We start from the raw sequence: 111175 nt of genomic DNA on the forward strand, positions 1-111175 counted from the left end.
GTTTGCGTCAGGCGCGTTACGGCGTTCGCTGCTGGCACGGCAACGCATCGTGGACGGCGTGATTGGCGTGCTCCTGATCGGATTGGGATTGGCGCTGGGGCTCGCGCGGCTTGCGTGAGGCCGCGCACGGCAACCTCCCCATGCCGGTATCCATGCCGTCTGTCCCAGGTCTTCTGCTGCATTAACAGGCGCCAGCCTGTTTGAGACAGTGCCCTCGCGCCCTACCCGTCGCTACGTGGCGATGGAGACCACCGCGCAAACCCGCTGACTCGCAGCACAACCTCACACCTGGAGTGCAACCATGCAATGGAATCGCGCCTTCACCGACCTCATCCGCAACGGCCGCGCAGCTTACTGGGGCAACTGGACGCTCGCCCCCACCATCAAACCCGGCGCCGTCGGTTTTGTGTCGCCCGACACCGGCGACTTCACGCCCGTCAAGCCGGAAACACCGGGCGTGGCGGTCAACACGCGCACCGTACCGAACCAATGGAAGCTGTCGACCAACAACGTCCACCGCACCGAGACCAACGTCAAGCTCGATGGCTCGGCCACCGACCCTGAAAGCGGCACGAAGATCAACGCCGGCGTGGAAGTGAAATGGGAGTTCTCGGCGGTCGGGTCGATCGCCTCGGAATTCGGCATTGCCTCGGAGTCATACATCAGCGACCTGACACAGCTCGCGCGGCCCGAGACGATCAAGTGGCTGGCAGAGCAGGCGCAGTCTGTCAGCATGGGTTCGGGCGGGAACATCGCGCAGGGCTTCGGCGTGGTAACCAGCGTGATCCTGGCCAACAGCGGGCTGAACGTGGGCTCGCAAGACAACAACGCGTCGTTCTCGATCACGGGCTCGGCCGGTGCCGTGCATGACATGCTCGGCAGCGCGACGGGCAAGGGGTCGTTCGTGTCGGTCAACCAGACCAAGAGCGTCGACCAGCATCTGTGGCCGTTCGAGCCCGGCAAGCAGGCGCCCGCGCCCATTCCGGTGGCCTACACCTTTGCGTCGTTCGACGGCAACCTGCTGATCCCGAACTGGATCACGCGTCTGGGCGGCTTCGAGATTTACTTCAATAACAAGCCGGGCAGCACCTACGTCACGCACATCAAGCTGCGGTTCAACACGCCGCAAGGCCCGCGCAGCGATGAGTTTTCGCTCAGCGGTGGCATCTCCAAGACGGTCGCGAACATCCCGCTCAACGCCACCGATATCCAGGTCGACGTGAAGTTCCAGGGCGTCGTGAACAGCGACAACTATTCGTTCCGCTGGCCCAGCCCGCTCGGCCAATGGCTGACCGGCCGGCGCGAGATCGAGATGACCGGCGTGTGGCCGGGCCCGACCCACGCCATCGAGAAGTAACGCCAAAAAGCAAAAGCAAAGCGGCGGATCGTCCGGGAGGGGACGTCCGCCGCGCTGCATCCGTATGCGGGGTGTGTCGCGTTACGCCGCCTGTTGGCGCTTGCGTTCGATATCCGGCAGGAAGACCGTCAGCAGGCCGATGAGCGGCAGGAACGAGCAGAGGTGATAGACGTTGTAGATGTCAGTTGCATCGGCCAGCCTGCCGAGCACCGCGGCGCCAATGCCGCCCAGCCCGAACGCAAACCCGAAGAACAGGCCCGACACCATCCCGACCTTGCCGGGAATCAGCTCCTGCGCATACACGAGGATGGCCGAGAACGCCGAGGCCAGCACCAGCCCGATGATCACCGTCAGCACGGCCGTCCAGAACAGGTTGGCGTACGGCAACAGCAACGTGAACGGCGCCACCCCGAGGATCGACACCCAGATTACGACCTTGCGGCCCACGCGATCCCCAATCGGACCACCCACGATCGTGCCCACCGCCACCGAGAACAGGAAGAGGAACAGGAACAGCTGCGACGTCTGTGCCGACAGGTGGAACTTGGTGATCAGGAAAAACGTGTAATAGCTGTTCAGGCTCGCCAGATAAAAGTACTTCGAGAACAGCAGCACGACCAGCAGCGTCATCGCAAACGCGACCTGCCCGCCCGACAGCTTGACCGCGGCATGTGCACGGCCACCCGCCTTGCTGCCATGGCCCGCGGCACGTTCACGCTTGTACCAGCCGCCCACGTGATACAGGACGAAGATGGCGATCAGCGCAGCGATCGAAAACCACGCGAGGCTGTGCTGCCCGTACGGCATGATGATGATTGCCGCGAGCAACGGACCCATCGCGCTGCCCGCATTGCCGCCCACCTGGAACAGCGACTGCGCCAGCCCATGACGGCCGCCCGACGCCATACGCGCCACGCGCGACGATTCCGGATGGAAGATCGACGAGCCCGTGCCCACCAGCGCGGCTGCCAGCAGCACCGTGCCAAAGTTGGGCGCCACCGACAGCAGCACCAGCCCCACCAGCGTAAAGCCCATGCCCACCGCCAGCGAATACGGCTTCGGATCCTTGTCGGTATACAGCCCGACCATCGGTTGCAGCAGCGAGGCGGTGATCTGATACGTGAGCGTGATCAGCCCGATCTGTGAGAAGTCGAGATGAAAATTGCCCTTGAGCAGCGGATAGATCGCCAGGATCAACGACTGCATCATGTCGTTGAGGAAGTGCGCGAAGCTGATGGCGCCGATCACGCCAAAGCCGGTCTTGTCGGCCTGCGCGGCAGCGGCTGCCGATGCAGCGGCCGTGCCGTTTGCGGTGGTTTGCATGATGGTTTGAGGTCACGATATTGAGGCGAGGAAGCGGTCAATGTTGCGCCTAAACGGTGCAGGCGTGTTACCGCAAATTCGACAACGATTAGCGCAAACCGGACAATTTATTGTCGAGGCAGAAGCGTCACCCCACGCCGCGCCGGGTTCAACAAAACTCGGGGCATCTTCCCGCAAACCCGCGCCCAGCTTGCCCTGGCAGGCAGCTAACGTGTTAGCCATTTTCTCGCGCGGGGCTACTCCGTTCGGAGCATGGCCGCTCAGGAGACGCTTTCTATACTCGCCAGCATGGACTGCAGCACGGCGCCCGGCCACCAGCCAGGTGCCAGTGCCGACGGCCTGACGGAACCCGATGCGTGAGCAACTTCACACGCACGACGATCCGCAACCCGAACCGATGACCAGCATCGACGATGCCGCACATCGGCCAACATGGGAGGGGAAGCCATGATGATCCTGCTAACGGGAACGCTATGCCGCGCGATGGGAGACCTTTTCTATCAGGCTCTGCTCGACGACCGGGTCGTCTGCTGCTTCGTCACCTCCGAAGCCGTGGATGTCACCGGCAACGCCACGCGCCCGCCGCCCGCTTCGTCCCCGTGTACCGACCCTCGGCTCGCTGACGTCTCTCGGTCAGCGAGTTATTGCGCGCCCCTCGTCCCGTAGGGCGCGCTCTTTTCTGCCGATGCCGTCAGCGCGGGGGCGCTGGCGGGTCACCCCGCGCATCAACGAGAAACGCGTCAGCCGATCAGCCCGGCGTCCGTCAGCTCGCGTTTCATATAGGCGTACAGCACTGGCGCGGCAATTACCCCGCCCACACCAAACAGCGCCTCCATCACGATCAGCGCGAGAATCAGTTCCCACGCGCGCGCATCGATGCGACTGCCGATGATGCGCGCGTTCACGAAGTACTCCAGCTTGTGCACCACCACGAGGAAGATGAGTGAAGCCACTGCCAGTTCCAATGAGGCGGTCACGCTCATCACCACGATGGCCGTGTTGGAAATGAGGTTGCCCGCCACCGGAATCAGCCCCGCCACAAAGGTCAACAGGATCAGCGATTTGGAATACGGCACGTGCTGCCCGAACAGCGGCAGCGCGCCCAGCAGGTAGACCGCAGCGAGCGCCGTGTTGAGCGCGGAGATCTTCACCTGCGCAAACACCACCGCCTCGAATGCATCGGTCAACCGGCTCAGCCGGCTCACCAATGCTGCGGCCAGCGGCTTGTGGTGCTCGGAATCAGGTGTTTCCGACCAAGCCACCATCGCCCCCAGGATCAGCCCAACCAGCATCAATGCGCTGGCTCGCAACCCGTCGATGCCGAGGGTCGACACCTGATGGCCGTGCTCCTTGATCATCTGTACAAGCTGCACACGCAGCTCCGTCACCGACTGCGGAACGTAATTGACTACCGCTGCCGGCAACAATTCACGCAGGTTGTCGAGCACGTCGGCAATGCGCGTGAGCATGCCTTCGAGCCCATGCCCATGTTCGACCAAGCGGCCGATCCCGATGCCCAGCGCCGCAAGAATGAGCGCCGCGATCACGAACACGCAGATCACGGCAATCGCCTTTGCGCGCTGGGACAGCGTGCGGCGCCGGCGCAGGCGCGCCTCCAGCTTGCGCGCCAACGCGTAGACGAGGAAACCGGCTATGGCGGCCGGCAACAGGTGCAGCCACAGCACTGACGCAATCATCGCCGCCACCAGTACGTAGCTGACAGCGTTGATGGCGCGGGTGTGCGCGTTGGGAGGAAGCTCGGGGGGCAGCATCGTCATGAGAACAGGCCGGCAGCAATGTTGATGGAGAGCGCGAGGATGCTCGTATTGAAGAAGAACGACAGCAGCGATTGCCCCAGCACCGCCCGCCGCATTGCGCGCGAACGGATGCTGACATCGGCCGTCTGGCTGGCGACCGCGATCGTAAAGGAGAAGTAGAGGAAATCCCAGTAATCGGGCTCAAGCTGCTCGTCGGGAAACCGCAGCGGCGGCTCGTGGGGCGCACGGTAATACAGATGCGCGTAGTGCACCGTGAACATCTTCGGCACCATGAGCCAGGCGCCGAGCACTGTGATGCCGGTGAACACGTAGTGCGACGTCTGTGCATGCCCAGCCGACTTGGCCGTCGCCAGCTCAAACGCAATGGCCACCATGCTGGCCACCACACCGAGGCAGACTACCGCCAGCACGGCAGATGCGCGTGCGTCTTCACGGCGGGCGACGGCGCGGATGCGGTGTGGGTCTGCGCGCAACATCATCACCGTGATCAGAATCAGGTACGCCCACACGGCGATGTCCCAGCCGAGCAGCAGGCGCGCAAGCCACCCGTGCGCCGGCACAACGGCCACAGCAATGGCGCCCAGCGCAAACGCCGACAACAGGCGCGGCCGAGTCGCTGCAAAGCGGGAAAGCTGGGAAATTTCGGAGGACTTGTCTTGCGGGTTCACATGGGCCTCGGGTGCGTGCTCGGGGTGTTCACACAAGGCCGGCAACGCCAGCCGATGAGGCGACATGGTAGCCGCTTCAGCGCATCAGGACGCTGAGAGCATTGAAGCGAACGAGCGCTTGCAGCGCTCCCGCAGGCGTTCGTGCGTTGAGAGCTGTTCTGCGATGACGGTGGCTTCCGGATACACGCGGCACATGCCGATCATGGCGGTCTCAAGCGCCCCCTGCGATCCGGCCTGGAACTGGAACTGCTCCAGCACCGTGTCATCGGCATCACGCACGGTGATCAGGAACGGGCCCGGGGTGACGGTTGCGCAACCGGCGAGCATGCCGGCCGCGGCCAGCGTAAGGCACAGGAGGGAGCGGGTCGGACGACGAGAACGAATCATCATGGCTTCCTGGTTGCGATGAGAGTGAGACGCGGCAACGGCGACTCGGTTCGCAATCATCGCGCTTGCCCGGTGACGCAAACAAAAACGCCCGCAATGTGCGGGCGTTTTTGGGGCAGGAACCAGGCTCAGGCGACGGCGCCTTCGGTGTACGGATCGAACTTGCTGCCAGCCTTGGCGCCTTCGGTATAGGTGTCGAACTTGCCGGCACGTGCCAGGGCGCCTTCCGTGTACGGGTCAAACTTGCCGCCAGCCTTGGCACCTTCGGTATAGGTATCGAACTTGCCGGCACGGGCAAGAGCGCCTTCGGTGTACGGATCAAACTTGCTGCCAGCCTTGGCGCCTTGCGTGTACGGATCGAACCTGTCGCCAGCCTTGGCGCACTCCGAGTACACATCGAAGCGTTGGCTGACTTGCGCAGCACCTTGCGTGTACACGTCAAACTTGGCTGCGGCCAGGGCCGGCACACTTGCCAAGGCGATCAGGGCAGCAATCAGGGTACGTTGGGCTTTCATGATGTCTTCTCCAGATGGGCGCAGCGCGTCGGGCAGGTGATCCGGACATTTCCAGGATCTTCTTTTTCGCTGCGGCGCCGCATTCGATGGAGTCATCGTAGGCGAGCCTGTTCAGACAATAAATGTCGCGACAGACAATTTATTGTTGCGATATGTGAAATTACGGGAAAACCCGCATCACCAGTGGTTTTGCGGCCTGCAACAAAGGCTTGCGGGTTAATTTGCGCAAACGCAGAATGTGACTTTTTCACCCAAAGTCAGCGTTGTACGGCTTTCGAACGGGTTTTAGTGTTGGGTTCTGACGCATCGCATCATGGTTGTGCGACGCGCACAGATTGTCGTTTCCCGATACACACGCGCACAGGTTGGCGAATGACTCTGTGTCACACTGCCCGGCATTCGCTTTCAAACGCTCCCACGATGAAACGCCTTCTCCTCGCTGTGTCCCTGCTCGTTGCTGCACTCCTTTCCGGGTGCGGCGTGGTGGCCGCGCCGTGCCGCGTGGCATCGGCGGGCCTGAAGATGGTGCCGCTGGTGGGGCATGTGGCGGCCGCGCCCACCGACGCCTGCGCCGACATCATCGATTGAGCGTAGTAATCAAAGCGCTGTGAATTGAGCTTAGAAGTTTGAGCCACTCAGGAAAGTGTCTACCGTTCTTCACTGAACCTTGACCAGTGCCGCTGCCTCACAGGGCCCGCTGCATCAGCAGACAATCCAGCCAGCGCCCAAACTTGTAGCCCACCGCCTCCAGCACGCCCACCTCGCGAAACCCACAACGGGCGTGCAGCTTGGCTGACCCCGGGTTCTCGCGACCGCCCCCTACTACCGCCACCATCTGCTTGAAATCGCGCGCCTGGCATTCGCGGATGAGCGCCTCCAGCAGCAACGTCCCAACGCCCCGCCCCTGCGCGGCGCTGTCAAGATAAATGGAGTCTTCCACCGTATGGCGATACGCAGGCCGCGCACGATGCGGGCCGGCATACGCATAACCGAGCAGCGCACCGCCTGCTTCGGCCACCACGTAGGGCATGCCGGCATCCTGCAATGCGTGAAAGCGGCGCGTCATCTCGGCCAGATCGGGGGCATCGATCTCAAAGCTGGCGGTGCCGGTACGCACATGATGTGCATAGATGCCGACGATGGTCGGCAGATCCGCCTCGGTCACCGCACGAATGGTAACGGCGCCGGTTTCATGCACGGGAGCGGAAGCGTCGATGGGCATTGCGGAAGACATGGCTGTGGGAATGGGAAGCGATGTGAAGCGTTCATTGTCACGCCAATTCAACACGAACCGCGTATCGCCGAGTGCATTCCGGTGACATGGCTATCGGGCGGCGCCGGAATGCGGTAATTTGGCAGACGCATTTGCCCCCGCCGCGCCCTTCCTGCCATGCATGACCTGTTTCCCCTGATCGCCGAATACGGCGCGTTTGCCGTGTTCCTCAATGTGCTGCTGACGCAAGCTGGTGCACCGCTGCCGGCCGTGCCGACGCTGCTGGTGGCCGGCGCGCTCACATTCCAGGGGCCGCTCTACTTCATGGAGCTTGCGCCCGCTGCGGTGTCCGGCGCGCTGCTGGGCGACGGCCTGTGGTACTTCGCAGGCAAGCGCTACGGCAGGCACGTCATGGCACTGCTGTGCCGCGTGTCGTTGTCGCCCGATTCCTGCGTGCGGCGCACGCGCACGCAGTTCGAGCGCTGGGGCGCGCCGATGCTGCTGATCGCGAAGTTCATTCCGGGCTTGTCGACCGTGTCGTCGGCGTTGCTGGGCACCATGCGCACGCCGTTCAGCACGTTTGCGCTGTACAACCTGGTGGGCTCGGCGGTGTGGGCCACGCTTTGGCTGCTGCTGGGCCGCGTGGCGCATGACAGCATCGACCAGGCGCTGCGCCGGCTCGACATGCTGGGCACGCGTGCCGTGCTGCTGGTCGCGTTGCTGGCGGCGGTGTATGTGGCGGCGCGCTGGCTGCAGCGCTGGCGCTTTCGCAAGATGCTGGAGATGGCGCGCATCTCGCCCGATGAGCTGCACGCGCTGATCGAATCGGGCGCGGCACCCGTCATCATCGATGTGCGCGCCGACAGCTCGCGCATGCTGCAGCCGCAACGCATTCCGGGAGCCATGCTGTATGACATGTCCAGCAGCAAACGCGCGATCGAGATCGACGGCCCCGACCGAGAGATCATCATCTACTGCGCCTGTCCCAACGAGGCGTCTGCCGTCATGCTGGCGCGCACGCTGATGGGACGCGGCTTCAAGCGCGTGCGTCCGTTGCATGGCGGTATCGACGCATGGGTGGAGCGCGGCTATGGCGTGGAGCACGTGATATCGGTCACGCCCGCCACACTCGCAACGGCGGAAGCGGGCGCCTGAGATTCCGCACGCAGGTGCGCCGCAACCACGAAGCTGGCGCACAAAAACAAAAAGCGCACCTCGCGGTGCGCTCTCCCGTAAGTACGGCAAACATGCGGTGCGCCAGCCCCCCGGCTCGGACACCCCGCATCGGTCCGTGTGCATCCGCCCAAGGACGGATGTGGCGAAATGATCCCCGTTTGATCCCTTCTTCGCCAGTCGGACTTGACCCCCTTGTTATTCATTTGCAACGCTGCCGCATCAAACGTATGCGCGGCGAGCTCGCGTTGTGATTTCCCGTCCTTCTTTTGTGGCCTTGCGGCTGGCCATTTTTGCGTGGTACTCCTGCGTACTAACGGCAGCGTCGCGTCGAACTTTAGGCGCCGCCCCAATCGTCAGGCAAATGTATCGATCGCACCTTCGTGGCTGGAAACACGGCGCGGTGCCGCCGTCACCGTATCAGGTCGGTCTTGCGAGCCGCTGCTGCCATAACGGCTACCACTCCCCCCGTTGCCCGAACTGCTACCCTGGTTTTGCGCCGACGAGCCCTGCGATGCGTTCTGCTGCTGGCTGAAGTCGCCCGTGCTGACCGACGTTTGCCCAAGCTGCATCCCGCCTTGCTGCATGGAGTCGCGCAGGCGCGGCATGGCGTCCTGCACGAGTTCGGCCACGGCCTGGTGCTGGCAGACAAAGCTCGCGTTGACGGCGCCGTTGTCCACTTCCAGCTTGACGTGCATGCCGCCCAGTTCGGCCGGGTTCAACTGCAGTTCGGCCGACGATTGGCGATGCACTTGCATGAAGGCGAGCTGGCTGGCCATGCTCTGCGGCCACGCGGCATCGCCAAAGGTGGGCAGCGTGTGGACTTGTTGCGGCGTGATCGATGCCCCAGCCGCTGCGCCTGCGTTGGCACCGCCCACCGCAAAGGTAGGCGCGGCCATGCCCGCGTCGCCAGTGGCGCGCGACAGCACGCCCTGGAACTGCATGCCGTTGCCCTGCGCGTTGGATTGCGTGCCAGCGTTATCGGTGTTGCCGGTGTTGCCACCATTGCTGGCGTGGCTGGTGGCATCGGTTACGGCGGCGGCGGCCGGTTGCACGGGGGCGTTGTGTGCGCTCAGATCGCGGCGCGGCAGGCCGCGATCGGCATTGGCACCCTGCCCGGACGACGCGCTGCCGAGCTGGCGCACGGCAGCCGGCGTGTTGTCAGCAACGGCGCGTGTGCGAGCCATGGCCTGCGCCAGCGTGCCGCTGTCGGGCAACGCGGTGGCGGGCGACGTCGGCGTGTTTGCGGCGTTTGCCTTCGTGTCCTTCGCAGCAGGCAGTCCGGCCAGGCCTGCGTGTGCCGTCGTGGCCGGGTCAGCGGCACCCTGCGCCCCGTTGGCAGCTGCACTTGCGGCGGCCAGTGCGGCGGGGTCATTGGCGGACGGTCTGCCCGCAGCCGACGACGTCGCATCGGTATCGGTGTTGGTATTCGATCGGGCGGCGTGCAAGGCAACCGGCAGTTGCGCGGCTGCGGCCTGCTGCGCGGCCTGGCGTGCAGCCTCGATCTGGGCGGCCAGTTGTGCAGCCGGATCGACCGCGGCCTGTTTCGCGGCGGTATCGAGATCCTTGGCGCTGGCAGGCTGGGCCGGCTTAGCGCTGGCCGTATCGGCGGTGCTGCCAGCAGGCGTTGTGACGGCCTGCTCCCGAGTGTTGCCGTCTGCCGGTTGGGCGTCTTGGTCGTTGCGCGCGGCGTCGGTGCGTGCGACGTCCTTGCGGGCGATATCGGCGCGGCGGCTGGCATCGTCGGCGGCGGATTGTGCGTCGGCGCGACGGCGTGCAGCGTCCTGGGCCATGCGGTCCGACAACAGGTTGCCGAAGGTATCGGTACCTGACGACGGGGCCTGCGCCTTGTCGGCTGCGGCAGCATTGCCGGCCGACAGCATGGCGCCCAGATCGTTGGCAGCGGGGTTGGGGGTGGCACTCAAGCCCACGTTGACTCCATCTTGCGACTGCGTGTTCGCGTTGGTCTTCAATTGCCGCCCTGGGCCGCACGCATGCGGATCACCTTGGCGGCGTGTTCGTCGTTGTCGCGCTGGGCTCGGCGTTCTTCGTCCAGGCGCTGCTCTTCAATGTGGCGCTGGCGCAGGATGTCGAACGACTGCTCGCGACGCTGTTTTTCCAGCCAGTTGGCACGGCTCATCGCGAGCTGCTGCTCCAACGCGTTGATGGTGCCCTTCTGCTGGTGCACGGCATTGCCCAGTCGGTCGATAAAGGCCGCGTAGTTGCGCAGGCGCGTGACATCCATGCCGCCTTCGGCCGTGCTCAGCATTTGCTGGTGGTAGTTGTTGCGGTAGTCGGACAGCAGTGCGAGCTTTTGCGTGGCGGCCTCGCGCGTGTTCATCAGGCGGCCGACTTCCTGCGTGGCTTTTTCTGTGTCCTTCTGAGCCAGTTCCAGCACCGTTTCGAGGCGGAACGGCTTGTTCATGGTGGTCATCGGTAGACCCTCCAGCTTCCCGTTACATCAACCCATCGGACGCAAACCCGGCGGCTTTAGCCTCCGGCTTGCGCAACGCTTGCGGCTTCACAGTGTCAAGCGGGCACATCACGCCAGCACTCCGTGCATCTTCTCCAGCGTGTGTTCGCGGCTTTCGTTTTCGAACATGCCCTGCTGCAGGAACGCTTCCATGTCGGGGTAGCGCGCGATGGCCTGGTCGGTCACCGGGTCGCTGCCACGCGCGTAGGCGCCCACGGCAATCAGGTCGCGGTTGCGCTGGTATCGGGCGTAGAGCTGCTTGAAGCGGCGGGCGGTGTCGAGCTGCTCGCGCGGCACGATGGCCGACATCACGCGGCTGATCGACTGTTCGATATCGATGGCCGGGTAGTGGCCCTGCTCCGCCAGCTTGCGCGAGAGCACGAAGTGGCCGTCCAGAATGGCGCGGGCCGCATCGGCAATCGGGTCCTGCTGGTCGTCGCCTTCAGCCAGCACGGTGTAGAACGCGGTGATGGAGCCGCCGCGGCCGTTGGCATCGACCATGCCGTTGCCGGCACGCTCAACCAGCGCCGGCAGCTTGGCAAACGCCGAGGGCGGATAGCCCTTGGTGGCCGGCGGCTCGCCGATGGCCAGGGCGATCTCGCGCTGCGCCATCGCATAACGCGTGAGCGAATCGACGATCAGCAGCACGTTGCAACCGCGATCGCGGAAGTATTCGGCAATCGTGTGGGCGTAAGCAGCGCCCTGCAGGCGCATCAGCGGCGAGGTATCAGCCGGCGCGGCCACCACGGCCGAGCGCGCCAGGCCTTCGTCGCCAAGAATCTCGTCGATGAATTCCTTCACTTCGCGGCCGCGCTCGCCGATCAGGCCCACCACCACCACGTCGGCTTGCGTGTAGCGGGCCATCATGCCCAGCAACACGCTCTTGCCCACGCCGGAGCCGGCGAACAGGCCCAGACGCTGGCCCTGGCCAACGGTCAGCAGACCATTGATGGCGCGCACGCCCACGTCGAGCACATGCTCGATCGGCTTGCGCTTGAGCGGGTTCAGCGGTGCCGGGTTCAACGTGCCCCAGGCGAGGTCTTCGTGCGCGCCCAGCGGCCCCTTGCCGTCGAGCGGCTCGCCGTTGGCATCGACCACGCGGCCCAGCAGGCGCGGACCCACGGGCAAGAATTTGCTGTGCGAAATCGTCGGGTCGGCGCCGTCTTCGCTCGACACCGGCAGGCGTGGCGGCTCCAGCGGGAACACGCGCGCACCGGGCACCACGCCCACCAGATCCGTTTGCGGCATCAGGAAGGCGCGCTCTTCGGCAAAGCCGACCACTTCGGCCAGCACGTGGCGCCCATGCGGCAGTTCCACGCGGCAGGCGCTGCCCACCGGCAGCTTCAGACCAACGGCTTCCATGACCAGGCCGGCCACACGCGTGAGCTTGCCGCACGTCACCACCGGGCGCGCCAGACGCGCACGCTGCGCGGTCTGCTGCAGGTGGGTTTGCCACATGCGCACGTTGGGGTTGTTGGCGGCAGCGTTGTGGCCAACCCCCGCGGCGAGCCGCACGGTCTCAGGCGACATGGAGTGCGCCTCCTGCCACGCGTTCGGCTTCCACGCGCTCGCTGGCAAGCCATGCGGTATCGCGGCCCAACGCACGGGTCAGTTCGGCCCAGCGGGTTTGCAGCGTGGCATCGGTTTCGCCAAAGCGGGTCTGCACGCGGCAGCCGCCGCGCTCGATGGCGGCATCGACGATGAGCGTCCAACCGGCAGCGGCCAGCTCCGTGCCCAGCGTCTGGCGAATCAGCTCTGCGTCATCGGCATGGACGCGCAGCATGGCAGGTGCCGGTGCGGTGGGCGCGTCGCCCAGCACTTCGCGAATCAGCGGCAGGATACGCTCGGGCTGCGCATGCAGCGCACCGTGCAGAAACTGCTGCGTCAGTTGCAGCGCCAGATCAACCAGCTCTTCGGCAACGCTGCCGTTCAACTGATCGATCGCCTCGCGCACGGACTGCATGAGCGTGGCGATGTGCTTGGAATCTTCCTCGCCCTGGCGGCGGCCTTGTTCAAAGCCATCCTGAAAACCTTGCGCAAAACCATCGCGGCGACCTTCGTCACGGGCGGTGGCAAGCTCGGCGTCCAGCGCGGCCTGCCATTCCTCTTCGGAAATCGGCGGCTCTTCGGGCTCAGCCGGCGGAGGCGGCGGAGGCGGCGGCGCGGCTGCAGCAGCAGCCTCTGCGGCCTGCCGCCGGAAGTCGGTCGGCTCCCACGCCTGGTATTCGAGCAGCGTGTCGCGCGGGATGATCGGCGGACGCGGCATCTCAGCGCCCCGTCAAAACAAGGCGGCCAGCACGGTCAGACATAGGCGTCCTCCGCTTTGCGGCCGATGGTGATCTCGCCCTCGTCAGCCAGGCGGCGCGCAACGACCAGGATTTCCTTCTGCTGCGCTTCGACTTCCGACACCTTGACCGGGCCGAGCACTTCCAGCTCTTCCTTGAGCATCGTGCCGGCACGCTGCGACATGTTGGCGAATACCTTGTCGCGGAACTCCTGCTTGGCGCCCTTGAGCGCCACCACCAGAACGTCCTGACTGATCTCTCGCAGCAGCGTCTGCAGCGCACGGCCGTCCAGATCGATCAGGTTGTCGAACACGAACATCTTCTCGACGATGGCGTCGGCCAGTTCCGGATCGCGCGAACGCACGCCTTCGATGACCGCGCTCTCCACGGCGCTCGGCACCAGGTTGAGAATTTCCGCTGCCGTGAGCACGCCGCCCATCGCGTTCTTCTTGCGGTGGTCGTTGCCTTGCAGCAGCTTGGTCAGCACGTCGTTCAGCTCGCGCAGGGCGCTGGGCTGAATGCCGTCGAGCGTGGCGATACGCAGGATGGTGTCGTTGCGCAGGCGCTCGGTGAAATAGGTCAGGATTTCCGAAGCCTGGTCGCGGTCAAGGTGCACCAGGATCGTGGCGATGATCTGCGGGTGCTCGTTGCGGATCAGTTCCGCCACCGACGATGCATCCATCCACTTCAGGCCTTCGATGCCGCTTGTGTCACCGCCCGATAGGATGCGGTCGATGATGTTGGCGGCGCGATCGTCGCCCAATGCCTTGCGGAAGACGGTGCGGATGTACTCGTTCGAATCCACGTCCAGCGGCAGGTCTTCGGCTTCGACAAAGAAGGCATCAAAGGCGTCGAGCACACGCTCGCGCGAGACGTTCTTCAGCGCGGCCATGGTCGCGCCCAGCTTCTGCACTTCGCGCGGGCCCAGGTGCTTGAGCACTTCGGCGGCTTCGCTTTCGCCCAGCGACATCATGAGGATGGCGCTGCGTTGGAGTCCTTCGGCGCTCATTCGTTACTCACCCATTGTTTGATGACGGCCGCGACGGCGCGCGGGTTGCTCTGCGCCACGCGGCGCATGGTCTCGAGCTTCTTCTCGAAGTCGTTGTTCTTGAGTTGCGGCAGCGCGTCCGGCAGCTCTTCGGAATCGGAGCCAGCCGCCGCCGGACCTTCCAGCTCCGGCCCGGCCGAAGCCGCAGCACCGGTGATGATCGGGGCGTTCGGATCTTCGCCTTCACGGCCGACGAAGGTGGGCGTGGCCGGCGCGTCCTTCTTGCCCATCGAGCGGATCGCCGGACGGATCACCGCAAACACCAGGATCAGGAAGCCGATTGCCAGCGCCAGGTACTTGGCGGCCTGAATGGCGTACTGGATCATGTCCGGCTGCTTCCACAGCGGCAGGTCGTCCTTGGACATCGGCAGCGTGCCCGAGAACTGGCTGTTGACCACGTTCACGGAGTCGCCGCGCTTGGCGTCAAAGCCCACGGCGTCCTTGACCAGCGCGTTGAGCTTGACCATCTCGGCTTCCGACAGCGGCTTCCAGGTCTTGCCGTCGCCACGGTAGTTGACCACCACGGCCACCGACAGGCGGCGCACGGTACCCACTGCGGCGCGGGTACGGCGCACGGTCTTGTCGACTTCGTAGTTGGTGGTGGTGTCGCGGGTGCTCGACGAATTGCCGTTGGCCGCGGTGCCGCTCGTGTTGGCAGCCGCCGCCTGTTGCGGTTGGCCATTCGGGCCGGTCGCAGCCGGTTGCGACGCCGAGGCCGGAGCCGGTGCGGTCGGCAGCATGCGCGGCGCGGTCGGCGGCTGGTTGGACAGCGCGCCCGGCACGCCACCCTGGGCGTCGGCCTTGTTCTGCGTGGCTTCAGCAGTGTGCGTGCTGCGCACGGCGGCGTTGGCCGGGTCCTGGTTCGGACGGTAGCTCTCGGCCATCTGTTCAGTGTTGTCCAGATCGACGTCGGCCGTCACCTGCGCACGCACGTTGTCTTCGCCCACCACGGGGCCGAGGATGGCTTCGATGCGCTTGATATAGCCCTGCTCGACGTCGCGCACGTAGCTCAGTTGCGTCGGGTCGAGGCCCGAGGCGTTGTCCTGGAACGACGACGACAGCAGGCGGCCGGATTGGTCGACCACCGTCACATTGGCCAGCGGCAGGTTCGGCACGCTGCTCGACACCAGGTGGCCAATGGCCTGCACCTGCGAGCGGTCGAGCATGCGGCCCGGATACAGCTTGAGCAGCACCGACGCGCTGGGCTTGGCCTGCTCGCGCACGAACACCGACGGCTTGGTCATTGCCAGATGCACGCGGGCGGACTGCACCTCTTGCATGGCCTGGATGGTGCGGGCGAGCTCGCCTTCCAGGGCGCGCTGGTAATTGACTTGCTCGGCAAACTGGCTGGTGCCGAATTTCTGGTTCTCCATCAGCTCGAAGCCGGCCTGGCCGCCCTTGGGCAGCCCTTGCGAAGCGAGCTTCAGACGGGCTTCATGCACGCTCGTCTCGGGCACCATGATGGCGGTGCCGCCTTCGGCGAAGCGGTACGGCACGTTCATCTGCTGCAGCGCAGCGATGATCGCCCCGCCGTCGCTGTCAGACACATTGCTGTACAGGACACGGTAGTCCGGAGCCCGGCTCCACAGCATCGCGGCGGCAATGACGGCCACCAGCGCGGCACCGCCGATCATCATCAGCAGACGCGGCGACAGACGGCCGAGCGGGCCCAGGGCGCCCAGCGCACCTGCTCCTCCCGCTTTCTGGCGCGTCATCGCGCCCTGGCCCACCGCCGGCATTTCCACCGTACCGAGCGTGTCGGCGACAGCAACCGAATCGGCTGTCGTTGGCATCCAAAATCTCCTGACTGACTACGTTGCTTGAGCGCTCACCCAATGTCCGGGCATGGCTCCGTGGTTGCCATTATCGGCAGTGGGTGCGCAAGCAAATCGGCAAGAAGAGGGCCTTTTCCCGTTCTTTTGGGCGCTTGGGAACGGCGGGCGGGCGGCTACCTTTGCATCACCGTGGCGCCATAGCGACCAACCGGCCGGGGCGGAAAGCGCCCTGGAAACCCGGCCCAGGCAGCCAAGCAGCGGCGCCGCAAGCAAGACAGCGTAAAAGAGGAGTTTTCTTCACATGGATATTACGAACGCCCATTCAGTGGTCTCGCTGATGAACAGCGTGCTGTCGCCGTCCAGCACGGTGGGTGGCATTGGCTCGGGCGGCTCGACCTCGGGCGACGGCGCCAAGGTCAGCGTCGACTTTGGCGCGGTGCTCAAGTCGTCGCTGGACAGGGTCGATGCGTCGCAGCAGAAGGCCGAATCCATCTCGCGCAGCTTCGAAATGGGCAACAACGACGTGGATCTGCACGACGTGATGCTCTCGCTGCAAAAAGCCAACATCGACATGCAGACCGCCGTGCAGGTGCGCAACAAGTTCGTCTCGGCATACCAGAGCATCATGAGTATGTCGATCTGAAATCACTTTTTTCTACGCCTCTTTTTCTTCGCCGCATGTCCAAGCACGCCAAACATCACGCCAAGCCGGCCAAGGGCAGTCTGGCGCTGGTCGTCATTGCCCGCGACGAAGCCGCCTGCATCGAGCGCTGCCTGATGAGCGCCAAGCCGCACGTCGATCGCATGATCGTGCTGGACACCGGCTCGACTGACGACACCGTGGCGATCGCCAAGGCGTGCGGCGCGCAGGTGCACCATTTCACGTGGGTGGATGATTTTTCCGCCGCCCGCAATGCCGCGCTGGCCGCCGCCAATGCAGACTGGAACCTCGTGCTGGACGCCGACGAATGGATCGAAGCCGGCACGGAAGAGCTGCGCAACGCCTGCACGTTCGGCCCGTTGCTGGGTGTGGTGTGCATCCGCAGTGAATACGACATTTCCGGCCACGTAGAGCATTCCAACAGCTGGATCGCCCGCCTGTTGCCTCGCGGCGTGCGCTACAAGGGCCGTATCCACGAGCAGCCGGTGGCAACCGCGGCCAACCTGCAGCGTGTGCGTCTGCCACTCGTGATTGGTCACGACGGCTACATGAACGCCAAGCTGGACCGCAAGCGTGGGCGCAACCACACGCTATTGCAACTCGAGCTGGCAGCGCATCCGGATGACCCGTATGTGCTTTACCAGCTCGGCAAAGACTTCGAGATCAACCAGAAAGACCCGGCCGAGGCCGCTGCGCACTATCAGCGCGCGCTCGCAATGGCACCCAAGGTGGCGCCATATCGGCATGACCTGTGCATCTGCCTGCTGGCGTGTCTTTCCAAATCGAAGCAACTCGACGCGGCCATCACGCTGGCGGGTGAATGGATGGAGGAGTGGTCCGGCTCGCCAGACTACTTCTACATGCTCGGACACCTGATGTTCGAAGCCGCCGCGCAAGACCCTGCACAAGCCGAAAAGCAATGGCTGCCGATGGCAGAAAACGCCTTCCTGAAGTGCCTGGAAATTGGCGAGCAGCCCAAACTGGACGCCGCCGTATTCGGGCGCGGCAGCTTTGCCGCCGCAAAGTACCTGGCGCTGACCTACCGGGCCCTGGCCGACACGCTGGCCATCAAGTCGAACCAATATTCCGACATTGCGCGGCAGATGCAGGAGCGCAGCGCCGCCGTCGCCGCATGAGTACGCAATCATGAAGACAGTCATCCTGGCCGGGGGCCTCGGCACGCGCATCAGTGAGGAATCGCACCTGCGGCCCAAGCCGATGATCGAAATTGGTGGCCGCCCGATCCTGTGGCACATCATGAAGATCTATGCCGCGCACGGCATCAACGATTTCATCATCTGCCTCGGTTACAAGGGCTACGTCATCAAGGAATACTTCGCCAACTACTTCCTGCACATGTCGGACGTGACGTTCGACATGTCGAAGAACGAAGTGACGGTGCATGAGCGCCATGCCGAGCCATGGCGCATCACGCTGGTGGATACCGGCGAGCAGTCCATGACCGGCGGGCGCCTGAAGCGTGTTGCCGCGTATCTCGATCCGAACGAGCCCTTCTGCTTTACCTACGGCGACGGTGTGTCCGACGTCGATATCACCCGCAAGATCGCCTTCCACCGCGCCCACGGCAAGATGGCAACGGTGACGGCCGTGCAGCCGCCGGGCCGCTACGGCATGCTCCAGCGCGATGGCAACCGTGTGACCGGTTTCACGGAGAAACCACCCGGCGACGGCGGCACCTGGATCAACGGCGGCTTCTTTGTGCTGAACCCGGCCGTCATCGAATACATCGCGGGTGAAGACACCCACTGGGAAGGCGAGCCGATGAATCGCCTGGCCGAGATGGGCGAGTTGAACACGTTCGAGCACCAGGGCTTCTGGCAGCCGATGGACACGCTGCGCGACAAGAACAGTCTCGAAGCCATGTGGCAATCGGGGAGTGCACCGTGGAAAAAGTGGTGACGCTCGACCTCGCTGCCTGGGCCGGCAAGCGCGTCTTCTTGACCGGGCACACGGGCTTCAAGGGAAGCTGGCTGGCGCTGTGGCTGCGCCAGCTTGGCGCCGATGTGTACGGCTACAGCCTGGCGCCCCAAACGAACCCGAATCTCTTTACGCTGGCCGAGGTGGAATCCGCCATGGCTGGCCACACGCTGGGCGATATCCGTGACGCGGATGGCCTGCGTGCCGCGATGACGGCGGCGCGGCCTGACGTGGTGTTTCACCTCGCGGCGCAACCGCTGGTGCGTGCGTCGTACCAGGACCCGGTCGGCACTTACGCCACCAACGTGATGGGCACCGTGAACGTGCTGGAAGCCGCGCGCGCGTGCGCCGGCCTGTCGGCGATCGTGGTCGCCACCACCGACAAGTGCTACGACAACCGCGAATGGGCGTGGGGCTACCGCGAGACGGATGCGCTCGGCGGCCATGATCCGTACAGCGCATCCAAGGCCTGCGCCGAACTGGTGGCCGCAAGCTACCGGCGCGCCTTCTTCGCCAACGGCCCGCTGCTGGCTACCGGCCGCGCAGGCAACGTGATCGGCGGCGGAGACTGGTCGGAAGATCGGCTCATTCCCGATGCCGAGCGCGCGATGCGTGCCGGTACCCCGCTGGTCATCCGTTCACCGCACGCCACGCGGCCGTGGCAGCACGTTCTGGATTGCCTGCATGGGTATCTGGTGCTCGCGCAACGGCTGCTGGCCGGTGACGCCTCGTGCGCAACCGCCTGGAACTTCGGCCCGGACAGCGCTGCCACGCGCACGGTCGAACAGGTCTTGCAAGGCTTGCAACACCATTGGCCCGCGCTGATCTGGCAACTCGACGCCAAAGCCGCCGCCGGCCGCCACGAGGCCGGCATGCTGCATCTGGACGCCAGCCGGGCGCGCCAGCAACTAGGCTGGCAGACAGCGTGGCGGTTCGAGACCGCGCTGGAACAGACCGCCGCGTGGTACCGGCATCTGCATGAAAAAACCGCGGATGCGCGCGCGCTGTGTGACCAACAGCTCGACCGCTTCACCGCCGCCGCGTCTGCTGCCACATCCAGGAGCGCCGCATGAACCGCTTCACCATCCAACCGACACCCCTAGCCGGCTTGGTCGAGATCAGCCGCAAGGTCATCGGTGACCATCGCGGCTACTTCACGCGCTTCTTCTGCGCAGACGAACTTGCCGCCGCCGGCTTTGACAGCCCCATCGCGCAAATCAATCACTCCTATTCCGCCAAGCGCGGCACCGTGCGCGGGCTGCACTTTCAGTACCCGCCGCATGCCGAGATCAAGCTGGTGAGTTGCGTGCGCGGCCGTGTGTTCGACGTGGCCGTTGACCTGCGTGCGGGCTCGCCGACGTTCCTGCAATGGCATGCGTTGGAGTTGTCCGCCGAACGCCACAACAGCCTGCTGGTGCCGCGCGGGTTTGCCCACGGCTTCCAGGCGCTGGAAGACGATTGCGAACTGCTGTATCTGACCTCGACGCCGTACGCACAAGCCGCTGAAGACGGCCTCAACCCGACCGACAGCCGACTCGGCCACGGTGGTATCAGCTGGCCGCTTGCCATCACCGAATGCTCTGACCGGGACCGCAACCATCCGCCGCTGACCGACGCGTTTGCGGGCATCACGTTGCGTGCCCAGAATCCTGAATTGCAGGAACAGCCATGACCCAGAAGATCCTGTACTCCAAGCCGTCGATCACCGAGCTGGAAGTCGAATACGCCACCGACGCCGCACGCAACGGCTGGGGCGACCAGTGCTACGCCTACATCAACCGCTTCGAAAAGCAGTTTGCCGAATTTGTCGGCACGCAGTACGCCATTGCCACGTCGAGCTGCACCGGTGCCATGCACATGGGGCTGGCCGCGCTCGGCATCGGCGCCGGCGATGAGGTGATCCTGGCCGACACGAACTGGATCGCCACGGCGTCGCCCATCACCTACGTGGGCGCTACGCCCGTGTTTGTCGACATCCTGCCGGATACGTGGTGCCTGGACCCGGCGCTCGTGGAAGCGGCCATCACCCCGCGCACGAAGGCGATCATCGCAACGCACCTCTACGGCAACCTATGCGAGATGGACCGCCTGCTGGACATCGGCAAGCGCCACGGCATTCCCGTCATCGAAGACGCAGCCGAGGCTGTTGGCTCGCGCTGGCACGGCCACGCAACCGGGGCGCAAGGCATCTTCGGCACGTTCTCGTTCCATGGCACCAAGACCATGACGACGGGCGAAGGCGGCATGTTTGTCACCAACGACCGCGCGCTGTACGACCGCGTGATGACGCTCAACAACCATGGCCGCGTGCCGGGCGGCAAGCAGTTCTGGTCCGATTTCATCGGTTTCAAGTACCGCATTTCCAACGTGCAGGCCGCCATCGGCTGCGCGCAGCTTGAGCGCATCGACGCGCTGGTTGCACGCAAGCGCGAGATCTTCGCGGCATACCAGAAGCATCTGGGTGACGTTGGTGCCCTTGCGCTCAACCCGGAGTCACCTGGCACGCTCAACAGCTACTGGATGCCCACCGTCGTGTTTGACGAGGCACTGGGCATCACGCGCGATGGATTGCTGGCCGCGTTCTCGCGCCGCGGCATCGATGCACGCGTGTTCTTCTATCCCCTGAGCCAGATGGGCCTCTTTGGTGACGCACCAGGCAACACGCCCAACAGCTACGCAATTGCCGAGCGCGCCATCAACCTGCCGTCATATCACGACATGTCGAGCGCAGACATCGACACCGTGTCGCAAGTGGTGCTCGATCTCGTGCAAGAACATCAGGAGAAGCAGACGTGCCTGGCATCCTGACCCCCGATCAGATCGAGTCCTTCCAGCGCGACGGCCTGCTGATCCTGCGTGACTTTTATGCGCCGGACCAGGTGGTGCCGATCCAACGTGCGATCTACAACATTATCGGTCTGGTCATCGACAAGTACCGGCTCGACATCGAGCGTGCGCCGTTTGCACCGGAACGCTTCGACGACGGCTACCAGGCGCTGATCAAAGCCAATCGCAAATATGGCGCCGAGGTGTATGACGCAGTCAAGCAGATCCCGGCGTTTGTCCGGCTCCTGGGCGATCCGCGCCATGAGGAGGTGGTGTCCGAGCTGCGCCCCGGCGCGCTGCCCGGTATTGCCGGCGCCGGTTATGGCATCCGCATCGACAACCCGCGTGAAGAGAAATTTCGCGCCAACTGGCATCAGGAATATCCGGCGCAGTTGCGCAGCCTGGACGGCGTGGTGTTCTGGAGCCCGCTCGTGGAGATCACGCCCGAGATCGGGCCCGTGGAGTTCTGCCCCGGTTCGCATCGGGAAGGGCCGCTGCCGGTCGTGAGCGCAGACCCGGACAACGCCGGCAAGCAAGGCGCTTACGCGCTCATGCTCAAGGATGAAGCCACCTATCTCGCGCGCTATCCACACGTGCAGCCGCTGACCCAACCCGGTGATCTGGTGCTGGTTGATTTTCTGGTGCTGCACGCATCGGGCCAAAACACCAGCGGCCGCTCGCGTTGGTCGATGCAGTTCCGCTACTTCAATTTCTGCGAGCCGACCGGGCGCTCGCACGGCTGGAAAGGTTCATACGCCAACGGCGTCGACTTCCGAACCGTCCATCCCGAACTTTCTGTGGAAGCCTGACCATGACGACAGGTGCACTGCCGTGCAATGTCTGCCAGCAACCGCTGCCAGAGCCGATCTACCGTGCCCCGCAAAGCGCGCTGTCATCACTGCGCCGCGCCATGGATGGCACGCTCGAGGTGTTCTGCTGCGCCGCGTGCGGCCACATCCAGACCGTCGAGCTGTGTGACAACGGCAGCTTCTACGACACCGAATACGACATCCTCGTGAACAGCGAGGAAGAAGACCAGATCTACGCGGTCGAGAATGGCCAGAAGATCTTCCGTGCCGATCACCAGGTCGCGCTCTTCCAGAAAAAGCTGCAACTGCTGGGGGGGCTACACGAGGGCGCCCGCGTGGTCGACTTCGGCTGCGCAAAAAGCGCGACCATGCGACTGCTCAAACAGCAGCGCCCGGACGTGAAGGTCCACCTGTTCGACATCAGCGACCGCTACGTCGGCTTCTGGGAGAAATTCCTCAGCGCCGGGCAATGGGCCACGTACACCATCCCGCCGGCATGGCAACGTTCATTCGATGTCGTCAGTTCGTTCTTCTCGCTTGAGCACATCCCAGACCTGAGCACCACGCTGCGTGCCATCCACGGGTTGCTGCGCGAGGGCGGCCGGCTGTATGCCATCGTGCCCAACACGTTCACCAATACGGCTGATTTTCTGGTGGCGGATCACGTGAACCATTTCACGCGCACGTCGCTGCAGGTACTGCTCGCCAGCCACGGTTTCGAGCTGCTCGAACTTGACGAACGCAGCCATCGCGGCGCATTCGTCGTCACCGCTGTACGCACGGCCCCTGACCATGCTGCGCCTGCCGTTGATCCGCGGCAACTGGCGGACACCGTGGGCGCCGCCAACCGCCTTGCGCGCTTCTGGCAGCAAGCGGCCAACCACCTGGGCGATTTTGAAACGCGCCACCAGGGCGCGCCTGCGGTGATCTACGGCGCGGGCTTCTACGGCACCTACACCGCCAGCAATCTGCAGCACCCGCACGCGCTGCGGGCCTTTGTGGACCAGAACCCGTATCTGCAAGGCTCATCCCTAGCGGGCAAGCCGGTGATTGCGCTGACCGAGATTCCGGCGGAAGTCGAATTGGTGTATCTGGCGGTCAATCCGGTCATTGCCGATGAGGTCAAACACACCGTGGAAGCCGCGTTCCCCAACCGTTTCCGCTACTTCCAGTTCGAGCCATGATCGCTTCCGGCAATGTATGCCTGCGCGCATGGCGCGAAGACGACATCCCGCATCTGCTGCCACTGCGTAACGATGTACACACGCAACTGCAGTTGATGACGCGCCCCAGGCCCAACTCCGCGGCGAGTGTGCGCGACTGGCTGGTCGGCAGGTCAACGCAAAGCGACGCGGTGCTCTTCATCATTGCCGAGCAGGCCGGCGGCCGCGTTCTGGGCTACCTCCAGTTGACGAAGATCGACCTGGTCAACCGGCACGCTGCGCTGGGCATCTGCTTGGCACCGGCCGATCAGGGACAGGGACACGGGCGAGCCGCCTGCGCGGCGCTGTTCTCGTACGCTCGCCAGACGCTGAACCTGCGCAAGATCACGCTGGAAGTGCTGGCTGACAATGAACGCGCGATCCAGCTGTATCAGAAGCTCGGCTTCCGCCAGATCGGCCAGTTGGCCGAGCACTATCTGCAGGATCAGCGCTGGCATGACGTCGTGCTGATGGAACGCATGCTGAGCCCATGAACATCGTCATTTCACAACCCATGTTGTTCCCCTGGGTCGGCATGCTTGAGCAGATCGTGCTGGCGGACGTCTTCGTCAACTATGCGGACGTGCAGTTCTCCAAAGGCAGCTTCACAAACCGGGTGCAGATCAAGGACCGCACCGGATCACGCTGGCTGACCGTTCCGCTGGAGAAGTTCCACCTGGGTGAGCGCATCGATCAGGTCCGCCCCTGCGCCAGCACCGACTGGCGCGGCCAGCACTTGCGCAAACTAGAGCAGGCCTACGAAGAAGCGCCCTATGCACAGGACATGCTGGTACTCGTGCGCACGGTGTACGAGGCCGACTACGCCAACATGGGCGCGCTGGCGCTGGCGTCGATGCAGGCGGTCTGCAGCTATCTGGACATCCCGCTCAGTGCGAAGCTGCGCGACTCCGTGGAACTGGCCGTGCCCGGGCGCAACAGCGATCGCGTACTGGCCATCGTGCGGCAACTGCACGGCAGCAAATACATTACCGGGCATGGCGCCAAGAACTATCTGGCGCATGCTGAATTCGAGCAGCACGGCATCACCGTCGAATACATGAACTACGCCATGCTGCCTTACCGGCAACTGCACGGCGCGTTCACCCCCTTTGTCAGCAGCCTGGACCTCATTGCCAATCACGGACCGGCGAGCAAGCAGTACCTGAACCCACAAACCCTCAACTGGCGCCAATTCACCCATGAATGACATCGAACAGTTCCAAGGCGAAGTCCAGCAGAACATCCAATCCCTGGCGCAGGACAAAGACCTGCAATCGCTGTCACGCATCTGGCTGCGCGAAGTGACCGCGCACAAGTACCACTACAACTTCACCTGGATGGGCTTGCCCATCATCCAGTGCCCGCAAGACGTGCTGGCCATGCAGCAACTGATCTGGGAGGTCAAGCCGGACCTGATTATCGAGACCGGCATTGCGCGCGGCGGCTCGCTGATCTTCTATGCCTCGATGCTCGAGCTGCTGGCCCAGAGCGGTCATGGTGAAGGCAAGGTCCTAGGCATCGACATCGACATCCGCCAGCACAACCGCGAAGCGATCGAGGCGCACCCGATGGCGCGGCGCGTCCAGATGTTGCAGGGCTCCAGCATCGACCCGGACATCATCGAGCAGGTCAAGCGCATCGCCGCGGGCAAGCAGCGCGTGCTGGTGGCGCTGGACTCCAACCACACCCACGACCACGTGCTTGCCGAACTGGAAGCCTACGCGCCGCTGACCAGCGTGGGCAGCTACTGCGTGGTGTTCGACACCGCTGTCGAAGACATGCCGCAAGCGATGTTCAACGATCGTCCGTGGGGCGTCGGGAACAACCCGAAGACCGCTGTGCACGCCTACCTGCGTGACCACCCGGAATTCGTGATCGACGCCGATATTCACCACAAACTCCTCATTACCGTCGCACCGGACGGCTACCTGAAGCGCGTTGCCTGAGCGCTTGAACCGACCGCTTGATCCGAAAAATTGGCCGCTGAAATGGAACCCGCGAAGACGACGCCCCAAACCGATGCAGTCACGCTGAGCATCTGCATCCCGACCTACAACCGGGCGCGCTACCTGGACAACCTGCTCGGGGAACTGGCCGCGCAGATTGATGGACTACGATTCAGCTACGAGATCCTGATCGGCGACAACTGCTCAAGCGACACGACCGAACAGGTCGTGGCCCGCCATCAAGGCCGGCTGAACATCCGGTATTTCCGGCGCCCGTCCAACCTGGGTTCGGCCGAAAACCTGAACCAGCTCTACCGCAGCGCGCAGGGCAAATACGTGCTCTACCACGCCGACGACGACCTGCCCATCCTCGACGAGATCAACAAGAACCTCGAGATCTTCGAGCGCAATGCGGGCGTGGGCGTCATCTTCGCGCCCTGGTTCATCCACGACTTGCCAACCCGGCAGGACATCACGCCCTTCTACCGCCAGGACGACAATTACCTGATCGAGCAGCACGATTACGCCAAGCTGCTGGCGCTGATCCTGTCACACCACATCTTTCCGGAAATCTACCTGGCGCGCCGCGAAGTGCTCGACCGGCTGTACTTCGCCGCGCCCGAACATGTGTTCTGGGCATTCGCGCATGCCGCGGAAATGCTCGGGTCGTACGCGCTCTACTTCAGCAAGACACCGTTTTATCGCTCGGTTACGCGCTACTTTGACGACGAGACCCGCGCCCAGGCAGGCAGCGAGGAAGTGAAATACGCATGGGACCGGTATCGCGGCGGCCTGGAATACGTGTTGAGCAAGTTCTCACACACGTTGGCCCCGAACGAGCGGCAGGAATGGCTGAATGCCATCAACCAGTTCGTGCTCGCGCGTATGAAGGTGGCGCTGCGCCTGCGCACGCATGAAGGCGGCAGCTGGATCGACAACTACTACATCGCCAACCGCATCAAGGCGCTCGGCGAGGTAGGCGACCTGGCCGCGCCCTATGACCTGTACCGCGTCAACGCCGCGTTCGAATACGTGACCAAGCTCGACCCGTTCAAGCCCGAGCCGCCCAGGTACGCCACCCTGCGCCGCGCACCGCTTCAGGTCTTGCACCACGCGCACGGCTTTGCCGACACCGAGTTTCTGGTGCTCGACGACGATGCCGCCATTCCGCATCACACCATCGTCGTCACGCCGATTCCGATGGACATTGCGGTGCCGGCCGGCCGCGAAGTCCGCTTCGTGTCGGAACTCGAAACACTCGCCAAATTTCCCTGAGTCACTGGTCACGCCCACATGGATCTTTCCAACGCCAATTCCGTGGTCTCGCTGATGAACAGCGTGCTGGCACCGTCAAGCGCCGTTGGTGGCAGCACCGCCAGCGGCGACGCCGGTAAACCGAGTGTCGACTTCGGCTCGGTGCTCAAGTCATCGCTGGACCGCGTCGACGCTTCGCAGCAGAAGGCCGAAGCCGTTTCGCGCAGCTTTGAGATGGGCAGCAACGACGTCGACCTGCACGACGTCATGCTCTCGCTGCAGAAGGCCAACATCGACATGCAGACTGCCGTACAGGTGCGCAACAAGCTGGTCTCGGCGTACCAAAGCATCATGAGCATGTCGATCTGAGATCACCCTGCCCGGCCCTTTTCCACACTATGGAGAAGGGCTTGTGGTCGCTCTTGTTATTTATATTGCGTTCAATATAATTGTGCCATCGATTTTTGATCGATCTCCCGGCCGACATGTCGCCGACCGGGTTTCCCACGCAAGAGGACCCGACCATGAAGACGCTCTACCAGACCCAGGTCACTGCTGAAGGCGGCCGTGCCGGCCATGTTCGCAGTACCGATGGCACGCTGGATCTGCCCCTTTCGCTACCGCGCGAACTCGGCGGCGCAGGCGGTGCAGCTACGAACCCCGAGCAACTGTTTGCCGCCGGTTATGCCGCCTGCTTTGAAAACGCTGTGCTGCATGTAGCACGTGGCAAGCAGATCAAGCTGGCGTCGACGTCGGTCACGGCCACGGTGGGCATTGGCCCGCGCGAAGATGGCGGCTTTGCATTGACGGTGTCGCTGGCGGCCACCCTGGGCGGCGTCGATCAGGCGACCGCTGAAGCGCTTGTGGCTGCGGCACATGGCGTATGTCCCTATTCGCATGCCGTCCGTGGCAATATTGACGTCCAATTGAACACGGTCACGCGCTGAGCCTCTTGCTCCGCCCTGTTGGGCCGATGCGGCACTCGCCGCTCGAGCGCCAGGCCGTTCCCCCCGGGAGTTTTCCGTGAACGACGTGCTGGCGCTCGATCAGCAGCTTTGCTTTCCTTTGTATGCCGCCGGCCACTTGCTGACGCGCCTCTACCGCCCGCTGCTCGATGAGCTGGGCCTGACCTATCCCCAGTACCTCGTGATGCTGGCGTGCTGGCAGCAGGCGCCATGCGCAGTTGGCGACCTCGGTCGCACGCTGTACCTCGATACGGGCACGCTTACGCCGCTGCTCAAGCGACTCGAAGAACAGGGCCTCGTCACTCGTACGCGCGATCCGGATGACCAGCGCCGCGTCGTCATCGAGTTGACCAATGCCGGCCGCGCACTGCGCGAGCGCGCTGCCAAGGTGCCCGAAGCCCTCGCCTGCAAGATTCCGCTGGAATTGGACGAAATTGGCGCCACGCGCGACGTGCTGCGCAAGCTGCTCGACGCTCTGGCCACAGTGGACGACCGCGAATGAGCGCACCCTCCGCTTGCGCCGATCTGGCGCTGGTTGTCATCGCCCGCAATGAAGCCGCCAGCATTGCGCGTTGCCTGCTCAGTGCCAAACCGTTTGTCGATCGCATGGTGGTGCTCGACACAGGCTCCATCGACGACACCGTGGCCATTGCCCAGTCGTGCGGCGCCCTTGTCAGCCACATGGCCTGGACGAACGACTTCTCGGCCGCGCGCAACACCGCGCTGCAGGCAGCCAATGCCGACTGGAACCTCATCCTCGACGCTGACGAATGGCTGGAAAGCGGCGGTGAGCATCTGCGCACGCTCAGCGGTGCAGCACCGTCCGTTGGCGTGGTGTGCGTCAAGAACGATACCGACGCGACCGAATCCGCCAGCCAGCTGATTGCGTGGATTCCCCGCCTGCTGCCGCGTGGCGTGCACTACACGGGGCGCATTCACGAGCAGCCGGTGTCTTCATTGCCTGCGGCGCGCGTGCCGATCGTAGTCCGCCACGATGGCTACACCGCCGCCAAGATGCAGAAGAAAGGCGAGCGCAACACGCAACTGCTGCTCGATGAACTCGCCCATCGGCCAGACGACCCGTACGTGCTGTATCAGCTCGGCAAGGAAACCGAGCTGCATCACGAAGACTACACAAAGGCCGTGACCTACTACGCACGCGCCTTCAGCCTGGCACCTCCTGATGCGCCGTACCGCCGCAACCTGGCGCTGCGATATGTGTATAGCCTGGGCAAGGCCGATCGCGTTGAAGAAGCGCTGGCGCAAGGCGATGTCGGCATCCAGACGTGGCCGGACTTTCCTGATCTGTGCTTTGCGCTGGGATTGGTGTTGCTGGATGCGGCTGCCAAGCAGCCTGATGAGGCAGGCGCCCGGTGGCTACCGCTGGCAGAACAGGTCTTCAACCGCTGCCTTGAGATCGGCGATCAGCCGGAGATGGACGGCAGCGTCATCGGCCGGGGCAGCTTCCTCGCTGCCCAGCAACTGGCGATCGTGTACCAGATGCAGAGCCACGCGCTCGCACGCAAGTCCGAGCACTACCTGACGCTGTCAAAACAACTGCAGGACGCGTCGTCTCAATAACGCGCCATGCTGCCGTAAGCATTGCTTGCGGTGGTGGCGCGGCGTGCCGTGTCGATGCGCTTTTGCAGGCGGTCCAGGCGCGGATACACCATGGCGCGCACGCGGGCGTCATCTTCCAGAATGCGCACGAGCAGCGTGCGCTTGCGCTCCACGTCTGCACGCGAGAGCTGCGGATGCGGCTCGGAACGGCGCAGCGCATCCACATAGGTGGCGCTCTCGCGCTCCAGCGTACTGACGACTTCCCAGTTACCCACTTCGGCCGCGCTGACCATTTCAGCGGTCAGGCGTGCGATGGCTTCGTAGCAGGCGAACAGACTTTCGCTGTCCTTGATCGGGATGTTGCGGTGCATATTGGCTCCAGTTGGGCCGAATTCAGTCAAAGGTCGCTTTACTACAAACAGCGGGCCATCAGCTCACAACGCTCAGGTGGCTGTTTGCCGCAGCGGCAGCCGGTTGGCCGGCCTGGCCGATGGCGAGCCACGCATCCTGCAGCGGGACCAGCAAAGCATCCACCTCGGCGAGGATCGTCAGATCGTTGTTGGCGTTCGCCAACAGCAGGCGGCGCAGCATGTAGTCGTACAGATTGTTCAGTTGCACGGCAATCTCGCCGCCGCGCTGGTGATCCAGGCTGGCCTGCAGCCCCTGGCCGATGATCGAGATGGCTTTGTCGATCGCCCGCACCTTGGCCAGCACGTCGCCGCGCTGCATGGCGGCACTGGCCAGGTTGATGGCGGCCCGCGCGCCTTCAAACAACATGGCGATCAGGCGATGCGGATTGGCGTCTACCACGGACGTCTCGATGCCGACTTGCGCATAGGCACCGATGGCACGGCGTGCTGCGTACATGGAAAAGGTCCTCGCTGGTGTCTGTTTTGTTATGGGTTGTGCTCTAAACCTGAGCCCGGCTTAGTTGCTGCTCGAAGTTTGCTTTGTAATGGCCGCGAGCTGCGTCGTCAGGTAGTTGCTGGTGTTCGTCATGCTTGCCACCGCGGCCGACAGCGCGTTGAACTGCGTGTAGTACAGCGCCTGCTTGTTATCCAGGCGCGTCTGCATGGCGGTGATCTGGCTGGCAAGCGAGGTCAGCGAACTGTTGATCGAATCGGTCTCGTTCTGCACCATGCCGCTGGACGACAGCAGGTTGGTCATCACCGTGTTGAGCTGCGCGGCGTAACCGCGCTGCACCGTGACCGTGCCACGGGCGCCCAGCGGGCCGCCGGCCACTTGCACGGTCAAGCCGTCGGTGGCGGAACCGGCAATCCCATACAGGTTCTGGCCCGAGCCGGTCGCTGCCGCACCGTTGATGGTGCCCTGCACATCCACACCATTGGCGGCCGTCGGGCTCGCGCCGAAGAGCGACGAAGCCCCCGCGCCTGATACCGACACCACCGACACAGAGCCAAACTGGCTATCGGTAATGCTCAGCACGCCGCTGGCATTGGCCGACACCGATGCGTTGACCTTGGCGTTCTGTAGCGTGGCCGATGCGTTGATCTGGCTTTGAATCTGCGCGGCCAGGGTCGTCGCGGTGTAGCTGCCGGCCGCCAACGTCACGTTGACTGACATGCCGCTGATGCTGAACGCGAGCGTGTCGTTCACGCCCGCCGTAATGGTCGTGTTTGCGGCGGCCGAACCCGTGAGCGTGCCCTGCGTGGCCAACTGCGTCACGTTGACGGCGTAGCTGCCGGCCTGTGTGGAATCCGAGAACGTCGGCACGCTGACCAGCGAATCGGTGGCCGTGCCGGTACCGGCAAACAAACCGGTAACCTGGCTGGGCGACTTTGCAATGGCCGCCGACAGCTTGGTGTTGTCGACCGACAGGGTGCCGTCGGAATTCATCGTCACGCCCACGCTGCCCAGCGACTGGTAGTTGCCGTTGCCGACTGCCTGCCCCAGCACGTCGGTAATCTGGTTGATCAGCGTCTTGGTACTCACATCGCCGGCCAGCGGGCCATTGTTGGCACTGTTGGCGGTGTCGATGTTGGTGAGCGAATTCAGTTGCGTGCGCAGCGCGTTGTAGCCGTTCACGAAGTTGGTGACGGCGGTGGTGGTGGCGGTCGGGTCGTTGGCCACCGTCACGTTGGTGCTGCCCGTCTTGGACAGCGTGAACGACGTGCCATCCACCACGTTTGACAACGTGTTGGTCGGGCTTTGCACGGCAATGCCGTTGATGGTGGCCAGGGCATTCTGGCCCGTGGTCACCTCGGTCATGTTCTGCGTGCCGGCCGGATCCTGCGAGAGCAGCGATTGCAGCGTCGAGTCGCCCGACACCGAAATCTTCATCTCCGAGCTTGAGCCGCCCGCAGTGGACGTCAGCACCAGACGGTACGGGTTGCCGCTGCCGTCGTTCACGATGCTGGCCGAGACACCCAGGTTGGCCGAGTTGATGGCATCACGGATGCCCGCCAGCGTGTTGTTGGACGAGTTGATCGTGATCGAGCCCCCCGCCAAGTTGCCGTTTTGCGTGAACGTCGAACCGGTGTACTTACCGCCGGAAAGCGAGCCACCCGACACCGTGCCGAACGAGAACGAAATCGTGGTCGATGCGCCGCTGCCGATGGCGGTGGTGGTGGAAGCTTGCCCCTGCGCCGCCAGCACCTGCGATTGCGCAAGCTGCGTGACATTGACCGCGTAGGAACCTGCCGGCGCCGAGCCTGTCACCGACGCACTCAGCATCGAGGTGTCGTATCCGCTGGCCTTCATGGCGCTGTAGTTTGACGCGCTGCTCAGATTCGACAGCGTGGTCTGGAAGGTCGACAGCGCACTCTTGAGCGAGCCCACAGCCGACAGCTGCGTCTGATACGAGCTTTGCTGGGTCTGCAGCTGCGTCAGCGGCAGGCTTTCCACCTTCATGAGGCTGGACACCAGCGAATTGACATCGATGCTCGTCCCAATACCGGGAATCGAGATCGGCGGCACGTAGCTGCTGGTTGAGGAGGTGGTAGTGGTAGTCGCCATGATCGGGTCTGATAAGCGTCTGCGCCGACGGAAGTCTCTCTACACAACGGCACGGGCCGCAGCTTCTTTAGGGCAGGTTATGCAGGCGCCACCCACGCAGAAGAGGGGTATCCGACAAAAGGAAAAAGGCCGACGCCCCCGAGGAGCGCCGGCCCTTGGCCCAGCCGCAAGACGGCTGGGTGGCATCCAGCTTACTGATTAGCCCTTCAGCAGGCTCAGGATGCTGTTCGGTGCCGAGTTGGCTTGCGCCAGCATCGCCGTACCCGCTTGCTGCAGGATGTTCTGACGGGTCATGTTCGAGGTTTCCGACGCATAGTCCGTATCGATCAAGGACGACTTGGCAGCCGACAGCGCGGTGTTGTTCGACGTCAGCGTGTTGATCGTCGAGTTCAGACCACTTTGCTGAGCACCCAGGTTGGCGCGAGCCGCCTTCAGGTTGGTCAGATCGGTGTCGATGGCCGCCTGTGCGGCGGTCGCGTTGGCAGTCGAGGTCACGCTCGTGCCGCTCAGCGTACCGAAGGTCGACAGGTTGGCGTTGGAGACCGAGGTCACATCGGTCGCGGCGTTCTGGCCGTACTGGAACGTCGTGGCCGTAACCGAACCGTCGAACAGCTTGTTGCCGTTGTAGTTCGCGTTGGTCTCGATGTTCTTGTTGGCGGTGGCCAGCTTTTGGTATTCCTTGTCCAGGTTGGCCTGGTCGGTGGTCGACAGACCGCCGTTGTTGGCTTCCACGGCCAGTTGGCGCATACGTTGCAGGTTGTTTTCAACCTGGCCCAGGTACGAGTCGGCCGTTTGCAGATACGACATCGCCTGGTTGGAGTTCTGGATACCTTGCGTCTGCGAGTTCAGCGTGGTGGTCAGGCTGGAGGCCACAGCGTAGGCGGCGGCGTCATCCTTCGCGCTGTTCACGCGCAGGCCGGTCGACAGACGTTCCAGCGAGGTCTGCAGCGCATCCTTCGATGCCGACAGTGCTTGCTGCGTTTGCAGGGACGAGATATTGGTATTAAGGCTGAGGGACATGACGGCTCCTAAGTTTCCCGATGGTTTGTTGCCCGTGTTTGCTGATTCCGGCTAGGCCGGGCAACGTGACCTGCAACTTGAAGGGGATCAGGTCTGCGTTGTACTCAGGTTATCGGTGGCCTCGGAGGAAAGTTTAGGGTCGCCTTGACAAATTTGTGCGTCGGCGGCGGTTTGGGCTTGCGGGCGCCTGACTTTCGGCACCCCTCCAAAAGAGGCGGTGCGCCTGCTTCTTGGCCTTCGGGCCCTCGGCTATACTCGTTCGACCAGTTCATAGGCGCCTGCATCTCTCTATATAGAGCGCCACACACAGCACAGATGGGGAGTTGCAAGCCCGCCAGACGGCCCAAGGCCTGCCGGCGGAAAGAAGAGCTCGATGCGAGCCCGCGTTTGACCCGCAACACCCACCATGCTCAATGTCCTGATCGTCGAACCGCACGATATTGCCCGTGTCGGCCTGCGCCAGATCCTCAAGGATTCGCGCCTGGCCCGGCAGATCGAGGCCGTGCCGGACCTGCGCGATGCCAATAACGACCTGCTCGCACAGCGCGAGTGGGACGTCATGCTGTTCTCGGTGGAATCGGCCACCGGAGACGAATTCCAGACCATCAAGACCGTGCGCCAGCAGCATGCGCGTTTGGCCGTGCTGGCGCTGGGCCGCCACCCGGAAGCGCTGCTTGCCGTACGGGCGCTCAAGGCGGGCGCCGCCGGCTACCTGCCGATGGACGCCAGCCAGCCGCAACTGCTGGCAGCCATCAACGCCATCTCGAAAGGCAAGAAATACCTGCCTTCGGACCTCGTGGAAGTCCTGGCCGACAACCTGAATGTCGACTGGGACAAGCCCCGCCACGACATCCTCTCTGACCGCGAATTCCAGACGCTGCGCATGCTCGGCTCCGGCCGCACGCTGGGCGAGATTGCCGAGGCGCTGCAGATCAGCGTCAAAACGGTCAGCGTGTATCGGGGGCGCGTGCTCTCGAAGATGAAGCTGCGCAACAATGCCGAGCTCACCATGTACGTGGTCAGCAACAGCTTGCAGATCTGAGCGCGCTATGAGAACCGCGGGACACGCTCGCCGTAACGGCGGGCGTTCTCGCGCACGAGATCCTGTACCGCTGCCGGTTCCAGCGGCCGCGTGAGCAAATAGCCCTGAAACTCGTCGCAGCCGACTTCGCGCAGGAATTCAAGCTGGCCGATGGTTTCCACGCCTTCGGCCACGGTCTTCATGCCCATGGCTTGCGCCATCATGATGATGGCCCGCGTGATGGCCGCGCGCTCGACCACGTGCGGCAGGTCTTGCACGAACGAACGGTCGATCTTCAACGTATCGATCGGGAAGCGGTGCAGATACGACAGCGATGAGTATCCGGTACCGAAATCGTCCAGCGCCAGCGATACGCCCATGGCGCGCAGCTCGGTCAGCAGGGCATGCAATGACGGATCGTCGCGAATCAGAATGCCTTCGGTCATCTCCAGTTCCACCGCGTTGCCGGGCAAGCCACTGGTCGACAGCGCGCCACGCACCATCCCGCTCAACTGCCCGGAGCTGAATGCCTGGCCCGAGAGGTTGATCGACATGCGCAAGTCCGGCAGCCCGATGCGGCGCCAGCGTGCAAGCTGGTCGCAGGCGGCGCGCAGAATCCAGCGGTCGATCTCGACAATGAGACCGGTTTCTTCGGCGTCCTGAATGAACTGGCCGGGCATCATGTGGCCGAAATCGGCCGAGTTCCAGCGGATGAGCGCTTCCACCCCGACAATGCGGCCGCTCCTGACGTCCACGCGCGGCTGGTAGTCGGCGTAGAACTCGTTGCGGTCGCTCGCGCGGCGCAGGCCCGATTCAATGCGGAAGCGGCGCGAGACGCGGTCGTCAAGGTCGCTGGTAAAGGTCTGGAAGTTGTTGCGCCCGCGTTCCTTGGCCAGGTACATGGCGGCATCGGCCTTGCGCAGGAGCGTGTTCGGATCGTCGCCGTCGTGGGGTGCCACGGCAATGCCGATCGACACGCCCAGATACAGCTCCTGCCCCTCGATATGGAAGGGCGCGCTGATGGCCGAGAGGATGCGCTCGGCCACGCGCCGCGTGCCCAGGCCATCGAGCGCTTCGAGCATGACGACAAATTCATCGCCGCCCAGGCGCGCAACGGTGTCGGCTTCGCGCGCGCAGGCCTGCAGGCGGGCCGCCACTTCGCGTAGCAGCATGTCGCCAAACTGGTGGCCCAGCGTGTCGTTGACGTTCTTGAAACGGTCCAGATCGAGAAACATGACCGAGACGCGCGACTGGTTGCGGCGCGCAAGCGCCAGCGCGTGCTCCAGCCGGTCTTCCAGCGCGGAGCGGTTCAGCAGGCCCGTGAGCGTATCGTGCGTGGCCAGATGCCGGATGCGCTGCTGTGCTTCGCGGATCTGCGTGATGTCGACCAGCGACACCAGCACCGAATAGGGCGTGGCGCCGGCTTCCGAGGCGCGCGCCGAGGCCGTCATGGAATGGCCGCCATCGGCAAACAGTGGCGTCCAGTTGCTGGAAACCCACACCGTGCGGCCATCCACGCAGTGCATTCCGAAAATCTGGTTCAACTGCGGCTGGCCCTCGGCGATCACGTCCTGATCGGGCCAGTCCGCCTCGTGGATGGAGGCGTCGAATTCGTCCACGGCAGAGGTGACCACCGTGGGCAGCAGGCGCCCCACCAGCGCATCCACCGGCAAACCCAGCAGCCGTGCGGCGCTCGGGTTGGCATAGGTGACGCGGCGATCCGCCCCGCACACGAGGATGCCCTCCGTCAGCGCATTGACCATCGACAGCAGGTCCAGCTTCGGGCAGAAGCTCGGCAGTGCGCCGCGTGCAGGACAGTCGGCCGACAAGCCATCGGCATCGACTAGCGCAAGGTCAATACGGGTGGAAAAGGGCAAGGAATTCAAGGCGGCTTCCGGCAAGGCAACGCAGGTATGCAAGGCCGGAACATGCCGGCGCGTTCTTTCATTACAACGGCAAGCGCGGGCAATTCTTTCGGGCCAACGCCACTTTTGCAGCGGAACCCGCCCGCCAGGCGACTGGTAAGGCGCCTAATGCGGTGCATCGGGACTATGTAGGTGGATCAAAAATCACTTATCGTGCGCGTACCGCCCCACCCTGCGCATCGCAAACGCCCGAGATAAGCCGGATTGACCACGTTTCTTCCTGGAATGAGCTGGACAGAGGTGGGGAAGAATGCCATCCGAGAACCCGACTCTGTGCTTTGCGTTGTTTTACGTTGTCTTGCGCGACGCGAGCCGGGAAAGCCCACCCCCCCTTTAGTCCCCGAGTGATCCCCATGGCCGAAGCCGCTGCCGCCACTACCGCGCCCGCCCCAGCAAAGGGCGGTTCCACCAAGCTGCTGCTGATCATCCTGATCGTGCTTTTGCTCGTCGGCATGGGCGGCGGCGCCGCCTGGTTCTTCCTTGGAGGCGGCAATCACGCCGCATCCGGCCCCGCCGCACCGCCCAAGCCGAAAGAGCCGGTGTTCGTGGTCATGGAAACCCTGACCGTCAACCTGCAGCCCGAAGAGGGCAACGACCGTTACCTGCAGATCGGCATCACGTTCAAGAGCTTCGATAAGCATGCCGAAGAAGAGATCAAGACCTACACGCCCGAACTGCGCAGCAAGGTCCTGATGCTGCTGGCCAGCAAGACGCCCACCGAGCTGTATCCGGCGGACGGCAAGGTCAAGCTGGCCAAGGAAATCGTTGAACTGTGCGAACACGTCTTCAAGGCTGTCGGCAAGGAATCGCCGGTGGCAGATGTCTTGTTCACCAACTTTGTGATCCAGTGACATGCTCAAGGAAGAGTTTCTTTCCCAGGAGGAAATCGACGCGCTCCTCAAGGGCGTGTCCGATGACGCGGACGACGACCCCGTCGAAGCCGCCGACCCCTCGGGCATACGCTCGTACAACCTGGGCTCGCAGGAGCGCATCGTCCGTGGGCGCATGCCCACGCTGGAAATCATCAACGAGCGGTTTGCGCGCAACTGGCGCATCGGCCTGTTCAACTTCATGCGGCGCAACGCGGAGATCTCCGTCGGGCCGGTAAAGGTGCAGAAGTACAGCGAGTTCATCCGCAACCTGGTGGTGCCGACCTCGCTCAACCTCGTGCACGTCAAGCCGCTGCGCGGCACGGCGCTGTTCGTGTTCGACCCCAACCTCATCTTCCTGGTGGTCGACAACCTGTTCGGCGGCGACGGGCGCTTCCACATGCGGGTGGAAGGGCGCGACTTTACCGACGTGGAGCAGCGCATCATCCAGCGCATGCTGCATCTCGTGTTCGAGCATTACGCCAAGGCGTGGCAGCCGGTCTACCCGATCGATTTCGAATTCCTGCGCATGGAAATGCACACCGAGTTCGCCAACGTGGCTACGCCCAATGAAGTGGTGATCACCACCAGCTTCAGCATCGAACTGGGCAGCAACGGCGGCGACGTGCACATCTGCATGCCCTACACCATGATCGAGCCGATCCGCGACCGGCTCACTTCCGCCATCCAGGGCGAAGCGCTGGAAGTGGACAAACGCTGGCTGCGGCTGCTGTCACAACAGGTGCAGACCGCCGAGGTGGAGCTGATTGCCGACCTCGCCACGGCCAAGGTGCAGGTATCCGACATCCTGAACATGAAGGTGGGCGACGTCATTCCGCTGGAGCTGGATGACAGCGTGACCGCCAAGGTAGATGGCGTGCCCGTCATGGAATGCAACTACGGCACGTTCAACGGCCAATACGCGCTGCGGGTCAACCGCATGCTGAATATGAGCGGCAGCGAGTCTGCCACGGAGTCTGACGATGACAACTGAACCGACCATGAACCCCGAAGCCAACGCCGACGACATCGATGTCGAAATGACGATGGAAGAGGCCATGGCCCTGGAAGCCGCGCAGCGTGCCGCGGCCAACCCGCCGGCTGCCGCGCCCGCTGCCGCCGAATCCAGCCCGGTGTTCAAGCCCCTGACGGCCGACGGCCTGGGCGGCGCCCAGCGCAACGACATCGACATGATCCTGGACATCCCCGTGCAGTTGACGGTGGAGCTGGGCCGCACCAAGGTGCCCATCAAGAACCTGCTGCAGCTTGCACAAGGTTCGGTGGTGGAACTCGACGCGCTGGCCGGGGAGCCGATGGATGTCCTTGTCAACGGCTACCTGATCGCCCAAGGTGAAGTGGTGGTGGTCAACGAGAAGTTCGGTATCCGCCTGACCGACATCATCACGCCGTCGGAACGTATCCGTAAGTTGAACCGTTAATCCACACCAGTAAGTGCGCCGTCGAGCGGCACCCTGACAGCAACCAGTGCTCCCCCCCGGGCAAGGTGTTGACATGAACCATGCAGTCGATTGGGCCCGCACCCTAGGCGGGCTGTTTGTAGTGTTGGCGATGATCGTGGCGGCCGGCTGGCTGCTGCGCCGTCTGCAGCAACGCGCGGGCATGGGCCCCGCAGGTTTGGGCCGGCGCCGCAGCCAGGTGATTACCGTGGTCGCGCAGCAGATGCTGGGCGCGCGCGAGAAGGTCGTCGTCGTCGATGTGGAAGGCACATGGCTCGTGCTGGGCGTCACGCAGCAGCACGTGCAGACCCTCCACACGCTCCCGCGCCCCGCAGAAGCCGCTTCCACGCCGGACGACCCATCCGGCGACGGCACTTCCGGCTCCGGCAAGCCGCCCCGCTTTGCCGACGCGCTGTCCATCCAGCTCAAGCGTCACCTGACGGGAAAGTCGGAATGAACCTGCGCAACCTTCTCCGCTGCCTGATGGCACTGGCGCTGCTAGGTGCCGCGCCCGCCGTGTTTGCACAGGCGCAACCCGGTCTGCCGCTGCTCACAGGCACCGCCGGTAGCCAAAGCTATTCGCTGCCCGTCCAGACGCTGGTCTTCCTGACGTCGCTTGGGTTTCTGCCGGCCATCATCCTGATGATGAGCAGCTTCACGCGCATCATCATCGTGCTGTCGCTGCTGCGCCATGCGCTCGGCACGCAAACCACGCCGCCCAACCAGGTGCTGATCGGGCTGGCGCTGTTCCTCACGTTTTTCGTCATGTCGCCGGTGCTCGACAAGGTGTACACCGACGCCTACGTGCCGTTGCGTGACAGCAAGATCACCGTAGAGCAAGCCATGGACACGGCCGCCACGCCGCTGCGCCAGTTCATGCTCAAGCAGACGCGCGAGCCCGACCTCGCCCTGTTCGTCAAGATGGGCAACATGCCGGCCATTGCCGCGCCCGAGCAAACGCCCATGCGCGCGCTCATCCCGGCCTTCGTCACGAGCGAGCTGAAAAGCGCGTTCCAGATCGGGTTTGCCATCTTCATCCCGTTCCTGGTGATCGACATCGTGGTGGCCGCCGTGCTGATGTCGATGGGGATGATGATGGTCACGCCGTCGATCTTCTCGCTGCCGTTCAAGATCATGCTGTTCGTGCTGGTGGATGGCTGGCACCTGCTGCTGGGCTCGCTTGCCCAGAGCTTTGTGCAATGAGCGTCAATAGGAAACCGACATGACACCCGAGTACGTTCTCGATATGGCCCGTCAGGCCATGCAGGTTGCCATGATGGTGGGCGCGCCGATGTTACTGGTATCGCTCGTCGTCGGCCTGCTGGTGGCGGTGTTCCAGGCCGCCACGCAACTCAACGAGCAGACGCTGTCGTTCATCCCCAAGCTGCTGGCCGTGGCTGCCACGATGGTGCTGGCCGGCCCGTGGATCGTCGCCGTGATCGTCGACTACACGCGCGGCGTGCTGACCAACATCCCCAACTACGTGAATTGACGTCACCAAGCTGACGCAGCCACGCAATCCACGATGATCCAATTCACCGCCACGCAGCTCAACGGCTGGATCGCCATGTACTGGTGGCCGCTGGTGCGCGTGCTGGCATTCATCGCCATTGCGCCGCCGTTTGCCAATACCGAGATCCCGACGTCGATCAAGGTGGCGTTCGGCGTGGTCATCACGGTGGCGCTCGCGCCCATGCTGCCGGCGCCCGCAGGCGTGTCGGTGGGCTCCTACGAAGGGCTGTGGATCACGCTGGTGCAGGTCTTGATCGGGCTGGCGCTGGGCTTTTGCGTGCAGCTCGTGTTTTCGGCCGTCAGCGGTGCCGGCGAGGTGATGTCGGTGCAGATGGGCCTGGGCTTCGCCTCGCTGCTCGACCCGACGCAGACCGAGAGCAGCATGCTGCTCGGCCGCTTCCTCAGCCTCACGGCCGTCACCGCGTTCATTGCCGGCGACGGCCATCTCGTGCTACTGCATGCCTTGTTCGACAGCTTTACCGCCCTGCCCGTCTCGGCGGCGCCGCTGGGCAACCCGGGCTGGCAGACGCTGGCCGGCGGCGGCACGATCGTCTTTGCGCTCGCCCTGCGCATCGCCCTGCCCATCATTGCGATCATGATGATCGTCAACCTCGGCTTTGCCGTGCTCTCGCGCACGGCGCAGGCGCTCAACCCGTTTGCCGTGGGCATCGCCGCCACGCTGGTGGTGGGGCTGATGCTCGTCATGGTGATGATGACGTCGCTGGCGCCGGTGGTGGAGCGGTCTGTGATGGATGCGCTGGACCTCGGTGGGCGGGCGTTCAGCCAGTTCAGCACACCGCAGTCATCAGGCCAGTTCCGCCCATAATCCAAACGAATTAAAACGGCGGTTTCAATACCCCTCTACATGGGGGAACCCATTCAAGCGCAATAACTGCAATAACCGCGCAAACGACACCGCCGTGTTTTGCCAGATTCCTCCCGCTCGCTTGCAAGCGTCGCGCATGTGACACGAAGTCACGCAAGTGGTTGTTTTCCTAGCGGACTTTTCAGTATGATTCGGCCCCAGGGTTGGGGAATGGCAAGCGCATTGAAAGACAAAATCGGCCAAGAATAATGGCCTGCGCATTCACCCAGATCAATCGAAAACAATGAGAGCGAATCGGGTGAGGCGAGTGTTGCGATGATGCGCAACAGCCGGCCCCGCGCCGGGCACCGCACACACTGCGGCCACTGGCAGTGCTCCACATGCGAACACCGATATGCCCGATTTGCACTGGACAATCCCGGTTGCTCGCTGGTCCTGCTGGCCTGCCATTGGTGCTGATTCAATATCGTCTCCGGAAATCGGTTTTATTGAACCGATGGTTCGACGGCGTCTGAGCACGCTCTCTAAAACCGCGCTGAAAGTCGCACACGATTGCGCGGCCGACCTCCCACGCGCGCGTATCGTCTTTGCCTCCCGACATGGCGAATTGCGCCGCACCGCCGGCATCCTGGCCGACATCGAGAACGCCGCCCCGGTCTCCCCTACCGCATTCAGCCTGTCTGTACTCAACGCCATGAGCGGCGTATTTGGCATCGCGCGCGGCGACACGTCGCCTGCCATCGCAGTGTCGGCCGGCCCAGCTACGCTGGGGCTCGCTCTGCTCGAAGCCCATGCCCAGTACGCATCTGACCCTGCTTCACCGGTGCTGCTGGTCTACGCCGATGAACCCGCCGACACACGCTTCGGCTCCGTGGCCGATGAGGTGGATACGTGCGCGCTGGCCGTCCTGCTCGACGGTTCGGCCAAGGCCTCGCTGATGTGTTCGCATGGCCTCGCGACAGAGCGCAGGGACACGGCAAATGTCATGACAACGCAAAGCCAGGCCGTTCTGCACTGCCTGTCATCCCGCACCTCCGGCACTTGGCAACACGCAAGCAGCAGCTGGTCGTGGCAATGGCGCGAGGGCCCATGGCAAGCACACTGAGCGCCCGCCTCAACTTGGCATGGCGCTTGGTGGCAACGGGGCTGGCCTTTACCGTCTTCGGCGTCTGCGGGGTGCTGTTCTCCGTCGTCGTATTTCCCTTGGCCTGGCTGTGGCCCCACCGTGCATCGCGCCAACGCGGTGTCACGTTCGTGATCCATTGGTTCTTCCGTACGCTGGTACGCGTACTTCAATGGCTGGGCGTGATGCGGCTGGACGTGCAGGGTGCGCAGGCGCTGCGTGCGCGCCGGCCCGCCATCGTGGTGGCCAATCACCCGACATACCTGGACGTGATGGTGCTCCTGGCACTCACCCCGTCAGCCTGCTGCGTGGTGAAGAACGCCCACTGGAGTAACCCGTGCTTCTGGGGCATCGTGCGTGCCGCCGAGTACATCAGCAACGCAGACCCCACTGAACTGGTCGAGGCGAGCGCACGCCAGTTGGCCGCCGGGTACACCATGATCATCTTCCCGGAAGGCACGCGCAGTCCGGCCAAGGATCGCTTGCATCCGTTCTCGCGCGGCTTCGCGCACATGGCGCTCCATGTGGGCGCGCCCATCGTGCCCGTGCTGATGGATTGTGACCCGCCCGCCTTTACCAAAACCATGCGGTGGTACGACGTGCCACCACGCGCGTTCTGCATGAAGGTCGCCGTGCTCGCGCCGATCAGCGTTGCGCAATACGTGCCGGATGGCTCGCCGCCGGCGCTTGCCGCACGTGCGCTGACCGCCGGCGTCGAAACCCATATCACCGATCATCTTCTGCAACATGGATTCTTTGAAGCTCGAAATTAAGCAACTCCTGATCGAAGCGCTCGATCTGGAAGATATGACCCCAGCCGACATCGACGACGACGCCCCGCTCTTTGATACGAACGGTATTGGCCTGGATTCCATTGACGCACTGGAGATCGGCATCGTGCTGCGCAAGCGTTACCAATTGACGATTGCCGCCAATGATGAACATACGCGCGAGCATTTCCGCTCGATTAATACACTCGCAGCACTGGTGAAGAGCCAACAATAATCACCCGGTATTGGCACTGGCAGGCACAGGGAGAGAAAACATCATGACGGACACTGAGATCCTCGAGCGCATCCGCGCCATTTTCAAAGAAAACTTCGATATCGATCCGGAGCGCGTCACGCCCGAAGCACATCTGTTCGAAGAGCTGGATCTGGACAGCATCGATGCGGTCGATCTGGCGATCAAGTTGCAGGAGATGACGGGGCGACGCATCAAGCCCGAGGAGTTCAAGACGGTGCGCACGGTGGGCGACGTCATCGGCGCAGTCGAATCCCTGCTCGCGGCATAAGCGGATGCAGGCGCAACCTGCCCGCCAACCCATCGCACTGCCCAACTGGGCGCGTGGCGCCGCACATGCGGCACTGAAGATCGCGTATCCGCTGGTGCTGATCGGGGCATGGCATTTCGGCACGCCGCGCTACGCTGGCATCGCGCTGCTGGCGTTGCTCTGGATACAGCGGTGGATCGGCGCGGGCAGCGTCGCGACCCTGCTGCGCCAGCTCACGCCGCTGGATTGGCTGACTGCGGGAGCGCTGACATGCATGTCCGCCGCCGTCGCTATCACGGATAGCGAATTGCTGCTGCGTTTGTACCCGGCGGTGGTCAATGCTGGGCTGTTGCTGAGCTTCGCTGCTTCCCTTCGCTCGGGCCCTTCCATGATCGAGAAGTTTGCGCGCATGCGCCTGCCCGACCTGCAGCCGCGGGCCGTTTGCTATACGCGGCGCGTCACGCAGGTGTGGTGCGTCTTCTTCGCACTCAACGGAGTGACCGCACTGCTCGCGGCCCTGTACTGGTCGCGCGGCGCATGGGCGTTGTACAACGGCGTGATTGCTTACGTCCTGGTCGGCGTGTTGGTGGTTGCGGAAATGGCGTTCCGACATTGGATTGTGCGCCCGCACACGCTGCCATCGGAGGCGACATGATCGCCCTCCACGCCTTGCTGTCGACTGCGTTGCCGGATCACACCGTCATCTGTGCCGATGGCCAGCAGTCCATCACATCCGAGCTTTTTCGAGCCCGTGTAGCGGCCTGCTCAGCGGTGTTCGCTGGCCAGCAGGCGACACGCTATGCGCTGTGCGTCGACGATCCGTTCGATTTCACGTGCGCACTTTTTGCGCTGTTTGCGTGCGGCAAGCACGTCGTCATTCCCGCCAGCGCCGCGCCCGCCTACCTGGGTACGCTGGCAGACGCGTACGACGTGCTCATTACCGATATCGAACTCGCCACCATCGGCCCGCATGCCGACGGCGTGACGCTGGGCACAATCCACCCGGAAGCGCCCATCACGCTGTACACCTCTGGCAGCACTGGCGCACCCAAGCCCATCCAAAAGACGCTCGCCCAATTTGACGCGGAAGTCGTCACGCTTGAGCAGCAATGGGGTAGGCAGATCGGCACCGGCGTGGTGCTGGCCAGTGTGCCCCATCACCATATTTATGGGCTGCTGTTCCGCGTGTTCTGGCCGTTGGCCGCCGGACGCCCATTCAGTCGGCAGACCATCACCGAACCCTCCGCATTGCAACGCGCCCTGACGCTGCAACCGGCCGCGGCGCTGGTCTCCAGCCCGACCCAGCTGGCACGCTGGCCGTTGCTGTCGGGTTTCGATACGCTGCCGGCTCTGCCAACCGTGTTTTCGTCTGGTGGCCCCTTGGATGCGGCTGCCGCGACGGCGTTTGCAGAAGCGCATGGACGTGCACCCATCGAAGTGTTCGGCAGCACCGAAACGGGCGGCATCGCCTGGCGCCGCCAGGACCACTCCCATGCATGGCAGCCGTTCGACCGCATCGAAGTCTGTCAGGAAGACGACGGCGCACTCGCCGTACGCTCGCCGCATCTGCCACACCGTGACTGGCACCGCACCGATGACGCGATCGCGTTTGACGACAGTGGCCGCTTTGTCCTGCGGGGCAGGTTGGACCGCGTCGTCAAGGTCGACGGCAAGCGTGTCTCGCTGCCGGAAGTCGAAGGCTGGTTGGGGGCGCACCCGTTTGTGTCGCGGGCAGCGGCAACATTGCTAACGGGCGTGTCACGGGACCGACTGGGCGCACTGGTTGCACTCACTCCGGCTGGCGCAGATGCGCTGCGCGCGCAGGGCCGCATGGCGCTGGCCAAGACGCTGCGCCGGCACCTGTCCGCCTACACCAAACCCACCTTGATCCCGCGCCGCTGGCGCTTCTGCATGGCGATGCCCGTAGACGCGCGCGGCAAATTGCCCGCGTCAACCGTGGCCGGTACATTCCTGCCCGGCGCCGAAGGTTTCGAAACGCTCTGCCATGTGAGCGATGCCGACAGCGATCACTACGAGTTGCGCGTGAGCCACGATCTCGTCCATTTCGCGGGCCACTTTCCCGGCCTGCCGATCCTGCCCGGCGTGGTGCTGATCGACTGGACTGTGCGTCTTGCCGCTGCCCGTAACAGCGCAGTACGTACGATCACGTCGATCGACCAGCTCAAGTTCATGGCGCCGGTGCCACCGGGTGCCGTGGTGTCGCTGCGCCTCGTGCACGAGCCGGATCGCAGCCGCGTACGCTTCACTGCCCGACTCGGCACGCGCGATTGCGCCTCGGGCGTACTGGTCCATCGGGAGGCTGCATGAGCCCGAACACGGTCATCGTCATCCCGATCTACAACCACAAGGACGCGATCGGCAACACCGTCGCACACCTTGCAGTCCATGGGCTGCCGATTCTCATCGTCGACGACGGCAGCAATGCGGCCACGCAGTCCGTGCTGGCCGCGCTCGCACAGCAGTACGCGCAGCAAGTCACGCTGATACGCCTGCCCGCAAACGGCGGCAAAGGCGCCGCCGTGATGGCGGGTCTGCGCGCAGCCTACGCTGCCGGCTATACCCACGCGCTGCAGATCGACGCCGACGGCCAGCACGATGCGGGCGACGTACCGCGCTTCCTTGCCGCCGCCAGCGCCTCGCCCGACGCCATCATCCTCGGCCGTCCGGTCTACGACGAGAGCGTGCCCAAGGCCCGCTTGTACGGCCGCTACGTCACGCACGTATGGGTGTGGATCGAAACGCTGTCATTCGACATCCGGGATTCCATGTGCGGTTTCCGCATCTACCCATTGGCGCTGGCGCGCAAGCTGATGGATGACGTGGCACTGCCCACCCGCATGGATTTCGATATCGAGATTCTGGTACGCCTGCACTGGCGCCGCGCGCGCATCATCACGCTGCCCACGCGCGTGACGTATGAACCCGGCGGGCTGTCGCACTTTGACGTGCTGTGGGACAACGTCCGCATCAGCAAGAGCCACACGCGACTGGTAGCCGGCATGCTGCTGCGTTTTCCAATGCTGCTGGCCGGGAAATGCTTGCCGCGCTGGCGTCATTCTTCGGCATCAAACACGACACAAGGTTGGTGGCGCGTGGCCGAGCGTGGAAGCCGGTTCGGCATGCAACTCCTTGCCCTGAGCTGCCGCCTGTTCGGCACGCGCTTCACATCGTTGTGGCTGTACCCGATCGTCGCTTATTTCCTGATAACAGGGCGTCAGGCGCGAGAGGCATCGCGGCAGTACTTTGCCCGGCTGCATGCGGCGTCGCCCTGCACGGGTATGCCGCAACCGGGTTGGCTCAGTGCGTACCGCCACATGATCGCGTTTGCGCAGTCGGGACTGGACAAGCTGGCCGCATGGTCGGGTCAGGTCAAGAATGAACGCGTGCGCTTTGACGACCCGACCGCATTCGAAGCGCTCGTTGCGAGTGGCCGAGGTGCGCTGGTCATCGGCGCCCACTTGGGCAACCTCGAGATGACGCGGGCGCTGGCAGCCCGCAATGGCCTCGCCAAGGTAACGGCGGTGGTCTACACCGAGCATGCGCAGCGCTTTAACCACGTACTGGCGCAGGCGCACCCGGATGTCGTCTCGCACCTGATGCAAGTGACCGACTTCGGGCCAGCTACGGCCATGCTGATGCAAGAGCGCATCGACGCGGGCGAACTCCTGGTGATTGTGGGCGACCGAGTGCCCGCACATGAGTCCGGCCGCACGGTGGAGGCCAGCTTTCTGGGCGCGCCTGCGCAATTCGCACAAGGCCCATATGTGCTGGCGCACGCGCTCGGCTGCCCGGTGTACCTGTTTTTTTGCCTGAAGACCGGGCGGGACCATACCCTGTTTTTCGAGCCTTTTGCCGAGCAGGTCGCGCTACCGCGTGCCGAGCGCGCGCGCCACCTTGGCGCATTGGCCCAGCGTTACGCCGAGCGGCTGGAACACTATTGCCGCAAGGCCCCTTTCCAATGGTTCAATTTCTTCGATTTTTGGGCGCGTCCCAACGCCACCAAGAACATGGACGCCCATGGCTGAACACGATCCGCACGTGACCGCGCAAGCCAATGCGCCCGCCCGGCAGCACGCCGTTGTCATCGGCAACCGTCATCTGACGATTGAAGACATCGTCGCCATTGCACGCGACCAGCAGCCGGTCTTGCTCAGCGCCGATGCCGCCTGGCGCGATCGCATCGAACGTGGTGCGCAGTTCCTGGGCCAACGGCTGGCCGAAGGCGCGACCATCTACGGCGTCAACACAGGCTACGGCGATGCATGCCAGGTCAGCGTGCCGATGGCGCTGGTGGGGGCCCTGCCGCTGCAGCTCACGCGCTATCACGGTTGCGGCATGGGGCGCCACCTGGAGCCCACCGAAACGCTGGCCGTGGTGGCCGCACGGCTGAACTCGCTGGCCTACGGCTATTCGGGCGTGCGCTATTTGCTGCTGCAGCGCCTGGCCGACCTGATCAACCATCGCATCCTGCCGCGCATCCCGGCCGAGGGATCGGTGGGCGCCAGCGGTGACCTGACGCCGCTGTCTTCCGTGGCCGCCACGCTGGTCGGCGAGCGCGACGTGCTCTTCAACAACCACCTGCAGCCCGCCGCTGGCGTGTGGGAACAGATCGGCCACGCGCCAATCACCCTGGCCCCGAAAGAGGGGCTTGCGCTGATGAACGGCACAGCGGTCATGACTGGGCTGGCGTGCCTGGCCTACGCCCGCGCAGACCAACTGATTCGCCTGTCTTCCCGACTGACGGCCCTGGCCACGGTAGCACTCGACGGGCGCGCCGCGCACTTCCATCCGACCATCTTCGCGGCCAAGCCACATGCGGGGCAGGCAGAAGTGGCCGGTTGGATTCGCGCGGACTTGGCCGACTGGGATGACGCTGGCGCGCACCGCGTACAGGATCGCTATTCGATCCGCTGCGCTCCGCACGTGATCGGCGTGGCGCGCGACGCGCAGTCTTGGATCCGCCGCGACATCGAGAACGAACTCAACAGCGCCAACGACAACCCGCTGGTCGATCCCGACATGCAGGAGATCCTGCACGGCGGCAACTTCTATGGCGGGCACATCGCGTTTGCGATGGACGCGCTCAAAACAGCCATCGCCAACCTGGCCGACCTGATGGACCGCCAGCTGGCGCTGCTGGTGGACGACAAATTCAACAACGGCTTGCCGCGCAACCTGTCGGGCGCAACTGCCGAGCGCGCACCGATCAACCACGGCTTCAAAGCCGTGCAGATCTCGTCATCGGCCTGGACGGCCGAAGCGCTCAAGCACACCATGCCGGCCAGCGTCTTCTCGCGATCGACCGAAGCGCACAACCAGGACAAGGTCAGCATGGGCACGATTGCCGCGCGGGATTGCCTGCGCGTGCTGGAGCTGACGGAACAGGTGGCGGCCGCACATACGCTTGCTGCGGTGCAGGCTGTGCGATTGCGCTGTCAGCTTGACCCGTCAACGCAGGTGCCAGCACCCGTGCAGGCATTCGTGGAGCATGTCAGCGCCATGTCGGCATTCGTGAGCGAAGACCGCCCGCTCGAGGCCGATCTGCGCGCGCTGACACTCGCCATCGAGCGCGGCCTGCTCACCAACGCAGACAACCAACAGGAACGCCAGCATGACCTCCCGTGACCTGCCGCCACTGGCCGCCAGCGCCCAGGTTGAAGTGCCGTTTCACGACGTCGACGCCATGGACGTCTGCTGGCATGGCCACTACCTGAAGTATTTCGAAATCGGCCGCGCCGCGTTGCTGCGCCGCTTCGACTACGACTACCGCGAGATGCGCGACTCGGGCTTCCTATGGCCCGTTGTCGAAGCGCACCTGAAGTACATCAAGCCGGCAACCTATGGCCAGCAGATCGAGGTGCACGCCACGCTGATTGAATACGAGAATCGCCTGAAGATCAGCTACGAGATCGTCGATTGCGCATCAGGCACCCGACTGACCAAGGGCACCACCACCCAGGTAGCGGTATGCGCCCGCACTGGAGAGCTGCAGTTCGTCTCGCCGCCCGTGATGATCGAACGTGTGGAGCGTACATGGCTGGGCTAAACACGATCGCGCGCGCGTGGGTTGCCGCGCTGATGCTGAGCGCGTGCACATTCGCCAGCGCGGCATCGACCGAAGGTCCACAGGGAAGCACACTCGTCTCGCAAGTGGCGGCGCAATTGGCACAGGCCCGTGGCGTGCGCGCGCAGTTCGTGCAAACGCAATCGCTGCAGGCCATGCAGAAGCCGCTGGTGAGCAACGGCACGCTCCTGTTCATGCGCGATCAGGGCGCAGTCTGGCGCATCGAGCAGCCGACCCGCATGACGTACGTGATAACCGACTCCGGTGTAACCGCGCTGGATGCGAACGACAAGCCCATGCGCGGCGCGCGCAACGCCGCCGGTGTGGCGCAGGTCTCTCGCATGATGCGCGCGATGCTCGCTGGCGACCTGTCGGCGCTGTATTCCCAGTTCAACGTCAATGCACAGGGTAACGTCGGCCGCTGGCATCTGAAGTTGACCCCCGCCCAGCCACAGTTGGCACAGGCTCTGCGCGGGTTGGATCTGTCGGGCGACACCTACGTGCGGAGCATCCGCATCCAGTCGGCCAGTGGTGATGAAACACACATCGAGTTCATGGAGAGCACGCGCGTGGAAGTGCCCAACGCTGGCGAGCGCACGCTGCTGGGAGCGCCCTGATGACGCAGGCGTCCGGGCTGCATGGGTCAGCCTTCTCTGTCCAGCGAACGTGGGGCATCCGGCTCGGCTGGCTGGCGGTCGTGCTGGCCGCCGTGCTCTATTGCGGCGTGCGCCTGCACGACGGTACGGCGTTGCAAACGAACCTGCTGTCGTTGCTGCCTGACACCGAGGCCGATCCGGTAGCGGAAAAGGCTGTCGACACGCTGGCGGCATCCCTGGGCGACCGCACGGTGTTCCTGCTCAGCAGCCGCAACGCCGACCACGCGAAAGCGGCTGCCATGCAGCTTGGCTCGCAACTGAAGCGCAGCAAGGCGTTTCGCAACGTGATTGCCGAGTTGCCGCCGTTCGATACCACACAGATCACCCGCTTCTATCTGCCCTACCGATTCGGCCTCCTGAGCGCCGCAGACCGCGCGGCCCTGGATGACCCATCCACCGCGCTGCCCACGCTGCTCGAGCAACGGCTGTACGCGCCGGTCGAAGTCGGTCTGAGCGCACCGCTGGCTGAAGATCCGTTCGGCTGGCTCAGTCATTGGCTGGCCGGCCTGCCGCTGACCACCACACGGCTCGAACTGGAAGACAACTTCCTGGTCACGCGGCGCGGTGACACCACCAGTGTGCTGGTCACCAGCACACTGGCCGCTTCTGCCTACGATGGGCAAACCCAGGCCGACGTCCGCGCCGCTGTCACGCAGGCCGAAGAATCGTTGGCGCGCACCTTTCCGGACGTCACCCTGGTGCGCACCGGCGCAGTGTTCTACGCCGCCGCCGCGCGCAGCGCTTCGGAGCAGGAACTGCATCGCATTGGCATCGTCTCGACGCTCGGTATTGCTTTGCTGATGCTGTGGGTGTTCCGTTCGCCGCGCTTTCTGCTGCTCGGGTTCTTGTCCACGGGCATTGGGATCGTGTTTGCGTTGGCCGCAACGATGCTGGTCTTTGGAAAGCTGCACCTCCTCACGCTCGTATTCGGTGCCAGCCTGATCGGCGAGGCGGTGGATTACTCCATTCAGTACTTCGTCCGCCACCTCGGCGCCGACGGGCAAGACGCACAGCGCAGCGCGCGCGATGTGCGGCCGGCATTGCTTGTGGCGCTTGCAACAAGCCTGCTCGGCTACGCGATCCTGGTTGGCGTGCCATTTCCGGCGCTGCGCCAGATTGCGTGCTTTGCCATCGCCGGGATCGGGGCGGCCTTTCTGTCAGTGGCATCGCTGCTGCCTGTGCTGCTAGTGAATGCGCCACGGCAGCCGGGCCGGGCCTACGTTCGCGCCGCGCGCTGGCTGAGCGGCTGGCAGGCAGCACTCACGCATCGGCGCGCCTGGCTGTGCCTGGCACTGATTGCTGCAGCCGCGGTACCCGGATGGCTGCGCCTGACCAGCGACGACGACATCCACCTGCTGATCCAGCGCGACCCTGATCTGGCACGGCAGGAAGCCTTCGTGCGCGAAGCCATCGGCGTGGAAAACACCACACAGTTCTTCGTCGTGAAGGGCGACTCCGCCGAGCAGGTGTTGCAACGAGCGCAAGCACTGCAGCACACGCTGGAGCAGCCGATTGCGGGTGGCTCGCTCGGCGGCGTGCAATCGGTCACCCAATTCGTGCCGTCAGCGCATCAACAGGCTGAAGACCGCGCCCGCCTGACCAGGCGCGTGGCTGCTGACCCGCAAGCCCTGCGCGTAACCCTGACGAACGCTGGCTTTCGGCCCGAGATCGCCGCCAGGTACGTGACTGCGTTGGAAGCCTCCCCCAGCGGGCCGCTTACGGTGGATGCGTGGCTGGCGATGCCCTGGTCGCAGCCCTATCGCCATCTGTGGCTAGGCGACGTGTCGAGCGCCGGAGCGCCGCGCTTGTTTGCCGCCATCGTGATCCCGACCGGTGTCACGGCAGCGCAGTTGCCCGCGTTGGCGGCGCTGGCCGATGCCACCCCCGGTATCCGCCTCGTCGACAAGCCGGCCAGCGTCGCTCGCCTGTTTGCCACGTACCGCGTCGATAGCAGTTGGTGGCTGGCGGGGGCGCTCACCCTGATCCTCACGCTGTTCTGCCTGCGCTATGGCCTCGCCGCCGGTGTGCGCGTGACCTTGCCGGTCGTCTGCGCAGTCGGCATCACGTTTGCGGTGTATGGCTACGCGGGCGTTCCGCTGAATCTGTTCCATTGGCTGGCCCTCATGCTGGTGCTGGGCGTCGGCGGCAACTACGCTGTGTTCCTGCGCGAAGGTTGTGCGCGCCAACGCGCGGATATTGGTGGCGTATGGGTTGGCGTATTGCTGTCGGCATCCACCACGCTGCTCTCGTTCGGCCTGCTCGGTACAAGTGCCATGCCGGTGCTGCGCAGCTTTGGCATGACGCTGGCGCTGGGCATTGTCATTGCGGTTGCGTTGGCACCGCTCGGAATGCCCCTAGCACGACATCGATCATCATGACCGCCTCTCCTGTTTATCTGCATGCGCTCGGCATGGTCAATGCGCTGGGTGACGACGTGAGTGCCATCCGCCGCAACCTGGCAACCGGACACGCACCCGGCATGCGCGCGGCCGACCGGCCGGATGGCTCTACAGGCATGGTCGGACGCGCCTTGGCTGCACTCGAACTCGAACCGCCCGCGCGGTTGTCTGCCTTCGACTGTCGCAACAACCGGTTGCTGCTTGCGGCGCTGGCGCAGATTCAGCCGGTGGTGGATCGAGCGCGCGCCGAATATGGCCCGCACCGGATCGGCATCGTCCTCGGCACCAGCACGTCGGGCATCGATGCCGCGGAGGCAGCGCTGCTCTACGCAAAAGAACACGGCAAGCTTCCCGACGCGTTCGACTATCGCCAGATGGAAATCGGCACGCTGGCGCCGTTCGCTGCTGCGGCGATCGGCACCACCGGTCCGGCCTATACGGTGTCCACCGCCTGCACGTCGAGCGCCAAGGCCTTCGCCTCGGCCCGCCGGCTGCTGCAACTGGGCCTGTGCGACGCAGTGGTCGTGGGTGGTGCGGATTCGCTGTGCGAGTTGACACTGCAGGGCTTTGCCTCCCTGGAGTCCACCAGCGCCGCGCGCACGAACCCCATGAGCCGCAACCGTGCTGGCATCAATATCGGCGAAGGGGCAGCCGTGTTCTTGATGACACGCGAACCCGGCCCTGTGCGGCTTGCAGGTGTGGGGGAATCGAGCGACGCCCACCATATTTCTGCGCCCGATCCGACCGGCGCCGGCGCTGAGAGCGCACTGCGTGGCGCCTTGGCCGATGCGGGCATCGACGCCGACGCGATCGGTTACGTCAACCTGCACGCCACCGCCACCCGCAAGAACGACGAAATGGAAGCACACCTGATGGCACGCGTCTTTCCACAGGGTGTGCCGACCAGCGGCACCAAGCCGCTGACCGGGCACACGCTGGGCGCCGCTGGCGCTACCGAACTCGGCTTCGCATGGCTTACGCTCACCGATGAAGGCATCGCCTTGCCGCGCCACATCTGGGATGGCGAAGCCGACCCCGCTCTGCCCACGCTCGATCTGATCGAAGACACCCGCCGCCTGGGCGCCGGCCGGTACGTAATGAGCAACTCGTTTGCTTTCGGCGGCAGTAACGCCAGCCTGATCCTCGGTGAAGGATGAGCATGACTGATGCCGAACTGAGCGCTGCTTTTCCCGTTGCTCCCATCGAGTCGATCCTGCCGCATCGCGGCACGATGTTGCTGCTCGCAGGGGTCGACACGTGGGATGAAGAGTTTCTCGCAGCGGTTGCCCATGTCGACCCTGCCGCCTGGTATGCCGATACCCAGGGCAACATGCCGGCGTGGATCGGCATCGAACTGATGGCGCAGGCCATTGCTGCGCATGTCGGCCTGCTTTCAACACGCGCCGGGCAGCCCGCGCGGCCCGGCGTGCTGCTAGGCTCGCGCAAGTACGAGGCCAGCGTGCCCGCGTTTGAACAAGGCCAGCCGCTGCGCGTGGAGGCACGCGAGCTGTTGCGCGGTGCCGAGGGCCATGGTGCATACGAGTGCACAATTAGCGCGGGCGCACAGCGCCTGGCCAACGCCGTCATCAAGGTTTTCCAGCCGACCGATTTTCAAGCATTCATCGAAGGGAGTCTCACGATATGAGCCGCCGTGTTCTTGTGACGGGCGCAAGCCGTGGCATCGGCCGCGCAATCGCCTATCAGCTCGCATCCGACGGGTTTGACGTCTCGGTGCATTGCCGCAGCGGCCGCAACGAGGCCGAGGCGGTTGTCGCCGGTATCCAGGCGCAGCGCGCGAATGCAGGTAAGGCCCACGTGCTCCAGTTCGATGTACGCGACCGCAACGCCTGTCGTACGCAGCTTGAAGCCGACGTCCGAGCGCATGGTGCCTACTACGGCATCGTTTTATGCGCAGGTGTCACCCGCGATGCCGCCTTCCCTGCCCTGACGGACGAAGACTGGGACATCGTGCTCGAAACCAGCCTGGACGGTTTCTACAACGTCTTGCACCCGCTGACCATGCCGATGGTGCGCGCGCGCCAGGGCGGACGCATCGTCACCATCGCATCGGTTTCGGGCGTGATGGGCAATCGAGGGCAGGTGAACTACAGCGCGGCCAAGGCCGGTCTGATTGGTGCAACCAAGGCCTTGGCAGTCGAACTGGCTTCACGCAGCATCACGGTCAACTGCGTAGCCCCCGGTTTGGTCGAAACCGAGATGCTGTCCAACGTCGAACACCTTGACCACGCGCTTCAGACGGTGCCGATGCAGCGCGTCGGCCAGCCGGCCGAAGTGGCTGCAGTGGTGGGCTTTTTGATGTCGGATGCAGCGTCGTACGTCACGCGCCAGGTCATCGGTGTCAACGGCGGGATGATCTGATGAAGCGCGTTGTCGTCACCGGCATGGGCGGCGTTACCGCCCTCGGCTCTGAGTGGAGCGAAATCCAGTCGGCCATCGAGCAGGGCCGCAATGCCGTTCGGCGCATGCCGGAGTGGGATTACTTCGACACGCTGCACGCACGGCTGGCGTGCCCGCTGCCAGCTTTCACTGCACCGGCGGAGTACCCGCGCAAGAAGACGCGCTCGATGGGCCCGGTCTCGGTGTACGCCGTGCGAGCAAGCGAGCTGGCCCTGGCCGATGCAGGCTTGGCCGCAGACACCTCCATCTCCGATGGCCGCATGGGCGTGGCATATGGCTCGTCGTCAGGCTCGGTGCAGCCCATCCGTGCGTTTGGCAGCATGCTGGACACGGGTTCGATGCAGGGCGTCACATCCAACAGCTACGTGCAGATGATGCCGCACACAACGGCGGTCAACGTCGGGCTGTTCTGGGATTTGAAAGGCCGGGTCATTCCCACGTCGTGCGCCTGCGCATCGGGCAGCCAGGCGATCGGCTATGCCTATGAAGCCATCGCGACCGGCAAACAGACGATGATGCTGGCCGGCGGCGCTGAGGAACTGTCCGCACCAGCCGTAGCCGTGTTCGACACCCTCTACGCCACCAGCACGCGCAATGACGAGCCGCACCTCACGCCCCGCCCGTTCGACAAAGCCCGTGATGGTCTGGTCGTGGGCGAAGGCGCCGCCACACTGGTGCTGGAAGACTACGAACACGCCCGTGCGCGCGGGGCGCGCATCCATGCCGAGGTCGTCGGTTTCGGGTGCAATTCCGACGGTGCACACATGACGCAACCTACGGCAGCCACCATGAGCCAGGCAATGCGCCTGGCGCTGCAGGATGCACGCCTGCCGCAAGACGCCATCGGCTACGTCAACGCGCACGGCACATCGACCGACCTGGGTGACGTGGCGGAGAGCCAGGCCACGGCTGAGGTCTTCCGGCCCACGATGCCGATCAGTTCGCTCAAGAGCTATATCGGTCATACGCTGGGCGCATGCGGCGCCATTGAAGCGTGGTGGACCATCGAGATGATGAAGCGCAACTGGTACGCACCCACGCTCAACCTCGAGAACGTCGACCCAGCCTGTGCACCGCTGGACTACATCGCGGGCAGCGCGCGCACCCTTGATACCGACCACGTGATGAGCAACAACTTCGCGTTTGGCGGCATCAACACCTCGCTGATCTTCAAGCGCGCTGCCTGATGTCGCTTAGCACTTCGCGCACTCCTGCGGCACCCGAACGCGTGGTCGTGACAGGCCTGGGTATCGTCAGTTGCCTGGGTAACACGCTCGACGGGGTCTCTGCGGCGCTGCGCGACGGCCGCTCGGGCCTCTCGCACATTCCTGCCTGGCAGGCGCTGGGGCTGTCGAGCCAAGTCGCCGGCTTGGCCTCGGTTGAAGGCGCTCAGCCGTTTGCGCGCAAGTTCGAACGCTTCATGGGCGAGACCGCACGCATGGCATGCCACGCCGCACGCAACGCCATCGACGATGCGGGTCTGGACCCGGCGGCGCTGCAGACGCCGCGCGCGGGCTTGGTGGCAGGCTCCGGCAGCGGGGCATTGGCCGCGTACGACGTCGCACTGGACGCGGTACGCGCGCGCGGTGTGGAACGGGCATCGCCCTACATCGTGCCGCAGGTGATGAGCAGTACGGTGTCCGCGAACCTTGCGCAGGTGTTTGGGCTCGGCGGCATCAGCTATTCACCGTCATCGGCGTGCACCACGTCGGCGCTGGCGATTGGTCAGGCTGCGCAGTGGATCCGCTCGGGCCAGCAAGACATCATGCTGACCGGTGGCGCGGAAGAGTTACACGACAGCTATGCCATGTTCTTCGATGCCATGGGCGCGCTCTCGCGTGCGCCGGCGAACGCGCCCGAGCGTGCATCGCGCCCGTACGATGTGGCACGCGACGGCTTCGTGCTGGCTTCCGGCGCCGGCATGCTGGTTCTGGAATCGCTAACCCACGCACGCGCCCGTGGCGCCCGGATCTACGCGGAACTGACCGGCTTCGGACAAAGCACCGACGTCGGCTCGATGGTGTCGCCGCGTGCGCCGGGCATTGCGCGCGCGGTGCAGGGCGCGGTGGATGATTCGGGCCACCATCCTGACTACATCAATACGCACGGCCCATCCACACCCGCGGGCGACGTGGAGGAGCTGCTTGCCCTGCAAACCGTATTTGGTACCGCCGTGCCGCCATTCTCATCCACAAAGGGCCTCACCGGACATCCACCTGGAGCGGCGGGTGCGCAGGAGGCGATCTATACCTTACTGATGATGCGAGACGGCTTCATCGCCGGTTCTGCCGGTATCGAAACACTCGACCCTGCGGTCGGCGGCCTGCCACTGGTGCGCCAGTCGCGTGCCGCTCGTATCGGGCGGGCGCTATCGATTTCATTTGGGTTCGGCGGCAGCTGCGCCGGACTGATGTTCGACGCCATGGTCTGACACCGTCCTTGGTAATTTCTCAACGCAATAAGAAGACAGGAGTGCTCTCAATGAAGAAACAACTGCTGCTGGCCGCCAGCGCGCTTGCCATGCTCACCCAGGTCGCACACGCGCGCACCGAGGTCGTGACGTACCCGATCCAGCCCGTGCTGCAATCGCAGCAATTCGCGCCCGGGGTGGCGCTTTACTTCGGCAGCCAGCCGCACCCGGCCGTGGTGTCCAGCCTGGGTGAAGTCACGAAGTCGTCCCACCCGGCGCGCAAAACGGCCACCGAGGTCGAAATCTGCAACGCCACGCTGGCCGATGCCCTGCGCCAGCTCGCAAGTGCCGCGCACGACCGTGGCGCAAATGCTGTCATCAACATCAAGACGTGGTTCCACTCGACCGAGAGCAACGACGAGAACAATTACACCTGCGGTGTCAGCGGCGTATCGGCGGCATTGCGGGTGCGCGGTGAACTGGTCACGGTCGAGTCTGCCAAGTAAGCGGCAATCGTCATCCGCACCCCGCTCACACCCATTACGAGGGATCTGGAATGAAACGCCAATTGATACTGGCCGTGCTGTGCGCGGCCACGATGAGCACCTCCGCGTTTGCCCGCAACGATGTCGAGTCGTACTCGCTCGATGCAGCGTTCAAGAGCGAAGGTTCCGACAAGGTGGGCAGCGATATCGCGCTCGTCTTCGCCGGCCAACGGCATGCAGCGGTGGAGAAATCGATGGGCGAGGTTGCCACCAACAAGAAGACCAATGGCGTCGGCCGCAGCGATGAAGCCGCTTGCCAGTATGTGTTCCTGTCCGCCGTGCTGGCGCTGCAGGAACGTGCGCGCCAGTTGGGTGGCAACGCGGTCATCAATATCAAGAGCAACTACAAGAATAAACTGACTGAGAGCGCCACGGAGTTCACCTGCGGTTCGGGCGCCCTCATGTCGGGCGTGGCACTGAAGGGTGAGGTTGTGACCCTGAAGAAGTAGGAGCCCATGGGCGCTGCCGGCCAGGGAACTCGGCCGGCGGCCCCTCAGGCAGCCAATTTGGTAGCGGCGACATTGACGAGCGTCTCACGCCGCTTGCCCGGCTTCGGATGGTGCAAGCCCAGGCGTTCAAACAACCCGAAGTCCGCTGCCCTGCTCCACCAGAGATACGGTAGCGACACGTTACGTTGGTCAAAATCGAAACCGCCGGTACGCAGCATTTGCAAATACCCTTCCGCACTCTTTTGCACATGCATCGGATGACGGAACAGCAACCGGATCACCCACGACTTGATATACGCGTCGGTCGACTCGGCGAACAGCAGCACGCCGCCCGGCTTCAATACGCGGCGGAACTCCGCCAATGCGCGCTCCTGTTCGACAAGATGATGAAATGTCTGGTGGCAGAAGACGATATCTGCGCTGGCATCAGGCAGGGGCAACGCCGCGCAATCGGCGTGCAGGATGTCGACGGGCGTGCCGATGGCACTGGCCGCCCGACGCGAAGCCTCCAGCGAAGGCGCATGGCAGTCCACACCGATAATCCGTTGCGGGGCAAACGCTTGCTCCAGCAACCGAAAGGAAATGCCCTGTCCGCAACCCACATCCACCAGGATCGGGGCGTCAGACAGTGGTTTGGTGATCAGACGTTTGAGGTCATTGATGGCAACCCGCAGCACATGGTGCTCCCACGTATACGTGCGCAGAAACCAGATGCCGAAAGCGGTTTCCGGAACGAAAGATCCGATATGCGCAGGCGTTGACGTGCTATCCATGGATGAACGGTGTTGGTCTGAAAATCAAAACGGGTTTTCAAGGCTGGCGCATTGTACCGACATCGAACGCCGGTTTTCAAAGCGTGTGGGAAGACGTAATCTCGCGCGTTATCTCGGCCGGCGGCGACATGACAACGATAATCACAACCGATAATGCACACAACTCCCCAAGCAATCGATCAACACGAACACGTCGACGTCGCCATCATCGGCGCGGGCCCCTCGGGCGCGGTAGCGGCAGCCTTGCTGCAGCGCGCCGGGCGCAATGTGCTGGTGCTCGAACGCCAGCATTTCCCCCGCTTCTCGATTGGCGAAAGCCTGCTGCCCCAGAGCATGGCCTACCTTGAAGAGGCGGGCATGCTGCAAGCCGTTGTGGAAGCAGGATTCCAATACAAGAACGGGGCGTATTTCGTACATCAGGACAAGCACGCGTCCTTCGATTTCCGAGACAAGCACTCCGCTGGCTGGGGCACGACGTATCAGGTCGAACGGGCGGTGTTTGATCAAACGCTGATCAGAAGCGCTGCGGAACAGGGCGCCGTCGTTCGTTTTGGCCACACCGTGCGCACGATGCAGCCTGGTGATGCGCCTGTGCTGGAAGTTGAAGACGAAGCCGGGAACGCTTATGCCGTTCATGCCCGCTTCGTACTGGACGCAAGCGGTTTTGGCCGCGTGCTGCCGCGCCTGCTGAATCTTGAAGCGCCATCCCGCATGCCAACGCGTGCGGCGCTGTTCACGCACGTGCGCGACGCCTTGCCTGCCGGCAGCACCGATCGCGACAAGATCTGCATCGCCGTTCACCCCGAACGTCGCGATGTCTGGTACTGGATGATCCCGCTGGCCAACGGCCGCTCGTCGGTCGGCTGCGTGGCCGAAGCGAGCTTCCTCGACGTGCCGGAGGCAGAGCGCGAAGCGACCTTGCGCAAACTGATCCAGGCCGAACCGAATATCGCAGCGCTGATTGGCGACGCGCCGTTTCTGATGCCCGTGAGACAGATCGGTGGCTACGCGGCCAACGTGGAGCGCCTCTACGGACCAGGCTATGCGTTGCTGGGCAATGCAGGCGAGTTCCTGGACCCGGTGTTCTCGTCAGGCGTGACGATCGCATTGCGCTCGGCGGACCTGGCGACGCGCGTCCTCGTACGGCAACTCAACGGCGAAACCGTCGATTGGCTTGCCGATTACGACAAGCCGCTGCGCAAAGGCATCGATACGTTCCGCGCATTCGTCGACCGGTGGTACACGGGCGAGTTGCAAGACATCATCTTCCACCCGCGACATTCACCGGGCATCCGCCGCATGATCAGCGCCATCCTGGCGGGCTACGCCTGGGACGAAACGAATCCGTTCGTGGTCAATCCGGTGCGCCGTCTCGATACGCTGCACGAGGTATGCCGGAGGGAAGTCGCCTGACGGAACGCTGCTGCGCGCGCCCGGACCGATGCAGCGCGGGCCCGCTTACCGCCGGCGCGCCAGCAGATCATCCACCACAGGCACCACCGCCAGCAGCATCAGAATCGACGCGAGCGGAATCGTGGCCGTATAGCCCAGGTGCCTGAAACCCAACGCACCGACCACGCCGCCCACAAAGAACATCCCAAGCAGGGACGCCAGCAGCCGCAGCTTGGGCCGGTTGGCGACCACGGCCGGCAGATTGTGATGTCCATGGTTCCAATACAGCGCCTTGCCGATTTCGATACCAATGTCGGTGGCCAGGCCTGTCACGTGCGTGGTGCGGATTTCCGCCTTCGAGATCTTGGTGATGATGGCGTTCTGCAGCCCCATCAGGAAGCACAGCAGTGCCACGGTGGCCGGCACGAACACGACCCGGTATTGCCCGAGCGTTGTGCCCATCAGGCCAAAGAGCAGCAGCAGCGCGGCCTCCAGCATGAGTGGCAGCGCGAATTCGCTCTGCGTGCTGCGGCGGCGCCCCCAGTTGACGAGCACTGCCGTACACGCCGCGCCGCACAGAAACGCCAGCAGCGAAGCAAAGCCCGCAAACACAAGGACAACGTCGCCCAGCACGAGGTCGTCGGCGATCGCCGAGACGATGCCGGACATGTGCGAGGTGTATTGCTTGACGGCGAGAAATCCGCCCGCGTTGGCGGCGCCCGCCACGAAGGCCAGCGATTGACCGAGGCGCCGGTTGGCGTCTTCTGAGCGTTCCGGGCTGGTCAGGCGGCGAAGATACTGGATGGGCATGACCAGTCCTGACGGTAGGTGAGCCGACATGATACGCCGCGCCCTCCGACCGCCCGACCGCGCCGCATCAAGGATTGATGTACTGGAACAGCGACATGCCCTGCATGGCCGTGAAGGTCTTCTGTGCGGCCTGCAGCGACACCTGCTGCTGCGAGAACTGCGAGATGGCGGAGGTGTAATCCACCGATTGCAGCTTCGAGATCTGCTCCTTCAACTGCTCGCCGTAGTTCGAGCCGCTGCTGTTGAGCGTGGCGAGCTGCGCCTGCTGCGTGCCCACCGTCACCTGCGCTTGCAGGGCGACCTGATAGGCATTGTCGAGATTGCCCTGCGCCGTCTGCACGGCCTTTTGCAGGTTGGCGACGTCGGTGGCCTGAGTGGCAGCGTTGATCGGGGTCGACAGCGCCGTGATCAGCTTCTCGTACGTCTTGAAGATGCTCTGATTGGCGTTCGGGTTGGACGCATCCGAGTTGGGGATGCGCACGAACACCGAATCGCCCGACACCGAATTCGGCATCGAGATGTTCTGCGAAACCTGCACCACCGGTGGCTGGCCGCTACCGACGTATTGCACGGAACCGCCGGTGTTGGTGAACGGATCGGTCGTGCCGTTGGCGCCGCCAAACAGGGCCACGCCCGAGGCATCGCGCTGATTGGCCGTCGACAGCAGCTGCTGGTACTGCTGCTTGACCTGCGCCAGCACACCAACGCGCTGTGACTCCGTCATCAGCGAGGTGTTGGCGCCCACCAATGTCTGCTTGCCCTGCTGCAGCGTGGTCACCAGATTGGTCAGCGCCGAAGACACGCTGGTCAGGCGCGCGTCGGTGGTGTCACGGTTGGACTGGTATTGGTCGTTGGTGTCCTGCGTTTGCTGCAATTGCGCCATCTGACCAAACGCGCTGGGGTTGTCGCCCGCACTGGTGAGCGCGATGCCGCTTGCAATCTGCTGCTGCAGCGTGAGCAGGTTCGATTGCGTGTTCTGCATCGAAGCGGAAGACGCTGCAAAGAATTGGGCGCTACTGACTCGCATGATCGGTCCGGACGAAGGGCTTTAGGACGTTATCGGCAGGCGGGGCGGTTTCTTCAGCCGCGCCGATCAGCCGCCGGCAATCGACAGCAGGCTGGCGAACAGCGAATTGGCCGTCTGCATCACCTTGGCGGAGGCCTGGTAGGCCTGCTGGTACTTCATCAGGTTCATCGCCTCCTCATCGAGGTTCACCCCCGACACCGACTGCTGCTGTTGCGTGGAGCTGGCCAGCAGCGCCTTCTGCGAGGTCAGGTTGGTGCTGGCGCGGTTGGCCTGCACACCCACCTGGGTGACGAGGTTGTTCCACGCCGAGCCGATCGAGGTCGTGCCGCCGTCCAGCAGGTTGCTGTTGCGCAGCTTGGCCAGCGCGCTGGCGTTGCCGTTGTCGGTGCTGTTGGCGGTGTTGGCCGAAATGGCGAACGTGTCACCGTTGCCGGGCGAACCCGAGAGCGTCATCTGTACGCCGTTGAACGCGTACGTCGCGCCCTGCGTGTACGGTGCCGTGCCGCCCGCGTACGTGGTCGACGTGCCGCCCACCGTGACGGTGACGCTGCCCGGGAATCCCGACAGGGAGCCGCCAACGGCCGAGCTGTACGTCAGGTTGATCGGCGAGGTGAGCGGCGAGCCGGCATACGTGCTGTCCACGCCCAGTGAAGACACCGTGGCGCTGCCCGTGTTGTTGCTGCCCTGGTTGAGCACCACGGGCGAGGCTGCGGCCACGTTGTGATAATCAGTGGTGAGCGTCTGCATGGTGGCGGCCGCGTTGGCGGTCGGGCGCACCAGGAAGGAGTCACCGCTGTTCATCGTGCCCGACAGGTTGAGCGTGACACCGTCGATCGTGGTCGGCCAGCTCGACACGGTTACGGAGGCGGAGCCGTCCGGATAGTGCGAAACGGTGTAGGCGCCGCCCTGGTACTTGACCTGGTAGTCGTAGCCCTGCCCCGCATTGGCGTTGGTGATGCTGGCAGTCAGCGAGCCGCTGCCGGTGTTGTTGGTGCTGGGCGCGACGCTCGGGTTGGCCACGGAGAAGAGGTCCGTGCCCATCTTGCCGTTGGCGTCCATGCCGAGTTTGTTCTGCGCGTTCACGTCGGCCGACACGGCCGTGGCCAGACGGCCCAGGCTGTTCTGTGCCGGAATGAGCGTGTTGTTGCGAAAGTCCATCAGGCCGCCCAGCGCACCACCGCCGAGCTGGCTGTCGTCGATGTTGACCGTGCCGCCCGGGCTCTTGTAGCCCACCGACAGTTGCGTCGGGTCGTACTGCGACGGCACCGCCGTCAGCTGGTAGCTCTTGTTGCCCTGCACGAGCGCCTGGCCGTTACCCACGTAGATGTTGAACTGGCCGTCGCCGGTCTGCACCACGCTCGCCTTGATCGACTGATTGAGCGTCTGGACTAGCTGGTCGCGCTGGTCACGCAGGTCATTGGCCGGCTGGCCGGTTGAGGCTTCCGCCTTGGAAATCTGGTCGTTCAACGAGGCGATCTGCTGCGCGGTGCCGTTGACCGAGCTGATCTGCGTCTGCACCTGCGTATTGACCTGGTTGTTGAGCGAACTCAGTTGCCCGGCAATCGAATTGAAGCGGCTTTGCAGGCCCGCCGCGGCGTTCAGGAAGACCTGGCGCGCGGTGGTGTCCGAGGGCTTGGAGGCCAGGCCATCGGCAGCGTTGAAGAAGCTGGTGAGCGACGAAGTCAGGCCGCTGTTGCTGTCCGACATGTATTTGCTCAGGCCCGACACCAGGCTGTTGAGCTGGTCTGCTGCGCTGGTCGAGGCCTGGCCGCTTTGCACCTGGGCCGTGAGGAACTGGTCGTAGATGCGCTTGACGGTCGTGACGTTGGCGCCCTGGCCGAGATAGCCCACGCCGGCGTACAGCGGAATGTTTTCCGTCTGCACGGCTTCCTGGCGCGAATAGCCAGGCGTGCTGGCGTTGGCAATGTTGTTGCCGGTCACCTGCAGGTTGATATCGGCAACCCGCAGGCCAGACGCGCCAATATTCAGGAGGGAGCTGCTCATAGTTGTCTCGGTGCGGGCGGCACGAAGCCGCCGAAATAAGCTCTAGAAACAACATCGGCCGACTCAGGACAAACTTGAGCCGGCCGCCGTCGCCAAAATATGCTTCTTAAATCACTCAGACGATCTGCTTGAGCACCGCCATGATCTTGTGGGCGTAGTTCGGATCGGTGGCGTAGCCCGCGCGCTGCAAGCCCTTGGCGAACGACGCCGCATCGTTGCCGTTGCCGGCTGCCACGACGTTGCTGTAGCGCGGGTTGTTGGCCAGCAGGTTGGCGTAATCCTTGAACGCCTCGGCGTACGAGCTGTAGGCGCGGAATTTCTCCTGAACCTTGTGGGCAACACCGCCGATGTATTCGGTGGTGGTCACCGTGGCAGTCTTGCCGGCCCATGAGCCGCCGGCCTTGATGCCGAACAGGTTGTGCGTGTTCGTGCCGTCCTTTGCCTTGATCTCGCGGCGGCCCCAGCCGGACTCCAGCGCGGCGTGGCCGATCATGAAGTTGGCCGGAATGCCGGTTTCCTGTGCGGCCTGCGACGCGTGGCCGATCAGCTTGTTGTAGAAGCTGGTCATGCGCTCGCCGCGCGGCTCCGATGCCACCGTCGACAGATCCACCTCGGGCGGCGCACTCGGGGTCTGCGCCTGCGCATCCGCCTGCTTGCGCAGGGCGGCCAGCGCACGCTGCACACGTTCTTCCAGGCCCGGGCGCGGCACGGTGCTGATGCCCGAACCGTCGTCTTCGGTGCCCGGTGCGACGGCTGCAGCCATGCTGTTGAGTGACGACCGGGCGATGGCCTTGGCGGCATCGCTGGTCGCACTGGCGGCACCCGGCAGCGCGGTATTGGTCGCCGTCGTATTGGACAGCGCGGTATTCACCTTGCCGCCCGCATCCGGGTTCACATGGTTGGCCTGACGCAGCATCTGCTTCAGAAGCTGGTCTGCCACGCCCACGCCGCGCGACGCCATGGTCTGCGACAGCTGCTGGTCGAGCATCGACGTGTACATCTTGCTCGAAGACGAATCGAGCGGCCCGTTCTGCGGCGATGCATCGCGCATCTGCTTGAGCATCATGTTCACGAAGATCGCGTCGAATTGCTTGGCGACGGTCTTGGCCGCGCCGTTCGGATCGGTACGCGCCGTTTGCTTGAGCGACTCGAACCCTCGGGAATCGAGCGCCAGGCGGCTGGTGAGGTCGGTTGGGTTCATCGTGGCCTCCCCTGCGTCAGATGATTTCCAGGTCGGCGCGCAGCGCGTTGGCCGCCTTCATCGCCTGCAGGATCGAGATCAGGTCTTGCGGGTTGGCGCCAATCGCGTTGATGGCCTTCACCACATCCGCCAGGTTGGTGCCGCCCTTCACGTTGATAAGGCTGCCGCCTTGCTGCTTGACCTCAATGTTCGAGCGCGCGCCCGCCACCGTCTGCCCTTGCGAGAAGGGCGCGGGCTGGCTCACCACCGGGTCCGTACTGATGGTGACCGACAGGCTGCCGTGCGCCACCGCGCAGGGCTCGAGCTTGACGAGCTGGTTCATCACCACCGAGCCCGTGCGGGCGTTGACCACCACACGCGCGGCGGCCAGCGCCGGCGTCACGTCAATATTCTGCAGCTTGGCCACGAAGCCGACGCGGTCCGACGCCAGGGCCGGTGCGCGCACGTTGATCGTGCGGCCGTCGGCGGCTTGCGCCGTATCCGTGCCGAACTGCTTGTTGATGGCGGTGACGATGTTCTGCACGGTGCCGAAATCCGTCGTGCCGGTATCGAGCTGGATGCTGCCGGCCTCGCCCACCGTGGCCTGCACGGCACGCTCCACCGTGGCGCCGTTGGCGATACGGCCCGCGCCGAGCTGGTTGATCTGCACCTTGCTGCCATTGGCCGACGCGCCTGCACCGCCAATCACCACGTTGCCCTGCGCCAATGCGTAGAGCTGGCCGTCCACGCCCTTGAGCGGCGTGAGCAGCAGCGTGCCGCCGCGCAGGCTCTTGGCGTTACCGATGGAGGACACCGTCACGTCGATGGTCTGGCCCGGCCGCACAAAGGCAGGCAGCGTGGCCGTCACCACCACGGCGGCGGTGTTCTTGAGCTGGATGCTCGCGCCGGCCGGTACGTTGATGCCGAACTGCGTGAGCATGTTGTTGAAGCTCTGGACCGTGAACGGGGTCTGCGTGGTCTGGTCGCCGCTGCCGTCCAGGCCGACGACAAGGCCGTAGCCGATCAGCGCGTTGTCTCGCACGCCGGCAACGGTGGTCAGATCCTTGATGCGGTCAGCGTGTGCCGTGGTCGGAACAACCGCTGAAATCGCGCTCAGTGCCACCAGGGCCGCGCCAAGGGTTCGATACAACCTCGTTCTAAGCAAAGTCATGGCAGATTCCTCAGAACGGCGACACGGTCAGGAAGAACCGCGACAGCCAGCCCATCTGCTGCGACTCGGCCACATAGCCCGTGCCGCGATATTCCATGCGTGCGTCCGCCACCTGGGTGGACAGCACGGTGTTTTGATTGTTGACGGTCGTGGGGTTGACCACGCCCGAGAACTTGATCGACTCGGTGCCCTGGCCCACGGCCATCTGCTTCTCGCCGCTCACGACCAGGTTGCCGTTGCCCAGCACCTCCACCACCGTGACGGTAATCGTGGCTGTGAAGTTGTTCTGCGCACCGTTGGCGCCCTTGCTGTCGAACTTGTTGGCGTCGCTGGCCGACACGCCCAGCAAAGACAGCACGCCCGCGTTCATGCCGGCGAAGGTCGGCACCGAGGCGCTCATGCTGCCGGTGCGGTTGACGCTGCCCGAAGTCTGCTTGCTGGCCGCTGTGTTCTCGGTGATCACGATGGTGATCGTGTCGCCCACCATGTGCGCGCGGCGGTCTTCGAACATGCCGCGAAACCCACCGCTGCCCGATGCCACTTCCTGGTAAATCGCCCCGTTCTGGCGCGGCGCCATCACCGGCATCGGCGGGCGCGCGGTTGTCGGACCCTGCACGATCGGGGCCGGCGGCGGCAGCAAGCCGCACGCCGTAGCGAGCAAGGCGGCCGTGCCGAGCACGGCCAATCGAACGACTCGAACAGCCGGCACAGCGCGGCCGCTGTGCTCGCCATTCTGGAGCGAATAAACCGGGGGGGTATGCATCGCACTACATCCTCAAAGACTGCGCCGTCGGCTCAAAGCTGCGACAGCTTCTCCAGCATCTGGTCCGAGGTCTGGACCGACTTGCTGTTGATCTCGTACGCACGCTGCGTCTGGATCATGTTGACCATTTCTTCCACCACGTTCACGTTGGACGTTTCAACGTAGTTCTGGCTGAGCGCGCCCACGCCGTTCGAGCCCGGGTTGGCCAGGTTGGCCGTGCCCGACGCTTCGGTTTCGGCATACAGGTTTTCGCCCATGCTGCGCAGGCCGGCCGGGTTGATGAAGTTGGCCAGCTGGAACGTGCCCACCTGCGTGTTGTTGACCGCGCCGGGCGTGGTGACCGTCACAACGCCATCCTTGCCGATGGTCAGGCTGGTGGCGTTCTGCGGGATCGTCACAGCCGGCTGCACCGGGTAACCGCTGGAGGTCACCAGCTGACCCTGCGCGTTGACCTGGAAGCTGCCGTCACGCGTATAGGCCAGCGTGCCGTCAGGCATCTGCACCTGGAAGAAGCCGTTGCCGTTGATGGCCACGTCGGTCGAGTTGCCGGTCTGCTGCAGGTTGCCCTGCGTGTGCAGGCGCTCGGTGGCGACGATGCGCGCACCGGTACCGATCTGCATGCCCGAAGGCAGCGTGGTCTGTTGCGACGACTGTGCGCCCGGCTCGCGCACGTTCTGATACAGCAAGTCCTCGAACACGGCGCGCGAGCGCTTGAAGCCCGTCGTGTTGACGTTCGCCAGGTTGTTCGAGATGACATCCAGCTGCGATTGCTGGGCGTCCATCCCGGTCTTGGAAATCCACAGGGAGCGAATCATGTTCGAGTCCTTGGTTGATTCAATTCAATGCGCCGGCCGTTCAGGCGTGGCGCAGCAGTTCATTGGCCGACTGGGCATTCGTGTCGCTCGTGTGCAGCGATTTCATCTGCATTTCGAGCTGGCGCGAGATCGCAATCATGTTGACCAGCGAGTCGGTCAGGTTGACGTTGCTGCCTTCCAGCGCCCCGCCGGTCACGCGGACTTTCTCGTCCACGCTGGCGTCCTGGCCGTCGCGCTGGCGGAACAGGCCGTCGGCGCCGCGATCGATGTTCGACGGGTCGATGCTCACCAGCTTCAGACGGCCCAGCGACACGGGCGGCGTACGGCTGTCGGCGCTGATCGCGTTGACCGTACCGTCCTTGGCAAACTGCACCGTGGTGTCGGGCGGCAACGTGATCGGGCCGCCGTCGCCCAGCACGGGCTGGCCCGAGAGCGTCTGGATCGTGCCGTCGGCACCGAGCTGGAACGTACCGGCGCGGGTGTAAGCCTCACCGCCATCCGGCGTCTGCACGGCAAAGAAGCCTTGTCCGTCGATGGCCACGTCCAGGCTGCGGCCAGTGGTCTCGATCGGGCCGGGCGCGAGGTCCGTACCGATGGCCGAGGCCATGACGTAGCTGCGCGTGGGCGAGCCCTCGCCTTGCACACCCACCGTATGGAACGCGTCGATCTGCGCCTTGAACCCGGTGGTGCTGGCGTTGGCGAGGTTGTTGGCGCTGGCAGCCTGCTGGTCGAACAGGTGCTTCACGCCGGTCATCGACACGTAAATCGAGCGGTCCATGCTGGGCTCCTGCTACCCGTTAGCGCATGCTGACCAGCGTCTGGAGGATGGTGTCCTCCGTCTTGATGGTCTGCGCATTGGCCTGATACGAACGCTGGGCAACAATCATGTTGACCAGCTCTTGACTCAGATCCACGTTGGACTGCTCCACCGCCGACGACTGCAGCAGGCCGAACGAACCCATGCCCGGCGTGCCCAGGTTCGGAGCGCCCGAGTTGGACGTTTCCACCCACTGATTGCCGCCGATGTTCTGCAAGCCTGCCGGAGCCTTGAAGTTGGCCATGGCGATCTGGCCCAGCGTCGACGTGCGGCCATTGGAGTAGCGCGCGGTGACGGTGCCATCGGTACCGACCGCGTAGCTGGCCAGGCGGCCGGTGGCGTAACCGTCTTGCGTCACGCCCGGGGCGGTGTCGTTGTAGCCGCCGCCGTACTGCGTGGTGCCCGTGAAATCCATGGTGGCGATGCTCATGCCGCCAAAGGCCACGTTGATCTTGCTCGGCGATGAGGTGAGTTGGCCGCTGCTGTTGAACGTGAGCGCCGTCACCGGGTTGCCGCCGGTCGGATTGTTGCCGTCCACTTGCGAGTACACATCCCAGCCTGCGGCGGTACGCACGTAGTAGTTGGTCAGCATGTGTGCCGTGCCCGTCCCGTCGTACACCTGCTCCGAAACGGAGTGGTTGAACGTGGCCGAGTTGGTGGCCGAGAACGGCGTGGTGGTCGGCACCGTGGCGGCGGCATCCAGGTTCACGCCGAACGCGGTGTTGGTGGTGGCAAGCGGCGCCAGGTCGTTGACGGGAATCTTCAGGTTGGTCAGCACGGCAGTGTTGACCTTGCCGGTCGAATCCACGCCGTAGCCGGTCAGGTTCTGGCCGGTAGCCGAGATGATGAAGCCGTTCTTGTCGGTCTGGAACTGGCCGTTACGCGTGTACGACACCTGGCCGCTCGACGGGTCGACCATGCGGTAGAAGCCCGTGCCGTTGATCGCGATGTCCAGCGGGTTGCCGGTGATGGTCACGTTGCCCTGCGTGAACGACTGCGACACCTTGGTCACGCTCACGCCCTGGCCGATCTGGTTGTCGGATGCACCCACCAGCGAGCGCGCGTACACGTCGCCAAACTCGGCGGTCGATTTCTTGTAGCCGACAGTGTTGGCGTTTGCCACGTTGCTGCCGATCACGTCCAGGTTTGCAGAGGCGGCGTCGAGACCGCTCAGGCCTTGCTGGAATCCCATAGTGTTCTCCCGTAGAAGATAGAAGCGCGGGGTCTGCCCGCAGTTGACCTGTGATTACTGAATCGATGCAACGTCGGACAGCTTGGCGGTTCCGCCAGACGCCAACACCAGCTGCATCGTGCCGTTGTTGATCGTGACGCCGGCCACCTTGTCGGTGCCCAGCGCATTGGCCGTAACGACCTTTCCACCCTGCGTGGCCGACACCTTGATGGAGTAGGCGCCGTCGGCAAGCTGGTTGCCCTTGTCGTCCTTGCCGTTCCAGGTGTAGTTGCCGCTGCCGCCCCCCATCTGGCCGAGATCGACGGTGCGCACGGCCACGCCCGCAGCGTTCGTGATCGTGACGACGACGTCGTCGGCGCCGTTGGGCACCGAGACGCCGAAGTTGGCAGCCCCCGAGGCCAGCGTCAGGTTGTTGGTCGGCACCTGCACCGAGCGGCCGATCATCGACGACGCCTGCGTGGTCGCGTTCTGCGTGAGCATGCTCGACATCGTGGTGTTCAACTGCTGGATGCCGTTCACAGTGTTGATCTGCGCAAGCTGCGAGGTCATCTGCGAGTTGTCCATCGGGTTGAGCGGATCCTGGTTCTTCAACTGCGCCACGAGCAGTTTCATGAACGTGTTCTGCAGGTCGCTGCCGTTGGTGATGGCAAGCTGGTTGCCGGAGGTCGTGCTCGAGGTGCTGGTCGTGCTGCCGGTTGAGCTGACGGTCATGTTCGTGTCTCGCTGGGAATGTGCCGTTTACTGGCCCAGGGTCAGAGCCTTGGAGGCCATCGTCTTGGTGGTGTTGGCGACTTCCACGTTGGCCTGGTACGAGCGCGACGCAGAAATCATGTTGACCATTTCGTCCACCACATCGACGTTCGGCATGGTCACGTAGCCGTCGGCATCGGCCAGCGGGTTGCCCGGCTGGTGCATGCGCTTCATGGGGGTGACGGTGTCTTCCACCACGCGGTCGACCGACACGCCGGTGGCGTAGTCGTCAGACTCCTGCGCGGGCGAGAACACCACCTGCTTGGCGCGGTACGCCTTGCCGTCCGGGCCCGTCACGCTTTCGGCGTTGGCCAAGTTGGAGGCGACCACGTTCATGCGCTTGGACTGCGCGGTGAGCGCGCTGCCAGCTACATCCATCACCTTGAATAGCGACATGTTGATTCCGATGTCTTCAAACACTGTTGCCGGCGCGGCTGCCGGACCGATCCGGTGTTCTGCATGGCGGCTTGCTCCGGACCGATCTTTCCGGGCCCGGAGCGCCACACAGTTCCCGCCCCTCTTTCGCCGCGCGTGATTGCTGCGCGGTCGTCTTAATGCCTGTCTGCTGCTCTTGCTGCTCTTGCTGCTCTTGCTACGTCGCGCTAGCTGTTTTGAATCGCCGCCAGCATCGACTTGATCTTCTGCGTCACGATGCTCAGATCGGCCTCGTAGCGCACGGTGTTGTCGGCAAAGCGCATGCGCTCGCCGTCCATGTCCACCGTGTTGCCATCGATGGACGGCTGCTGCGACGTGCGGTACTGCACCTCGCCCTGCAGCGCCTTGGTCTGCTGCGACAGCGACGCCTGCATCAGCGACACATCGCCGGCCGGTGCGCCATCCACGCTCAGGTGACCTGCAGCCGTTGCCGTCATCGGCAGGCTGTTACCGCTTTGCTGGCCGACCGCCTTCTGCAGCGCCGACTCAAAATCGAAGTCGCGCGCCTTGTAGTTGGGCGTATCGGCGTTGGCGATGTTCGAGGCCAGGATCTGGTGACGCTGCGAGCGCAAGTGCAGCGCCTGCTCCTGAAAACCGAACAACTGATCCAGCTTGTCGACCATGTCTGTCATTCCTCGCGCGTGGCATCCTGGTGATTGCTGCCACCCGCCGGGGTTTGCGTTCTGTCTTGCGTTTGCGTGTTGCGCGTTCCCTTCGGCCGGAGAACTCGGCATCAGCGGCCCCTTCAAAAACCGCCGATGCCGTCTCCAAAACCGCTGAACCGCTTGTCTTGCTGAGTTGCCGTCATGCAGCCTCAGTGGAAAAGACCTGTCTGCGAATCCAGAGGTTGGCCGGGAAACCTTCCACCGGGGCAGGCTGTACGGCCAGGAACCGCACAACGCCAGGGACTTCACCACGTTGCAAAGTCTAGGGGCCGGTATGCAAGACCATTCGTCCGAATAAGGGGGGGATTGGCCGACATTTCCGCATTTGGCGCTCGCGCACGCGTAGCTACACTTCACCGGACTTTTGATGAAGGGGCTCTCCATGTCCACGCGGTTTGCACGCAGCGCGCACCACCCGATCCGACCTGCCACCACGGCCATGCCGCTGGCGGGGCGCCAGCGCAAGCTGCTGCTGATCCTGGCGCTGGGCCTGCTGGCCAGCGTCGTGCACCCGATCCTGGCGCATGCACAGGGCATGGTGCGGGTGGGCTATCCGCCTGCCCAAGCCGTGCAACAGCCCGCGCAGCCCACCACCATTCAGGGGCCGAACGCCATCCAGATGCAGATCCAGCAACAACTGCAATCCCAACTGGACATCCTGGGCGGCACGAACGAGACGGGGGCGCCACGTGCGTCGGTGGAGGTCGGTCCGGTGGATGCACGTGTAGCCAACCAGCCCTGCGACCAGATCGACCTGATGCTGCCAGCGGCCAACCGCCTGCGCGGCCGTATACAAGTGGGAGTGCGCTGCCGCTCGCCGCACGCCTGGGCGGCCTGGGTGCCGGCCACAATCCAGATTACCGGGACGTATTACGTCGCCTCGCACCAGTTGCCGCCGGGCAAGACGCTCGATATGGGCGACCTGGAAGCCCGCACGGGCGATCTGTCGACGCTGCCGGCCTCGGTCGTGCAGCAGCCAGCCGATGTGGTGGGGCGTGTACTGCTCACGAGCGTGGCCGCCAACCAGCCGCTGCGCGCCGAAAGCCTGCGCCTGCCGGTTGCCGTGCAGGCCGGCCAGACCGTCAAGCTCATCGCCGAGGGCGGTGGCTTCCAGGTCAGCAGCGACGGCCGGGCCTTGAACCAGGCAGCCGTGGGCCAGGTGGCGCAGGTGCGCACCGCCAACGGCAATGTCGTCTCCGGCATTGCACAGTCCGTCGGTGTCGTAACGATCCAGTTTTAAGTCCAAATTGATAACGGCGGATCACTTTTCTACTGTGATGCGTAATCGATACCTGCCGCTAAAGTTTGGGCCGGGGTTGGCCGATATGGGTGTTAGGATGAACGCGCTCTTCGGAGACACCCGTGAAAATCAACCATATCGTGAACAACACGCCGGCCGTTGCGCCGACCAAGGACGCTGCGTCCGGGTCGACGCGCGCGACCGGCTCGTCCCCGGCCGCTACGACGGCTTCGGGCACCCCGCGCCACACCGGCGATTCGCCGTCGCTGTCGGTCCAACAAGTCTCGCGCCAAGTGGGCAGCGGCGACTTCGACGCCGCACGCGTCGAGCAGATCCGCAGTGCCATTCAGAACGGCACGCTCAAGATGGACGCCGGCAAGATCGCCGATGCGGCGCTTTCCGACGCGCAATCGCTGCTCTCCACGCGCTCCAAGAAGGTCTGACGGGGGTTTCCCGTCGTCCGTCCCCCGTATTTTCTGACGCCGCCGGTCCGAGGGTTTCCGACTCTCGACCGCACGCGGCGGGGCGGCGTGCCGGCCGGCGGCTGCCCAAGCTTCCAAGCCTGAGGTAGTCACCATGGACAACACACTGCTGATCCGCACCCTTGCCGACGAGCAGGAACTGCTGCGCGCCGCCACCCTCACCCTGGATGCCGAAGCGCAGGCGTTGCGCGATGGCGACATGGTTGAACTCGAGCGCATCACACAGACCAAGCAGAAGCAGCTCGCCGCGCTGGGCGAAGCCGACCGTGACCGCCGCCTGTGGTGGGCGCAGCACGGCGGCGCCGATCCGTACGGGCTGGTCAAATATCTGCGCACCGACGAAACGGCCAGCCGCCTGTTCGACGAGAACCTGGCCCTGGCCCGCCTGCTGCGCCAGCGCAACATCGACAACGGCACCCTGATCGACCTGCGCCTGCGCGCCACGCAGAACGCGCTGTCCGTCCTGCATGCCGCCAACAATGGCGGCGGCACACCCTACGGCCGCGACGGCAAACAACCGCTGTCGATGCCGCGCTTCTCGGTCGTCGCGCAATAAGCCACCAGAACACGTTTTTTCGGTACAAAAGCCCTGCTTTACGCTCACGTCAATGGGCGTGAAGTGGGGCTAGCTGCTGCTGCCTGATCCTGCTATGTATAGGGGGGTCTAGCGCACCACCGATCGGGGTAGACAAAAAGGTTTACATCCCATTGATGGGTGCAACAAGCATGCTGGGGATTTATTCTGCGATTTTGGCGGGGTTAATCCTCCGCGCCTGGCGACATAAACAAGAAAAACCGGAAGGAAATTGCGCCTGAATGGCGTGCAAGGTTTCGGCCCGGTGGCACCGCATTGCGGTGACTGCCGGTTGAACGGGGAAATATACCGAGACCGCGCGCCAGAAGCATTTCCACAAGCACGGCCCCATTGATTTTGGACCGCCTGGTCCAAATAGACGCGGCAACAAGCTGATTCCGGAAATGGGCAAACAAACCATAACCAGACAGGCGGCGCAGTGAAATCAATCGTAGTGGAGGCACACCCTTTGGTGCGTGCCGGCGCGACCCATGTGTTGCAATCCTTGCCGGCCATTACCGAGGTGGTCAGCGTCGAGCCGGACGAAACCCTCTTTGAAAGTCTCGCGGCGCATGCGGACGCCGAACTGGCCTTGATCGGGCTGCCCTTACCCGGCATCGACGATCTGCCGGCCCTCTCCCGGCTATTGCAACAGCCGCATCCCCGACATATCGCCATACTGGGCGAAACCGATTCCGCTGCGCACGTGCGTACGCTGATGCAATTGAATGTCTCGGCATATCTGCTGAAAAGCTATTCCGGCAAATTGATTGCAGCGGCATTGGAATTGGTGCTCGCCGGCGGCCGTTATGTGCCGGCCTCGATCGTGCTGGCGCGGTCTGAAGCCATTGCGGCAGGTTCGGCCAATGGCCATGACGATGGCGCGTTGCTCGGCCTGACGCAGCGTCAATATGAGATTCTCGTACTGCTCTCGCGCGGGCATCCGGTCAAAACCATCAGCCGCATGCTGAGTATTTCCGAGGCGACAACCAAGGCGCATATCAACGCGCTGTATCGCCGGCTGGAAGTGCGCAGCCGTACCGAGGCCGTCTTCGTTGCCACGCAGCGCGGCGCCATGCTGCTGAATCAGCCACACATTGGAGCGCAGCCCTCGTCGCTGCCCTCGCCACCGCTACGCCTGGCGCGCACGGGCTGACGCTCCGCTCTTACCCATCTTCCACACAACAAAAAACGGCGCCCGGAATCCGGACGCCGTTGCAAATGCCCGCCCACGCTGTCGAGACGCGGGCGGCGACAAGGAAAAGCAGAACGCGGAAGGCTTAGAACTTTGCGCGGATGCCTACGCCGAAGGTGTCGGCCGTCGACAGGTCCGACACCTTGTCGCGGAAATACGCCGCATACACATCGGTGCGCTTGGACAGCGAATAGTCGTAACCGATCGCCCAGGTGTTGCGCTTCACGTCGGCTGCACCCGAGGTCTTGGTGTAGGCATACGACGCCAGAACGCTGCCCGGGCCCACCGGAATCGACACACCCAGCTGGCCGCCGTTGCTCTTGGCGTCGCCGGTGCTGATCGTGTTCTTGATGTACTGGTATTGGCCGTACAGCTTGACCACGCCAAAGTCATACGTCGCGCCCAGTTGCCCCGCCGTCTGGCGCGCAAAGCCCGCCACCAGGCTGTTCAGATCGCCCGGCGCGCCGTCGTAGCGCACCTGCTGGAACGCCGCCGTGGCCGCAAAATTGCCGCGGAAGAACAGCAGGCTGCCGCCCCACTTGTTCTGACCGTTGTGACCAGCCTGCTCGCCAGCGCCGTAGATCAGGGTACCTGTCAGGCCGCCCATGTCCGGCGTGGAATACATGATCGAGTTGTCCCAGCCCGAATCGCCCACCAGGCCCGAGATGCCCGCGGCGCCCGAACGGCCGTTGCCGAGGTAGGTGTGGAACACCATCGGCGAGAAGGTGTACGAATCGATGAACGGGTTAAACAGGATCGTCGAAACGAAGTACGGCGGCGTGTTGCGGCCGAGCTTGATCGAGCCCCAGGTGTTCGACTGCAGGCCGACAAACGAATTACGTGCGAAGAAGTGGTCGCCATCAAAGCGGCCGGACTTGCCCGTATCAGGGCGGAAGAACGCTTCCAGCGTGAAGATCGCCTTCAGGCCGTTGCCCAGATCTTCACTGCCCTTCAGGCCCCAGTACGACGTCGACATGCCACCCGAGTTGACACCCCATGCGCGGTCCTGGCCCAGGTTCTTGGTGGCGCCCGCCCATGCATCCACCTGGCCGTACAGCGTCACAGACGATTGGGCCTGCGCTGCGCCTGCGGTCAAACCGGCGGCGGCAGCCAGCACGGCCAGCGAAAAACGTCGCTTGAGTTGCATTGTTGAGTTCTCCCTCTTGTGGTTCCGGTGTGTTGAATCGACTGAATCAGCTTCGAGGCGGCAGGTGGCTCAACCCGCCGCCGCTGAGATGGCGCCGTGAATGCAACTGCCGTGCCAATACGTTGTTGGCAAAGCGTCGCTTCACAAATGAATACGTTTTCCTGGGAAGGGGCGCAGACTAGCTTGAATACCCTAGGGGGACAAGTCCCCATTGCGGGGTGTGTGGCGCCGTTTCTGCACCGCTGTGGCGCAGTGCGCTTTCAGTCGTTTTGAAGCACGCGGATATCGACTTCACGCGTATAGCGTTCAGGAGAAAAATCGCAGTACGTGATGGAGATCGGCACGTCGGCGAGGCTGTAGCCGATGCGGCGCACACGCACCAGCGGCACGCCCGCTTGCACGCCGAGCTGCGCGGCTTGGTGGGCATCGGCCACACAGGCCAGCGGCGCCTCGCGCGAGCGGGCGATGGTCAGGTTGGCGCGCTGGAAGACCTGCACGAACAGACGATCTTCGAAGTCGCGCGCCTCAAGCATCGCCGCGAGTCGGGACGTCAGCCACGTGCGCAGCAGCATGATGGGCTGGCCATCCACCTGAGCGCGGCGCTCGACAAACGCCACCTGCGCGCCCACCGCCAGGTCAAGCGCGGCGGCCACGGTTTCGTCGGCCTGCTCCAGTCGAAATGCACTGACCGTATAGACGGCGCCCGGCACGTATTCCAACGCAGCATCGGACTGGCCCGGCGCGTACAGCACCGGCCGATGTGGCCCCACGCGGTCGAGCACCACGCTGCGCTGCCCCCGCGAGCGCCTGAGCAGCCCGCGCGCCGCCAGTTCGTTCAGTGTCCGGCGCGCCGTCAAACGAGATACGCCGTAGCGCTGGGCGACTTCGTTCTCGCTGGGCGCGACACTGCCGGCCGGCAGCGTTCCATGCAGGATGTCGAGCCGAATGCAGTCGGCCAGTTCGAGGTATTTGGGCAGGCGGGGCGTCATGCCTTCCTTATACAGGAACGCTCATCACTCGCAGCAACGCAAATGGCCCACCGGGCAGGTGGGCCATTTGCATTGCGGCACTTGCGCGTCAGGCAGGGCCTGACGAATCAGGCGATCAGGAATTTATCGCGGTTCTTGCCGATCCAGGCCGGAGCACGGCCGCGGCCGGACCACGTTGCGCCTGTCTTCGGGTCACGATACTTCGCCGGCACCGGCGCCTTCGCACCGGCACGGCGACCGCGACGCTGAGCCAAGCCCAGGTCTTCAGCCGTCAGGCCATATTCGGCAACCGTCTGGCGCACTTGCTGGATAACCGCTTCCAGTTCCTTGGCACGCGCAGTTTCGATCTGCTCTTCCAGTTTGGCCTTTTGTGCAACCAATTCCTTGTATGTCGCCATATGCGCTCCCAATAAATTCCGGTGTGAAGTCTGGTGTGGATCAGATATTAGATCAATTGTATTCATAACTGAAATCAAATTTCAACGTTTTTGATCGTGGCCCTTCAAACCGCTCCACTAAGCCACGAATCAACTCGTGGCACACCAGATGCTCAGTTTCAACCGGAAAGTCGAATTGACGCATCGGATTAGCGTACGCGATCATGCAAGGCAGCAAACTGGTATCGCGCTTCATTTCAGTGCCACCACCATAGCAAGCGCTGCCGGGTCCCGCAATTCCGGCTTTCGGCGCAAGCGGCAATCTGCAGCATCGCTGCAGTACAGCAAACGCAATATCAATTCATGCGCAAGCCTCCGGCCAGGCATGCCATTGCACCGCGATGGCCCCGTCATGGCATGCCCATTTGAGGGGGCGGTAAAACGATTGAAAGCACCACCCTCTTGGTTGCAGTTGGATGAGACAACGATGAATTCGCCCTTGCCGCGTCGTTTTTACTATCTGCTTTTGGTCTTTGGCGTACTGGCAGGCACCCTGTTTGTCGCCGCGACCGTTTTCTTTCCAGAACGTTCAGTCGAACGGATCAGCGCTTATTTCATCCTGACAATGGGAACATGCATGTTGATGTGTGCAATCGGGTTGACACTGACGCATCACTGGATCGATCAGCATTTCGCCGCGCAGGAGAGTGGACATGGCCCGCATGCCCAAATGGAACCGTCGCTCGCACCAGACCCGCAGCCAATCGTTTTGAAACCCGCGCGACAAACGAACAACTGCGCGTCTGACAAAACGCATTCAGAATGTGTTGTATCGACCACAAACTAGACTTTGCGCCGCGCACGACTTTTGCGCATCATGAATAGCATTGCCCCCGACTTCCGGCAGCCGGCGTTCTCGCGGCCAGTGTCGGCCGAAGTCCATGCTGAGTGAGATGCCGGGCAATGCCTCAGTTGGAGCGTGGGATGCCAGACGAAATTTCCTACCCGTTGTCGGCGCAAAGCCTTCCGGTTCCGCTCTATGTGGTGCTTGAAGGCCGCATCGTCTTTGCCAATGCAGCCGGTGTTTGCATGGTGCGGGCGCTGTCCTCCGACCAACTGCTCGGCGAGCCCTTCTCGCGCTTCTTCCAGGACATTCCCGCATGGCTGGAGGCCCGTACCGGAGAAGACGCCGATGCGACGCAGCCCGATGCTCGGCCCATTCCGGCAGCACAGCTCGTCTCCGCCCTTTCTGCCGGCGATTCCAACGAGGTGGTCAGCGTCAGGCTGACGGTGACGCCAACCCGCTTTGATGGGCTGCCAGCGCAGCAGGTGGTCGTGCACGGGTTGCCGCTGCCGCTCGATGCGCAATTGCCGGGCAAGGCCGGCGAGCGCGTGCTGAGCGCCGAAGCCATCGGTGCAGCGCTGCCGCACGAGCATCTTGATCATCTGCTTTCCACGCTGCCGTCCGCCGCCTCGCTCGGCGAGCGGCTGCATGCTGCGCTGCGGGCGCTGGAGGCTGCCTTGCCGTCGGCGCTGTGCGTCGTGGTGCGTGTCGTCTCCGGGCGGGCAAGGCTCTATGGCACACAGCGCGCCCGGGCGAAGCTGGCATTGCGCGACGACCACGCGGCGCACCTGCCCACCGCGGCACAGGGTGAGTTCGATATCGAACTGGCCCGCATCGCGCCGCTGCTCAATGAGCTAGCGCCCATCGAACTGGTTCACGAAGCCAATGCGCCCACGGCTTTGCACGAAGCACTTGTCCGCGTGTTAGACACCGCGCATCCGACATGGCTGTGCCGCATCCCGGCCCAACATGGCGGCATGGCCGTCGCCGATGATCTGCTCTGCCTCTTCTTCCCAACTGCCAAACCGAGCGACGACACAACGCTGCGCGCAGACTGCGGCCGCTACATCGCCGCCTTGGTCAAGCTGCTGCGCCTGGAGAATGAATATCGCCAGTCCCGCGAGCTGCGTGATCAGTACCGGCTGGTCGTCAATCATCTGAGCGAAGGCGTGCTGACGCTGTCCACCGATGGCCGCGTGCTTTCGTACAACCGCAGCGCGGCGGACATCTTGCGCATGTCGGGCGCGTCATGGAAAGGCCGCCCGCGTGTGGCATTGAACGACATGATGTTGGGTGAAGACGGCGCCATCCTGCCCCGCGCCGCATGGCCCTCCACCCTGGCGGCTCGCACGGGGCGAGCGATCAGCAACGTCGTCGTGGGCGTGCCGGCCGGTAATGGGCAGATCGTGTGGCTGCGTGAATCGGTGCTGCCGATGTTCTCGCCGGACAGCGCATCCCCGCACGCGGTGCTGGTCATCTTTACCGACATCACGGCCGAGCGTTCCGCCTACGAGCAGCTGCGCCTGCTGGAGACCAAGGATTCGCTCACCGGCCTGCCCAATCGCGCGGCGTTCATCGAGCGGCTCGATGCGCGGCTGGCGCTGCCGTCCACCGGGGAATCCGCACTGCTGTATATCGGGCTGGACCACTTCAAGACCGTGAACGAGGCGATGGGGCACCACATGGGCAACCAGGTGCTGAACATGGCGGCGCAGCGCATCCGCGGCCAGGCGGGCCAGCGCGCGCTGCTGGCCCGCCTCGGTGGCGACCAGTTCTGCGTGGCCATCGATGACCCGAACGCTGCCGACACGCTTGCACAACAGGTGCTCGACGCGCTGGCCCGCCCCTTTACCGGTGGCGAACGTGAAGTGCATCTGTCGGCCAGCATCGGTGTGGCGGCCTACCCGGAAGACGGCGGCGATGCGGCCACGCTGGTCAGCCATGCCGAAGCCGCCATGTACCGCGCCAAGGAAAACGGGCGCAACCGCATCACGCGGTATTCGCGCGCGCTGGAAACACAGATGCTGCGCCGCTTCACACTCAACGAGCGCATGCGGCGTGCGCTGGCGCGCGGTCAGGTGCGGCTGGTGTATCAGCCGAAGTACGCACTCGACTCAGGCGAACTGGTGGCGGTTGAAGCGCTGATGCGGTGGTCCGACCCCGAACTGGGCGCAGTGTCGCCCTCCGAGTTCATCGACGTGGCAGAAGAGTCGGGCTACATCCTCGAACTCGGCCGCTGGGCACTCATGCAAGCCTGCGCGCAGGGCGAGGCATGGGCACGAAAGTTCGGCTTCACGGGGCGCATGGCGGTGAATGTGTCCGCGCGGCAATGCGATGCGGGCGTGATCGAGCGCGACGTCGATGAAGCGCTCAAGGCTTCGGGCATGGCGCCCGGCCGGCTGGAACTGGAACTGACGGAAAGCGTGCTGCTGGCCGACCGGCAATCGACACAGCGCCTGCTCATGAGCCTGGCCGCGCGGGGCGTGCGCATCTCGCTCGATGATTTCGGCATCGGATTCTCGTCGCTGTCGTATCTGCGCAGCTTGCCGATCCACAACATCAAGATCGATCGTTCGTTCATCAGCGGCGTGCCTGGGGTGCCCGACTGCGTGGCGCTCACCAAGACCATCATCGCGATGGCCCGCGCGCTGAACATGACGGTCACGGCCGAAGGTGTGGAAACCCCGGAGCAAACGGCTTTCCTGACCGCACATGCGTGCGACGAAGTGCAGGGCTTCCTGTTTGGGCGGCCGCTGGAAGTGTCGGCACTGGAAGAATTGCTGCGCACCCGAAGCCGCGCACAGGTATAAAAAAACGGACCCGAAGGTTTAACCCCGGGTCCGTTTCTTTTTGAGTCGACGCGCAGGTCGAACCGAAATCAACGCGTCGATACGTTGCCCACCAGGCCGCCCAGTGCGGCACCGCCCAGCGTGGCACCCGGGCCGCCAATCAAAGCAGCGCCGGCCAACCCGCCCACACCCGCACCAATGGCGGTATTGCGTTGACGTGCCGTCATGTCGGCACAGCCGGTTGCGGTCAGCAACGTCGCACCGGCCAGCAGAATCGTCAGTACCCGAACCATGTTTTTCTCCTTGAATGCGTCGGTCGCGATCAAGCCATCGCGTATCGGGAGTTTGGCCAACGGGTGCCGGACTTGCTGTTTCAAGTTGTAATCAATCGTTGCAATGTGCAGGGCGGGCGCGTCTGAGAGGCCGTGCCGCATTCGCAAGCAGCGCCGACCAAAAGCCGTCGCCACGCCGCTCGGATGGTGTTTCCCACAGACTTATCCACATGTTCTGTGCATAACCGGCGCCGCCTGCCGAGACCCAAACCACAAAAGGGCTTGACGGGTTTGGGCAAACATGCAGCGCACGTAAAACCTGTGCACCCGCACAAAGTTATCCACATTCGGCAGCCCTGTTACATCGTGCAACAAACCCTTTTCCGTCAACTGCTTGCGGGGGGTTTTGCAAGCGGTGTGCGCGTTGCTGTGGACAAGTGGGATTGGCCGAAAACGCGGCTTTTGTTAGCCAATCTTCGCAGGACCGCCTGCATCAGCCCCGAACACCCCATGCCCACGGGCAAACGTTCGATCAGCGGGCCAGATCGGCCGGCGTGTCGACGTCGCGCAGGATGCCGGCGTCATCGGTCTCGATGCGGATGAGCTTGGCAGGATCGATCAGCCGCCGCGCGCCCTCGTCCCCGTCGAGCGCTGTCAGGCCCGCGAAGAAGTCGGCCCCGAAGCCGATCGGGTGGCCCCGCTGCCCGGCATGAAAGGGCGCAACGCAACCGTGTGGATCCACTGCGTTGGCGACTTGGGTGATGGTCTCGGGGGCAATCCACGGCATGTCGGCCAGGGCGATGATCCACCCGCCGGCTTGCGGGCGTGCGGCTACGCCGGCAGCCAGGCTGGCGCCCATACCGCGTGCAGCATCGGGACAGCGCAAGACTTCGCAGCCAGCCTCGGCCAACAGCGTTGCCAGTTGATCGACCTGCGCGCCATGCGTGGCGGCGGCGGGCACCACTGCCACTACGTCGCTCAGCGCCTGCATCAGGTGCCGCGCGGCCTGCACCGCCACGGGGGTTCCATCGGGCAGCGGGGCAAGCAGCTTGTTGGCCACGCCCGCCGCGTCGAACCGGCTGCCGCGGCCTGCGGCCAGCAACACACCAACAACAGGCCGCTGCGGCATCAGACTACCTCGGTCTTGAGGGTGACTTCCACGTTGTTGCGCGTGGCGTTCGAATACGGGCACACCTGATGCGCCTGGGCCACCAGCTTCTCGGCATCAGCTTGCGAGAGCCCGCCGATCCGCGCGGTGAGCCCCACCTTCAGGCCAAAACCGCCTTCATCGCGCGTGCCGATGCCCACATCGCAATGGATTTCGATATTGCTCGGGTTGAGCTTGAGCATGCTCTTGGCGACAAAGTCGCACGCCGAACCGAAGCACGCGGCATAGCCGGCGGCAAATAGGTCTTCGGGCGTGGTGGTGTTGGGCTTGCCGGGGCCGCCCATGGCCTTGGGCACCGACAGGTCGTGCGAGACCTGGCCGTCTTCGGTTTGCGTGTGGCCGTTGCGGCCGCCTGTGGCCTTGGCGTGGGCGGTGTACAGGATATTCAATGCCATGACATGCTCCTCCGGTGGGTGAACGACGCAATCGCGGACGCAAGAATCGGTCCGCAAAACTGGGGGGATACGAGGCTGCAAGAACAAGAAAGCCGGCACACAGGACTGCATGCCGGCTTCCATCACATCACGCGATGATGACAACTAGAAACTAAACCGTGTCAAACGGCAGCTTGCGCTGACGCTTGCCGGTCAGGGTGAACAGCGCATTGGCTACCGCCGGTGCAATCGGCGGCGTGCCGGGCTCGCCCAGACCGGTCGGGTTGTCTTCCGACGGCACGAAGAACACGTTCACCGGCGGCGCGTCGGGCATGCGCACGGGTGGGAAGTCGGTGAAGTTGCTGTTCTTGGTGGCACCGTTTTCGATGTCGATGGCAAAGCCGGGTTGAATCATCGCCAGACCGAACACGCACGCGCCCTGGATCTGCGCTTCCGCGCCCATCGGGTTGACCACGCGGTTGGCATGCACGCCGGCCGTGACGCGATGCACGCGCGGCTTGCCCTGGTCGACCGACACCTCAACCACGTACGCCACCACCGATTCGAACGACGCATGCACCGCAACGCCCCAGGCCTGACCCTTGGGCAGCTTGCGCTTGCCGTAGCCGGACTTGTCGACGGCGAGCTGCAGCGCCGCACGATGGCGTTCATGTTCCTTGCCCGTAAAGCGCGCGAGGCGGAAAGCGACGGGGTCTTGCTTGGCCGCGTGCGCAACCTCGTCAACCATCGTCTCCATCACGTAGGCCGTATGCGTGTGGCCCACGGAACGCCACCACAGCACCGGCACGTTCACGTCCGGATGGTGCACCGTCAACTGCATCGGGAAGCCGTAGTCGTTTTCGATCACGCCCTCGACCATGGTCTCGTCCACACCGTTCTTGACCATGAAGGCTTCGAACGGCGTGCCCTTGAGGATCGACTGACCGACGATCACGTGGTCCCAGCCGACGACCTTGCCGCTGTTGTCCACGCCCACGTTGACGCGGTGCAGGTGCATCGGGCGGTAGTAGCCGCCGCGGATGTCGTCTTCGCGGCTCCAGATCACCTTGACGGGGCCGTTGTGCCCAGCTGCCGCATAGGCCTTTGCCACGTTGGCCGCTTCAACCACGTAGTCCGACGTGACGATCGCGCGCCGGCCAAAACCGCCGCCCGCCATCATCGTGTTCAGCTCGATCTTCTCGGGCGATACGCCGAGCACCTTGGCGATGGCACCCTGGTCAATGGTCTGGAACTGCGAGCCGACCCACACCTTCGCGCCCGTGGTCTTGCCACCGTCTTTCTGCAGATCGATCGTGCAGTTCAGCGGCTCCATTGGCGCGTGCGCGAGGTAAGGAAACTCGTAGTCGGCCTGGATGCGCGTCGCGGCAGATTGGATTGCGCTCATGTCGGCGGCCTTGGCCACCGTGCCGGGCTGGCCGGCGAGCTTCTTGTACTCCGCCATCAGCGCCGGCGTGGACACCGTCGAGCCGGCGTCTTCCCACGTGACCTGCAGCGCGTCGCGGCCCTGCTTGGCCGGCCAGTACCCGTCGGCGATGACGGCGACGCCCGTGCCGCCACGGTCTGTCGGGATCTGCAGCACATCAACCACACCCTTGACCGCCTTGGCCGCAGCCACGTCGTACTTGGCCACCTTGCCGCCAAAGCGCGGCGGACGGGCCAGCACAGCGACCTTCATGTTGGGCAGGCGCGTGTCGAGGCCAAACTTGAGCGAGCTGTCGAGCTTCGCGCGCGCATCGAGGCGCGGCGTCGGCTTGCCGACAATGCGGAACTGCGACGGGTTCTTCAGCGTGACCTGCGCCGGCACCGGCAGCGCCATCGCGGCCTGAGCAAGCTCGCCGTAGGTGGCACGGTGGCTGCCCGACGTGACCACACCATTGGCGGTGCGGCATGTCGACGGATCGACCTTCCAGCGCTCGGCCGCCGCCGAGATCAACATGGCACGCGCGCGGCCGCCCAGTTCGCGGTATTGCTGGAACGAGTGATTGAGCGCCGTCGAGCCGCCCGTCATCTGGATACCGAAGCCCGGGTCCTTGTATGGGTCGCCCGCGGGCGCCAACATGCCGCGCACATTGCGCCAATCGACATCGAGTTCTTCAGCCAGCGCCATCGGCAATGCCGTGTGCACGCCCTGACCGAACTCCAGCCGGTTCACCGCCACGGTGACGGTGTTGTCCGGCGCGATGATGATGAACGCCTGCGGCGGCGATGGCGGCTTGGCCTTTGCGTCCTGCGCGCCGGCCAGCACCGGTGTCACGCCCAGGGCCAGGCCGCCGCCGGCCAGCGTCGTGAGCTTTAGAAAGCTGCGGCGATCAAGCGTTGCCGACCCGGCCTCCGCAGAGGCGGGTTGATGTTGCGCGCCGCCACCGGCCAGCGCTTCAAGATTTCGAATACGCATCGTGAATTCTCCGGTGGGCTCAGGCGAGCGATTTCGCTGCGTCGTGAATGGCCGCGCGAATGCGTTGGTACGTCGCGCAGCGGCACAGGTTGCCAGCCATCGCGCTGTCGATGTCGGCGTCGGTCGGCTTCTTCTTGGTGCGCAGCAAACCCACCGCGCTCATCATCTGGCCGCTTTGGCAGTAGCCGCATTGCGCCACGTCGTGCTTGACCCAGGCATCGAGCACGGCCTTGCCGACCTTGTCGTCGGCGATGTGTTCAGACGTGGTGATCTGCTGGCCGGCCACCGCAGAGATCGGCAGCACGCAGCTGCGCGTGGGCTGGCCGTTCAGGTGCACCGTGCAGGCGCCGCACGAGGCGACACCGCAACCGAACTTCGTGCCTGTCAGACCGAGGTTGTCGCGCAACGCCCAGAGCAGCGGCGTCGATGGATCAGCATCAACTTCCACCGGTTTGCCGTTGATGTTCAACGTGACCATTGGGGGATTCTCCTTGTGGGGCGTGAGGGGTCTCGCCGCTATAAACCCGCTGATATAGCGGGCGGGCGGCATGGACGGGGTGTATTAAAGCAGGTTCGGATGGGTTCTGCTGGCGCCCACGTCACATGGTTTCTGGCTGGCGGGCGGCCTTTTTTGCCGGGCCAGGATGGGGTGTCTCCTCTCCCGCCAACAACGTCCCCAAAATTCGCCCAAGCAACTTGACAGCCCCCGGCCTTCCCCATCACTATCGCCAAATGCATTCTCAGCAGACCACCCTCCGTACCGCTCCTGCCCGCACCCTCTCGTGCGTGCGCGGTCTGCTATCCGCTTCCCTACTACGCGTGTAAGCGCGTAGACCTCTCTTTCCCCTCGTTCCGGTGTTTGACCGGTCCGTGCCGTAAGCGGCGACGGGCCTTGAGTGTGGCGCAGTTTGTGCGCCGAATCGTTGGAGCCTCTCATGCACGCCTCGATCCCGCTTTCGCTACGACTACCGACCGGTTGCCAGACCACGCGCCCGTGGCTGTCTGGCCGCCACATCCCGAACCCGATTCCGGCCACCCCGGACGCCGCCCGCGCGGCCGTCCCCGTTGCACGAAACCGATCTCGATCTCACAGGACGCACACACCATGTTGAAGAACCCCGCCACCAAGTACCGCCCCTTCCCCGCCATCGCCCTCGCCGATCGCACCTGGCCCAACAAGACCATCACCCGTGCCCCGATCTGGATGAGCACGGATCTGCGTGACGGCAACCAGGCCCTGTTCGAGCCCATGAACGCCGAGCGCAAGATGCGCATGTTCAAGATGCTCGTGCAGATCGGCTTCAAGGAAATCGAAGCCGCTTTCCCCGCCGCCTCCCAAACCGATTTTGATTTTGTGCGCGAGCTGATCGAAGGCGGACACATCCCCGACGGCGTGGCCATCGAAGTCCTCACGCAGGCGCGCGAAGACCTCATCCGCCGCACGATGGAATCGCTGCGCGGCGCCAAACGCGCCATCATCCACGTCTACAACGCAACGGCGCCGGTGTTCCGCCGCACGGTGTTCAACACCGACCGCGACGGCGTCAAGCGCATTGCCGTGCAAAGCGCCAGGCTGATCCGCGAGATTGCGGAAACGATGCCCGAGACGCAGTGGACGTACCAATACAGCCCGGAAGTCTTCAGCGGCACGGAACTGGATTTCGCGCTGGAGGTTTGCAACGCGGTGACCGAAGTCTGGGAGCCGACGCCCGAGCACAAGATCATCTTCAATCTGCCGGCCACGGTGGAAATGGCCACGCCAAACATCTACGCCGACCAGATCGAATGGATGCACCGCAATCTGGCGCGCCGCGATTCGATCATCCTCTCCGTGCATCCGCACAACGACCGCGGCACGGCCGTGGCTGCCGCTGAGCTGGCCGTGATGGCCGGCGCCGATCGCGTGGAAGGTTGCCTGTTCGGCAATGGCGAGCGCACCGGCAACGTGGACCTCGTCACGCTTGCGTTGAACCTGTACTCGCAAGGCGTGGATCCGGAGCTGGATTTCTCGCACATCAATGACGTGGCACGGACCTGCGAAGACTGCACGCAACTGCCGGTGCATCCGCGCCATCCGTACGTCGGCGATCTGGTGTTCACGGCATTCTCGGGCTCGCACCAGGATGCGATCAAGAAAGGCTTTGCGGTGCAGAAGCCCGATGCGCTGTGGGAAATGCCTTACCTGCCGATCGACCCCGCCGACGTGGGCCGCACGTATGACTCGATCATTCGCGTGAACAGCCAGTCGGGCAAGGGCGGCATCGCCTATCTGCTGGAATCCGGCTATGGCGTGGCCATGCCGCGCCGCCTGCAGGTGGAGTTCAGCAGCACCGTTCAGCAGCTGACCGATGAGAGCGGCCGCGAAGCCACGGGCGCCGACATCTGGGCGCTCTTCCAGCAGACGTATCTGCGCGGCGATGGCGTGATCGGCTACGTATCGCACCGCCTGACCGAGCGGGACGACGGCAGTCAGCACATCCGCCTGGTGGTGAACATTGCTGACCGCGAGCACATCTGCGAAGGCGCCGGCAACGGGCCGCTGGATGCGCTGGTGCACGCGCTGTCGCACGTGCTGACGGCCCCCGTGTCGATCCATCACTACGAAGAGCGCGCGCTGGGCCAGGGCGCCAATGCCGATGCCATCGCGTTTGCAGAAATGGCCGCGCAGGGCGTGGCGGGCAGCGTCTTCGGCGTGGGCGTCGATGCCAACCTGACAACGGCGTCGATTCGCGCCGTGGTGGGCGGCGTCAATCGACTCATCGCACGTGCCGGCAACGGCATGCTGCGCAGCGGCAAGAGCGAGGCACAAGCGGTGTAACGCGCAAGTCGGGCTCACGCAGTGGAGCGCGAGTTGCTAAATTGGAGAGACGACGCCCGGGCCGCGCCCGGGCTCATCCCTTCCCAAGCGCGCCAGCGTGCACATCCACTGCCACAGGAGAACCGACATGACCACTCGTCCGACCGCGAAAGAGAATGCCAAGCGTTTTGCCAGTGTGATCCAGGCGCTGCAGGCATGCGAGGCCGCTTGCACTCATTGCGCGACGGAATCCGGCAAGAATGGCCACGCTGAAGCCATGGCGCGCTGCATCAGCGCGTGCACGGATTGCGCCGAATACTGCGCCCTCACGCGCAAATTCCTGGAGCGCAACAGCGAATTCGCAGAATTGCTTCTGGAAGACTGCGCCGAGATCTGTTCCCAATGCGCGGAAGAATGCGATCATCACGGCCAAGGCCATTGCAGCGGCTGTGCAACGGCCTGCCGCGCCTGCCTGGACGCCTGCTTGAAAGTCGCCGGCGTCGAAGCCATCACCGCCGAGCCGACTGTCTTCTGATTGTTTTTTCAACGCGTATGAAAATTGGCGAACTCGCCCAGCGCACGGGCATCAGCATCGAGACCATCCGCTTCTATGAAGCGCAGGGCCTGCTGCCCCCGGCTGCGCGCGCCGCCAATAACTATCGCGTCTACACCCCGGAGCATGTCGAGCAGTTGGCCTTCATTGCGAAGTGCCGGTCGCTCGACATGGCGCACACCGAAATCCGCCGTCTGCTCGAACTGCAGGCCAACCCGCAGGCCTCGTGCGAAGAGATCAACAACCTGCTGGACGAGCACCTGCGCCACGTTGAAGCGCGTATCGCCGAGCTGACCGATCTGAAGGGCCAGATCGAGGCGATCGGGCAACGCTGCACGACGGCCGCGTCCGTGGCTGAGTGCGGCGTGCTGCAATCGCTGCACGAAGAGCCCGTCGCCGCCCATCCTCAAGGCCACAGTCACGAACATGGCGAGGGCGAACACGCACACCGGCATATTCGCGGCGTGCATCGCTGAACGACTTGCAGATTCTGGACGCTCGCCGGTACCTGCCTAGCGCAATAGAGAACGCCACCCCGGCGTCATCGCATGGGAGCAGACGATTCCGGCCGGCGAAAGCGCGCGCTGCTCGGCTGACGACCTCATCGCCTGTCTGGGCTGATCGAGTGACCTCGCGCGCCGGCACATCACGCGCGCACGCGCATCACCCGCAGGCCGTTGAACACCACCAGCAGGCTCGCGCCCACATCGGCAAAGATCGCCATCCACAACGTGGCGTCGCCCATCACGGCCAGCGCCAGAAACACCGCCTTGATGCCGAGCGCCAGCACGATGTTCTGACGCAGCACGGCCACCGTACGGCGGCTGATGCGGATGAAGCTCGCGAGCTTGCGCGGGTCGTCGTCCATGATGGCCACGTCGGCAGCTTCCAGCGCGGTGGCGGTACCGGCGGCACCCATGGCGAAACCGATGTCGGCGCGGGCAAGCGCCGGGGCGTCGTTGATGCCGTCGCCGACCATGCCGACGAAGCCGTGTTGCGCGGCCAGCTCGCCCACCACGCGCTGCTTGTCGGCGGGGAGCTGCTCTGCGTGCACGTTGTCGATGCCGACCGTCTTGGCGATGGCCTGTGCGGCGCGGCGGTCGTCGCCGGTGAGCATGACGGGCATCACGCCCAGAGAACGCAGCTCGGCGATGGCCTCGGCGCTTTCGGCGCGCTCGCGGTCCCGCACGCCAAAGAGCGCCACGGCGCCGTTCGCATCGCATAGCGTGACGGCAGACATGCCTTCGGCTTGCAACGACTCTGCAGCGGCCCGCCAGACAGAGGTATCGAAGCCTCGCTCTGCAACAAGCGCCGCGTTGCCCAGATGCCAACGCACGCCGCCCAGCGTGCCCGCCACACCGCGGCCCGGCAGCACCGACAAGTTTTCCACTGAATTCGCATCGACCGCGCCGTGCGCCGCAGCGGCCTGCACGATGGCTACGGCAATCGGGTGCGTGGTGTTGGCATCGAGCGCCGCGGCCACTGCCAGCGCATGCAACTGTGTCGCGTCGGTCGCGGCGTTCAGATCCGCGACGGCGCGGCGTGCGCCGTCGGGCAACATCACCGCGTCGAGCAGCGGCCGGCCTGCGGTGAGCGTGCCGGTCTTGTCCAGCGCCAGCGCGCGCAGGCGCCGGCCGCTTTCCAGATACACGCCGCCCTTAACGACGATGCCACGGCGTGCGGCGGCAGCCAGGCCGCTGACCACCGTGACCGGCGTGGAGATCACCAACGCGCACGGGCAGGCAATCACCAGCAGCACGAGTGCGCGATAGGTCCACGCCAGCCAACCGTCGGCCGTGACCAGCGGGCCGATGACGGCCACCGCCAACGCCAGCAACATCATCGCGGGCGTGTAGATGGAAGAGAACTTGTCGACAAAGCGCTGCGTGGGCGCACGCTGCGATTGCGCTTGCTGGATGGCCCCGGCGATACGCGCCAGCGTACTATCCGCAGCCAGCGCCGTGGCTTGCGCCTCGACCATGCCGTCGGTGACGATCGTGCCGGCAAGGATGGTGTCTCCAATGGCTTTTTCCACCGGCAGGCTTTCGCCCGTGACGGGCGATTCGTCCAGCGCGGCGCGGCCGCTCACGATGCGCGCGTCGACTGGCACGCGGCTGCCGGTGCGCACACGCAGGCGCGCGCCAACGAAAACGCTGTCGACCGCCACATCGCGCCAGCCGCCTGCGCCATCGGCCAACTCTGCGGTGTCCGGCGCGATGGCGGTCAGGGCGCGTACGGCATCGCGGGCACGCACCAGCGCGCGCGCTTCGATGGCTTCGGCCACGGCAAACAGAAAGATCACCATGGCGGCTTCGGCCCACTTGCCGATCAGCAGCGCGCCGATGACGGCCACCGCCATCAGGAAGTTGATATTGAACGTGAGCGCGCGCACGGCAATCCAGCCCTTGCGCAGCGTGGGTCCGCCGGCCAATGCGATGGAAGCCAGTGCCAACGCCAACACCGGCCAGGCGTGATCGCCGAGCGACCAGGCGATGGCTTCCGCACCGAAGGCAGTCACGCCGCCGATACCGAGCAGCCACGTGCGGCGCGAGATGCGGGTGGGCTCCGCAGACGCTGCGGCCAGGCGCTCGCGCTGTTCAAGCACCTCGCCATCCATGCCGATGGCCCGCAGCGCCTCCAGGAAGGGCGCCACATCGTCAACGGTGTGGTGGATGGTGAGATGGCGCTCGAGCAAATTGAAATCGAGCGCGACGACGCCATCCGCGCTACCCAGCCTGGCGCGGATCATGCGCTCTTCGGTGGGGCAATCCATCTGCTCGACGCGCACGACGGTGCAGCCGGTGGCAGCTGCGCGTGCCGCCGCATTGGCGGGCGCCGCAACTTCGGGCGCGTGGCCGTGATCATGAACGTGATGGTCGTGATCGTGATGGTCGTGATCGTGATGATCATGCGCAGGTTGGGTGGTGTCCCTGGCGACCGGTTGTGCGTGACCGCAGCAACCCCCACAGCCGGAGGCTTCCGGCTTGGCGTGGTCGTGGACAGGCAGGCTGGAGGCGAGATCAGGTTTCATGCCGCCATTCAAAACCCTGAAGAAGCTTCAGGGTCAAGCCCCACGTTCCGGCATCGCTAGATAAGGTCTTTCGTCCACTTTGTGACGATGGCGCGGGCTTCCGGCCATTCACCCAAACCCGATTCGGCGTTGATATGACCGCGCGCACCCATATCGACGGGCTCCGCTCCCCACACTTCGGCTTGGCCGTGGCTCCAGCCAGCGTCGCTGAACGGATCGTTGGTACTGAACACGAGCACAGCGGGAAACGGCAAACGCTGCTGCGGAACGGGCCGAAAATCCGCCAACTCCGACGGCATGTCAGCGCGATCGAGCTGCGGCGGCGCAACCAGCAAAGCGCCGCGCACGCGCACTGCACGGGCCGAGGTGGCCGCCCAATGCGCCGTCAGCACGCAACCGAGGCTGTGCGCCACCAATACGACGTCGCCAGGGGCTGCGCTCACTTCGGCCTCCAGCGCAGCCATCCAATCCGCACGCTTCGGCGCACACCAGTCGCGCTGTTCGACACGGCGATCACCATGCCGGCGTTCCCAACACGATTGCCAATGCTCGGGGCCAGAGTTCTGCCAGCCGGGCAGGATCAGGACGGTCGGGGTAGCGCTCACGGCGTCTCCGGCAGTGAATGGCGGATTGGAATGCGAGACATTCTGCCGGGATTTGGCGGGCGGCGTCGGCGCCACTCATCGGCGAATCCGCACAATCAATCCAAATATTCTGTTTCACAGGCAGATCACCAACTTCTACAGTCACTCCTAAATCCCGCCAACAGGGGTTCCGAATCCAAAAAACTCGGAGGAGACCATGCTCGCAATGCTCGGGCTGCTGACCATCGTCGCACTGTTTGTCGTCATCCTGACCAAACGCATGTCGCCGCTGGTCGCACTCATCGCCATTCCCGTCATCGCCGCGCTCGTAGGCGGGTTCGGGCTCAACACCAGCAAGTTCATCATCGGCGGCATCAAGGACGTCGCGCCCGTGGCGGGGATGTTCATCTTCGCCATCCTGTACTTCGGCATCGTGACCGACGCCGGCATGCTGGACCCGATCATCGACCGCATCCTGCGCACCGTGGGCAGCCGTCCGCCGCGCATCGTGGTGGGTTCTGCCCTGCTGGCGCTGCTGATTCACCTGGACGGCTCGGGCGCGGTGGCGTTCCTCATCACCATTCCGGCCATGCTGCCGCTTTATGACCGCCTCGGCATGGACCGCCGCATCCTGGCGTGCGTGACGTCGATGGCGTGCGGCGTGAACTTCCTGCCGTGGACGGGGCCGATGATCCGCGCCTCGGCCTCGCTGCATATGCCCGTCACGGACATCTTCAACCCGCTGATCCCGGTGCAGATTGCCGGGCTCGTTTTCGTGTTCGCGTGCGCATGGCTGCTCGGCAAGCGTGAAGAGAAGCGCCTGGGCCTGGCCAACCACGCCGGCGGCACGCAGGTCGTCGCGCGCCCCCTGACGGATGCAGAGCAGGCGTTGCGCCGCCCGCGCAATTTCTGGATCAACCTCATCCTCACCGTCGTGGTGATGGGCGTGATGGTGAGCGGCAAGGTGGACCCGGTGGTGATGTTCATGCTGGGCGTGGTGGCCGCGCTGCTGATCAACTACCCGAACGTCGATCAGCAACGCCAGCGCGTGGACGCCCACGCCAAGGCCGCGCTGATGATGGCGAGCATCCTACTGGCGGCAGGCGTGTTCACCGGCATCATGAGCAAATCCGGCATGCTCACCGCAATGGCGAAGACGGCGGTCGATTTCATTCCGCCCGGCATGGCGCACCACATCCCAGTGGTGCTGGGCGTGCTGTCGATGCCGCTGTCTCTGCTGTTCGATCCGGATTCGTTCTACTTCGGTGTGCTGCCCGTCGTGGCCGAAGCGTCGAAGATGCTGGGCGTTGCGCCGGTGCATGTGGCACAGGCCGCCGTGCTCGGCCAGATGACCACCGGCTTTCCGGTCAGCCCGCTCACACCGGCGACCTTTCTCGTGGTCGGCCTGTGCGGTATCGAACTGGCAGACCACCAGAAATTCTCGATCCCCTTCCTGTTCGGTGCCTCGCTGCTGATGACCGCAGTGGCCGTGGTGCTGGGCGTGCTTCCGTGGTGATGGCATGAAGACCGAGTTGAAAACACTGCGCATCGGCGGCGGCGCCGGTTATTCGGGCGACCGCATCGAACCGGCGCTGGAATTGGCCGAGCACGGCGACATCGACGTGCTGATGTTCGAATGCCTGGCCGAGCGCACCATTGCGCTCGCACAGCAGGTGCGACGCAAAGATCCGTCGCATGGCTACGACCCGCTGCTCGAAGCGCGCATGCGGGCAGTACTGCCGGCCTGCGCGGCACGCGGCATCCGCATCGTCACCAACATGGGCGCGGCCAACCCGCAGGCGGCGGCGGAGCGCACGCGCGACATCGCCCGCGAGCTGGGCCTCAAGCTGCGCGTGGCGGCCGTGACGGGCGACGACGTGTTCGACCTGCTGCAAGCCCGCGGCCAGGACTTCACGCTGATGGATGGCGGCGCGCCAGTCGCATCGCTGCACACGCGCATGGTGTCGGCCAATGCGTACCTCGGCGCGCTGGGCATTGTCGATGCGCTGGCGCAGGGCGCGGACGTCGTCATCACCGGGCGCGTGGCCGATCCGGCGCTGGCGCTTGGGCCGCTCATCCATGCGTTTGGATGGCGCATGGACGACTGGCACCGCCTGGGCTGCGGCACGCTGGCCGGCCATCTGCTTGAATGCGCCGGACAAATCACCGGCGGCTACTTTGCCGACCCCGGCATCAAGGACGTACCTAACCTCGCACGCCTGGGCTTCCCCATTGGCGAGGTGGGTGAAGACGGCTCGGTGCGCATCACCAAAGTCGCCACGGCAGGCGGCCTTGTCACCGAAGCCACGTGCAAGGAGCAGTTGCTGTACGAGATCCACGACCCGGCGCGCTACCTCACGCCTGACGTGGTAGCGGACTTCTCCAACGTGCGCATGCACGCCGACGGCAAAGACCGCGTCGTCATTGAAGGGGCCACCGGCACACCGCGCACGGGCCAGTTGAAGGTTTCGATCGGCTATCTCGACAGCTATATCGGTGAAGGCCAGATCAGCTATGCCGGCCCCAACGCGGTGGCCCGCGGCAAGCTGGCGCTCGACATCGTGCGCGAGCGGCTTGCGCTCACCGGCGTACAGATGACGGAAACGCGCTTCGAGCTGATTGGCGTGGATGCGCTGCATGGCGCAGCCCTTTCCCGCACCGATGCCGAACCGTACGAAGTGCGCGTGCGCGTGGCCGCGCGCACTGAGTCGATGGCCGAAGCCATCCGCATCGGCAACGAAGTGGAAACGCTGCTGACCTGCGGCCCATCCGGCGGCGGCGGAGCAACGAAAGGCGCGCGCGAGATCATCGCCGTGGCGTCGACGTTGATTCCTGCTGAACTCGCCCCGCACGCCGTGCACATCCTGGAGAGCTGACATGCCCCGCACCCTCCGCGATCTCGCCCACACCCGCGCCGGCGACAAGGGCGACATCTCGTGCATCTCCGTCATCGCCCTTCGTCCGGAATGCGCCGAAGAATTTGCCATGCTCGAACAACACGTGACGGCCGAGCACGTGCGCGCGCATTTCGCTGAACTCGTCCACGGCGAAGTCGAGCGCTACGTGCTCCCGCAACTGGGCGCGCTGAACTTCGTGCTGCACGGCGCGCTGGCCGGCGGCGTGACGCGATCGCTGGCGCTGGATGCGCATGGCAAATCGCTGTCCAGCGCGCTGCTCACGCTGGAGATTCCAGGCTAAGCTGGCGCATCACGCCCGGCATCGCCATGAACCTCTCCGTCAAACAGCTCCGCGCCTTTGCCGCGCTGCGCGCGCACAAGAACTTCACGCAGGCGGCACAGACATGCCACTTGTCGCAATCGGCTTTCAGCGCGCTGATCCAGAACCTGGAGGCCGATGCCGGCGTGCGCCTGTTCGACCGCAATACGCGCCATGTTGAACTGACCCCAGAGGGCGAAGCCTTTGCGGAATCGGCGCTGCGCCTGCTGGCCGATTTCGAGGCGACGTTTTCCGAGCTGCGCGATCGCGCCGCGGCACGCACCGGACGCGTGACGGTGGCCGCGCTGCCGTCGATTGCCGCGGGCATCCTGCCGGGTGTGCTGGCCGCGTTCTCCGCGCAGCATCCGGGCATTCAGCTGGCGCTGCACGATCAACTGTCCGACCCCTGCATCGACATGGTCCGGCGCGGGGCGGCGGACTTCGCCATCGCGGCCATGGGCGCCGACATGGCGGGCCTAGCCGCCCAGCCGTTCTGCACCGACGACTTCCACCTCGTCTGCCATCAGGAGCACCCGCTTTCGCGCAAGCCGGCGCTGGCCGTGGGGGATCTTATCGATACGCCGTTCATCCACCTTGCGCGCAACACGAGCATCCGGCAGTACCTCGATGCGGCGCTGCACCCAACCAAGCTGCGCAGCGGCATGGAAGTCGAACATCTGGCCACGGCGGCCGCGCTCGTGGCGGCCAACCTCGGCATCACCGTCATTCCGGCGCTGGCGTTGTTCCAGTTCCGCCTGCCCGAGCTGGTGGTGCGGCAGCTGCCACTGCCGGGGCTGGTGCGCACGCTGTATGTCATCCGGCGCGACGGGCGCAGCCTGTCGATCGCGGCCCAGGGGTTGCTGGACTTGCTGCTGGCGCACCCCGTGCGCACGACGGCGCCCGTTTGACGCTGCACAACCCGGGCACATCCGGGGTGCAGCATCGCCCACCTGCGCTGCTACAGTGTGGCATTCCCATTCCGATTCTGCGGAGCGCCCCATGCATCAACGCATTCTTGCCGCTTTCGACGGCACACATGAATCCCACTTGGCGGTGGAAGAAGCGGCCGCCCTCGCCCGCGCGTTCAACGGCCGGGTCCGGATCGTCTGGGCGATCGGCTCGCCGGCCATGCCGGAATCGCGCGAAATCTACAGCGTCGACACGTTGCGCGAAGAGGCCCACCGGACGGCCAGCGCATCGCTGGTCGAACTGCAGCGCCAGTTCGACGCTGACGGCACCGCCGCTGAAACCGGCGTGCTGATACTCGACGCCACCGACGACGACATCGGCAACGCGCTGGAGCACGAAGCCGAACGCTGGCAGGCCGACACCATCGTCGTGGGCTCCCAAGGCAAGCACGGACTCGCGCGCATTCTGCTGGGCAGCGTGGCCGAGCGCACGGCGCGCCTGTCGCACCGCACCGTCATCGTGGTACGTGCACAGCACCCACAAAGCGCTGTCGGCTGACCTCGGCTGAAGTCGAATGGCTCCACTATGCAACTTGTTGCATAGAGAAAGTTGGCTGTGCTATGTTGCATGCCACGTTGATGCAATCCGTTGCACTTTCTGCCCAGGAGCCAGCATGCCGCAGCCGATTCCCCAGACACTGAACGCCCCCGCGCAGGCCACGCTCGAGGCTTGGCACACCATGCTCGAGAGCGGCAACATGGACGATCTCGACCGGCTGTTCGCCGATGAAGTGGTCTTCCGCTCACCCGTGGCGCACACGCCTTACCCGGGCCGCACGGCGACCACGCTGGTGCTTCGCACCGTCAACACCGTCTTTGAAGACTTCAAATACCACCGCAGCTTCGTCACCGGCGACGGCGCCAGCGTGGTGCTGGAATTCAGTGCCAACGTGAGCGGCAAGGCCCTCAAGGGCATTGACATGGTGCGCTTCAACGCTGAAGGCAAGATCGTCGAGTTTGAAGTCATGGTGCGCCCGGCCAGCGGCCTGCAGGCCCTCGGCGCGGCCATGGGCGCCAAGCTGGGCGACAAGCTCGCGCTGCTCAAGGCCGAAGCCTGACACCCGCTCGCGCCCTTCCCCTCATTCCATAACGATTCCAACGGAGACTGCCATATGTCGCTGCCGCCAATTCTGCAAAACCGGCTGTCCGTGCCCGTAGTGGGCTCGCCGCTGTTCATCATTTCCAACCCCGACCTCGTGATCGCGCAGTGCAAGGCGGGCGTGGTTGGCTCGTTCCCGGCGCTCAACGCACGCCCGGCCGAGCTGCTGGAAACGTGGCTACAGCGCATCACCACGGAGCTGGCCGAATACGACGCCCAGCACCCTGACAAGCCGTCGGCGCCATTTGCCGTCAACCAGATCGTGCACAAGTCGAACGACCGCCTGGAGCACGACCTGGAGCTGTGCGTGAAGTACAAGGTGCCCATCGTCATCACGTCGCTGGGCGCGCGTGAAGACGTGAACCAGGCGGTGCACAGCTACGGCGGCATCGTGCTGCACGACGTCATCAACAATAAATTCGCCAAGAAGGCGATCGAGAAAGGCGCCGATGGCCTGATCGCCGTGGCGGCGGGCGCAGGTGGCCATGCGGGCACAACCTCGCCGTTTGCGCTGATCCACGAAATTCGCGAATGGTTCGATGGCCCGCTGCTGCTGTCGGGCGCCATCGCCAACGGCAACGCCATCCTGGCGGCGCTGGCGGCCGGCGCTGATCTGGCCTATGTCGGATCCGCATTCATCGCCACCGAAGAAGCGAATGCGATCGAGGGCTACAAGCAAGCGATCGTGGAAAGCACCGCCAGCGATATCGTCTACACGAACCTGTTCACCGGCGTGCACGGCAACTACCTGCGCAAGAGCATCGAAGGCGCCGGCCTGGACCCGGACGCTCTGCCGGAATCGGACCCGAGCAAGATGAACTTCGGCTCGGGCGGCGGCGCAAAGGCCAAGGCGTGGAAAGACATCTGGGGCGCCGGCCAGGGCGTGGGCGCGGTCAAGCGCGTGGTGCCGGCGGCGGAACTCGTCAAGCGCTTTGCCGAGGAGTTCGAGGTGGCACGCCGGCGCCTGAACAACATCGAAGCGCTGCGCACCGCGGCCGATAGTAAGGCGACGGCTTAAGGCTTACGCGGTCACTGAGGCTGGCTCCAGCAACGGCAGCACATCGTCTGCCCACGCGAGCCAGCCTTCTTCGTAAACGATGCCGCGCTGCAGCACCGCGTGCTGCAACTGCTGCGCACGCGTGAGATCGGGCCGCGCAAAATCGCGCTGCTCGATTTCGCGGAAGGTGTTCAGCCGCGTGCGGTGCTGCTCGATCAGGCGCTGCATCTCGTCGGCAAAACCGAGCGGGCCGATCACGGCGTCGGCACGCAGCTTCACCAGCACTTCTTCGCGGTTGTCCGACGACACGGTCGGCTCCAGCACCCAGCGCGCGAGTTCGTCCCGGCCCGGCGGCAGGACGGTATACGTCTTCTTGCGGCTGTCTTCCTCTTCTTCCATGCTCACCCAGCCGGCTTCGGCCATGCGCCCGAGTTCGCGGTAGATCTGCTGATGCGTGGCGCTCCAGAAATATCCCATCGACTTGTCAAAGCGTCGAGCAAGCTCGTAGCCCGACGAGGGCTTTTCCAGCAGGGATGTCAGCAGTGCGTGTTGGATGGACATGGGCAGAGATAACGTCAGTTTTGTTTGGCGTCGACCGGGTTTTGAGCACCGCTGACCCGATCCAACCGATTCGATCTGCGAACTCTACAGAAGCCCGGTGGATGCGTCATGCCCTGCTTGGCCACCGTTGGTTTGGTGCCGAACTCGCGCGTGCCTGTGCTGTGCGAAAGCGTTGCGTCTCACTCGGCTGCCTGCGTTGGCATGAAGTCTTGTGCCGCCTTTACAAGCCATGTCCGCAGCGCCTGGAGCGGCGGATAGTCAGCGCGGCTGGTGGGCCAGGCGAGGTAGTAGCGCTCGGCACTTTCCATCTCGGGCACATGCGGCAGCGCCTGCACCAGATCGCCCTGCTGCAGCTCGTGGGTAATCAGAAAACGCGGCAGTAACGCCACGCCCAGCCCCGCGACGGCCGCTTGTGCGGCGGTGGCAAATTGGTCGAACAGCATGCCTTGGGGTTCTGCACCCGCCACGTGATGGCTTGCCAGCCAGCGCGGCCAGGCATCGGGACGCGAGGCCAGATGCAATAGCGGCGCATGCAGCAGATCGCGCGGCTGCGCAAAGTCGTAGCGGGCCAGCAGCGCCGGGCTGCAGGCGGGGACGACGGTTTCGCTCATCAGCAGGGCGAGTTCCGCCCCCGGCCAGTGCGGCGTACCGAAATGGATCGCCGCATCCACCGCCTCCAGCTGAAAGTCGAACTGCGACAGCCGCGTCGTCAGATTGATGGTGATGCCCGGGTGCTCGTCGAAGAACGCCGGCAGGCGCGGCGCCAGCCAGCGGGTGCCGAACGTCGGCAGGATCGCCAGATTCAAGCTGCCGCCTTGCGGATTGGCACGGAACCCGACCGTGGCGCTCGAGATGCGCATCAACGCGCCGCGGATTTCCTCCGCATACGCCTGGCCCGCTGCGCTCAGGCGCACGGTCTGGCGTTCACGCACGAACAGTTCTGCGCCTAGACGCTCTTCCAGCGCGCGAATCTGGCGACTGACGGCACTTTGCGTCAGGTGCAGCTCGGCGGCGGCGGCCGTGAAGCTCTGGTGGCGCGCGGCGGCCTCGAACGCGCATAGCAAGGACATCGGCGGCAGGAAGCGGCGGGACAGGAACATGGGAGCGTGTGAGCTGTGCGGTGCGGAAGTCGCAACGTTCATTCTGTTTTGGAATGACCTACGCCCGGATTATCGTTTGACCGGCCTTCATTCGCCACCCTAGCATCGCTCCCACCCCTGCCAAACCTCAATCCAATCATGAGCGCAGCGCATCAACCTTCGGCCTCCAAGTTCGTCCACGCAAACGAAATCCGCTCGCGCTTTTCGCGCGCCATGTCGGCCATGTATCGCGAGGAGGTGCCGCAATACGGCACGCTGGTCGAGCTGGTGGCAGACATCAACGCCGGCACGCTGGACGCCCAGCCCGCGCTGCGCGCGCAGATGGCGCAATCGGGCGAACTGGAGCGGCTGGATATCGAGCGCCACGGCGCCATCCGCGTCGGCACGGCCGCCGAGCTCGCCACGCTGCGCAGGCTGTTTGCCGTCATGGGGATGGAACCGGTGGGCTACTACGATCTGTCGGTGGCCGGCGTGCCCGTGCATTCGACGGCGTTTCGCCCTGTAACCGATGCCGCGTTGCTGGCCAACCCGTTTCGCGTGTTCACCTCGCTGCTGCGGCTTGAATTGATTGCCGACGCCACCCTGCGCGAGAAGGCCGCTGCCATCCTGGCGCGCCGCCAGATCTTTACCCCGCGCGTGCTCGAATTGATCGCCCAATGCGAAGCCGACGGCGGCCTGGCCGACGCAGATGCCGACGCGTTCGTACGCGAAGCGCTGGAGACGTTCCGCTGGCACAGCACCGCCACGGTCGACGCCGAGACGTATCGCGCGCTGCAAGCCGCTCACCGTCTTGTAGCCGACGTGGTGTGCTTCCGCGGCCCCCACATCAACCACCTGACACCGCGCACCCTCGACATCGACGCCGCACAGGCCGCCATGCCCACACGCGGCATGGACGCCAAGGATGTGGTGGAAGGTCCGCCGCGCCGCGACTGCCCCATCCTGCTGCGCCAGACCAGCTTCAAGGCGCTGCAGGAAGCGGTGCGCTTTACCGATGATGCAGGCGCCCACACGGCACGCTTTGGCGAAATCGAGCAGCGCGGCGTGGCCCTCACTCGCACCGGCCGCACGCTCTACGACCAACTGCTGGCGGAGGTGCGCAGCATGGGCTATGCCGGCAGTGCCGCACCCAACTACGGCAGTCGGTTGGCCCAGGCGTTCAGCGCCTTTCCCGACAGCCATGACGCGTTGCGTGCGCAAGGCCTGGCGTTCTATCGCTACACGCTCACGCCGTCGGGCCATGCACAGGCCGACGCAGCCGCGACAGCCGATGTGTCGTTGGATGAACTCCAGGCCAAGGGCTGGGTGCAAGCGGACCCCATCACGTATGAAGATTTCTTGCCAGTGAGCGCGGCGGGCATCTTCCAATCCAACCTGGGCGGTGAGGAGCAGAAGCAGTATCAGGCCCACGCCGCGCAGCAGGCCTTTGAGACCGCGCTGGGCGCACGCGTGCATGACGAAATCGCTCTGTACGAGGCAGCGCAGCAGCGCTCCATCGATCAGGTGCGCGCCGTGCTGCTCGGCACGCCCGTGGTGGATGCCGCATGACCGGCCCGCACACGCCAGCCGCCATGCCGGGCTTTGCCGCCCCGTTCGCGAACCCTGCCGGCTCGCCCATCCGTGAACTGTTTCCGTACCTCAGCCAGCCGGGGATGATCTCGCTGGCGGGCGGCTATCCGTCGCCGAGCCTGTTCGACGCTGAAGGCCTGGCGCACGCCGCCGGCCAAGCCATGACGGGCGATACGCAGGCCTTGCAGTACGGCGCGACTGAAGGACTGCCCGTCCTCCGCACGGCGCTCGCCGCATTGATGGACGCACGCGGCATCCAGGCCAGCACCGAACAGATGATGGTCACCACCGGCTCGCAGCAAGCCTTCGACCTGCTGGTGCGGGCGTTGATCGAACCGGGGGATACGGTGCTGGTGGAAGTGCCGGCCTACCCTGCCACGCTGCAAGCCTTGCGCCTGGCGCAGGCCCGCATCGTTCCGATACCGATGGACGAACACGGCCTGCAGACCGATGCACTGGCCGACCTGCTGCATCAACTGCCTGCCACGCAGCGCCCCAAGCTGCTCTACACCGTCCCGAATTTTTCCAACCCGCGCGGCACGCTGCTCGCCGCCCAGCGGCGCGAAGCCCTGGTGCAGCTGGCCTGCGCGCACGGCTTCTGGGTGGTGGAAGACGATCCCTACGGCGAGCTGCGCTTTGATACGGCAGAGGGCGACGCCGCTGCCATGCCACCCACGCTGCGCGCAGTGGGCGATCGGCAGGCCGTGGGCGGCACGAACCCGGTGGTGTATCTCTCCAGCCTTTCCAAGACCGTCGCACCTGCGCTGCGGATCGGCTGGATGCTGGCCGATGCCAGCCTGCTGCGCCGCTGCGCCATCGCCAAGCAGACGGTGGATCTGTGTACGTCTCCGCTGGCGCAGATGGTGGCGGCCCACTATCTGGAAAGCGGCCGCTATCCGGCTACGGTGCAGCGCGCCCGCATCGAGTATCAGCGGCGCATGCAGGCGCTGGTGCAAGGCATCGCCACGCAGCTGGATGGCCGTATGCAGTGCACCGCGCCGGCGGGCGGCATGTTTGTCTGGGCCACGTTCGCGCCGTCAATCGACCCGCAAGCGCTCTTTGATGCCGCCGTATCGCAGCAGGTGCTGTATGTGCCCGGCAAGGCGTTCTACCCGGACAACGCGCAGCTCAACACCATGCGCCTGTCGTTTGCCGCGCCCGAGGTGCCGCAGATCGAACAGGCCGTGCAGCGGCTGGCCGCAGCCGTGGCGCTGGCCATGCGTTAACGCCTCCTCAGAAAGAGACAACCTTCATCGCATTGCCATGACACCCGACAACCTGATTCCGGCCTTGCACGACATCGTGGGGGCCGCCAATGTTCTGACCGGCGACGACTGCGCCGAATACGAATCCGATTGGCGCCAGCGCGTGCGCGGCAAGGCGCTGTGCGTGGTGCGGCCCGGCTGCACGGCCGACGTGGCTGCGGTCGTGCGCGCGTGCGCACAAGCCGGTGTGTCCATCGTGCCGCAGGGTGGCAATACAGGGCTGGTGGAAGGCTCGGTGCCCGATGCCAGCGGCGGGCAAATCATCCTGAGCCTGCGCCGCATGCAGACCGTGCGCGCCATCGACGCCGCCAACATGACGATAACGGTGGACGCCGGTTGCGTACTCCAGTCGCTGCAGGACGTGGCGAGCGAGGCCGGCATGCTGTTCCCGCTGAGCCTGGGTGCGGAAGGCAGCTGCACCATCGGCGGCAACCTGGCGACCAACGCGGGCGGCACGCAGGTGCTGCGCTATGGCAACGCGCGCGAGCTGTGCCTGGGGCTGGAAGTCGTGCTGGCCGACGGGCAAGTCTGGGAGAACCTGCAAGGCCTGCGCAAGGACAACACCGGCTATGACCTGCGCAATCTGTTCATCGGTAGCGAGGGCACGCTGGGCATCATCACGGCGGCCACGCTGCGGCTGTATCCGCAACCGGCCGCGCAATTGACGGCGTGGGCCGCGGTGCCGTCGCTGCAAGCCGCCACGGCATTGCTGGCGTTGTCACACCGGCATCTGTCTGCGGCGCTCACGGGTTTTGAGGTCATGAGCCAGGAAGGGCTCAGGCTGGTCGACACGCACTATCCGCATCTGCGCGTGCCGATGTGGCGCGAAACAATGTGGTGCGTGCTGCTGGAAGCGTCCGACAGTGAATCCGAGGCGCATGCCCGCGCGCAGTTTGAACACCTGTTGGAAACCGCGATGGAAGACGGCATCGTGACCGACGCGATCATTGCCGAAAACATCCGGCAGGCGCACGACCTGTGGCACATCCGCGAAAGCATCACCCTGGCCCAGGCAGCCGAAGGGCCCAACATCAAACACGATGTCTCGGTGCCGATCTCGCGCATCCCCGAGTTCGTGGCGCAGACCGATGCGCAACTGCAGGCGCTGGCGCCCGGGCTGCGGCTCATCAACTTCGGGCACCTGGGTGATGGGAACCTGCACTACAACGTGCAGGCTCCGGCGGGGGCGGACGCTGCAGCGTTCGTTGCCGCGCATGAGGCTGCGATTGGCGATGCGGTGTACCGGTCCGTCCACCGCTTTGGCGGTTCGATCTCGGCTGAACATGGCATCGGCGCGCTCAAGCGCGATCACCTTCCGCACTACAAGGCGCCGGTCGCCCTGCAGTTGATGCAGACCATCAAGCAGGCGCTCGACCCGCAATGCGTGCTGAACCCGGGGCGCGTGCTCGAACGGCCGCCGGGTCAGATGGCGCGATAGGTATCGCTCACGGCCATCGACTGCATCGGGCGGCGCAGCGTCGGATCGAACGGATTGATCTGCGTGGTCAGGCGATTGGCCTCGCGCAGGAGCATGTCGTAGACGATGGGCAGGCGATCGGCGCTCAGGCGGTTGGCGAGCGTACCGACGGAAAGCGCGGCGACGACGTTGCCGTTGCGATCGAACACGGGCACGGCAATACCGGCCATGCCTTCGAGCAGCCCGTCTGTTTTGGCGCTGTAGCCGCGCTCGCGTGCCTTCCTGACCTCGGAGCGCAGATAGACCTCGTCGTAGACGCTGTAGTGCCGGATGCGCGGCAGGTTGTAGCGCAGCACTTCTTCCTGCTCGGCGTCGGGCAGGTGCGCAAGGATCACCAGCGCACCCTGGCCCACACCGAGTTCGATCCGGCCGCCCACATCGCCGGTGAAGGTGCGAATGGGGTACTGCCCTTCCACGCGATCCAGGCACACCGCGTCGAAGCCGGAGCGCACCAGCAGCAGCACCGTATCGCCCAGGCTTGCATTCAGCCGCAGTAGGGCCGGCCGTGCGACGGAGCGCAAGTCGTTCACCGCGCCGGCCTGGGCCGCCAGGCAAAACAGGTCCAGGCTCAGCCGGTACAGCTTGTTCTGCTGATCCTGCTCGACCATGCCTTCTTGCGTCAGCCCCTGCAGCAGGCGGTGCGTGGTGGCGGGGGTCATTCCCAGGGTCTTGGCCAGATAGGTGACGCGCACACCTTGGTGCTGCTGCTCCGCCATGGTGCGCAGGATTTGGAAGGTGCGGTGCATGGCGCTGCGCTGATGCGCATCGTCGTCGGAATCTACGGACATAAAGCTGGAATGGACTGAATTTGGTTGATCGATTGTATTCCGATGAACGGAATAAATACGAGAAAAATTCCAACTACAGCGTATACACCTAGGCGAAGTCGATGTTTTGGCACACCTGTTGCAATAGCATATCCATATTGTTCAATTGGAAGAATCTGGCGACGCCCCCAGTCGCAAAGGATCACCGATGAGTTTTCTGCGCCTGAACCATGTCTCCAAGCAGTACGGCGACCTCCGGGTCGTCCAGGACTTCAATCTGAACGTGCACAAGGGCGAATTCGTCTCGCTGCTGGGCCCGTCGGGCTGCGGCAAGACGACGACGCTGCAGATGATTGCGGGCTTCGCAGAGGTGACCGAGGGCTCGATCGAGCTGGACGGCAAGGACATCACCCGTGCCAAGGCCAACGCGCGCGGCCTGGGGATCGTGTTCCAGACCTACGCGCTGTTTCCGCACATGACAGTGCGCGAGAACGTGGAGTTCGGGCTGGAGATGCGCAAGTGCCCGGCAGCGGAACGCCGCGAGCGCGCCCTGCAGACGCTTGCGCTCGTGCATCTGGACAAGCATATCGATCGCTACCCGCGCGAGCTGTCGGGCGGCCAGCGGCAGCGCGTGGCCCTGGCGCGGGCGCTGGTCATCAAGCCACCGGTGCTGCTGCTGGACGAGCCGCTGTCGAACCTGGACGCCAAGCTGCGCGAAGAGATGCAGTTCGAGCTGCGTGAAATCCAGCGCAAGGTCGGCACGACCACCATCATGGTCACGCACGACCAGGCCGAAGCCATGTCGATCAGCGACCGCGTCGTCGTCATGGAAGCGGGCCGCATCACGCAGGTGGATACGCCGCTGGCGGTGTACGAGCACCCGAGCAACGCGTTCATCTCGACGTTTGTCGGCAAGGCCAACCTGCTGCATGCGGCAGTGGTGGCCGGTGCCGATGGCGAACGTCGCGCAACGGTCGGGGCCGTGCAACTGGCACTGCCGCCTGGCACGCCCCTGGGCAGCAAGGTCGTCCTGGCGCTGCGCCCCGAAAAAATGACGTGCAACGCCGACGGCACCGGCCGTTGCGAAGGCCGCGTGACCGAACGCTTCTTCCTCGGCAACCAGTGGATGTACACCGTCGATACGCCGCTCGGCGCGATGCTGGTCTCCGCCGTCAACGATGGCGACGCCCCGCGCGACGTGGGTCAGACCGTCGGCGTCGATTGGGAAGACCGCTATGTCCGCGTGATCGGTAGCGAGGGGACCGCAGCATGAGCCGCAGACCGATCTGGGTGCCGTGGAGCATGACCGGCCCGGCGCTGGCGCTCTTCGGCGTGATGCTGTTCGTGCCGCTCGCGCTGAGCGTGATGCTGTCGTTCAACGCATTCGACGCCGACAAGGGCCCGATTGCGGGCACCTTCACGTTTGCGCACTACCTGCACGTGGTGCAAGACCCGTACTACTACGAAATCTTCTGGCGCACGCTGCGCGTCTCGGCACTCGTGACGCTGATCTGCATCCTGATCGGCGCGCCCGAGGCCTACATCCTGAGCCGGATGCGCAAGCCCTGGCGCTCGATTTTCCTGCTCATCATCCTGGCGCCGCTGCTGATCTCGGTCGTGGTGCGCGCATTCGGCTGGAGCATGCTGCTCGGGCCCGAAGGCCTGATCAACGCCGCGTTCAAGGCCGTTGGCATCGGCTCGGTCAAGCTGCTGTACAACGAGACGGCCGTGGTGATTGCGCTGGTGCACGTGATGCTGCCGTTCATGGTGATTCCGGTGTGGACGTCACTGCAAAAGCTCGACCCATGGGTGGAAAACGCCGCGCTGTCGTTGTCCGCCTCGCACTTCACGACGTTGCGCCGCGTGGTGCTGCCGCAGGTCATGCCGGGCATTCTGTCGGGCAGCCTGATCGTGTTCGGCCTGGCGGCCAGCTCATTCGCCATTCCGGGCCTGCTGGGCGGGCGCCGCGTGAAGATGGTCGCCACGCTCATCTACGACGAATACCTGAACGAACTGAACTGGCCGCTGGGCGCTGCCATTGCGCTGATCCTGCTGGCGGCCAACCTCGTCATCATGCTCGGCTGGAACCGCATGATCGAAGGCCGCTACAAGAAGACGTTGGGCTGAAGGAGCGCACATGCAAAAGAACGGACCGCTCGCGCTCATCTTCAACGCGCTCGTCATCACCTTCATGCTGGCACCGCTGGTGATCGTGTGCATCGTCGCCTTCACGCCCGAAGAAACGCTCACGCTGCCCACCAGCCATTTCTCGCTGCGCTGGTTCGACCAGGTGCTGCATCACCCCGACTTCGTGCAGTCGTTCTGGAACAGCCTCTGGCTGGGCCTGGCGGCGGCCACGCTGTCGACCGCACTCGCGGTGCCGGCGGCCATGGCCATCGTCCGCTTCCGCGCCCCGGGCCTGCAGTATCTGCAAGGCGTGTTTCTGTCGCCGCTGATCATTCCGCACCTGGTGCTGGGCGTGGCGCTGCTGCGCATGTTCTCGCTGGTGGGCGGGCAAGGCAGCTTCGGCTGGCTGATCTTCGCGCACGCGCTGATCGTCACGCCGTACACGATGCGGCTGGTGATGGCGGCGCTGGTGGGCTTTGACCACTCGGTCGAGCACGCCGCCTATTCGCTGGGTGCGAGCAGCTTCACGGTGTTCCGGCGCATGACGCTGCCGATGATCCTGCCGGGCATCACGGGCGGCTGGCTGCTGGCCTTCATCAACAGCTTTGATGAACTGACGATGTCGATCTTCGTGGTGTCGCCCGCCACCGTCACGCTGCCGGTGCGCATGTACATGTACGCCACGGAATCGCTCGACCCGATGATGGCCGCCGTCTCGGCGCTGATCGTCTTCCTCACGCTCGCGTTGATGCTGCTGCTGGACAAGGCCTACGGTCTGGACCGAATTCTGATCGGCAAGCATTGAGACAGAGATCACGATGAATGCTCCTGCAAACCGCTCTGCCCGCGCGCAGCTCCAGCGCCTCAAAGAGCGCAACCGCCCCACGGTGGCCTTCGTGCTGGACGGCCAGCCCGCTGAAGCCCTCGCCGGGGACACCGTCCTGACGGCCGTGCTCACGCACACACGCCAGTTGCGCATCAATGAATTCAGCCAGCAGCCGCGCGCCGGCTTCTGCCTGATGGGCGCATGCCAGGACTGCTGGGTGCGCCTGGCCGACGGCAAATCGCTGCGCGCCTGCCAGACCATGATCGAACCCGGCATGCACATCTGCACGCAGCCGCCCGGCAACGAGGGAGCCGCGTGATGACGCAACCCGCCCCCATGCTGAAGCGGCAGTCGCAAGCGGATCTGCCGCCCGTCATCATCGGTGCCGGGCCGGCAGGCGTGCGTGCGGCGCAGACGCTGCTGGCGCACGGCCTCAAACCCATCGTGCTGGATGAAGCGCCGCGCGCCGGCGGCCAGATTTATCGCCGCCAGCCAGATGGCTTCGCCCGGAGTGCCGCAGATCTGTACGGCACCGAAGCCGAACGTGCGCAGGCAATACACGCCACCTTCGACCGCCTCCAATCCCAGATCGATTACCACCCGCAGACCCTGGTCTGGAATGCCCAGCCCGATCTGCTCGACCTGCTGCATGTGCCGACGCGCGCGGTCAGTAGCCTGCCGTGGCGCGATGTGATTGTCGCGACCGGCGCCACCGACCGCGTGCTGCCCGTCCCGGGTTGGACGCTGCCCGGCGTCTATACGCTGGGCGGTGCGCAAGTCGCGCTCAAATACCAGGGCTGTGCGATTGGCGATGCCGTGGTGTTTGCCGGCACCGGCCCGCTGCTGTATCTGGTGGCCTGCCAGTACGCGAAGGCCGGCGCGAATGTCGTGGCGGTGCTCGACACCGCACCGGCCTCCGCGCGCTACAAGGCGGCACCGGCCATGCTGGGCCAGCCCGCCGTCATGGCCAAGGGGTTGGCGCTGGTCGCCTGGCTCAAGCTGCATGGCATTCCCATGCATCAGGGCGTGCGACTGCTGCGCGCCGAAGGCGATGCGGCGGTCGAACAACTCGTGTGGCACGACAGCGCCGGTCGCGAACAGCGCACGGCGTGCTCCGCGGTGGGCATGGGCTACGCGCTGCGGCCCGAAACGCAGCTCGCCGATCTGCTGGGCTGCGCGTTCGAGTTTTCTGCGCTCCACCGGTGCCATGTGCCACGCATCGATGCGATGCGGCGCAGCTCCGTCGCGGGCGTGTATCTGGCGGGCGATGGCGCAGGCATCATGGGTGCCGACGCAGCCGAGTACTCCGGTGAGTTGGCCGCGCTCGCCCTGTTGCAGGATCGGCAACTCACCGTCAATGCCGATCGTTTGGACGCGCTGCACCAGCGCCTGCAGAAGATCGAGCGGTTCCGCCACGCGCTGGAAATCGCCTTCCCGTTTCCCGATAACTGGGCCGCGCACGCCAGCGACGAACTGGTCGTGTGCCGCTGCGAAAACGTCACCGCGGGCACCCTGCGCCAGACGGCCGCGGAATGCGGCGTGCATGAACTGAACCGCCTGAAGGCGCTGTGCCGGGTCGGCATGGGCCGCTGCCAGGGCCGGATGTGCGGCGCGTCGGCAGCAGAAATCCTGGCGCACGCGCAGTCCGTGCCGCTGGCACAGGTGGGCCGATTGCGCGGGCAGGCACCGATCAAGCCGCTGCCGCTGGATGTGACCGAGGTGATCGAACCGGAGGACCACCATGCGTGAGCAGCTTGCATGCGACGTGGCCATCATCGGCGGCGGCATCATGGGCAGCGCCACGGCACTGTTCCTGCGGCGGCGCGGGCTGGCCGTCACCTTGCTCGAACGCGACCTGTGCGGCTCGCGCTCCAGCGGCGTCAATTTTGGCGGTGTGCGGCGCCAGGGGCGCTCCATCGAGCAACTGCCGCTGGCCCAGCGTTCGCACCAGATCTGGGGGCGCCTGACCGAGCTGATCGGCACCGAGGCCGAGTACGAGCGCAGCGGGCACTTCAAGATCGCGCGCAGCGTGGCGGACATGGAATCGCTGGCCAGCTATGCAGCGCGCAGCGAGGGGTTTGGCCTCGGGCTGAAGCTCATCGAGGGCCGGGCCGCGCTGCAGAAAGTTTTTCCGATGGGCGGCGAACAGATCGTCGGTGGCTCGCTGTGCCCGGAAGACGGACAAGCCAATCCGCGCCTGCTGTCGCCCGCGTTCGCTCGCGCCGCGCAGGCTGCCGGCGCCGATGTACGCGAGCACGCGCCGGTGCAATCGGTCGAGCACGATGGCGCGCGCTTCGTCGTCCATGCACGCCAGCATGATCGCGATCTGGAGGTCAAAGCCTCTGCGCTCGTCAACTGCGCCGGGGCGTGGGCCGCCCAGTTTGCCGCGCAATGGGGCGAGCCCGTACCGATGTTCACCATCCCGCCCACCATGGGCGTGACCGAGCCGCTGCCGTT

Annotated in this window: 115 protein-coding genes (2 of these 115 running past the window's edge); 72 read left to right on the forward strand and 43 right to left on the reverse strand. The window is 64.4% G+C overall.

The genetic code is table 11. From position 1 onward, the window contains the following. Together CFE42_RS06650 and CFE42_RS06655 are read left to right on the forward strand one after the other, a co-directional pair. Positions 1 to 118: the end of a LysE family translocator gene (locus tag CFE42_RS06650; RefSeq protein WP_004631479.1), read on the forward strand. The gene continues 509 nt to the left of window position 1, outside the view; 118 of the gene's 627 nt are visible here — the last part of the coding sequence; the start codon falls outside the window, past its left edge; it ends in the stop codon at positions 116 to 118. Positions 119 to 301: 183 nt separating this feature from the next. After that, the gene (locus CFE42_RS06655) at positions 302 to 1357 is read left to right on the forward strand and encodes a hypothetical protein (RefSeq protein WP_004631478.1); all 1056 of its coding nucleotides are present in this window, start codon (positions 302 to 304) and stop codon (positions 1355 to 1357) included. A gap of 81 nt (positions 1358 to 1438) precedes the next feature. On the opposite strand, the gene CFE42_RS06660 is transcribed toward CFE42_RS06655, so the two are convergent. The 5 genes from CFE42_RS06660 to CFE42_RS06680 all read right to left on the reverse strand — a co-directional run bounded on the left by CFE42_RS06660 (position 1439) and on the right by CFE42_RS06680 (position 6028). Further along, complete coding sequence (locus tag CFE42_RS06660; protein WP_004631477.1) at positions 1439 to 2680, reverse strand: MFS transporter; 1242 nt, start codon at positions 2678 to 2680, stop codon at positions 1439 to 1441. Between the two features lie 740 nt (positions 2681 to 3420). After that, positions 3421 to 4458 carry an AI-2E family transporter gene (locus CFE42_RS06665; RefSeq protein ID WP_004631475.1) on the reverse strand — a complete coding sequence of 346 codons (1038 nt, stop codon included), beginning with the start codon at positions 4456 to 4458 and terminating at the stop codon, positions 3421 to 3423. Then, positions 4455 to 5126, reverse strand: coding sequence for a DUF1345 domain-containing protein (locus CFE42_RS06670; protein WP_193747927.1), 672 nt, complete (start codon positions 5124 to 5126; stop codon positions 4455 to 4457). Before CFE42_RS06670 ends, CFE42_RS06665 begins: the two co-directional genes overlap by 4 nt. An 84-nt stretch (positions 5127 to 5210) precedes the next feature. Next, a complete protein-coding gene (locus tag CFE42_RS06675) occupies positions 5211 to 5513 on the reverse strand; it encodes a hypothetical protein (protein ID WP_004631473.1) in 303 nt (100 codons plus the stop codon). Between the two features lie 128 nt (positions 5514 to 5641). Beyond that, positions 5642 to 6028: a hypothetical protein gene (locus CFE42_RS06680; protein ID WP_004631472.1), complete on the reverse strand. Its 387-nt coding sequence runs from the start codon at positions 6026 to 6028 to the stop codon at positions 5642 to 5644. Between the two features lie 420 nt (positions 6029 to 6448). Here CFE42_RS06680 and CFE42_RS06685 point away from each other — a divergent pair, with 420 nt between their 5' ends. Continuing rightward, positions 6449 to 6616 carry a DUF6726 family protein gene (locus CFE42_RS06685; protein WP_009277085.1) on the forward strand — a complete coding sequence of 56 codons (168 nt, stop codon included), beginning with the start codon at positions 6449 to 6451 and terminating at the stop codon, positions 6614 to 6616. A gap of 97 nt (positions 6617 to 6713) precedes the next feature. Here the strand turns inward: CFE42_RS06685 and CFE42_RS06690 are convergent, their stop codons facing one another. Then, entirely contained in the window at positions 6714 to 7262 is a 549-nt protein-coding gene (locus CFE42_RS06690; RefSeq protein WP_200868565.1) for a GNAT family N-acetyltransferase, read from the reverse strand. A gap of 156 nt (positions 7263 to 7418) precedes the next feature. Here CFE42_RS06690 and CFE42_RS06695 point away from each other — a divergent pair, with 156 nt between their 5' ends. Beyond that, positions 7419 to 8396, forward strand: a complete 978-nt coding sequence (locus CFE42_RS06695) for a DedA family protein/thiosulfate sulfurtransferase GlpE (RefSeq protein ID WP_004631469.1) — start codon at positions 7419 to 7421, stop codon at positions 8394 to 8396. Positions 8397 to 8770: 374 nt separating this feature from the next. Here the strand turns inward: CFE42_RS06695 and CFE42_RS06700 are convergent, their stop codons facing one another. The 6 genes from CFE42_RS06700 to fliF form a co-directional block, all read right to left on the reverse strand. Next, the gene (locus tag CFE42_RS06700) at positions 8771 to 10345 is read right to left on the reverse strand and encodes a flagellar hook-length control protein FliK (protein ID WP_004631468.1); all 1575 of its coding nucleotides are present in this window, start codon (positions 10343 to 10345) and stop codon (positions 8771 to 8773) included. A 38-nt stretch (positions 10346 to 10383) separates the two neighbouring features. Then, positions 10384 to 10848, reverse strand: a complete 465-nt coding sequence (gene fliJ, locus CFE42_RS06705; protein WP_004631467.1) for a flagellar export protein FliJ — start codon at positions 10846 to 10848, stop codon at positions 10384 to 10386. 108 nt (positions 10849 to 10956) lie between these two features. Continuing rightward, positions 10957 to 12417, reverse strand: coding sequence for a flagellar protein export ATPase FliI (gene fliI, locus CFE42_RS06710; protein ID WP_004631466.1), 1461 nt, complete (start codon positions 12415 to 12417; stop codon positions 10957 to 10959). Further along, complete coding sequence (fliH, locus tag CFE42_RS06715) at positions 12407 to 13153, reverse strand: flagellar assembly protein FliH (RefSeq protein ID WP_004631465.1); 747 nt, start codon at positions 13151 to 13153, stop codon at positions 12407 to 12409. Before fliH ends, fliI begins: the two co-directional genes overlap by 11 nt. A 35-nt stretch (positions 13154 to 13188) precedes the next feature. Further along, on the reverse strand, positions 13189 to 14181 hold the full coding sequence (fliG, locus tag CFE42_RS06720; RefSeq protein ID WP_004631464.1) for a flagellar motor switch protein FliG: 993 nt from the start codon (positions 14179 to 14181) through the stop codon (positions 13189 to 13191). Beyond that, entirely contained in the window at positions 14178 to 16013 is a 1836-nt protein-coding gene (fliF, locus tag CFE42_RS06725) for a flagellar basal-body MS-ring/collar protein FliF (protein ID WP_004631463.1), read from the reverse strand. The genes fliG and fliF overlap by 4 nt, the downstream gene beginning before the upstream one ends. A gap of 283 nt (positions 16014 to 16296) precedes the next feature. Here fliF and fliE (CFE42_RS06730) point away from each other — a divergent pair, with 283 nt between their 5' ends. The 16 genes from fliE (CFE42_RS06730) (at position 16297) to CFE42_RS06805 (ending at position 29177) form a co-directional block, all read left to right on the forward strand. Further along, complete coding sequence (gene fliE / locus CFE42_RS06730) at positions 16297 to 16638, forward strand: flagellar hook-basal body complex protein FliE (protein WP_004631462.1); 342 nt, start codon at positions 16297 to 16299, stop codon at positions 16636 to 16638. 35 nt (positions 16639 to 16673) lie between these two features. Beyond that, positions 16674 to 17792: a glycosyltransferase family 2 protein gene (locus tag CFE42_RS06735; RefSeq protein ID WP_004631461.1), complete on the forward strand. Its 1119-nt coding sequence runs from the start codon at positions 16674 to 16676 to the stop codon at positions 17790 to 17792. 10 nt (positions 17793 to 17802) lie between these two features. After that, complete coding sequence (rfbF, locus tag CFE42_RS06740) at positions 17803 to 18576, forward strand: glucose-1-phosphate cytidylyltransferase (RefSeq protein WP_004631460.1); 774 nt, start codon at positions 17803 to 17805, stop codon at positions 18574 to 18576. Continuing rightward, positions 18561 to 19667, forward strand: a complete 1107-nt coding sequence (gene rfbG / locus CFE42_RS06745) for a CDP-glucose 4,6-dehydratase (RefSeq protein WP_004631459.1) — start codon at positions 18561 to 18563, stop codon at positions 19665 to 19667. The genes rfbF and rfbG overlap by 16 nt, the downstream gene beginning before the upstream one ends. Further along, positions 19664 to 20266 (forward strand): dTDP-4-dehydrorhamnose 3,5-epimerase family protein, encoded by a 603-nt coding sequence (locus CFE42_RS06750; protein WP_004631458.1) that lies wholly within the window; start codon positions 19664 to 19666, stop codon positions 20264 to 20266. The genes rfbG and CFE42_RS06750 overlap by 4 nt, the downstream gene beginning before the upstream one ends. Continuing rightward, positions 20263 to 21402 carry a DegT/DnrJ/EryC1/StrS family aminotransferase gene (locus tag CFE42_RS06755; protein ID WP_004631457.1) on the forward strand — a complete coding sequence of 380 codons (1140 nt, stop codon included), beginning with the start codon at positions 20263 to 20265 and terminating at the stop codon, positions 21400 to 21402. The genes CFE42_RS06750 and CFE42_RS06755 overlap by 4 nt, the downstream gene beginning before the upstream one ends. After that, positions 21387 to 22229, forward strand: coding sequence for a phytanoyl-CoA dioxygenase family protein (locus tag CFE42_RS06760; RefSeq protein ID WP_004631456.1), 843 nt, complete (start codon positions 21387 to 21389; stop codon positions 22227 to 22229). Before CFE42_RS06755 ends, CFE42_RS06760 begins: the two co-directional genes overlap by 16 nt. Before the next feature lie 2 nt (positions 22230 to 22231). Then, positions 22232 to 23413, forward strand: coding sequence for a class I SAM-dependent methyltransferase (locus CFE42_RS06765; protein ID WP_004631455.1), 1182 nt, complete (start codon positions 22232 to 22234; stop codon positions 23411 to 23413). Further along, entirely contained in the window at positions 23410 to 23925 is a 516-nt protein-coding gene (locus CFE42_RS06770; RefSeq protein ID WP_004631454.1) for a GNAT family protein, read from the forward strand. The genes CFE42_RS06765 and CFE42_RS06770 overlap by 4 nt, the downstream gene beginning before the upstream one ends. Continuing rightward, positions 23922 to 24638, forward strand: a complete 717-nt coding sequence (locus tag CFE42_RS06775) for a WbqC family protein (RefSeq protein WP_004631453.1) — start codon at positions 23922 to 23924, stop codon at positions 24636 to 24638. The genes CFE42_RS06770 and CFE42_RS06775 overlap by 4 nt, the downstream gene beginning before the upstream one ends. After that, the gene (locus CFE42_RS06780) at positions 24631 to 25377 is read left to right on the forward strand and encodes a cephalosporin hydroxylase family protein (protein WP_004631452.1); all 747 of its coding nucleotides are present in this window, start codon (positions 24631 to 24633) and stop codon (positions 25375 to 25377) included. The genes CFE42_RS06775 and CFE42_RS06780 overlap by 8 nt, the downstream gene beginning before the upstream one ends. A gap of 42 nt (positions 25378 to 25419) precedes the next feature. Continuing rightward, entirely contained in the window at positions 25420 to 26652 is a 1233-nt protein-coding gene (locus CFE42_RS06785) for a glycosyltransferase family A protein (protein WP_004631451.1), read from the forward strand. Positions 26653 to 26670: 18 nt separating this feature from the next. Further along, positions 26671 to 27000 (forward strand): flagellar hook-basal body complex protein FliE, encoded by a 330-nt coding sequence (gene fliE / locus CFE42_RS06790; RefSeq protein ID WP_004631450.1) that lies wholly within the window; start codon positions 26671 to 26673, stop codon positions 26998 to 27000. A 155-nt stretch (positions 27001 to 27155) separates the two neighbouring features. Further along, positions 27156 to 27578: an organic hydroperoxide resistance protein gene (locus CFE42_RS06795; protein ID WP_004631449.1), complete on the forward strand. Its 423-nt coding sequence runs from the start codon at positions 27156 to 27158 to the stop codon at positions 27576 to 27578. Positions 27579 to 27654: 76 nt separating this feature from the next. After that, positions 27655 to 28098 (forward strand): MarR family winged helix-turn-helix transcriptional regulator, encoded by a 444-nt coding sequence (locus CFE42_RS06800; RefSeq protein ID WP_004631448.1) that lies wholly within the window; start codon positions 27655 to 27657, stop codon positions 28096 to 28098. After that, positions 28095 to 29177: a glycosyltransferase family 2 protein gene (locus CFE42_RS06805; RefSeq protein ID WP_004631447.1), complete on the forward strand. Its 1083-nt coding sequence runs from the start codon at positions 28095 to 28097 to the stop codon at positions 29175 to 29177. Before CFE42_RS06800 ends, CFE42_RS06805 begins: the two co-directional genes overlap by 4 nt. Here the strand turns inward: CFE42_RS06805 and CFE42_RS06810 are convergent. From CFE42_RS06810 to CFE42_RS06825, 4 genes are all read right to left on the reverse strand, one after another. Further along, positions 29171 to 29527 carry a flagellar protein FliT gene (locus CFE42_RS06810; protein ID WP_004631446.1) on the reverse strand — a complete coding sequence of 119 codons (357 nt, stop codon included), beginning with the start codon at positions 29525 to 29527 and terminating at the stop codon, positions 29171 to 29173. The two genes, CFE42_RS06805 and CFE42_RS06810, sit on opposite strands and share 7 nt — an antisense overlap. A gap of 58 nt (positions 29528 to 29585) precedes the next feature. Continuing rightward, a complete protein-coding gene (gene fliS, locus CFE42_RS06815; RefSeq protein WP_004631445.1) occupies positions 29586 to 30023 on the reverse strand; it encodes a flagellar export chaperone FliS in 438 nt (145 codons plus the stop codon). A 60-nt stretch (positions 30024 to 30083) separates the two neighbouring features. Beyond that, positions 30084 to 32132 (reverse strand): flagellar filament capping protein FliD, encoded by a 2049-nt coding sequence (fliD, locus tag CFE42_RS06820; protein ID WP_052035685.1) that lies wholly within the window; start codon positions 32130 to 32132, stop codon positions 30084 to 30086. A gap of 198 nt (positions 32133 to 32330) precedes the next feature. Further along, positions 32331 to 33152: a flagellin gene (locus tag CFE42_RS06825; RefSeq protein WP_004631443.1), complete on the reverse strand. Its 822-nt coding sequence runs from the start codon at positions 33150 to 33152 to the stop codon at positions 32331 to 32333. 406 nt (positions 33153 to 33558) lie between these two features. Here CFE42_RS06825 and CFE42_RS06830 point away from each other — a divergent pair, with 406 nt between their 5' ends. Next, complete coding sequence (locus CFE42_RS06830; RefSeq protein ID WP_004631442.1) at positions 33559 to 34194, forward strand: response regulator transcription factor; 636 nt, start codon at positions 33559 to 33561, stop codon at positions 34192 to 34194. Between the two features lie 5 nt (positions 34195 to 34199). Here CFE42_RS06830 and CFE42_RS06835 read toward each other — a convergent pair whose 3' ends face one another. Continuing rightward, on the reverse strand, positions 34200 to 35936 hold the full coding sequence (locus tag CFE42_RS06835) for an EAL domain-containing protein (protein ID WP_004631441.1): 1737 nt from the start codon (positions 35934 to 35936) through the stop codon (positions 34200 to 34202). 515 nt (positions 35937 to 36451) lie between these two features. Between CFE42_RS06835 and fliL the strand changes: the two genes are divergently transcribed. The 25 genes from fliL to CFE42_RS06960 all read left to right on the forward strand — a co-directional run bounded on the left by fliL (position 36452) and on the right by CFE42_RS06960 (position 58120). Further along, positions 36452 to 36949, forward strand: a complete 498-nt coding sequence (gene fliL, locus CFE42_RS06840) for a flagellar basal body-associated protein FliL (RefSeq protein WP_004631440.1) — start codon at positions 36452 to 36454, stop codon at positions 36947 to 36949. A gap of 1 nt (position 36950) precedes the next feature. Further along, entirely contained in the window at positions 36951 to 37961 is a 1011-nt protein-coding gene (gene fliM, locus CFE42_RS06845) for a flagellar motor switch protein FliM (protein WP_004631439.1), read from the forward strand. Further along, entirely contained in the window at positions 37951 to 38406 is a 456-nt protein-coding gene (gene fliN / locus CFE42_RS06850; protein ID WP_004631438.1) for a flagellar motor switch protein FliN, read from the forward strand. Before fliM ends, fliN begins: the two co-directional genes overlap by 11 nt. A gap of 73 nt (positions 38407 to 38479) precedes the next feature. Beyond that, on the forward strand, positions 38480 to 38881 hold the full coding sequence (gene fliO / locus CFE42_RS06855) for a flagellar biosynthetic protein FliO (protein WP_004631437.1): 402 nt from the start codon (positions 38480 to 38482) through the stop codon (positions 38879 to 38881). After that, the gene (gene fliP, locus CFE42_RS06860; protein ID WP_004631436.1) at positions 38878 to 39627 is read left to right on the forward strand and encodes a flagellar type III secretion system pore protein FliP; all 750 of its coding nucleotides are present in this window, start codon (positions 38878 to 38880) and stop codon (positions 39625 to 39627) included. Before fliO ends, fliP begins: the two co-directional genes overlap by 4 nt. Positions 39628 to 39646: 19 nt before the next feature. Further along, the gene (gene fliQ, locus CFE42_RS06865) at positions 39647 to 39916 is read left to right on the forward strand and encodes a flagellar biosynthesis protein FliQ (protein ID WP_004631435.1); all 270 of its coding nucleotides are present in this window, start codon (positions 39647 to 39649) and stop codon (positions 39914 to 39916) included. 33 nt (positions 39917 to 39949) lie between these two features. Continuing rightward, on the forward strand, positions 39950 to 40762 hold the full coding sequence (gene fliR, locus CFE42_RS06870) for a flagellar biosynthetic protein FliR (RefSeq protein ID WP_004631434.1): 813 nt from the start codon (positions 39950 to 39952) through the stop codon (positions 40760 to 40762). Positions 40763 to 41156: 394 nt separating this feature from the next. Continuing rightward, a complete protein-coding gene (locus CFE42_RS06875) occupies positions 41157 to 41867 on the forward strand; it encodes a beta-ketoacyl synthase chain length factor (protein ID WP_024974256.1) in 711 nt (236 codons plus the stop codon). Further along, positions 41864 to 42658, forward strand: coding sequence for a 1-acyl-sn-glycerol-3-phosphate acyltransferase (locus CFE42_RS06880; protein WP_024974257.1), 795 nt, complete (start codon positions 41864 to 41866; stop codon positions 42656 to 42658). Before CFE42_RS06875 ends, CFE42_RS06880 begins: the two co-directional genes overlap by 4 nt. Beyond that, positions 42633 to 42890: a phosphopantetheine-binding protein gene (locus tag CFE42_RS06885; protein WP_004631431.1), complete on the forward strand. Its 258-nt coding sequence runs from the start codon at positions 42633 to 42635 to the stop codon at positions 42888 to 42890. The genes CFE42_RS06880 and CFE42_RS06885 overlap by 26 nt, the downstream gene beginning before the upstream one ends. 43 nt (positions 42891 to 42933) lie before the next feature. Next, positions 42934 to 43179 carry an acyl carrier protein gene (locus CFE42_RS06890; RefSeq protein WP_004631430.1) on the forward strand — a complete coding sequence of 82 codons (246 nt, stop codon included), beginning with the start codon at positions 42934 to 42936 and terminating at the stop codon, positions 43177 to 43179. Between the two features lie 4 nt (positions 43180 to 43183). Then, complete coding sequence (locus CFE42_RS06895) at positions 43184 to 43813, forward strand: hypothetical protein (RefSeq protein ID WP_004631429.1); 630 nt, start codon at positions 43184 to 43186, stop codon at positions 43811 to 43813. Then, the gene (locus CFE42_RS06900; RefSeq protein WP_004631428.1) at positions 43810 to 45486 is read left to right on the forward strand and encodes an AMP-binding protein; all 1677 of its coding nucleotides are present in this window, start codon (positions 43810 to 43812) and stop codon (positions 45484 to 45486) included. The genes CFE42_RS06895 and CFE42_RS06900 overlap by 4 nt, the downstream gene beginning before the upstream one ends. Continuing rightward, positions 45483 to 47204, forward strand: coding sequence for a glycosyltransferase family 2 protein (locus CFE42_RS06905; protein ID WP_004631427.1), 1722 nt, complete (start codon positions 45483 to 45485; stop codon positions 47202 to 47204). Before CFE42_RS06900 ends, CFE42_RS06905 begins: the two co-directional genes overlap by 4 nt. Continuing rightward, a complete protein-coding gene (locus CFE42_RS06910; protein ID WP_004631426.1) occupies positions 47197 to 48804 on the forward strand; it encodes an aromatic amino acid ammonia-lyase in 1608 nt (535 codons plus the stop codon). Before CFE42_RS06905 ends, CFE42_RS06910 begins: the two co-directional genes overlap by 8 nt. Then, positions 48791 to 49225: a thioesterase family protein gene (locus CFE42_RS06915; protein WP_004631425.1), complete on the forward strand. Its 435-nt coding sequence runs from the start codon at positions 48791 to 48793 to the stop codon at positions 49223 to 49225. Before CFE42_RS06910 ends, CFE42_RS06915 begins: the two co-directional genes overlap by 14 nt. Next, positions 49213 to 49860 (forward strand): outer membrane lipoprotein carrier protein LolA, encoded by a 648-nt coding sequence (locus CFE42_RS06920; RefSeq protein WP_004631424.1) that lies wholly within the window; start codon positions 49213 to 49215, stop codon positions 49858 to 49860. The genes CFE42_RS06915 and CFE42_RS06920 overlap by 13 nt, the downstream gene beginning before the upstream one ends. Then, the gene (locus tag CFE42_RS06925) at positions 49860 to 52277 is read left to right on the forward strand and encodes an MMPL family transporter (protein WP_004631423.1); all 2418 of its coding nucleotides are present in this window, start codon (positions 49860 to 49862) and stop codon (positions 52275 to 52277) included. Before CFE42_RS06920 ends, CFE42_RS06925 begins: the two co-directional genes overlap by 1 nt. Beyond that, positions 52274 to 53455, forward strand: a complete 1182-nt coding sequence (locus tag CFE42_RS06930) for a beta-ketoacyl-[acyl-carrier-protein] synthase family protein (protein WP_004631422.1) — start codon at positions 52274 to 52276, stop codon at positions 53453 to 53455. The genes CFE42_RS06925 and CFE42_RS06930 overlap by 4 nt, the downstream gene beginning before the upstream one ends. Before the next feature lie 2 nt (positions 53456 to 53457). Continuing rightward, positions 53458 to 53943, forward strand: a complete 486-nt coding sequence (locus CFE42_RS06935) for a hotdog family protein (RefSeq protein ID WP_004631421.1) — start codon at positions 53458 to 53460, stop codon at positions 53941 to 53943. Next, entirely contained in the window at positions 53940 to 54677 is a 738-nt protein-coding gene (locus CFE42_RS06940) for a 3-ketoacyl-ACP reductase FabG2 (RefSeq protein ID WP_004631420.1), read from the forward strand. The genes CFE42_RS06935 and CFE42_RS06940 overlap by 4 nt, the downstream gene beginning before the upstream one ends. Next, positions 54677 to 55903 (forward strand): beta-ketoacyl-ACP synthase, encoded by a 1227-nt coding sequence (locus tag CFE42_RS06945; RefSeq protein ID WP_004631419.1) that lies wholly within the window; start codon positions 54677 to 54679, stop codon positions 55901 to 55903. The genes CFE42_RS06940 and CFE42_RS06945 overlap by 1 nt, the downstream gene beginning before the upstream one ends. Next, positions 55903 to 57147, forward strand: coding sequence for a beta-ketoacyl synthase N-terminal-like domain-containing protein (locus CFE42_RS06950; RefSeq protein WP_004631418.1), 1245 nt, complete (start codon positions 55903 to 55905; stop codon positions 57145 to 57147). Before CFE42_RS06945 ends, CFE42_RS06950 begins: the two co-directional genes overlap by 1 nt. A gap of 50 nt (positions 57148 to 57197) precedes the next feature. After that, positions 57198 to 57632, forward strand: a complete 435-nt coding sequence (locus tag CFE42_RS06955; protein WP_004631417.1) for a hypothetical protein — start codon at positions 57198 to 57200, stop codon at positions 57630 to 57632. Between the two features lie 50 nt (positions 57633 to 57682). Then, the gene (locus CFE42_RS06960) at positions 57683 to 58120 is read left to right on the forward strand and encodes a hypothetical protein (RefSeq protein ID WP_004631416.1); all 438 of its coding nucleotides are present in this window, start codon (positions 57683 to 57685) and stop codon (positions 58118 to 58120) included. Between the two features lie 44 nt (positions 58121 to 58164). On the opposite strand, the gene CFE42_RS06965 is transcribed toward CFE42_RS06960, so the two are convergent. After that, positions 58165 to 58893 (reverse strand): class I SAM-dependent methyltransferase, encoded by a 729-nt coding sequence (locus CFE42_RS06965; protein ID WP_004631415.1) that lies wholly within the window; start codon positions 58891 to 58893, stop codon positions 58165 to 58167. A gap of 153 nt (positions 58894 to 59046) precedes the next feature. Here CFE42_RS06965 and CFE42_RS06970 point away from each other — a divergent pair, with 153 nt between their 5' ends. Next, on the forward strand, positions 59047 to 60306 hold the full coding sequence (locus tag CFE42_RS06970) for an NAD(P)/FAD-dependent oxidoreductase (RefSeq protein ID WP_004631414.1): 1260 nt from the start codon (positions 59047 to 59049) through the stop codon (positions 60304 to 60306). Between the two features lie 45 nt (positions 60307 to 60351). Here CFE42_RS06970 and CFE42_RS06975 read toward each other — a convergent pair whose 3' ends face one another. The 12 genes from CFE42_RS06975 to flgB all read right to left on the reverse strand — a co-directional run bounded on the left by CFE42_RS06975 (position 60352) and on the right by flgB (position 71872). Then, the gene (locus tag CFE42_RS06975) at positions 60352 to 61095 is read right to left on the reverse strand and encodes a YoaK family protein (protein ID WP_004631413.1); all 744 of its coding nucleotides are present in this window, start codon (positions 61093 to 61095) and stop codon (positions 60352 to 60354) included. A 67-nt stretch (positions 61096 to 61162) separates the two neighbouring features. Further along, a complete protein-coding gene (flgL, locus tag CFE42_RS06980; protein WP_004631412.1) occupies positions 61163 to 62122 on the reverse strand; it encodes a flagellar hook-associated protein FlgL in 960 nt (319 codons plus the stop codon). Positions 62123 to 62188: 66 nt separating this feature from the next. Further along, positions 62189 to 64126: a flagellar hook-associated protein FlgK gene (gene flgK / locus CFE42_RS06985; protein WP_004631411.1), complete on the reverse strand. Its 1938-nt coding sequence runs from the start codon at positions 64124 to 64126 to the stop codon at positions 62189 to 62191. 115 nt (positions 64127 to 64241) lie between these two features. Then, positions 64242 to 65327, reverse strand: a complete 1086-nt coding sequence (gene flgJ / locus CFE42_RS06990; protein WP_004631410.1) for a flagellar assembly peptidoglycan hydrolase FlgJ — start codon at positions 65325 to 65327, stop codon at positions 64242 to 64244. 16 nt (positions 65328 to 65343) lie between these two features. Beyond that, a complete protein-coding gene (locus CFE42_RS06995) occupies positions 65344 to 66477 on the reverse strand; it encodes a flagellar basal body P-ring protein FlgI (protein WP_004631409.1) in 1134 nt (377 codons plus the stop codon). A gap of 10 nt (positions 66478 to 66487) precedes the next feature. Then, entirely contained in the window at positions 66488 to 67240 is a 753-nt protein-coding gene (locus CFE42_RS07000; protein WP_004631408.1) for a flagellar basal body L-ring protein FlgH, read from the reverse strand. A gap of 32 nt (positions 67241 to 67272) precedes the next feature. Beyond that, complete coding sequence (gene flgG, locus CFE42_RS07005; protein WP_004631407.1) at positions 67273 to 68055, reverse strand: flagellar basal-body rod protein FlgG; 783 nt, start codon at positions 68053 to 68055, stop codon at positions 67273 to 67275. 40 nt (positions 68056 to 68095) lie between these two features. After that, positions 68096 to 68833 (reverse strand): flagellar basal-body rod protein FlgF, encoded by a 738-nt coding sequence (gene flgF / locus CFE42_RS07010; RefSeq protein ID WP_004631406.1) that lies wholly within the window; start codon positions 68831 to 68833, stop codon positions 68096 to 68098. A gap of 19 nt (positions 68834 to 68852) precedes the next feature. Beyond that, entirely contained in the window at positions 68853 to 70064 is a 1212-nt protein-coding gene (gene flgE, locus CFE42_RS07015) for a flagellar hook protein FlgE (RefSeq protein ID WP_004631405.1), read from the reverse strand. A gap of 54 nt (positions 70065 to 70118) precedes the next feature. After that, positions 70119 to 70775, reverse strand: coding sequence for a flagellar hook assembly protein FlgD (locus CFE42_RS07020; RefSeq protein ID WP_004631404.1), 657 nt, complete (start codon positions 70773 to 70775; stop codon positions 70119 to 70121). 27 nt (positions 70776 to 70802) lie between these two features. After that, positions 70803 to 71210: a flagellar basal body rod protein FlgC gene (gene flgC, locus CFE42_RS07025; RefSeq protein WP_004631403.1), complete on the reverse strand. Its 408-nt coding sequence runs from the start codon at positions 71208 to 71210 to the stop codon at positions 70803 to 70805. A gap of 206 nt (positions 71211 to 71416) precedes the next feature. Beyond that, positions 71417 to 71872 (reverse strand): flagellar basal body rod protein FlgB, encoded by a 456-nt coding sequence (flgB, locus tag CFE42_RS07030; protein ID WP_004631402.1) that lies wholly within the window; start codon positions 71870 to 71872, stop codon positions 71417 to 71419. A gap of 424 nt (positions 71873 to 72296) precedes the next feature. Between flgB and flgA the strand changes: the two genes are divergently transcribed. From flgA to CFE42_RS07050, 4 genes are all read left to right on the forward strand, one after another. Beyond that, positions 72297 to 73154, forward strand: a complete 858-nt coding sequence (gene flgA, locus CFE42_RS07035) for a flagellar basal body P-ring formation chaperone FlgA (RefSeq protein WP_037044321.1) — start codon at positions 72297 to 72299, stop codon at positions 73152 to 73154. A 122-nt stretch (positions 73155 to 73276) separates the two neighbouring features. Beyond that, positions 73277 to 73597 (forward strand): flagellar biosynthesis anti-sigma factor FlgM, encoded by a 321-nt coding sequence (gene flgM / locus CFE42_RS07040; protein WP_004631400.1) that lies wholly within the window; start codon positions 73277 to 73279, stop codon positions 73595 to 73597. A gap of 133 nt (positions 73598 to 73730) precedes the next feature. Beyond that, on the forward strand, positions 73731 to 74192 hold the full coding sequence (locus CFE42_RS07045) for a flagellar protein FlgN (RefSeq protein ID WP_004631399.1): 462 nt from the start codon (positions 73731 to 73733) through the stop codon (positions 74190 to 74192). Positions 74193 to 74649: 457 nt separating this feature from the next. Further along, positions 74650 to 75366 (forward strand): response regulator transcription factor, encoded by a 717-nt coding sequence (locus tag CFE42_RS07050; RefSeq protein WP_027692990.1) that lies wholly within the window; start codon positions 74650 to 74652, stop codon positions 75364 to 75366. A gap of 124 nt (positions 75367 to 75490) precedes the next feature. Here CFE42_RS07050 and CFE42_RS07055 read toward each other — a convergent pair whose 3' ends face one another. From CFE42_RS07055 to CFE42_RS07065, 3 genes are all read right to left on the reverse strand, one after another. Continuing rightward, positions 75491 to 76552: a porin gene (locus CFE42_RS07055; RefSeq protein ID WP_004631397.1), complete on the reverse strand. Its 1062-nt coding sequence runs from the start codon at positions 76550 to 76552 to the stop codon at positions 75491 to 75493. Between the two features lie 260 nt (positions 76553 to 76812). Beyond that, on the reverse strand, positions 76813 to 77541 hold the full coding sequence (locus CFE42_RS07060) for a GntR family transcriptional regulator (protein WP_004631396.1): 729 nt from the start codon (positions 77539 to 77541) through the stop codon (positions 76813 to 76815). A gap of 107 nt (positions 77542 to 77648) precedes the next feature. After that, a complete protein-coding gene (locus CFE42_RS07065) occupies positions 77649 to 77939 on the reverse strand; it encodes an H-NS histone family protein (RefSeq protein ID WP_004631395.1) in 291 nt (96 codons plus the stop codon). Positions 77940 to 78075: 136 nt separating this feature from the next. Here CFE42_RS07065 and CFE42_RS07070 point away from each other — a divergent pair, with 136 nt between their 5' ends. Together CFE42_RS07070 and CFE42_RS07075 are read left to right on the forward strand one after the other, a co-directional pair. Then, on the forward strand, positions 78076 to 78765 hold the full coding sequence (locus tag CFE42_RS07070; RefSeq protein WP_152458822.1) for a hypothetical protein: 690 nt from the start codon (positions 78076 to 78078) through the stop codon (positions 78763 to 78765). 137 nt (positions 78766 to 78902) lie between these two features. Beyond that, entirely contained in the window at positions 78903 to 81572 is a 2670-nt protein-coding gene (locus CFE42_RS07075; RefSeq protein ID WP_004631393.1) for a GGDEF and EAL domain-containing protein, read from the forward strand. A gap of 68 nt (positions 81573 to 81640) precedes the next feature. Here the strand turns inward: CFE42_RS07075 and CFE42_RS07080 are convergent, their stop codons facing one another. The 5 genes from CFE42_RS07080 to CFE42_RS07100 all read right to left on the reverse strand — a co-directional run bounded on the left by CFE42_RS07080 (position 81641) and on the right by CFE42_RS07100 (position 86259). Further along, positions 81641 to 81844, reverse strand: coding sequence for a hypothetical protein (locus tag CFE42_RS07080; RefSeq protein ID WP_009277078.1), 204 nt, complete (start codon positions 81842 to 81844; stop codon positions 81641 to 81643). A 511-nt stretch (positions 81845 to 82355) separates the two neighbouring features. Beyond that, positions 82356 to 82952 carry a nucleotidyltransferase family protein gene (locus tag CFE42_RS07085; protein WP_004631391.1) on the reverse strand — a complete coding sequence of 199 codons (597 nt, stop codon included), beginning with the start codon at positions 82950 to 82952 and terminating at the stop codon, positions 82356 to 82358. Further along, positions 82952 to 83386 (reverse strand): organic hydroperoxide resistance protein, encoded by a 435-nt coding sequence (locus CFE42_RS07090; RefSeq protein WP_004631390.1) that lies wholly within the window; start codon positions 83384 to 83386, stop codon positions 82952 to 82954. Before CFE42_RS07090 ends, CFE42_RS07085 begins: the two co-directional genes overlap by 1 nt. 151 nt (positions 83387 to 83537) lie before the next feature. Further along, positions 83538 to 85781, reverse strand: coding sequence for a xanthine dehydrogenase family protein molybdopterin-binding subunit (locus CFE42_RS07095; protein WP_004631389.1), 2244 nt, complete (start codon positions 85779 to 85781; stop codon positions 83538 to 83540). A 19-nt stretch (positions 85782 to 85800) separates the two neighbouring features. Beyond that, a complete protein-coding gene (locus CFE42_RS07100; RefSeq protein ID WP_004631388.1) occupies positions 85801 to 86259 on the reverse strand; it encodes a (2Fe-2S)-binding protein in 459 nt (152 codons plus the stop codon). 627 nt (positions 86260 to 86886) lie between these two features. Between CFE42_RS07100 and leuA the strand changes: the two genes are divergently transcribed. From leuA to cadR, 3 genes are all read left to right on the forward strand, one after another. Next, complete coding sequence (leuA, locus tag CFE42_RS07105; protein WP_004631387.1) at positions 86887 to 88599, forward strand: 2-isopropylmalate synthase; 1713 nt, start codon at positions 86887 to 86889, stop codon at positions 88597 to 88599. Positions 88600 to 88726: 127 nt separating this feature from the next. Beyond that, a complete protein-coding gene (locus CFE42_RS07110) occupies positions 88727 to 89113 on the forward strand; it encodes a four-helix bundle copper-binding protein (RefSeq protein WP_004631386.1) in 387 nt (128 codons plus the stop codon). Between the two features lie 17 nt (positions 89114 to 89130). Next, on the forward strand, positions 89131 to 89607 hold the full coding sequence (cadR, locus tag CFE42_RS07115) for a Cd(II)/Pb(II)-responsive transcriptional regulator (RefSeq protein WP_004631385.1): 477 nt from the start codon (positions 89131 to 89133) through the stop codon (positions 89605 to 89607). Positions 89608 to 89777: 170 nt separating this feature from the next. Here the strand turns inward: cadR and CFE42_RS07120 are convergent, their stop codons facing one another. Both CFE42_RS07120 and CFE42_RS07125 read right to left on the reverse strand, forming a co-directional pair. Beyond that, positions 89778 to 92162 carry a cation-translocating P-type ATPase gene (locus CFE42_RS07120; protein WP_004631384.1) on the reverse strand — a complete coding sequence of 795 codons (2385 nt, stop codon included), beginning with the start codon at positions 92160 to 92162 and terminating at the stop codon, positions 89778 to 89780. 56 nt (positions 92163 to 92218) lie between these two features. Beyond that, positions 92219 to 92767, reverse strand: a complete 549-nt coding sequence (locus CFE42_RS07125) for an alpha/beta fold hydrolase (protein WP_004631383.1) — start codon at positions 92765 to 92767, stop codon at positions 92219 to 92221. Between the two features lie 196 nt (positions 92768 to 92963). Between CFE42_RS07125 and CFE42_RS07130 the strand changes: the two genes are divergently transcribed. The 7 genes from CFE42_RS07130 (at position 92964) to CFE42_RS07160 (ending at position 99047) form a co-directional block, all read left to right on the forward strand. Beyond that, positions 92964 to 94262 carry a citrate:proton symporter gene (locus CFE42_RS07130; RefSeq protein ID WP_004631382.1) on the forward strand — a complete coding sequence of 433 codons (1299 nt, stop codon included), beginning with the start codon at positions 92964 to 92966 and terminating at the stop codon, positions 94260 to 94262. A gap of 4 nt (positions 94263 to 94266) precedes the next feature. Next, positions 94267 to 95622 (forward strand): acyclic terpene utilization AtuA family protein, encoded by a 1356-nt coding sequence (locus CFE42_RS07135; protein ID WP_004631381.1) that lies wholly within the window; start codon positions 94267 to 94269, stop codon positions 95620 to 95622. A 1-nt stretch (position 95623) separates the two neighbouring features. Further along, entirely contained in the window at positions 95624 to 95944 is a 321-nt protein-coding gene (locus CFE42_RS07140; RefSeq protein WP_004631380.1) for a hypothetical protein, read from the forward strand. Positions 95945 to 95970: 26 nt separating this feature from the next. Then, on the forward strand, positions 95971 to 96870 hold the full coding sequence (locus CFE42_RS07145; protein ID WP_004631379.1) for a LysR family transcriptional regulator: 900 nt from the start codon (positions 95971 to 95973) through the stop codon (positions 96868 to 96870). 91 nt (positions 96871 to 96961) lie between these two features. Next, complete coding sequence (locus CFE42_RS07150) at positions 96962 to 97429, forward strand: universal stress protein (RefSeq protein ID WP_004631378.1); 468 nt, start codon at positions 96962 to 96964, stop codon at positions 97427 to 97429. Positions 97430 to 97544: 115 nt separating this feature from the next. After that, complete coding sequence (locus CFE42_RS07155; protein WP_004631377.1) at positions 97545 to 97988, forward strand: nuclear transport factor 2 family protein; 444 nt, start codon at positions 97545 to 97547, stop codon at positions 97986 to 97988. Between the two features lie 54 nt (positions 97989 to 98042). Beyond that, complete coding sequence (locus CFE42_RS07160) at positions 98043 to 99047, forward strand: nitronate monooxygenase family protein (protein ID WP_004631376.1); 1005 nt, start codon at positions 98043 to 98045, stop codon at positions 99045 to 99047. 3 nt (positions 99048 to 99050) lie between these two features. Here the strand turns inward: CFE42_RS07160 and CFE42_RS07165 are convergent, their stop codons facing one another. Both CFE42_RS07165 and CFE42_RS07170 read right to left on the reverse strand, forming a co-directional pair. Then, on the reverse strand, positions 99051 to 99587 hold the full coding sequence (locus CFE42_RS07165; RefSeq protein WP_004631375.1) for a PadR family transcriptional regulator: 537 nt from the start codon (positions 99585 to 99587) through the stop codon (positions 99051 to 99053). Positions 99588 to 99766: 179 nt separating this feature from the next. Further along, entirely contained in the window at positions 99767 to 100687 is a 921-nt protein-coding gene (locus CFE42_RS07170; protein WP_004631374.1) for a LysR substrate-binding domain-containing protein, read from the reverse strand. A 138-nt stretch (positions 100688 to 100825) separates the two neighbouring features. Between CFE42_RS07170 and CFE42_RS07175 the strand changes: the two genes are divergently transcribed. The 3 genes from CFE42_RS07175 to CFE42_RS07185 are packed head-to-tail and all read left to right on the forward strand — an operon-like array spanning position 100826 to position 104959. Next, a complete protein-coding gene (locus CFE42_RS07175; RefSeq protein ID WP_004631373.1) occupies positions 100826 to 102235 on the forward strand; it encodes a VOC family protein in 1410 nt (469 codons plus the stop codon). Further along, the gene (locus CFE42_RS07180; protein ID WP_004631372.1) at positions 102232 to 103482 is read left to right on the forward strand and encodes a PLP-dependent aminotransferase family protein; all 1251 of its coding nucleotides are present in this window, start codon (positions 102232 to 102234) and stop codon (positions 103480 to 103482) included. The genes CFE42_RS07175 and CFE42_RS07180 overlap by 4 nt, the downstream gene beginning before the upstream one ends. Before the next feature lie 37 nt (positions 103483 to 103519). After that, on the forward strand, positions 103520 to 104959 hold the full coding sequence (locus CFE42_RS07185) for an FAD-binding oxidoreductase (RefSeq protein ID WP_004631371.1): 1440 nt from the start codon (positions 103520 to 103522) through the stop codon (positions 104957 to 104959). On the opposite strand, the gene CFE42_RS07190 is transcribed toward CFE42_RS07185, so the two are convergent. Further along, positions 104944 to 105786: an IclR family transcriptional regulator gene (locus CFE42_RS07190; protein ID WP_004631370.1), complete on the reverse strand. Its 843-nt coding sequence runs from the start codon at positions 105784 to 105786 to the stop codon at positions 104944 to 104946. The genes CFE42_RS07185 and CFE42_RS07190 overlap by 16 nt on opposite strands. Positions 105787 to 105973: 187 nt before the next feature. Between CFE42_RS07190 and CFE42_RS07195 the strand changes: the two genes are divergently transcribed. The 6 genes in view from CFE42_RS07195 to CFE42_RS07220 are tightly spaced (at most 13 nt apart) and all read left to right on the forward strand, a layout consistent with a single transcriptional unit that may run on beyond the window. Further along, positions 105974 to 107038 carry an ABC transporter ATP-binding protein gene (locus tag CFE42_RS07195; protein WP_004631369.1) on the forward strand — a complete coding sequence of 355 codons (1065 nt, stop codon included), beginning with the start codon at positions 105974 to 105976 and terminating at the stop codon, positions 107036 to 107038. Beyond that, entirely contained in the window at positions 107035 to 107892 is an 858-nt protein-coding gene (locus tag CFE42_RS07200; RefSeq protein ID WP_004631368.1) for an ABC transporter permease, read from the forward strand. Before CFE42_RS07195 ends, CFE42_RS07200 begins: the two co-directional genes overlap by 4 nt. A 10-nt stretch (positions 107893 to 107902) precedes the next feature. After that, positions 107903 to 108697, forward strand: coding sequence for an ABC transporter permease (locus CFE42_RS07205; protein WP_004631367.1), 795 nt, complete (start codon positions 107903 to 107905; stop codon positions 108695 to 108697). Between the two features lie 13 nt (positions 108698 to 108710). Further along, a complete protein-coding gene (locus CFE42_RS07210) occupies positions 108711 to 109037 on the forward strand; it encodes a (2Fe-2S)-binding protein (protein ID WP_004631366.1) in 327 nt (108 codons plus the stop codon). Further along, entirely contained in the window at positions 109037 to 110467 is a 1431-nt protein-coding gene (locus tag CFE42_RS07215) for an FAD/NAD(P)-binding oxidoreductase (protein WP_004631365.1), read from the forward strand. The genes CFE42_RS07210 and CFE42_RS07215 overlap by 1 nt, the downstream gene beginning before the upstream one ends. After that, positions 110460 to 111175, forward strand: the 5' portion of a protein-coding gene (locus CFE42_RS07220) for an FAD-dependent oxidoreductase (protein ID WP_004631364.1). The gene runs 418 nt beyond the window's last position; the window shows 716 of its 1134 coding nt (coding positions 1–716); its start codon is at positions 110460 to 110462; the stop codon falls past the right edge of the window. The genes CFE42_RS07215 and CFE42_RS07220 overlap by 8 nt, the downstream gene beginning before the upstream one ends.

Origin of the sequence: Ralstonia sp. PBBBR1 (assembly GCF_002256165.1) — a bacterium.
In the GTDB taxonomy this organism is placed as follows: domain Bacteria; phylum Pseudomonadota; class Gammaproteobacteria; order Burkholderiales; family Burkholderiaceae; genus Ralstonia; species Ralstonia thomasii.

What these genes read in the sequence shown, in the direction of transcription:
- fliM (WP_004631439.1), top strand. Translation starts at nt 36,951, where the DNA reads ATGCTCAAGGAAGAGTTTCTTTCCCAGGAGGAAATCGACGCGCTCCTC.
- CFE42_RS06680 (WP_004631472.1), bottom strand. Translation starts at nt 6,028, where the DNA reads ATGAAAGCCCAACGTACCCTGATTGCTGCCCTGATCGCCTTGGCAAGT.
- CFE42_RS07055 (WP_004631397.1), bottom strand. Translation starts at nt 76,552, where the DNA reads ATGCAACTCAAGCGACGTTTTTCGCTGGCCGTGCTGGCTGCCGCCGCC.
- fliP (WP_004631436.1), top strand. Translation starts at nt 38,878, where the DNA reads ATGAACCTGCGCAACCTTCTCCGCTGCCTGATGGCACTGGCGCTGCTA.
- CFE42_RS06805 (WP_004631447.1), top strand. Translation starts at nt 28,095, where the DNA reads ATGAGCGCACCCTCCGCTTGCGCCGATCTGGCGCTGGTTGTCATCGCC.
- fliG (WP_004631464.1), bottom strand. Translation starts at nt 14,181, where the DNA reads ATGAGCGCCGAAGGACTCCAACGCAGCGCCATCCTCATGATGTCGCTG.
- CFE42_RS06955 (WP_004631417.1), top strand. Translation starts at nt 57,198, where the DNA reads ATGAAGAAACAACTGCTGCTGGCCGCCAGCGCGCTTGCCATGCTCACC.
- fliE (WP_004631462.1), top strand. Translation starts at nt 16,297, where the DNA reads ATGGATATTACGAACGCCCATTCAGTGGTCTCGCTGATGAACAGCGTG.
- CFE42_RS06685 (WP_009277085.1), top strand. Translation starts at nt 6,449, where the DNA reads ATGAAACGCCTTCTCCTCGCTGTGTCCCTGCTCGTTGCTGCACTCCTT.
- flgK (WP_004631411.1), bottom strand. Translation starts at nt 64,126, where the DNA reads ATGAGCAGCTCCCTCCTGAATATTGGCGCGTCTGGCCTGCGGGTTGCC.
- flgE (WP_004631405.1), bottom strand. Translation starts at nt 70,064, where the DNA reads ATGGGATTCCAGCAAGGCCTGAGCGGTCTCGACGCCGCCTCTGCAAAC.
- CFE42_RS06920 (WP_004631424.1), top strand. Translation starts at nt 49,213, where the DNA reads ATGGCTGGGCTAAACACGATCGCGCGCGCGTGGGTTGCCGCGCTGATG.
- CFE42_RS07155 (WP_004631377.1), top strand. Translation starts at nt 97,545, where the DNA reads ATGCCGCAGCCGATTCCCCAGACACTGAACGCCCCCGCGCAGGCCACG.
- CFE42_RS06895 (WP_004631429.1), top strand. Translation starts at nt 43,184, where the DNA reads ATGCAGGCGCAACCTGCCCGCCAACCCATCGCACTGCCCAACTGGGCG.
- fliQ (WP_004631435.1), top strand. Translation starts at nt 39,647, where the DNA reads ATGACACCCGAGTACGTTCTCGATATGGCCCGTCAGGCCATGCAGGTT.
- CFE42_RS07175 (WP_004631373.1), top strand. Translation starts at nt 100,826, where the DNA reads ATGAGCGCAGCGCATCAACCTTCGGCCTCCAAGTTCGTCCACGCAAAC.
- CFE42_RS06655 (WP_004631478.1), top strand. Translation starts at nt 302, where the DNA reads ATGCAATGGAATCGCGCCTTCACCGACCTCATCCGCAACGGCCGCGCA.
- CFE42_RS07180 (WP_004631372.1), top strand. Translation starts at nt 102,232, where the DNA reads ATGACCGGCCCGCACACGCCAGCCGCCATGCCGGGCTTTGCCGCCCCG.
- fliR (WP_004631434.1), top strand. Translation starts at nt 39,950, where the DNA reads ATGATCCAATTCACCGCCACGCAGCTCAACGGCTGGATCGCCATGTAC.
- fliS (WP_004631445.1), bottom strand. Translation starts at nt 30,023, where the DNA reads ATGTACGCAGCACGCCGTGCCATCGGTGCCTATGCGCAAGTCGGCATC.
- CFE42_RS06970 (WP_004631414.1), top strand. Translation starts at nt 59,047, where the DNA reads ATGCACACAACTCCCCAAGCAATCGATCAACACGAACACGTCGACGTC.
- CFE42_RS07210 (WP_004631366.1), top strand. Translation starts at nt 108,711, where the DNA reads ATGAATGCTCCTGCAAACCGCTCTGCCCGCGCGCAGCTCCAGCGCCTC.
- CFE42_RS06960 (WP_004631416.1), top strand. Translation starts at nt 57,683, where the DNA reads ATGAAACGCCAATTGATACTGGCCGTGCTGTGCGCGGCCACGATGAGC.
- CFE42_RS07165 (WP_004631375.1), bottom strand. Translation starts at nt 99,587, where the DNA reads ATGTCCATCCAACACGCACTGCTGACATCCCTGCTGGAAAAGCCCTCG.
- CFE42_RS06965 (WP_004631415.1), bottom strand. Translation starts at nt 58,893, where the DNA reads ATGGATAGCACGTCAACGCCTGCGCATATCGGATCTTTCGTTCCGGAA.
- fliL (WP_004631440.1), top strand. Translation starts at nt 36,452, where the DNA reads ATGGCCGAAGCCGCTGCCGCCACTACCGCGCCCGCCCCAGCAAAGGGC.
- CFE42_RS07090 (WP_004631390.1), bottom strand. Translation starts at nt 83,386, where the DNA reads ATGGCATTGAATATCCTGTACACCGCCCACGCCAAGGCCACAGGCGGC.
- CFE42_RS06770 (WP_004631454.1), top strand. Translation starts at nt 23,410, where the DNA reads ATGATCGCTTCCGGCAATGTATGCCTGCGCGCATGGCGCGAAGACGAC.
- CFE42_RS07185 (WP_004631371.1), top strand. Translation starts at nt 103,520, where the DNA reads ATGACACCCGACAACCTGATTCCGGCCTTGCACGACATCGTGGGGGCC.
- flgF (WP_004631406.1), bottom strand. Translation starts at nt 68,833, where the DNA reads ATGGACCGCTCGATTTACGTGTCGATGACCGGCGTGAAGCACCTGTTC.
- fliN (WP_004631438.1), top strand. Translation starts at nt 37,951, where the DNA reads ATGACAACTGAACCGACCATGAACCCCGAAGCCAACGCCGACGACATC.
- CFE42_RS07095 (WP_004631389.1), bottom strand. Translation starts at nt 85,781, where the DNA reads ATGCGTATTCGAAATCTTGAAGCGCTGGCCGGTGGCGGCGCGCAACAT.
- CFE42_RS07065 (WP_004631395.1), bottom strand. Translation starts at nt 77,939, where the DNA reads ATGGCGACATACAAGGAATTGGTTGCACAAAAGGCCAAACTGGAAGAG.
- CFE42_RS07045 (WP_004631399.1), top strand. Translation starts at nt 73,731, where the DNA reads ATGGACAACACACTGCTGATCCGCACCCTTGCCGACGAGCAGGAACTG.
- CFE42_RS07135 (WP_004631381.1), top strand. Translation starts at nt 94,267, where the DNA reads ATGAAGACCGAGTTGAAAACACTGCGCATCGGCGGCGGCGCCGGTTAT.
- CFE42_RS06935 (WP_004631421.1), top strand. Translation starts at nt 53,458, where the DNA reads ATGACTGATGCCGAACTGAGCGCTGCTTTTCCCGTTGCTCCCATCGAG.
- CFE42_RS06930 (WP_004631422.1), top strand. Translation starts at nt 52,274, where the DNA reads ATGACCGCCTCTCCTGTTTATCTGCATGCGCTCGGCATGGTCAATGCG.
- CFE42_RS07075 (WP_004631393.1), top strand. Translation starts at nt 78,903, where the DNA reads ATGCCAGACGAAATTTCCTACCCGTTGTCGGCGCAAAGCCTTCCGGTT.
- CFE42_RS06755 (WP_004631457.1), top strand. Translation starts at nt 20,263, where the DNA reads ATGACCCAGAAGATCCTGTACTCCAAGCCGTCGATCACCGAGCTGGAA.
- flgJ (WP_004631410.1), bottom strand. Translation starts at nt 65,327, where the DNA reads ATGAACCCAACCGACCTCACCAGCCGCCTGGCGCTCGATTCCCGAGGG.
- CFE42_RS07080 (WP_009277078.1), bottom strand. Translation starts at nt 81,844, where the DNA reads ATGGTTCGGGTACTGACGATTCTGCTGGCCGGTGCGACGTTGCTGACC.
- CFE42_RS06810 (WP_004631446.1), bottom strand. Translation starts at nt 29,527, where the DNA reads ATGCACCGCAACATCCCGATCAAGGACAGCGAAAGTCTGTTCGCCTGC.
- CFE42_RS06825 (WP_004631443.1), bottom strand. Translation starts at nt 33,152, where the DNA reads ATGTCCCTCAGCCTTAATACCAATATCTCGTCCCTGCAAACGCAGCAA.
- CFE42_RS06690 (WP_200868565.1), bottom strand. Translation starts at nt 7,262, where the DNA reads ATGTCTTCCGCAATGCCCATCGACGCTTCCGCTCCCGTGCATGAAACC.
- fliI (WP_004631466.1), bottom strand. Translation starts at nt 12,417, where the DNA reads ATGTCGCCTGAGACCGTGCGGCTCGCCGCGGGGGTTGGCCACAACGCT.
- CFE42_RS07195 (WP_004631369.1), top strand. Translation starts at nt 105,974, where the DNA reads ATGAGTTTTCTGCGCCTGAACCATGTCTCCAAGCAGTACGGCGACCTC.
- CFE42_RS06835 (WP_004631441.1), bottom strand. Translation starts at nt 35,936, where the DNA reads ATGGTCAATGCGCTGACGGAGGGCATCCTCGTGTGCGGGGCGGATCGC.
- leuA (WP_004631387.1), top strand. Translation starts at nt 86,887, where the DNA reads ATGTTGAAGAACCCCGCCACCAAGTACCGCCCCTTCCCCGCCATCGCC.
- CFE42_RS06795 (WP_004631449.1), top strand. Translation starts at nt 27,156, where the DNA reads ATGAAGACGCTCTACCAGACCCAGGTCACTGCTGAAGGCGGCCGTGCC.
- CFE42_RS06910 (WP_004631426.1), top strand. Translation starts at nt 47,197, where the DNA reads ATGGCTGAACACGATCCGCACGTGACCGCGCAAGCCAATGCGCCCGCC.
- fliO (WP_004631437.1), top strand. Translation starts at nt 38,480, where the DNA reads ATGAACCATGCAGTCGATTGGGCCCGCACCCTAGGCGGGCTGTTTGTA.
- CFE42_RS06735 (WP_004631461.1), top strand. Translation starts at nt 16,674, where the DNA reads ATGTCCAAGCACGCCAAACATCACGCCAAGCCGGCCAAGGGCAGTCTG.
- CFE42_RS07150 (WP_004631378.1), top strand. Translation starts at nt 96,962, where the DNA reads ATGCATCAACGCATTCTTGCCGCTTTCGACGGCACACATGAATCCCAC.
- flgB (WP_004631402.1), bottom strand. Translation starts at nt 71,872, where the DNA reads ATGGTCGACAAGCTGGATCAGTTGTTCGGTTTTCAGGAGCAGGCGCTG.
- CFE42_RS07020 (WP_004631404.1), bottom strand. Translation starts at nt 70,775, where the DNA reads ATGACCGTCAGCTCAACCGGCAGCACGACCAGCACCTCGAGCACGACC.
- fliE (WP_004631450.1), top strand. Translation starts at nt 26,671, where the DNA reads ATGGATCTTTCCAACGCCAATTCCGTGGTCTCGCTGATGAACAGCGTG.
- flgG (WP_004631407.1), bottom strand. Translation starts at nt 68,055, where the DNA reads ATGATTCGCTCCCTGTGGATTTCCAAGACCGGGATGGACGCCCAGCAA.
- flgA (WP_037044321.1), top strand. Translation starts at nt 72,297, where the DNA reads ATGTCCACGCGGTTTGCACGCAGCGCGCACCACCCGATCCGACCTGCC.
- CFE42_RS07100 (WP_004631388.1), bottom strand. Translation starts at nt 86,259, where the DNA reads ATGGTCACGTTGAACATCAACGGCAAACCGGTGGAAGTTGATGCTGAT.
- CFE42_RS06785 (WP_004631451.1), top strand. Translation starts at nt 25,420, where the DNA reads ATGGAACCCGCGAAGACGACGCCCCAAACCGATGCAGTCACGCTGAGC.
- CFE42_RS06890 (WP_004631430.1), top strand. Translation starts at nt 42,934, where the DNA reads ATGACGGACACTGAGATCCTCGAGCGCATCCGCGCCATTTTCAAAGAA.
- CFE42_RS07140 (WP_004631380.1), top strand. Translation starts at nt 95,624, where the DNA reads ATGCCCCGCACCCTCCGCGATCTCGCCCACACCCGCGCCGGCGACAAG.
- CFE42_RS07200 (WP_004631368.1), top strand. Translation starts at nt 107,035, where the DNA reads ATGAGCCGCAGACCGATCTGGGTGCCGTGGAGCATGACCGGCCCGGCG.
- CFE42_RS07190 (WP_004631370.1), bottom strand. Translation starts at nt 105,786, where the DNA reads ATGTCCGTAGATTCCGACGACGATGCGCATCAGCGCAGCGCCATGCAC.
- CFE42_RS07130 (WP_004631382.1), top strand. Translation starts at nt 92,964, where the DNA reads ATGCTCGCAATGCTCGGGCTGCTGACCATCGTCGCACTGTTTGTCGTC.
- CFE42_RS06665 (WP_004631475.1), bottom strand. Translation starts at nt 4,458, where the DNA reads ATGACGATGCTGCCCCCCGAGCTTCCTCCCAACGCGCACACCCGCGCC.
- CFE42_RS06925 (WP_004631423.1), top strand. Translation starts at nt 49,860, where the DNA reads ATGACGCAGGCGTCCGGGCTGCATGGGTCAGCCTTCTCTGTCCAGCGA.
- CFE42_RS06945 (WP_004631419.1), top strand. Translation starts at nt 54,677, where the DNA reads ATGAAGCGCGTTGTCGTCACCGGCATGGGCGGCGTTACCGCCCTCGGC.
- CFE42_RS07000 (WP_004631408.1), bottom strand. Translation starts at nt 67,240, where the DNA reads ATGCATACCCCCCCGGTTTATTCGCTCCAGAATGGCGAGCACAGCGGC.
- CFE42_RS06775 (WP_004631453.1), top strand. Translation starts at nt 23,922, where the DNA reads ATGAACATCGTCATTTCACAACCCATGTTGTTCCCCTGGGTCGGCATG.
- CFE42_RS07110 (WP_004631386.1), top strand. Translation starts at nt 88,727, where the DNA reads ATGACCACTCGTCCGACCGCGAAAGAGAATGCCAAGCGTTTTGCCAGT.
- CFE42_RS07120 (WP_004631384.1), bottom strand. Translation starts at nt 92,162, where the DNA reads ATGAAACCTGATCTCGCCTCCAGCCTGCCTGTCCACGACCACGCCAAG.
- CFE42_RS07145 (WP_004631379.1), top strand. Translation starts at nt 95,971, where the DNA reads ATGAACCTCTCCGTCAAACAGCTCCGCGCCTTTGCCGCGCTGCGCGCG.
- CFE42_RS06900 (WP_004631428.1), top strand. Translation starts at nt 43,810, where the DNA reads ATGATCGCCCTCCACGCCTTGCTGTCGACTGCGTTGCCGGATCACACC.
- CFE42_RS06830 (WP_004631442.1), top strand. Translation starts at nt 33,559, where the DNA reads ATGCTCAATGTCCTGATCGTCGAACCGCACGATATTGCCCGTGTCGGC.
- CFE42_RS07060 (WP_004631396.1), bottom strand. Translation starts at nt 77,541, where the DNA reads ATGACGCCCCGCCTGCCCAAATACCTCGAACTGGCCGACTGCATTCGG.
- CFE42_RS06780 (WP_004631452.1), top strand. Translation starts at nt 24,631, where the DNA reads ATGAATGACATCGAACAGTTCCAAGGCGAAGTCCAGCAGAACATCCAA.
- fliH (WP_004631465.1), bottom strand. Translation starts at nt 13,153, where the DNA reads ATGCCGCGTCCGCCGATCATCCCGCGCGACACGCTGCTCGAATACCAG.
- fliJ (WP_004631467.1), bottom strand. Translation starts at nt 10,848, where the DNA reads ATGACCACCATGAACAAGCCGTTCCGCCTCGAAACGGTGCTGGAACTG.
- CFE42_RS06675 (WP_004631473.1), bottom strand. Translation starts at nt 5,513, where the DNA reads ATGATTCGTTCTCGTCGTCCGACCCGCTCCCTCCTGTGCCTTACGCTG.
- rfbF (WP_004631460.1), top strand. Translation starts at nt 17,803, where the DNA reads ATGAAGACAGTCATCCTGGCCGGGGGCCTCGGCACGCGCATCAGTGAG.
- CFE42_RS07215 (WP_004631365.1), top strand. Translation starts at nt 109,037, where the DNA reads ATGACGCAACCCGCCCCCATGCTGAAGCGGCAGTCGCAAGCGGATCTG.
- fliF (WP_004631463.1), bottom strand. Translation starts at nt 16,013, where the DNA reads ATGCCAACGACAGCCGATTCGGTTGCTGTCGCCGACACGCTCGGTACG.
- fliD (WP_052035685.1), bottom strand. Translation starts at nt 32,132, where the DNA reads ATGGCGACTACCACTACCACCTCCTCAACCAGCAGCTACGTGCCGCCG.
- CFE42_RS06750 (WP_004631458.1), top strand. Translation starts at nt 19,664, where the DNA reads ATGAACCGCTTCACCATCCAACCGACACCCCTAGCCGGCTTGGTCGAG.
- CFE42_RS06995 (WP_004631409.1), bottom strand. Translation starts at nt 66,477, where the DNA reads ATGACTTTGCTTAGAACGAGGTTGTATCGAACCCTTGGCGCGGCCCTG.
- CFE42_RS07170 (WP_004631374.1), bottom strand. Translation starts at nt 100,687, where the DNA reads ATGTTCCTGTCCCGCCGCTTCCTGCCGCCGATGTCCTTGCTATGCGCG.
- CFE42_RS07205 (WP_004631367.1), top strand. Translation starts at nt 107,903, where the DNA reads ATGCAAAAGAACGGACCGCTCGCGCTCATCTTCAACGCGCTCGTCATC.
- CFE42_RS06660 (WP_004631477.1), bottom strand. Translation starts at nt 2,680, where the DNA reads ATGCAAACCACCGCAAACGGCACGGCCGCTGCATCGGCAGCCGCTGCC.
- CFE42_RS06875 (WP_024974256.1), top strand. Translation starts at nt 41,157, where the DNA reads ATGCCCGATTTGCACTGGACAATCCCGGTTGCTCGCTGGTCCTGCTGG.
- CFE42_RS06905 (WP_004631427.1), top strand. Translation starts at nt 45,483, where the DNA reads ATGAGCCCGAACACGGTCATCGTCATCCCGATCTACAACCACAAGGAC.
- CFE42_RS06765 (WP_004631455.1), top strand. Translation starts at nt 22,232, where the DNA reads ATGACGACAGGTGCACTGCCGTGCAATGTCTGCCAGCAACCGCTGCCA.
- CFE42_RS06950 (WP_004631418.1), top strand. Translation starts at nt 55,903, where the DNA reads ATGTCGCTTAGCACTTCGCGCACTCCTGCGGCACCCGAACGCGTGGTC.
- CFE42_RS06975 (WP_004631413.1), bottom strand. Translation starts at nt 61,095, where the DNA reads ATGCCCATCCAGTATCTTCGCCGCCTGACCAGCCCGGAACGCTCAGAA.
- CFE42_RS07085 (WP_004631391.1), bottom strand. Translation starts at nt 82,952, where the DNA reads ATGCCGCAGCGGCCTGTTGTTGGTGTGTTGCTGGCCGCAGGCCGCGGC.
- CFE42_RS06695 (WP_004631469.1), top strand. Translation starts at nt 7,419, where the DNA reads ATGCATGACCTGTTTCCCCTGATCGCCGAATACGGCGCGTTTGCCGTG.
- CFE42_RS06915 (WP_004631425.1), top strand. Translation starts at nt 48,791, where the DNA reads ATGACCTCCCGTGACCTGCCGCCACTGGCCGCCAGCGCCCAGGTTGAA.
- CFE42_RS06885 (WP_004631431.1), top strand. Translation starts at nt 42,633, where the DNA reads ATGGATTCTTTGAAGCTCGAAATTAAGCAACTCCTGATCGAAGCGCTC.
- flgL (WP_004631412.1), bottom strand. Translation starts at nt 62,122, where the DNA reads ATGCGAGTCAGTAGCGCCCAATTCTTTGCAGCGTCTTCCGCTTCGATG.
- CFE42_RS06940 (WP_004631420.1), top strand. Translation starts at nt 53,940, where the DNA reads ATGAGCCGCCGTGTTCTTGTGACGGGCGCAAGCCGTGGCATCGGCCGC.
- flgC (WP_004631403.1), bottom strand. Translation starts at nt 71,210, where the DNA reads ATGTCGCTATTCAAGGTGATGGATGTAGCTGGCAGCGCGCTCACCGCG.
- cadR (WP_004631385.1), top strand. Translation starts at nt 89,131, where the DNA reads ATGAAAATTGGCGAACTCGCCCAGCGCACGGGCATCAGCATCGAGACC.
- CFE42_RS07160 (WP_004631376.1), top strand. Translation starts at nt 98,043, where the DNA reads ATGTCGCTGCCGCCAATTCTGCAAAACCGGCTGTCCGTGCCCGTAGTG.